General features: G+C 49.3%; 90 protein-coding genes and 2 tRNA genes (2 of these 92 only partly in view). 40 read left to right on the top strand and 52 right to left on the bottom strand.

The features are described from left to right. The 5 genes from F0L74_RS17800 to F0L74_RS17780 all read right to left on the bottom strand — a co-directional run. Positions 1-266, bottom strand: partial view of a RagB/SusD family nutrient uptake outer membrane protein gene (locus tag F0L74_RS17800; RefSeq protein ID WP_149839235.1) — the 5' portion only. The gene continues 1579 nt to the left of window position 1, outside the view; only the first 266 of its 1845 coding nucleotides appear in the window; it begins with the start codon at positions 264-266; its stop codon lies off the left edge, out of view. 11 nt (positions 267-277) lie between these two features. Beyond that, the gene (locus tag F0L74_RS17795) at positions 278-3676 is read right to left on the bottom strand and encodes a TonB-dependent receptor (RefSeq protein ID WP_246197754.1); all 3399 of its coding nucleotides are present in this window, start codon (positions 3674-3676) and stop codon (positions 278-280) included. Between the two features lie 294 nt (positions 3677-3970). Beyond that, positions 3971-5143, bottom strand: coding sequence for a FecR family protein (locus F0L74_RS17790; RefSeq protein ID WP_149839233.1), 1173 nt, complete (start codon positions 5141-5143; stop codon positions 3971-3973). Positions 5144-5258: 115 nt separating this feature from the next. Continuing rightward, on the bottom strand, positions 5259-5864 hold the full coding sequence (locus F0L74_RS17785) for an RNA polymerase sigma factor (RefSeq protein ID WP_213087004.1): 606 nt from the start codon (positions 5862-5864) through the stop codon (positions 5259-5261). Between the two features lie 116 nt (positions 5865-5980). Then, on the bottom strand, positions 5981-6430 hold the full coding sequence (locus F0L74_RS17780) for a response regulator (RefSeq protein ID WP_149839232.1): 450 nt from the start codon (positions 6428-6430) through the stop codon (positions 5981-5983). A 288-nt stretch (positions 6431-6718) separates the two neighbouring features. Between F0L74_RS17780 and F0L74_RS17775 the strand changes: the two genes are divergently transcribed. Then, positions 6719-7024 carry a hypothetical protein gene (locus tag F0L74_RS17775; RefSeq protein ID WP_149839231.1) on the top strand — a complete coding sequence of 102 codons (306 nt, stop codon included), beginning with the start codon at positions 6719-6721 and terminating at the stop codon, positions 7022-7024. A gap of 77 nt (positions 7025-7101) precedes the next feature. On the opposite strand, the gene F0L74_RS17770 is transcribed toward F0L74_RS17775, so the two are convergent. The 4 genes from F0L74_RS17770 to F0L74_RS17755 all read right to left on the bottom strand — a co-directional run bounded on the left by F0L74_RS17770 (position 7102) and on the right by F0L74_RS17755 (position 11426). Further along, positions 7102-8268 carry an alginate lyase family protein gene (locus F0L74_RS17770; RefSeq protein WP_149839230.1) on the bottom strand — a complete coding sequence of 389 codons (1167 nt, stop codon included), beginning with the start codon at positions 8266-8268 and terminating at the stop codon, positions 7102-7104. Positions 8269-8643: 375 nt separating this feature from the next. Further along, entirely contained in the window at positions 8644-9711 is a 1068-nt protein-coding gene (locus F0L74_RS17765) for an NADH:flavin oxidoreductase/NADH oxidase (protein WP_149839229.1), read from the bottom strand. A gap of 30 nt (positions 9712-9741) precedes the next feature. Continuing rightward, a complete protein-coding gene (locus F0L74_RS17760) occupies positions 9742-10965 on the bottom strand; it encodes an MFS transporter (RefSeq protein WP_149839228.1) in 1224 nt (407 codons plus the stop codon). A gap of 176 nt (positions 10966-11141) precedes the next feature. Beyond that, on the bottom strand, positions 11142-11426 hold the full coding sequence (locus F0L74_RS17755; protein WP_149839227.1) for an ArsR/SmtB family transcription factor: 285 nt from the start codon (positions 11424-11426) through the stop codon (positions 11142-11144). A 105-nt stretch (positions 11427-11531) separates the two neighbouring features. Here F0L74_RS17755 and F0L74_RS17750 point away from each other — a divergent pair, with 105 nt between their 5' ends. Both F0L74_RS17750 and F0L74_RS17745 read left to right on the top strand, forming a co-directional pair. Then, positions 11532-12212 carry an aspartyl/asparaginyl beta-hydroxylase domain-containing protein gene (locus tag F0L74_RS17750; RefSeq protein WP_149839226.1) on the top strand — a complete coding sequence of 227 codons (681 nt, stop codon included), beginning with the start codon at positions 11532-11534 and terminating at the stop codon, positions 12210-12212. Beyond that, on the top strand, positions 12212-13201 hold the full coding sequence (locus F0L74_RS17745; protein WP_149839225.1) for a hypothetical protein: 990 nt from the start codon (positions 12212-12214) through the stop codon (positions 13199-13201). The genes F0L74_RS17750 and F0L74_RS17745 overlap by 1 nt, the downstream gene beginning before the upstream one ends. Here F0L74_RS17745 and F0L74_RS17740 read toward each other — a convergent pair. Next, the gene (locus F0L74_RS17740) at positions 13148-13681 is read right to left on the bottom strand and encodes a hypothetical protein (protein ID WP_213087003.1); all 534 of its coding nucleotides are present in this window, start codon (positions 13679-13681) and stop codon (positions 13148-13150) included. The genes F0L74_RS17745 and F0L74_RS17740 overlap by 54 nt on opposite strands. A gap of 77 nt (positions 13682-13758) precedes the next feature. Between F0L74_RS17740 and F0L74_RS17735 the strand changes: the two genes are divergently transcribed. Then, on the top strand, positions 13759-14289 hold the full coding sequence (locus F0L74_RS17735; RefSeq protein ID WP_149839223.1) for an adenylyl-sulfate kinase: 531 nt from the start codon (positions 13759-13761) through the stop codon (positions 14287-14289). Here the strand turns inward: F0L74_RS17735 and F0L74_RS17730 are convergent. Next, complete coding sequence (locus tag F0L74_RS17730) at positions 14286-15197, bottom strand: hypothetical protein (RefSeq protein ID WP_149839222.1); 912 nt, start codon at positions 15195-15197, stop codon at positions 14286-14288. The genes F0L74_RS17735 and F0L74_RS17730 overlap by 4 nt on opposite strands. Positions 15198-15289: 92 nt before the next feature. Between F0L74_RS17730 and F0L74_RS17725 the strand changes: the two genes are divergently transcribed. From F0L74_RS17725 to F0L74_RS17715, 3 genes are all read left to right on the top strand, one after another. Next, complete coding sequence (locus F0L74_RS17725) at positions 15290-15946, top strand: TMEM175 family protein (RefSeq protein ID WP_149839221.1); 657 nt, start codon at positions 15290-15292, stop codon at positions 15944-15946. Between the two features lie 185 nt (positions 15947-16131). Then, on the top strand, positions 16132-16821 hold the full coding sequence (locus F0L74_RS17720) for a hypothetical protein (protein ID WP_149839220.1): 690 nt from the start codon (positions 16132-16134) through the stop codon (positions 16819-16821). A gap of 104 nt (positions 16822-16925) precedes the next feature. After that, positions 16926-17363, top strand: a complete 438-nt coding sequence (locus F0L74_RS17715) for an SMI1/KNR4 family protein (protein WP_149839219.1) — start codon at positions 16926-16928, stop codon at positions 17361-17363. Between the two features lie 127 nt (positions 17364-17490). On the opposite strand, the gene F0L74_RS17710 is transcribed toward F0L74_RS17715, so the two are convergent. Then, positions 17491-18246, bottom strand: coding sequence for a hypothetical protein (locus F0L74_RS17710; RefSeq protein ID WP_149839218.1), 756 nt, complete (start codon positions 18244-18246; stop codon positions 17491-17493). 329 nt (positions 18247-18575) lie between these two features. Then, positions 18576-18646, bottom strand: a tRNA-Gln gene (locus F0L74_RS17705). 107 nt (positions 18647-18753) lie between these two features. Here F0L74_RS17705 and F0L74_RS17700 point away from each other — a divergent pair. From F0L74_RS17700 to F0L74_RS17690, 3 genes are read left to right on the top strand one after another with little or no spacing between them, the layout of a single operon-like run. After that, positions 18754-19926 carry a sensor histidine kinase gene (locus F0L74_RS17700; RefSeq protein ID WP_149839217.1) on the top strand — a complete coding sequence of 391 codons (1173 nt, stop codon included), beginning with the start codon at positions 18754-18756 and terminating at the stop codon, positions 19924-19926. A 13-nt stretch (positions 19927-19939) separates the two neighbouring features. Further along, complete coding sequence (locus F0L74_RS17695) at positions 19940-20344, top strand: response regulator (RefSeq protein WP_149839216.1); 405 nt, start codon at positions 19940-19942, stop codon at positions 20342-20344. A gap of 37 nt (positions 20345-20381) precedes the next feature. Next, positions 20382-21707 (top strand): GntP family permease, encoded by a 1326-nt coding sequence (locus F0L74_RS17690; protein WP_149839215.1) that lies wholly within the window; start codon positions 20382-20384, stop codon positions 21705-21707. On the opposite strand, the gene F0L74_RS17685 is transcribed toward F0L74_RS17690, so the two are convergent. Further along, positions 21693-22976 carry a metal-dependent hydrolase family protein gene (locus F0L74_RS17685; protein ID WP_149839214.1) on the bottom strand — a complete coding sequence of 428 codons (1284 nt, stop codon included), beginning with the start codon at positions 22974-22976 and terminating at the stop codon, positions 21693-21695. The genes F0L74_RS17690 and F0L74_RS17685 overlap by 15 nt on opposite strands. Positions 22977-23216: 240 nt before the next feature. Here F0L74_RS17685 and F0L74_RS17680 point away from each other — a divergent pair, with 240 nt between their 5' ends. From F0L74_RS17680 to F0L74_RS17655, 6 genes are all read left to right on the top strand, one after another. Next, positions 23217-24974 carry an ABC transporter ATP-binding protein gene (locus F0L74_RS17680; RefSeq protein WP_149839213.1) on the top strand — a complete coding sequence of 586 codons (1758 nt, stop codon included), beginning with the start codon at positions 23217-23219 and terminating at the stop codon, positions 24972-24974. Next, positions 24955-26724 carry an ABC transporter ATP-binding protein gene (locus tag F0L74_RS17675; protein WP_149839212.1) on the top strand — a complete coding sequence of 590 codons (1770 nt, stop codon included), beginning with the start codon at positions 24955-24957 and terminating at the stop codon, positions 26722-26724. Before F0L74_RS17680 ends, F0L74_RS17675 begins: the two co-directional genes overlap by 20 nt. A 96-nt stretch (positions 26725-26820) precedes the next feature. After that, complete coding sequence (locus tag F0L74_RS17670; RefSeq protein ID WP_149839211.1) at positions 26821-27264, top strand: DUF1579 family protein; 444 nt, start codon at positions 26821-26823, stop codon at positions 27262-27264. 126 nt (positions 27265-27390) lie between these two features. After that, positions 27391-27990 (top strand): methyltransferase domain-containing protein, encoded by a 600-nt coding sequence (locus tag F0L74_RS17665; protein ID WP_149839210.1) that lies wholly within the window; start codon positions 27391-27393, stop codon positions 27988-27990. A gap of 92 nt (positions 27991-28082) precedes the next feature. Further along, entirely contained in the window at positions 28083-28283 is a 201-nt protein-coding gene (locus F0L74_RS17660) for a hypothetical protein (protein WP_149839209.1), read from the top strand. A gap of 116 nt (positions 28284-28399) precedes the next feature. Next, positions 28400-28603 carry a hypothetical protein gene (locus F0L74_RS17655; RefSeq protein WP_149839208.1) on the top strand — a complete coding sequence of 68 codons (204 nt, stop codon included), beginning with the start codon at positions 28400-28402 and terminating at the stop codon, positions 28601-28603. A 39-nt stretch (positions 28604-28642) separates the two neighbouring features. Here the strand turns inward: F0L74_RS17655 and F0L74_RS17650 are convergent, their stop codons facing one another. The 5 genes from F0L74_RS17650 to F0L74_RS17630 form a co-directional block, all read right to left on the bottom strand. Next, positions 28643-29566, bottom strand: a complete 924-nt coding sequence (locus F0L74_RS17650; protein ID WP_149839207.1) for an AraC family transcriptional regulator — start codon at positions 29564-29566, stop codon at positions 28643-28645. A 123-nt stretch (positions 29567-29689) separates the two neighbouring features. Beyond that, positions 29690-30682, bottom strand: a complete 993-nt coding sequence (locus F0L74_RS17645; protein WP_149839206.1) for an alpha/beta hydrolase — start codon at positions 30680-30682, stop codon at positions 29690-29692. A gap of 157 nt (positions 30683-30839) precedes the next feature. Continuing rightward, positions 30840-31388, bottom strand: a complete 549-nt coding sequence (locus F0L74_RS17640) for a carboxymuconolactone decarboxylase family protein (RefSeq protein ID WP_149839205.1) — start codon at positions 31386-31388, stop codon at positions 30840-30842. Between the two features lie 221 nt (positions 31389-31609). Then, complete coding sequence (locus tag F0L74_RS17635) at positions 31610-32158, bottom strand: carboxymuconolactone decarboxylase family protein (protein WP_149839204.1); 549 nt, start codon at positions 32156-32158, stop codon at positions 31610-31612. A gap of 107 nt (positions 32159-32265) precedes the next feature. Further along, positions 32266-33111 carry an AraC family transcriptional regulator gene (locus F0L74_RS17630; RefSeq protein ID WP_149839203.1) on the bottom strand — a complete coding sequence of 282 codons (846 nt, stop codon included), beginning with the start codon at positions 33109-33111 and terminating at the stop codon, positions 32266-32268. A gap of 147 nt (positions 33112-33258) precedes the next feature. Between F0L74_RS17630 and F0L74_RS17625 the strand changes: the two genes are divergently transcribed. Next, positions 33259-35484, top strand: a complete 2226-nt coding sequence (locus F0L74_RS17625; protein WP_149839202.1) for an outer membrane protein assembly factor BamB family protein — start codon at positions 33259-33261, stop codon at positions 35482-35484. Between the two features lie 18 nt (positions 35485-35502). Here F0L74_RS17625 and F0L74_RS17620 read toward each other — a convergent pair whose 3' ends face one another. Next, positions 35503-35715 (bottom strand): hypervirulence associated TUDOR domain-containing protein, encoded by a 213-nt coding sequence (locus F0L74_RS17620; RefSeq protein ID WP_149839201.1) that lies wholly within the window; start codon positions 35713-35715, stop codon positions 35503-35505. Positions 35716-35920: 205 nt separating this feature from the next. Between F0L74_RS17620 and F0L74_RS17615 the strand changes: the two genes are divergently transcribed. Together F0L74_RS17615 and F0L74_RS17610 are read left to right on the top strand one after the other, a co-directional pair. Continuing rightward, a complete protein-coding gene (locus tag F0L74_RS17615; protein ID WP_149839200.1) occupies positions 35921-37108 on the top strand; it encodes an acetate/propionate family kinase in 1188 nt (395 codons plus the stop codon). An 11-nt stretch (positions 37109-37119) separates the two neighbouring features. Beyond that, a complete protein-coding gene (locus tag F0L74_RS17610; protein WP_149839199.1) occupies positions 37120-39480 on the top strand; it encodes a phosphoketolase family protein in 2361 nt (786 codons plus the stop codon). 1 nt (position 39481) lies between these two features. Here F0L74_RS17610 and F0L74_RS17605 read toward each other — a convergent pair whose 3' ends face one another. Genes F0L74_RS17605 through F0L74_RS17585 form a run of 5 tightly spaced genes read right to left on the bottom strand, consistent with a single transcriptional unit; the run spans position 39482 to position 46866 of the window. Further along, positions 39482-40621, bottom strand: a complete 1140-nt coding sequence (locus tag F0L74_RS17605; protein WP_149839198.1) for a vWA domain-containing protein — start codon at positions 40619-40621, stop codon at positions 39482-39484. Further along, positions 40618-42951, bottom strand: a complete 2334-nt coding sequence (locus F0L74_RS17600) for a DUF5682 family protein (protein ID WP_149839197.1) — start codon at positions 42949-42951, stop codon at positions 40618-40620. The genes F0L74_RS17605 and F0L74_RS17600 overlap by 4 nt, the downstream gene beginning before the upstream one ends. Positions 42952-42963: 12 nt before the next feature. Next, complete coding sequence (locus F0L74_RS17595; protein WP_149839196.1) at positions 42964-44043, bottom strand: ATP-binding protein; 1080 nt, start codon at positions 44041-44043, stop codon at positions 42964-42966. Positions 44044-44063: 20 nt separating this feature from the next. Next, positions 44064-45557, bottom strand: a complete 1494-nt coding sequence (locus F0L74_RS17590; protein WP_149839195.1) for a DUF5691 domain-containing protein — start codon at positions 45555-45557, stop codon at positions 44064-44066. Position 45558: 1 nt separating this feature from the next. Further along, positions 45559-46866 (bottom strand): SWIM zinc finger family protein, encoded by a 1308-nt coding sequence (locus F0L74_RS17585; RefSeq protein ID WP_149839194.1) that lies wholly within the window; start codon positions 46864-46866, stop codon positions 45559-45561. A 143-nt stretch (positions 46867-47009) separates the two neighbouring features. On the opposite strand from F0L74_RS17585, the gene F0L74_RS17580 reads away from it, so the two are divergent. Together F0L74_RS17580 and F0L74_RS17575 are read left to right on the top strand one after the other, a co-directional pair. Next, positions 47010-47426, top strand: coding sequence for an NIPSNAP family protein (locus F0L74_RS17580; RefSeq protein ID WP_149839193.1), 417 nt, complete (start codon positions 47010-47012; stop codon positions 47424-47426). Between the two features lie 97 nt (positions 47427-47523). Continuing rightward, on the top strand, positions 47524-50484 hold the full coding sequence (locus F0L74_RS17575) for a glycosyl hydrolase family 28-related protein (protein WP_213087002.1): 2961 nt from the start codon (positions 47524-47526) through the stop codon (positions 50482-50484). Positions 50485-50562: 78 nt separating this feature from the next. Here the strand turns inward: F0L74_RS17575 and F0L74_RS17570 are convergent, their stop codons facing one another. From F0L74_RS17570 to F0L74_RS17560, 3 genes are all read right to left on the bottom strand, one after another. Continuing rightward, a complete protein-coding gene (locus tag F0L74_RS17570) occupies positions 50563-52878 on the bottom strand; it encodes a family 20 glycosylhydrolase (protein WP_213087001.1) in 2316 nt (771 codons plus the stop codon). A gap of 27 nt (positions 52879-52905) precedes the next feature. Beyond that, complete coding sequence (locus F0L74_RS17565) at positions 52906-53943, bottom strand: sialidase family protein (protein ID WP_149839192.1); 1038 nt, start codon at positions 53941-53943, stop codon at positions 52906-52908. Positions 53944-54063: 120 nt separating this feature from the next. After that, on the bottom strand, positions 54064-55011 hold the full coding sequence (locus tag F0L74_RS17560; RefSeq protein WP_149839191.1) for an EndoS/ChiA family endoglycosidase: 948 nt from the start codon (positions 55009-55011) through the stop codon (positions 54064-54066). A 191-nt stretch (positions 55012-55202) separates the two neighbouring features. Between F0L74_RS17560 and F0L74_RS17555 the strand changes: the two genes are divergently transcribed. Continuing rightward, positions 55203-56123, top strand: a complete 921-nt coding sequence (locus F0L74_RS17555) for an ABC transporter substrate-binding protein (RefSeq protein ID WP_149839190.1) — start codon at positions 55203-55205, stop codon at positions 56121-56123. Between the two features lie 114 nt (positions 56124-56237). Beyond that, a complete protein-coding gene (locus tag F0L74_RS17550) occupies positions 56238-58358 on the top strand; it encodes a type IA DNA topoisomerase (protein WP_149839189.1) in 2121 nt (706 codons plus the stop codon). 54 nt (positions 58359-58412) lie between these two features. Here the strand turns inward: F0L74_RS17550 and F0L74_RS17545 are convergent, their stop codons facing one another. From F0L74_RS17545 to F0L74_RS17535, 3 genes are all read right to left on the bottom strand, one after another. Next, positions 58413-59276, bottom strand: a complete 864-nt coding sequence (locus F0L74_RS17545; RefSeq protein ID WP_246197753.1) for an SDR family oxidoreductase — start codon at positions 59274-59276, stop codon at positions 58413-58415. A 12-nt stretch (positions 59277-59288) separates the two neighbouring features. Further along, a complete protein-coding gene (locus F0L74_RS17540; protein WP_149839188.1) occupies positions 59289-59630 on the bottom strand; it encodes a HopJ type III effector protein in 342 nt (113 codons plus the stop codon). 69 nt (positions 59631-59699) lie between these two features. After that, complete coding sequence (locus tag F0L74_RS17535; protein WP_149839187.1) at positions 59700-60758, bottom strand: SDR family oxidoreductase; 1059 nt, start codon at positions 60756-60758, stop codon at positions 59700-59702. A gap of 111 nt (positions 60759-60869) precedes the next feature. Here F0L74_RS17535 and F0L74_RS17530 point away from each other — a divergent pair, with 111 nt between their 5' ends. The 6 genes from F0L74_RS17530 to F0L74_RS17505 all read left to right on the top strand — a co-directional run bounded on the left by F0L74_RS17530 (position 60870) and on the right by F0L74_RS17505 (position 70962). Continuing rightward, a complete protein-coding gene (locus F0L74_RS17530) occupies positions 60870-61667 on the top strand; it encodes an AraC family transcriptional regulator (protein ID WP_149839186.1) in 798 nt (265 codons plus the stop codon). A 178-nt stretch (positions 61668-61845) separates the two neighbouring features. Further along, entirely contained in the window at positions 61846-63219 is a 1374-nt protein-coding gene (locus tag F0L74_RS17525; protein ID WP_149839185.1) for a B12-binding domain-containing radical SAM protein, read from the top strand. Between the two features lie 192 nt (positions 63220-63411). Next, positions 63412-63981: an RNA polymerase sigma factor gene (locus tag F0L74_RS17520; RefSeq protein ID WP_149839184.1), complete on the top strand. Its 570-nt coding sequence runs from the start codon at positions 63412-63414 to the stop codon at positions 63979-63981. Positions 63982-64067: 86 nt separating this feature from the next. Beyond that, positions 64068-65264: a FecR domain-containing protein gene (locus F0L74_RS17515; protein ID WP_149839183.1), complete on the top strand. Its 1197-nt coding sequence runs from the start codon at positions 64068-64070 to the stop codon at positions 65262-65264. 491 nt (positions 65265-65755) lie between these two features. Next, on the top strand, positions 65756-69178 hold the full coding sequence (locus F0L74_RS17510) for a TonB-dependent receptor (protein ID WP_188316048.1): 3423 nt from the start codon (positions 65756-65758) through the stop codon (positions 69176-69178). Positions 69179-69186: 8 nt separating this feature from the next. Further along, complete coding sequence (locus F0L74_RS17505; protein ID WP_149839181.1) at positions 69187-70962, top strand: RagB/SusD family nutrient uptake outer membrane protein; 1776 nt, start codon at positions 69187-69189, stop codon at positions 70960-70962. A gap of 92 nt (positions 70963-71054) precedes the next feature. Here the strand turns inward: F0L74_RS17505 and F0L74_RS17500 are convergent, their stop codons facing one another. Next, the gene (locus F0L74_RS17500) at positions 71055-71441 is read right to left on the bottom strand and encodes a hypothetical protein (RefSeq protein WP_149839180.1); all 387 of its coding nucleotides are present in this window, start codon (positions 71439-71441) and stop codon (positions 71055-71057) included. Positions 71442-71842: 401 nt separating this feature from the next. Between F0L74_RS17500 and F0L74_RS17495 the strand changes: the two genes are divergently transcribed. The 9 genes from F0L74_RS17495 to F0L74_RS17455 all read left to right on the top strand — a co-directional run bounded on the left by F0L74_RS17495 (position 71843) and on the right by F0L74_RS17455 (position 82279). Further along, positions 71843-72136, top strand: a complete 294-nt coding sequence (locus tag F0L74_RS17495; protein WP_149839179.1) for a hypothetical protein — start codon at positions 71843-71845, stop codon at positions 72134-72136. A 133-nt stretch (positions 72137-72269) separates the two neighbouring features. Continuing rightward, positions 72270-72638, top strand: coding sequence for a hypothetical protein (locus tag F0L74_RS17490; protein ID WP_149839178.1), 369 nt, complete (start codon positions 72270-72272; stop codon positions 72636-72638). A gap of 31 nt (positions 72639-72669) precedes the next feature. Continuing rightward, positions 72670-73176 carry a hypothetical protein gene (locus F0L74_RS17485; RefSeq protein ID WP_149839177.1) on the top strand — a complete coding sequence of 169 codons (507 nt, stop codon included), beginning with the start codon at positions 72670-72672 and terminating at the stop codon, positions 73174-73176. Positions 73177-73182: 6 nt separating this feature from the next. Further along, the gene (locus F0L74_RS17480) at positions 73183-73680 is read left to right on the top strand and encodes a hypothetical protein (protein ID WP_149839176.1); all 498 of its coding nucleotides are present in this window, start codon (positions 73183-73185) and stop codon (positions 73678-73680) included. 186 nt (positions 73681-73866) lie between these two features. Beyond that, a complete protein-coding gene (locus F0L74_RS17475) occupies positions 73867-77895 on the top strand; it encodes a tape measure protein (protein WP_149839175.1) in 4029 nt (1342 codons plus the stop codon). Continuing rightward, a complete protein-coding gene (locus F0L74_RS17470) occupies positions 77895-78386 on the top strand; it encodes a hypothetical protein (protein WP_149839174.1) in 492 nt (163 codons plus the stop codon). Before F0L74_RS17475 ends, F0L74_RS17470 begins: the two co-directional genes overlap by 1 nt. Further along, entirely contained in the window at positions 78383-79921 is a 1539-nt protein-coding gene (locus tag F0L74_RS17465) for a phage tail family protein (RefSeq protein WP_149839173.1), read from the top strand. The genes F0L74_RS17470 and F0L74_RS17465 overlap by 4 nt, the downstream gene beginning before the upstream one ends. Positions 79922-79943: 22 nt before the next feature. Next, the gene (locus F0L74_RS17460) at positions 79944-81245 is read left to right on the top strand and encodes a phage tail protein (RefSeq protein WP_149839172.1); all 1302 of its coding nucleotides are present in this window, start codon (positions 79944-79946) and stop codon (positions 81243-81245) included. Between the two features lie 29 nt (positions 81246-81274). Then, entirely contained in the window at positions 81275-82279 is a 1005-nt protein-coding gene (locus F0L74_RS17455; protein ID WP_149839171.1) for a hypothetical protein, read from the top strand. 89 nt (positions 82280-82368) lie between these two features. Here F0L74_RS17455 and F0L74_RS17450 read toward each other — a convergent pair whose 3' ends face one another. The 7 genes from F0L74_RS17450 to F0L74_RS17420 form a co-directional block, all read right to left on the bottom strand. Next, positions 82369-83832: a RagB/SusD family nutrient uptake outer membrane protein gene (locus F0L74_RS17450; RefSeq protein ID WP_149839170.1), complete on the bottom strand. Its 1464-nt coding sequence runs from the start codon at positions 83830-83832 to the stop codon at positions 82369-82371. 12 nt (positions 83833-83844) lie between these two features. Further along, complete coding sequence (locus F0L74_RS17445) at positions 83845-87351, bottom strand: TonB-dependent receptor (RefSeq protein WP_149839169.1); 3507 nt, start codon at positions 87349-87351, stop codon at positions 83845-83847. A 237-nt stretch (positions 87352-87588) separates the two neighbouring features. Continuing rightward, the gene (locus F0L74_RS17440) at positions 87589-88770 is read right to left on the bottom strand and encodes a FecR family protein (RefSeq protein WP_149839168.1); all 1182 of its coding nucleotides are present in this window, start codon (positions 88768-88770) and stop codon (positions 87589-87591) included. Between the two features lie 61 nt (positions 88771-88831). Then, a complete protein-coding gene (locus F0L74_RS17435; protein WP_188316046.1) occupies positions 88832-89425 on the bottom strand; it encodes an RNA polymerase sigma factor in 594 nt (197 codons plus the stop codon). Between the two features lie 159 nt (positions 89426-89584). Then, positions 89585-89655: transfer RNA gene (locus tag F0L74_RS17430), tRNA-Gln, on the bottom strand. 88 nt (positions 89656-89743) lie between these two features. Further along, complete coding sequence (locus F0L74_RS17425; protein ID WP_149839166.1) at positions 89744-90790, bottom strand: glycosyltransferase family 9 protein; 1047 nt, start codon at positions 90788-90790, stop codon at positions 89744-89746. A 4-nt stretch (positions 90791-90794) separates the two neighbouring features. Further along, the gene (locus F0L74_RS17420; protein WP_149839165.1) at positions 90795-91400 is read right to left on the bottom strand and encodes a DUF4254 domain-containing protein; all 606 of its coding nucleotides are present in this window, start codon (positions 91398-91400) and stop codon (positions 90795-90797) included. A gap of 171 nt (positions 91401-91571) precedes the next feature. Between F0L74_RS17420 and F0L74_RS17415 the strand changes: the two genes are divergently transcribed. Next, positions 91572-92105, top strand: coding sequence for an RNA polymerase sigma-70 factor (locus F0L74_RS17415; protein ID WP_149839164.1), 534 nt, complete (start codon positions 91572-91574; stop codon positions 92103-92105). Positions 92106-92113: 8 nt separating this feature from the next. Continuing rightward, positions 92114-93517, top strand: coding sequence for a S41 family peptidase (locus F0L74_RS17410; RefSeq protein ID WP_149839163.1), 1404 nt, complete (start codon positions 92114-92116; stop codon positions 93515-93517). Positions 93518-93644: 127 nt separating this feature from the next. Here the strand turns inward: F0L74_RS17410 and F0L74_RS17405 are convergent, their stop codons facing one another. The 13 genes from F0L74_RS17405 to rplA all read right to left on the bottom strand — a co-directional run. Beyond that, entirely contained in the window at positions 93645-94316 is a 672-nt protein-coding gene (locus F0L74_RS17405; RefSeq protein ID WP_149839162.1) for a beta-helix domain-containing protein, read from the bottom strand. 313 nt (positions 94317-94629) lie between these two features. Continuing rightward, the gene (locus F0L74_RS17400) at positions 94630-95433 is read right to left on the bottom strand and encodes a hypothetical protein (protein ID WP_149839161.1); all 804 of its coding nucleotides are present in this window, start codon (positions 95431-95433) and stop codon (positions 94630-94632) included. Between the two features lie 83 nt (positions 95434-95516). After that, positions 95517-97040 (bottom strand): beta-helix domain-containing protein, encoded by a 1524-nt coding sequence (locus tag F0L74_RS17395; protein ID WP_149839160.1) that lies wholly within the window; start codon positions 97038-97040, stop codon positions 95517-95519. A 78-nt stretch (positions 97041-97118) separates the two neighbouring features. Further along, on the bottom strand, positions 97119-100157 hold the full coding sequence (locus F0L74_RS17390; RefSeq protein WP_246197752.1) for a TonB-dependent receptor: 3039 nt from the start codon (positions 100155-100157) through the stop codon (positions 97119-97121). Positions 100158-100438: 281 nt separating this feature from the next. Then, a complete protein-coding gene (locus tag F0L74_RS17385) occupies positions 100439-101383 on the bottom strand; it encodes a FecR family protein (RefSeq protein ID WP_149839159.1) in 945 nt (314 codons plus the stop codon). A 689-nt stretch (positions 101384-102072) separates the two neighbouring features. Further along, entirely contained in the window at positions 102073-103491 is a 1419-nt protein-coding gene (locus tag F0L74_RS17380; RefSeq protein WP_149839158.1) for an APC family permease, read from the bottom strand. Between the two features lie 89 nt (positions 103492-103580). After that, entirely contained in the window at positions 103581-104180 is a 600-nt protein-coding gene (locus F0L74_RS17375) for an OmpH/Skp family outer membrane protein (RefSeq protein WP_188316045.1), read from the bottom strand. 169 nt (positions 104181-104349) lie between these two features. Continuing rightward, positions 104350-105090 carry a DUF4397 domain-containing protein gene (locus tag F0L74_RS17370; protein WP_149839156.1) on the bottom strand — a complete coding sequence of 247 codons (741 nt, stop codon included), beginning with the start codon at positions 105088-105090 and terminating at the stop codon, positions 104350-104352. Between the two features lie 104 nt (positions 105091-105194). After that, entirely contained in the window at positions 105195-109493 is a 4299-nt protein-coding gene (rpoC, locus tag F0L74_RS17365) for a DNA-directed RNA polymerase subunit beta' (protein ID WP_149839155.1), read from the bottom strand. A 116-nt stretch (positions 109494-109609) separates the two neighbouring features. Next, positions 109610-113419 (bottom strand): DNA-directed RNA polymerase subunit beta, encoded by a 3810-nt coding sequence (gene rpoB / locus F0L74_RS17360; protein WP_149839154.1) that lies wholly within the window; start codon positions 113417-113419, stop codon positions 109610-109612. 262 nt (positions 113420-113681) lie between these two features. After that, on the bottom strand, positions 113682-114056 hold the full coding sequence (rplL, locus tag F0L74_RS17355) for a 50S ribosomal protein L7/L12 (RefSeq protein WP_149839153.1): 375 nt from the start codon (positions 114054-114056) through the stop codon (positions 113682-113684). Positions 114057-114215: 159 nt separating this feature from the next. Further along, the gene (gene rplJ, locus F0L74_RS17350) at positions 114216-114743 is read right to left on the bottom strand and encodes a 50S ribosomal protein L10 (protein WP_149839152.1); all 528 of its coding nucleotides are present in this window, start codon (positions 114741-114743) and stop codon (positions 114216-114218) included. 43 nt (positions 114744-114786) lie between these two features. Then, positions 114787-115343 carry the 3' portion of a 50S ribosomal protein L1 gene (gene rplA, locus F0L74_RS17345; RefSeq protein ID WP_149839151.1) on the bottom strand. It continues 133 nt past the right edge of the window, so 557 of the gene's 690 nt are visible here — the last part of the coding sequence; its start codon lies beyond the right edge, outside the window; its stop codon occupies positions 114787-114789.

Below are 115343 nucleotides of genomic sequence, written 5' to 3'. Positions count from 1 at the left end.
AGCTCTCCGCACAGCGCGCCGGGATGGTAGAATTGCTCCCATCCCCGGTTAAAACCGTTGCCGCCGTTGCCGCCTTCGTTACGATAATAAAAGTCTTCTATGGGCAGGGCTTTATAGATGGTAGCCATGTAGGCGGTAACGCCATTCTCATTGGCAAATACGTCCTTATCCTGGATAAGGTTAAGGGGCGCAATATCGAGTTTATGACAAGACGCCAGCAGCAGGCCTGCAAAAGCTATTGTTATTATATATTTCAGTTGTTTCATGAGCTCGTGGTTTAAAAAGTAATACTGGCGCCAATACTGAAGGTCCTGTTCATGGGGTATTTATACCCTCCCTGGGAATAGTTCCAGTCTGCTCCATCCGCTACCGTGCCGGGATGCTCCGGATCGCTGTTCTTTAACCCGGTGATAGTGGCCAGGTTGTAGCTGTTTACATACACGCGGAAGTTATAGATACCCGCCCTGCGTAACAGCGCTTTAGGGAGCGTATACCCTATTTCCAGCGTTTTTACGCGCATATAGGAAGCATTCTGTGCCGCACGGGTACCTTCTGCAGTAGGCGAGCCCATAGCGGGATAATAACCGGGTACCCAAACGGTGTTAGGATCAAAAACATCTGCATTGGGATCTGCGGTATGCCATCTGTCCAGGAACTGGGTCAGGGAGCTGCGGCCGTACATGAGCGGTTCCGCCATTTGCTCCGCGTATTGTACATAGAACTGGGTGGCGCCCTGCAGCAGTATGTTCAGGTCTATACCCCTCCAGGATGCACCGATGCTCATGCCGTAGTTGACCATGGGTATATCGCGGGTGGCGATGGGGGATTCATCCTTACGGTCAATCACGCCGTCGTTATTCCAGTCTATGTAGTAATAGTCGCCGGGTACTACGCCCTGGTTACCGCCGCCGGCGTTTACATCATGCCCATAGATCTGGTCATAGGAGGTGTATTGTCCACCGTAATCCTTTCCCCACCAGATATTGGTATAACGGTCTTCCTGGGAGTTACGCCAGTTCTCATAGGAATTGCCTGCGCGGGTTTGTTCTACATGCCGCATTTTTGTACGGGAGGAGGAGATGTTGGCGCTGATGTTATAACTGAGCTCTCCGATCTTATTACGGTGCGTGATCAAAAACTCTACGCCCCTGGTCTGATCGCTGTTCAGGTTCTCATCCGGCAGATTGGTGCCAACGGTGCCTGGCAGCGTGGTGGTACGTTTGGCCGGCAGACCGTCACGGTTCCTGATAAAGTAGTCCACAGAGCCGCCTATCAGGCCTCTCCACAGGTCTACATCCAGACCAAGGTTCAGGGTTTTGGCGGTAAGCCAGGTAAGATCCGGGTTCACCACGCCTTTGGAAGCCAGGCCATTGGCGAAACTACTGCCGAAAATGTAGCCGCCTACCGGGTAGTTATAGCCGGCAAAAGACTGGAAGGCGGTAGCGGCATCATCCCCTGTTTTACCATAGGAACCACGCAGCTTCAGGTTATTGAGGATGTTGGGGGAAACAATGTTTTGGATGAAAGGCTCTTCGCTCAGGCGCCAGCCAAGGGAAACGGCCGGGAAAAAGCCCCATTGCTTGGGCGCTACGAATTTGCTGGAACCATCATACCGGAAGCTGAAGTCCATGATGTATTTAGCTTTGTAATCATAGCCTACCCGGCCTACGACTGCTTTGGTCACGATCTGGTTAAGGCCGTTCTGGTCCATACTGCCTACCTGGTTACTCACATCCCCCGCAAAAAGATAGGGGAGGCCCAGAGAGTACTCCCTTTGTGCGTAAAAATTGTCGTTATTGGTATTGCTCTCTTCGTACAGCACCAGGGCAGTTACATTGTGTGTTTGATTGAACCGCCGGCTATAGTTCAACGACAGCTGGAACAGGGTAGCCGTGTTGTTCCAATAACTGCGGTTAACGGTGGAGGGCGTGCTTACGAGCGTGGTCTTATAGACCTGATTTTCCGGATCGTACTCGTAAAGGTTGTATGATTTTTTTATCTGTGTGTTATCCGCAATGTTAAAGCCATAGTTGTACATGCCTTTAGCGGTTAAACCTTTAATGCCGGGAATATCGTACTCCAGGCCCAGCTGGCCCTGGAAGTTCTTGTTCTTATAGATTTGCGTGCCTACATAATCCGCATCCGTGATCACTACCGGGTTGGCGTTATCCGGTTCCAGGTGCGGGTACGCGGGGTTATTGTTTGCATAGATCTGATCTGTAGGCAACTGGTTCCAGGTATATTTGAACATTTCCCAAACGCCCCTGCCGCCGGGCTGGTTCTTAGTGTCTATATAACCGGAGGTGAGGATCTGCGCGCGGAGCCGGTCCGTGATCTTTGCATTGATGTTAGAGCGGAAATTAAAACGGTCATAGTTCATATCGCCGCTTTTGAACATCCCATCCTGCTTAAAGTATCCCAGGTTGAAGAAGTAGTTCACTTTTTCGCCGCCGCCGTTCACGCTTAGGGTATGTTGTATTTCCGGGGCAAAGTCCTTCATGGTAGCGCCCACCCAATCAGAAGACTGCAAAGTCCCGTTCTTGTAGAGGTCCATATCCGTTTGTGAAAAAGCGGGCGGCATCTGGGTAAGGAAGTTGTTACCGAACCCCCTTTTCTGCTGCTCGTTCTTAAGCATCATATAATCCAGCGCATTTACGCTTTTGGGAGTATTCAGGAACTGCTGCCAGCTTTGGTTTACGGAGTAGGTGATATCAAACTTACCGCTCTGGCTTCTGCCGCCTTTTTTGGTGGTGACCAGGATCACGCCGTTGGCGGCGCGCACGCCGTAGATGGCCGCGGTAGCATCCTTCAACACAGAAATGTTATCGATCTCATTAGGGTCCATGCGGGACAGGTCGCCAGCGCCACGGGGCACACCGTCTATCACTACCAGGGGATTACCCATACCGCGGATGTCAAAAACATTGTCATAGGCGCCGGGCTCGCTGCTCTTTTGCAGGATGCGCATACCGGGCACTTTGCCGGTGAGCATGTTTACTACGTTCTCATTTTTGGTGGTAGTGATCTCCTCTCCTTTCAACGTGGAGATGGCCCCTGTAACACGGGCCTTGGCCTGGGTTTGGCCGTAACCCACCACTACCACATCCGTCAAGCTGCTGACCACCGGCGTAAGGCGGACGGAGAAGGAGGTGCGCTCACCGACCATTAGTTCCTGTGTGGTATAACCCAGATAGGTGAACAGCAGCACCGCGTCTTTATCCGGCACATTCAGGGTAAACTGGCCGTTGGCATCCGTCATAGTACCAGTTTGCGTGCCTTTTACGTGGATATTCACCCTTTCCAGCGGCGCGCCCAGGCTGTCTGTTACGCGGCCGGTGATAGTGATGGGAGGCGCCGGCGCCGGTGGTTTGGCGGCGGGCGCACGTTCTTTTATAACTACCGTTTTGTTGATGATATCATAAGCCAGCGGCTGATCTTTGAGGCATAGCCGTAGTACGTCTTCCAGCTGAGCGTTATTCACCTGTATACTTACGGGCGTAGCGGCGGCCATCAGGCGATCATTATAAAGAAAGTTGTACCCGCTTTGCTTGCGGAGATCCTTAAAGATCTTCTCCAAAGGTACATTGCTGGCTGAAAGCGAGATCTTCTGCTGGGAGAAGCCTGTTGCACTGGCCTGCAGGAATACGGCAATGGTCAGTAACATCGTCAGTTTCATAACAAGGATAATTTTGGATAGGCATGGGACAGGCAGGCGCCTGCCCTTGCGAAGTGCGGACAATTGCATACATTCGTATCGTTTAAGTTTTGAATTAATAATTCCCCTCAGGAATTGTAATGAGAGACTGAAGCTGCCAGGAACACTAGCCCTGTTCCTGGCTTTTTTATAGTGGAATTTATGTTTTCATGATCCTTGTGGTGGAATTTTATTGGTTGTAAAATGTTGCCCTTTCCCCCTAATGCTAATTCATCTCTAACGTGGCTGTTGTTGGTCCCATAACGCTGCTGCTGGTCATTTCATAACGGTTGCTTTTTTATTCTCTATTTTAAAACGTACATCCCCTGCGAGCTCCAGCATCCTGAACACTTCCGATACATTCACATTCTTGCGGATATTGCCGCTCAGGTAGGCGTTCAGCGAATCCTGGTAGCCGACCTCTACATCGTACCAGCGGGATACCTGGCGCATGATCTCATAGATGCTGGTATGATCAAAGAAAAACTCGCCGTTCTTCCAGGCAATGGCCTGGTCTATATCTGCCGCCTGTACCTTTAAACCGGCAGTGCTGCGCTTGTCCAATACCGCCTGTTGACCGGGCTTTAACAGGGCTTCTTTTCTGCCGTCTGATACGCCTACTGCCCCTTCTATAAGGGTGGTCTTAATGGCATTTTCATCATGATAGGCCATGATATTGAAGCGGGTGCCCAGGTCTGCCACCTCCATCCCTTCTACATGCACTTTGAAGGGCATAGCAGCATTGTGCACCACTTCAAAATAGGCTTCGCCGGTGAGCGTTACCGCCCGCTCCCGGCCAGTGAAGGCCACCGGGAATGTGAGGGAGGAAGCAGCATTCAGCCATACTTTAGTGCCGTCCGGCAGGGTTAGCTGGAACTGTCCGCCGCGGGGCGTGGTGAGGGTATTATAACTGACATCTGCATTGCTGCCGGCGGCATTGTATTGCAACGTACCACCCTGCTGGTGTACCGCCGTGCTGCCTTGCTGCATGAGCCGGTTGCCAGCGCTATCCAGCGTAACAGTAGACCCATCTGCCAGGGTAAGCACTGCTTTGTTACCGCCCGGTTGCGCGTCCTGTACCGCCGGCCTGGATGCCTGGTCCATAGCAATGGCCGGCTTTACCTGCTGTTGCTGGTACCAATAAAAGCCCCCAACTCCTGCCAGCAGGATGACGGCAGCAGCTGCCGCATATTTCCACCAGGCAGTTATACGCCGTGTCGGCGTGGCCGGCCTGGTTTTTACAATGCGGTTAAACAGGTGGTCCCAATCTACCTCCTGTACACCCGGACCGGGCCCGGTAGCGTTGAACTCGTCCTCCAGCAGGCCGGACAGCTCCTCATCCTTTGCGGACGCGATGGCTGCATACAACTCTTCCATCTCTTCCCTGGTGCAACGCCCCTCTATATACTGACGCATTAAATACCGCATCCGGTCTGGTGGTAACTGCATGAATGATAATTAAAGGTTAGGGGAACGGCCTACAGGACCGCCCTATTAGATGACGAATGTGACCATGCGGAATAACCGTCCACCGGAAAAAAAATTTAACTACACAGGAAAATGATCAGAACAGGCGGTTGCGGCTGCCCAGCCAGAGAAAGAAGGCTACTATGGCCGTATGCTGTTCCAGGAAGGATTTTACGTGTTTGAGGGATTCTACCAGGATATTATTGACCCGGCTTTTGGAGAGGCCCAGGCGCTGGGAGATCTCCAGATGGCTAAGGCCTTCCATACGGCTTAACTGGAAGACCCGCTGTTTCTGTTCCGGCAGGCGGCGTAAGGCCTGGTCTATGAGCTGGTAATATTCCCGGGAGCGCAGCTCGTTCTCGAGGGTGTTGTCTGCCGCGGTAGAGATATTAGCCCATACCTGGTCCAGCAGGCGTTGATCCCGGGCAGCCTTGCGTATATTATCCAGCGCTTTATTGCGGGCTATTACATAAATGTAGTGGCCAGGTTTTTCAATACCGGGCAACATTTCGCGGTGGGTCCAGATCTTTATGAAGGTATCCTGTACAATTTCTTCTGCATCCGCTTTTGATTTGGTGAGCTTTTCCACAAAGGTGAAGAGCTGGGGGGTGTAGTGATCAAAAAACATGCGGAACGCAGACTCGTTACCCTGCGCTATCTGGCGTAGCAGTTCCTGTTCATTATGTAAAGGGTCTACATACAAGATCGTTGGTCAATTTGAGCATAAATTTAGAAAAATTGATCAAACGTCCAAATTGTCCCGTCTTGTGCATCGGCGCCAGGGCATATACTTGTTTTGGAAGGTGAAACCGGTATCAGTTATCCATTGATCACGAACTGAGACATAGGCGGATAATACATCATCCGCTTCCAGTCTATGGCAAAGATGCGCTCCAGGATATCTTTCAGATCGCTTACAGAAGATGGTTTCCGGGCGTATAGATTGGTGCCTTCACGGTAGCAGAATTCAATACTTTGCAGATCGTTGAGGGAAGAATATACAATAATAGGTAAGGTATCAAATTGCTTATTTGCCCGGATCTCCCTGATGCACTGGCGGCCATCCTTACAGGGCATCAACAGGTCGAGGAACAACAGATCGGGGTGTTTCTCGTCCAGTAAACGCATGAGGATATCGCCATTCTCGGCCCTTGTTAATACCACTTTCACGGACGACAGTTCGTCAATTGCCAAAGAAAAAACCAGGTAATCGTCGTCGTCGTCTTCCGCTAATAAAACATGGGTCAGCTCTTGATTAACAGTAGTCATAAAGTGTTATCTTTTCCGGGAAGACCGTTTATCCTCCCTTAAAATGCAAATAAAAGATTATCGAATAACAATTAAAAAAGATTTATTCTTCTAATTTCGTCCTATCAGCGATAAACAATCTGTTACAGGTCAATGCTCATTACAGAAGGAACAATCCCTAAATGTAATATTTATAATTTACTTATGTATAAATTGGCTTATAACTGTATCATACTATGTTAACAAGCCCGCTAAAATTAGGCCAAAAGATAGCTGTTAACTGGCCCGGATACTGCAATAACCAGTTATATGTTACGTGTTAAGAATATTATCCTACTTGGTAACAGCCGGCAGGAACTGCTGGAAATGCAGCATCAACTCCACAATTTGGGGGGCGGCGTACATGCCGTTATTGCGGATCTACAGGTTATAACGGAGCTACTGCATACGCAACGGGCGGATCTGATCATCCTTTATGTGGCAACCGGCGAAGGCATTTATAGCCAGTATGTGCATGCCATCCGGCGTAACCGGCTGGCGGATGAGGTGCCGCTGGTGGTTTGCCGCGAGCCGTTGGAAACGGAGGCGCTGGAGGGGTTACTACGGATAAAATAAACGGAGCGATATAAAAGGAGAGGCTGTATCAATAAAAATGATACAGCCTCTTTCTTTGTAGCAATGCCTTAGCGTGTTTAAAGACCGGGCACGTTATAATGCGTGTAGGTGGTGAAGCCCAGGAAGGTATTATCGCTGGTTACGCCCAGCGGGTCCTGTAAGCCCCTGAGGTATTGCAGGTTGGCGCTCTGATAGTAGTTGCAGGCTACTTCTACACCCGGGAATACGGTGCTGGAAGTGCTGCAATAGTTACAACCGGTGCTACGGTTGTAGGCGGCCCGCATAAAATCGTATCCTGCCTTGATCCTGCTGGAGTTAGCTGTCCACAGGGAGTTATCGCCCTGTAACCTGGCCAGTTCCGCGGCATAAGCAAAAGCGGTAAGCGAATACTGGTAATGCACACAATCCTGACGGTCGCACAATTCAGGAATACTGCCATCTGCCTTAACGATAATGGGCAGGAAGGTAGTGATCATGTTATAACCGTTCTGGTAAACGGTAGCGCTGTTCAGGAAAATACCGATGGCCATCTTGGCATATCCGGCAGATGCGTTCCAGTTGTTGTTGTAGGTAGGTATGTTGTTGATATAGTTATTCTTTACCGTGTTCAGGAATGTGTTGAACTGGGCAATATCTGCATCTGACCAACCGGAAGACTTGCCAAATGGCTTGTAATAGCGGATGATCTCTGCCGCAGCCACAAAGCTGGGCGTGGTCCATGAAGCTTCCAGCGCAGGCTGGTTAGCATTGGTAGCAGCATCGAGCAGGGCATACTTCTGGAAATGGTAAGACCAGCCGTTCAATACAGCAATGGCTTTCTGCGCCCAACTGTCTGTACCGGTTTTAGCCCAACGCAATGCCAGGGCATATACCAGCTCCGCATTGCTGCGGATCTGCGCTTTGGAAGGAGAGCTGGCGCCGTTGGAACCTACTACCACGGTAGCAGGAAATGAAGTGGGCACCGGATGACTGTCTACAAAGTCAATCACTTTCTGGTAAGCCGCGCTGCGGGTAGGATCATTGGCATTTGCCTGACCGCCAATATAATCCAGGCTGGCTTGTGTGTTTAATACAGCCGGATGTACAAAGGCGGTGATGGCCGGCGCTGCAGCCATTACCTCGTTAGCAGCCATTTTTTCCAGTGAGTTGTTCTCAGTGCCAAGATCCTGCTTTTTACACATAAGCAGTAAGGTGGATGAGGCCACAAGGCCAAGACAGATTAAACGTACGCTCGTTGTTTTCATTGATGAGGGATTTTGTGGTGATAGCGGATAGGTGTTGGTGATAATACAAGGCATTGCTACAATACAGGTTTTTCATGTAGATGAACTAACGTACGAGTGACACTAAATATTACATATCTACTTTATTTTATCTGATTGCCTATTACCGGATATACGGATGATGGCGTTTACCAGCTGATACTATATTAACCAACTAGTACGCACGAGTGGAACAGCCATGTAAGTACTATGCAATGTGGGTTTTATGTAGACTTGATGTGGACTTGATCTGGGCTTATTACGGGTTAAAATAGTATTATTCACTTTGTATGCATATAAAAAGGCGTACCTGTTTTTATGGTACGCCTCACTATTTATATAGCCAGATGGTTTATGTTAGCGCAATTTTGCCCGCTCGTATTGCGATGGCCATTTTATTTCCCGTCCTAATTCAGCGGCTGCACGTAAAGGAAAGTAAGGATCGCGTAGTAGCTGCCGGGCCATTATTACTACATCTGCCTGTCCGTCCTCTATTACTGCATTTGCTTGCTGTGCATCTGTGATCAGGCCAACCGCGCCAGTGAGCACACCGGCAGTACGTACTGCTGCTGCATACTCCACCTGGTAGCCAGGTGTAACAGGGATCTTTGCAGTTGAGACATTACCTCCGCTGGAACAGTCTACCAGGTCTACTCCCCTACCCTTTAATATTTTTGCGAGTGAGATGGAGTCTTCTTTGTTCCAGCCGCCGTCTACCCATTCGGTAGCGGATATACGTACAAATAATAACAACTCTGCCGGCCAAACGGTTTTCACTTCATCTATCACTTCCAGCAGCAGGCGGATGCGGTTCTCAAAAGAACCGCCATACTGGTCTGTACGTTCGTTGCTAAGGGGCGAAAGGAACTCATTCAACAGGTAGCCATGCGCTGCGTGTATTTCTACTAATTTAAACCCGGCTGTTTTTGCACGGATCGCCGCGGCCTTAAAATCACTCTTCACTTTTTCTATACCTACCAGGTCCAGTGTGGCTGGCGCCCACTCACCAGCTGCAAAAGGAATAGCAGAGGGAGCTATTGTTTGCCAGCCATTTTCCTGGGTGGGTAATATTTGCTTACCGCCTTTCCAGGGCTGCAGGCGGCTGCCTTTGCGACCAGCGTGCGCCAGTTGTATGCCTGCTACGGCGCCCTGTGCATGGATAAATTCCGTTATTTCCTTTAGTCTGGTAATATGTTCATCTTTCCAGATGCCCAGGTCAAAAGGACTGATCCTGCCTTCCGGCGATACTGCTGTTGCCTCTGTTATAATCAATGCCGCGCCACCCACTGCCCGGCTGCCTAAATGCACCAGGTGCCAATTGCTGGCAAAACCATCTTCCGCAGAATACTGGCACATAGGAGATACTACGATCCTGTTCTTAAGCTCAATGCCTTTTATCTGTAAAGGCGTGAATAAATCTGGCATATTATCCAATTTTTTAGTGCTTGTCTACGATCAGGCTGCAGCCTTTACTACGCTCTCTTCCTTTACAATGTGGACGGATGCTTTCCTGAACCAGGCAAACATCCATACACTCATCAACACCAGCACAAGGTATGCCATCCCTAACAGTACCTGGCTCTTTACTGCCAGTATACTTACCGTTCCATAGCTGAAGAAAGAAGTGATCACATACAGGCCACCACCTGTTAACCCGCTTACAATGCCTGCATTGCGTGAAAAGCGGCCCAGGCTGTAGGAGAACATGTTATTAAAAATAAAGCCAGCTATCAGGTGCAGCAGAATGACAAAACCCATCATCACATAAAGACCCAGGTACACAGTGGAACAGGCGATCATGATCAGCGCTACCGCCAGCTGCAAACCAATGGCGACGGTGATCTTTTTGATCAGCGGTTTAGCGATGATAGCTTTGGAGATGATACCGCCCGTCATTAGCGCTACGCCGGACATTAACGCGCTGTAACCGGTAATCACCGGCGAGGCGTGATATACATGTTCAATGATAAAGGGGCTGGCCATACCAAATACCATCAACATGCCATAGTTAAGCCCAATGATCATAAGTGAGAGGCTGTAATCCTTTGTTTTGAGCATGGAACCATACACGTTCACAATGGCCTTTACTTCAAAGGCATGCAACTGTTTAATGGACTCACCGCCGTATATGAGCGTTAGCAGCAATATAAGTAACGTAAACCCGCCCATGAACCAGAAGTTGGATTCCCATCCAAAGGAGGCCTGCAGATAACCGCCTATAAATGGCGCCACGATGGGCGCAGTAGCCCAGATGATGGAGAAAAGACTGGTATAATGTTTCAGCTTTTCGCCGGAGAAAGTATCCATAAAATAGGCACGCTTGGCCACCACTATCAGCGCCACTGTTACGCCCTGTATAATGCGCATGCCGTATAACACATATATATCCGGGTAGAGCGCCGTTACGAAGTTAGACAACGCAAAGGCCAGCAACGCCAGGTTACTGAGGCGGTAACGGCCAAAACTATCCAGCAGGCTGCCTACAAATAACTGGCTGATGCCCGCGCTGACCATAAATACCAGTAATGACAGTTGTATGGCGGCATTGTTTACATGCAAGCTGGTAGCCATGGCCGGCAGCGAGGGCAGGTAAACGTCTGTAGCAAAACCCGATAAAGGGATCAGTGCAAATGACAGCACTGTGGCAATGTTGTGATGTTCGGCTTTGATCGTTTTCATGGTAACACTTTATAGTGAAGCACAATCCATCCAATAGTCTGATCTGTCAGGGAACGGTCATCCCTGATCACATAAATTTCCGTTTGCGCTATAAAGGTTGGTGGATCGAGCGGCAAAGATACGGAGAACTTATCTATTAATCCAAATGTATCGATCAATCAAGATAAGCAGAGGGGTTAATCGTAGGCCTGGATGAATTTGGCGAAGCCGGCAAATACGTCTTTATTGAGCATATACCGCGTTTTGCGACCGTCGCGTTCGGCAATCAACAATTCGGCGTCTGTAAGCTGTTTCAGGTGATGGGAAACCGTGGATTGGGAAAGCCGGAGCATGTCTACAATGTCTCCGCATTGCATCCAGTCCTGTTCTTTCCGGATGGCTTCAATGATCTTAAGCCGGTAGCAATCCCCTAATGCTTTGGAGATTTTCTCTATTTTTTTGAAATCCAGTAAAGCATTCATGGGGCGAATTTATCGATAATTTTCGATAAGAGGCAATATTGGGTAAGGATAGTTTTAGCCAGGGTTCCTGAAAGATCATTATCTTGGGCTACCATTAAAGCTGTTATGAATTACATCAGATTTTCCCAAACCTACAACGTTACTACGCTTACTGCTGAACTGGAGGCCATACTACAGGAAGAATGGCCCTTACACTTCAATACAAAGGATTTTAATGGCGACTGGCGTAGCATATCCCTCCGCTCTGCCAGCGGAGAAAGTGATGATATCTATGCGCATGCAAACGGTACTTATATAGATACGCCTGTGCTGGCGCGGATGCCATATGTACAGGAAATACTGAATGCCTGGGAATGCGAGAAGGAAACCGTACGTCTTTTGTCGCTGGCGCCCGGCAGTGTTATAAAACCGCATAAGGACCCTGGTTGCGCTTATCATGACGGCCAATTCAGGATACACATTCCTATTGTTACCAACCCCGAGGTGTATTTCACCATTGAGGATGAAAAATTGCAGCTGAAAGCCGGCGAATGCTGGTATATGAATTTCAGCGCTACGCACAGCATCGTTAACCAGGGCAGCACCGCCAGGATACACCTGGTAATAGACGGCCTCCGGAACGACTGGACTGATCAATTGTTCAGCGCCTATGGTTACGATCTTACGATATCTACCGCAGCTGCTACATACGATGCCGAGACGAAGGCCCATATGATAGCGGAACTGGAAAAAATGGGCACCTCTACCGCCCGGGATTTAATCGCCCGGCTAAAAGCAGATAAATAATGCAAGCTACCCCTATACATAACTGGATACCTTATCAGCTCAGCTACTCCCTACAGGATGAATGGATGGTGAAATGGCTGGACCTGGGAAATGAACGCATGATACAACCGTTCTTTGATGACACCATACAGCTATGCCGGTCCAAACAACGGCAACGTTCACGGTTAGAGAGCCTGAGCACCGCCGCCTTTTTGGAAGACGCCTGCAAAGACCTTCCGGCACTGGCGCCTGCGGCGTTTATCTTCCATGTGTCCCGCTGCGGCTCTACCCTGCTTTCACAAGCATTTTCCACCCCGGAAGAACATATTGTAATAGCGGAAGCTCCCTTACTGGATGAGATATTGCGGGTGGCGGAACAACAGCCAGACATTCCGGCTACTACGCGGGAAAACTGGTTCAGGCAGGCGCTGCAACTAATGGGGCAACTGCGTAACGGTAAAGAAACCACCTATATCATTAAACTGGATAGCTGGCATATTCATTTTTATGATGTATTACGTAGCTGGTTTCCGCAAACGCCGTTTTTCTTCCTATACCGCAGGCCGGATGAGGTAATTGCTTCTCACGATAAACAACGGGGCATCCATTCAGTGCCGGGTATGGTAAATCCTGTATTGCTTAAAACAAATGAGCCTGCGTTTTATGGAAGCGATTTTAATGGCTATACGGCGCAGGTGCTGGAGCAGTATTATTTGGCGCTGCAAGACATACATGGCCAACAGCATGCCTGTAACCGCTTTTTTGATTATGCGGATGGCGTGCGGGAGATGGCAGCGGCTTTCAGCGCATTTACCGGTATTGCTATAAAGGATATGGAACAGCTGCATACCCGGCTGGGCTATCACAGTAAATCAGCGCAAATGACATTTGCGCCGGAGGATCATAGCAATAGACAACGGTTCTTCTTTGCGGGTTGCCAGGATGCGTACGCACAATTAAGCACCCTCCTCCTGCAGACACAGCCAATTGACCATATGCGGGAAGGGTAACACCTGTAAGCTTGCCGCCTGTTTTTCATCATAGGCCATTCCATGAAACTGGAGCATGGGCAGGCCTATGTATTGGCCGGCCTCAAAACTTTCGATCAGTTGCTGATGTCCGCCTTTATAGCCATCTTCATGAAAAACCACGGCGGGAGGTACCTGCAGGTGCAGGCAGGCAGCATAGCTCCATGCTAAGGTCATTAACTCCCCGCCCCTGTGCAGATCAGTATCCGGCAAGTCGCCATCCATTGTACGCCTGATATGATAAGGCATGGTAGCCAGGTGCCCTGCTTCATGTAATATATCACCGGGGTGTAATAAGCGGTTGCGGTCGATGGTCAGTCCGCCCATATCTATCCTTACCCCGGGCAGAAAAGCAACCGGGACTTCTCCCTGGTCTGCAACCGGTATTCCGATCTCCCTGACAAAGTTGATGAAAAGGTCCGTCAGCTTTTCTTTTTCCTGTATGTTTAGTGTAGATTGCAATGTTAACGGCATTGTGGTTTTCACGCTAAATATAGTCAGAACAATCCGTTCTTATACCTGAATTTTTCGAACTTATAATGGGCCATATTGTACAATTCACCGGCTTATCCGGAGTGGGTAAAACCACGTTATCAAATGCATTACTCAAGTGGGGCCAGGAACGTCATTTAAAGGTGATGGTAATAGACGGGGATGTTTATCGTCAAACACTTTGTAAAGACCTGGGGTTTAGCAGGGCAGACCGTTTGGAGAACATCAATCGCCTGGGCGCTTATGCCTGGTCTGTTGCTACGGACTATGACCTGGTGTGCATAGCTGCCATCAATCCCTTTGAGGAAGGCAGGACCGGCCTGCGGCAGCAATACGGCGCTATACTGGTATGGCTGCGTTGTAAGCTGGAAACGCTCATCAGCAGAGACCCCAAAGGGCTTTACCGGAAAGCGCTGCTGCCGGACACCCATCCGGATAAGCTGCATAACTTAACCGGCCTCAATGATACTTTTGAAGAGCCGGCGCGTGCGGACCTGGTATTGGATACAGACAAACTAAACCCCGAGCAGGTATTGGAGGCGATGGTAGCTTTTTTGAAAGAGCGGCAGTTTATTTAGGGTGCTGTAAAGAGTTTGTTACACCAAATCAATAATTCTTTTTGGTCCAGTATGCTCCAGGAGTGGGGATGGCCTTCTGCCTGTATGCCTTTATTGCTTGTGATAATTAGCTCTGCCTTCGTATTTCCGTTCAGCTGTAGCTGATTGATCAAGGCCGCGTTATCTATCGCATTCAGATCATAAAAGTCTTTGTGCCGGTTAGTGATCCACCAGTTTATATCCGGCTCTGTATACAGGCGCACGGCCAGGCGATTAAGCAGGTAGGCATTTCCCCCTTGTTTGGCCGAATAGCTGAAAGGGCCGGCCTGCTGATAGGCTGTGAGCCTGGTCCGCGGTGTGCCTTTCATCTGCTCGTTTAAAAGCCTGAGCAGCGTCTTTCCTTCTTCTGCTGCATCTTTGCTGAAATTCCGCTCTACTGCTTTGTTAGACTCATTCCAAAGGCGCTCATAGTCCAGGGGAGGATCTACTGCAAATACGCCCACTGGTTTAATACCAGCTTTTGACCTGCCGGCATAACAGTACTCCGCATACCGTACGGCTCCTGTGCCCGCGGCAGACATTCCTCCAATAACCACTTTACCAGTAGAGATCTTGTATGCGGTCAACACTTCTGCTATCATATCATCTATTGTGTCCAGAACAGCGTTACTGGTAAGGTTATCCAGGCTGTTAACGGCAGGTACTACCGTAAGGATCATGATCCCCTGTTGCCAGGCATCCATTTTAGCACTGTCAGAAAGGCCCCTGTCGTTTAATACCAGCAGGCCTGTTATAGCCTCCCTGGGTGGGCGGATGACATAGAAATTATGGGTACTGTCGCGGCTATCCCGGTAAATGGTTTTCTTTTGCTGTCCCCTAGCAGTGAAAGCAAATAAACATAAATAAAGAATGGGTATATACCGCGTCATTATTACAATATTTTTCTATTTTACGTTTCCCTAATGTACTGTAAAACTTTTCCACGTTAAAGCCAACAACCAAAAATCTAAATCCCTTATACATGACCGCTAAACATTTTTTAGACTACCATGATCCGGAAAGGCAGGATTTTCAGCTGGACCGGTTTATCCTTTTTAGTGATGCCATCTTTGCGATTGCCATTACCTTGCTGGTGATTGAAATAAAAGCGCCGGAGATCCATACCGGCGGCTCAGACCTGGAGATGTTACGACAACTGATCCCGCTGCTGCCCAAGGCTATTGGTTTCGTTATCAGTTTTTGGGTAATTGCCAACTACTGGCGGATCCATCACCGTATATTCGGATTTGTGAAGAGATATACGAACCGGCTTATCTTCCTGAACTTCCTGTTCCTGTTCACGCTGATCATTATGCCGTTCTCCTCTTCTTATTACAGTGAGAACAGCTTCTACACCATTCCGTATTATTTCTATAACGCCAATATCATACTAACGGGCGTGACTAATTTTATATTGATCAGTTATGTTTTTAATCCGCAAAACGGGGTAGCACGGCATACGCATACTGTACATCTGAAGGCGATCCTGCGGGCCAGGTCGATGGTTATACCGGCGATATTCCTGATTGGGATCTTATTGCGGCCGTTTTCCTTAGTGCTGGCGCAATGGTCGCCTATTTTGTCGTGGCCGGCGTTTTATCTGGTGCGGAAGTATTACGACAGGAAGCTGTCTGCTTAAATGTAATGCCTGTAAATAAACAGCCCGTTTTAAAAGTGGGCTGTTTATTTGCGGACCTTGCGCTTCTGACAATAATATCGTAACACGATATCCCCTAACAATAATTCAGGCAGCATTAACGCTGGATTAACAGAAATAACGGTTTTCATCTTTACATTCGCCGCTACCTATAAAAACCCTCAATAATGATGAATTTTAATAGAAAACCCTCCAGCATGCCCCACCTTGATGATAAGCGCCAGTTAGGCTTTACAACTACGTGGACTGATATTTTCCTGGCCAACCTCAAAGGAGCCTACATTCGCATTATTAAAGAATCAAGGGCTTTACATGTAAAGCACGATAAAGCTATTCCCGATGTCGATATTCGAAATCTCCTTTGCCTTATTAACAGCTTCCTTTCCACCTATAGCCTTCTCGTTATGCATATCAATTTTTGCCTTGAAGAAGGACGGGGCAACCGGCATCATAAGGCCTATATTCATCCGCACACGTATGCTCCCAATACCACACTACAGCAAAATATTTCACGTAGTGTTCTCTTTGACAAGAAGGCTACAGCAGAAAAGCCATTAAACCGTTACTTGACCAAAGACCCCATTCTTCAACTGCATTACGAAGGACATAGTGAACAATGGACCATAAAAGAGACTAAAGACGGCTATAGCGGAACTGCTTGCAATACTGGCGCAACAGCTGCCTTCGATATTAAATTTTTGACCTGTGAGCTGTATGTTAAAGGTAAGCCGCTCAAGCTGGTCAAAATGTCTATTTTCGAAATATGGCAGGATATCCTGGAGATGAAAAAGCTTATAGAGGATAATGTAGCCGATGTTGCTAAAAGAGAACACAGTCTTGTCCGCCTGCTAAAATAGACATTACTTTTCGGTAAATGTGTGCTTAGCTGACATACATTTATGTTATTAGGGAGTATTTTCGCCTGGTTGCTTTATTTTGCAGGTTAAGAAACCTCTAGCGAATGAAACCATCATTACTAACCCGCATTGACCAATTCCTTTCCAAAAATCCTTCGTTGAAGGGGCGGCCTGCTACAACTGAAGAAATCTCCGCGGCAGAAAAAGAGCTACAGGTTACCTTGCACCCCGACTATCAAGAATTTATCCGGCATTTTGGCGGCGCGTATGCCGGTATTGCCATTCATGGCTTTTCCAATGGCAGTTCCATAGGCAAGGAGACCATCATCGACCTTACCAGTTTGAACCGTAAGCTGGCCAATGAAAATGGTATTTTCCCTGAGCTGAACCAATGTTATGTGATTGCGGACGATGGCGCTGGTAACCCGGTTGCGCTGAGCCCGGAAGGGAAAGTGTTAGTTTTTGATTATGATACCGGAGAGCGGCAGGAACTGGCTGTAAGCTTTGAGACTTTTATTGAGGAGTATTTTCACGAGTGGTGAACAATCAGTAGTCAATAAAAAAAACGGAACCTGCTATTGAAGCGGATTCCGGTTTTTTGTTGCCCGACCTGGATGATGTTGCACAGAATCCAGGAGGGAATAGCATTATAACTGCTTTTCGTGTGGTTTATCTTGGGTGGAATGGGAACGGAGGTATCCTGCCCCAAAGATTAACACATTTGCCAGACGCCAAATTGATAATCCCCCCGGTATCGGGAGAGCCCCATAGAGATATAAGAAAAGTATCCTTTGCAAATACAAGGCCCAAAAACCTTAGGAACATGTCTTTATCCTCTGCAGACTGAAATACTTCCGGATGATTGGTAGCATATATTACCGAAGCAACTGACTTGTCAACATAATTTGGATTAGACCAATTGATATTCTCCGTTATAGCAGCACAAACTATCTGGCAATAACGGTCAAAAAGCTGCCTGGCCTCATCAAGCGTACGCGAAAAAAGATCGAAGCCATAACCTTGTACATTGAAGAACTTCAAATAGGCCAGGTTATCATCAACCGGCGGAGGTGTGGTGTTAATGGGAGGGAGAGAAGGCGGCGCGGGCGTTAAGACTATCGGGGGAGCAGGAGGCACCTGCCTTGGACCAGGCGCACCTTGGCTTATATCCCAATTGGTTTCAAGGCAAGTATTCAGGTCTGCCTCCGCGGTACCGGGAATATAGCCACTTGGCGGGTTTCGAACCGTATTGGAATAGGTACTAAAACAAGTTGAGTTAGCGCCTCCCGTGGGGTCTGCATCTGCTGTGGCGTTTGTCACAGACATTTTTTGAAGTTTTGGCGGAGCCGGATCATTGTCTTTAGAACACGAAAAAAGCAGGGCCGCAAAAATTGCGGCCAGGGTTAAAAGGGATTGTGTTTTCATGGGTCTGATTAAGGGTTTTAATTTGAGGATCTCAATAGAAACGGGCAAAGAAATAATATATTGTATGCCCTCCTTACCAGCTTACTCAGTTCAGGCAACCGGTACTACGGCCAAAAAGTAATTGATCCCGGTAAAATGAGCGTAGTGTATGTTTTTCAATTATAATTTTCTTCTTTGTTGGAGGTCATTTAACATATTGGCGCGGGATAAAAAATCCCTCTATACGGATCTACCATGGAAAGGCGGTTTGGAGACTTTTTGAGAAAACCACCTCTTGTTGGGGAAATAAAAAAAGCGAAGCCCTTTACTGGAAAGAGTTTCGCTTTTTGTTGCCCGACCTGGATTCGAACCAAGACAAACAGAGTCAGAGTCTGTCGTACTACCGTTATACTATCGGGCATCGCTTTTTCGGACGGCAAATGTATAATTTTTTTTCAAAACATCAAACAAATTTATTTAACTTCCATTTTCCTCCCCGTGTCTGAATAATTAATATATTCATCCCGTATGGACGAAAATACAGAACAGATACCGCAGAATATCCATATTTACGAGCGTTACCGGTTATTGGTGGAGCAGGTGAAAGACTACGCCATTTTCATGCTGGATACCAATGGTTATGTGGTAAGCTGGAATGAAGGCGCCCAGCGTATAAAGGGATACAATGCCGCGGAAATAGTGGGACAACATTTCTCCAAATTCTATCCCCAGGAAGATATAGATAATGGCAAACCTGCCATGGAACTTCGCGTAGTGAGGAAAGAAGGCAAATTTGAAGACGAAGGCTGGCGTGTACGCAAAGACGGCACCCGTTTCTGGGCCAATGTGATCATTACCGCTGTTTACGACAAAAATAAAGAGCTGCTTGGCTTTTCCAAGGTTACCCGCGACCTGACGGAAAGGAAGCAGGCAGAGCAGGCCCTGATGGCCAGTGAAGAACGCTATCGCCTGCTGGCGTCAGAGTTGCATAATACTGTACTGGAGCTGGCAACCGCCAATGAAGAGCTGGGGCAGTTCAATACCATTGCCTCCCATGATCTCCAGGAACCCCTGCGCACTACCTATAGCTACCTGCTGCTTATCCAGAAAAAACTAGGGCAGGAAGGCTCGCCGGAATTGCATAACTATATCCACAAGGCTATCCAGGGTAATATCCGTATGAAGGAGCTGATCATCGGCCTGCTTAACTACGCCCAACTGAACACCGCAGAAAAAGAGTTTGCCCAGCTGCTGGTAAAGGAAGTGGTGGCAGAAAGCCTGCAGAACCTGAAAGTGAGTATAGAAGATACAGGCGCTACTATCCTCCTGGACGAGGGAGTAACTTATATCAAGGGCAATAAGGTGCGGCTGGTGCAATTATTGCAGAACCTGGTGGGAAACGCGCTTAAGTTCAGGGGCGGCAAAATACCGCATATCAGGATCAGTTGTGTAGAGATGCCGGACCATTACCAGTTTGCGGTAGCGGACAACGGCATTGGCGTGCCGCCGGAATATACCGTGAAGATATTTGAAGTATTCAAACGTTTACATACCAATAAAGAATATCCTGGCACCGGCATAGGGCTGGCCATCTGTAAAAAGATAGTGGAATATCATAATGGGAAGATATGGGTAGAGTCTACCCCGGGAGAAGGCACTGTTTTCTATTTCACCATCAGCCGAAACTTGCAGCTTAAGTAATATTTTTGCATACATGAAAAAGATCAATGTACTGCTGGTTGAAAACGACGAGGACGAGCAACTGTTTATGAAAGAGGGTTTTTTGACAACCCAACTATATAATGTACTGGGCGTAGCAGGTAATGGCGAGGAAGCAGTAGCCGTTATGCAGGAAATCCAGGAGATATTGCCGGATCTGATCATCAGTGACCTGAACATGCCCGGTATGAATGGCCTGGACCTGCTGCAGTACGTTAAGAATAATTCCACGCTGGCGCATATACCGGTCATTATCACTTCTACCTCCTTTACGCCCACCGTGATCGACAAATGCATGCTGAGCGGCGCTTACGCCTACCATACCAAACCCGACAGCTTTATTGAGTACGACAAGTTCGCAGAGAAGATCTATCACGAATGGCTACAGCAGTATTCCTGAGCTGCTTTTGCTATATTGTGCAGATAATCCTTGCTGAATGACCACAGACCTTCTCCAGGTATTAATTGCCTTACTGGCAGGCATTGCCGTCATTATCCTGCTCACCGCCCGGTACCGGGTACACGCTTTTTTTGCGCTGTTCATTGCCTGTTTTGTGACGGGCTTAGGCGTACAACTGCCGGCAGCAGACATTATTACCGCCATGAAGGACGGTTTTGGCAATATTATGAAGTCCCTGGGATTCGTTATTGTACTGGGCACTACGCTGGGGGTATTGTTGGAGCATACGGGCAGTACGCGGGTAATGGCTTCCTTTATTCTCCGGATAGTGGGCGAGCGCTATGCCGCCATTGCTATGAGCATTACCGGTTTTATTGTAGGCCTGCCTATTTTCTGCGACTCCGGTTATATAGTGCTGAGCGGGTTAAACCAATCCCTGGCACGGCGTACCGGCATTTCCGTGGTGATCATGGCTGTTTCGCTGGCTACCGGTCTTTATGCGGTGCACTGCCTGATACCGCCCCACCCCGGGGCTACGGCAGCCGCCGGGGCCATTGGGGCTGATTTTGGAAAGCTGATGATCACCGGTATCCTGGTCGCCATTCCCGGCGCCATAGCGGGCAGCTGGTGGGCGCATTATGCCGGTAAGAAGATCCCCGCCACACAGCAGGAACATACTGACCAGGTAACCGATGGGCCTACCCCACCCGTATGGATAGCCTTTTTGCCGGTAGTGGTGCCTATTGTATTGATCGCCATCGGCGCATTCACAAATATTGAGGCCACCAAAAATTCAGGGTGGCGCATCTTTCACCTGTTGGGAGACCCGGTGGTGGCGTTATCTGTAGGCGTGCTGCTGGCATTTGCGGGCAGCAGGGCATGGAACCGTAATACCACCGGCGCTTTGTTACAGGAGGCAGCGGAAAAAGCGGGCGGCATACTGGTGATCATAGGCGCCGGCGGTGCTTTTGGAGCAGTGCTGGCGGCGGCAAAGATAGGCGAACATGTAAGCGCGGCGCTGCCGCTGGGCAGTTTTGGGATCGTATTCCCCTTTCTGTTGGCCTCCCTGTTGAAAACAGCGCAAGGCTCGTCAACGGTGGCTATTATTACGGCGGCGTCTATTGTACAGCCATTATTGCCGGTACTAGGGCTGGATAGCGAAACGGGCAGGTTGCTATGCATACTGGCCCTGGGAGGCGGCTCTATGACCATCTCACATGCCAATGACGCCTATTTCTGGGTGATCTCCAAGTTCTCCGGCCTGGAAATGCGCACCATGCTTAAAGTATATTCTGTGGCCACTTTATGGATGGGATTAGTGACCCTGGTAGTGGTATATGTGTTGTCCTTATTGTTGCTCTGAATTTTTATAGATCACGCCATCCTTCATCACAAAATGCACCTGTTCCAGCGCTTTGATATCGGCGAGCGGGTTACCCGGCACGGCTATCAGATCCGCCAGGGCGCCTTTACTGACAATGCCCAGGCGGCCCTCATAACCAAATATGGCGGCATTGCCACTGGTAGCAACCTGTAATACTGCGGCCACCGGCATCCCGTATTCCACCATTTTTTCCAGCTCCAGGCAGTTCCTGCCATGGGAGAATACGCCCACATCCCCGCCGGCACAAATGGTGACCCCGGCCTGCAGTGCTTCGCGGAAAGTCTTGTGTTTTGCTTTTACCCGCTCCGGTTCCGGATCTGTACCAGGGCGCCAGCCTTTATACATGGCCCCCGCCTCCACCGCCATTATGGTAGGGCAGAATGCCACGCCTTTTTCCTTCATGAGGCGGAATATTTCCGGCGTACCTCCATCACCATGCTCTATAGTGTGTACGCCTGCCATGATGGCCCTGCGCATACCTTCTGCCGTACCGGCATGGGCCACTACGTAACGCCCGCTGGATGCGGCCGTTTCTACGGCTGCATCCAGCTCCTCTACGGAAAAAGTGGGCGCGGCCTGCTCTTCCAGGCCCCAACGGTAATCCGCGTATACTTTGATCACGTCTGCCCCCTTGCCTATCTGCGTGCGCACCTCTCTGATCATGCCTTCCCTGCCGTCTGTTTCCGCAGCGCCTTTGGGTAATTCCAGGTCCGCTATCTCGTTCTTTACGCCATAGCTGCCGGTAGCTACAATGGCGCGGGTGGCGATCAGCAGGCGCGGGCCGGGTATAATACCTTTGGCGATACTTTGTTTCAGGCCTACGTCGTCATAACCGGCGCCTTCCGTGCCCAGGTCACGCGCGGTGGTGTAACCGGCCATTAGTGTGGCTGTGGCATGTTCCGCGGCCCGTATGGTCCTTTCTGCGCGTGATTCTGTCAACAACTGGTCTTTCCAGGTTACCTCATTATAGGCGTGCAGGAACATATGTGTATGCCCTTCTATCAGTCCGGGCAAGAGGGTTTGTCCGGGTAAATTGATGGTCCTTACCTGCGGGGGCAGCGGGAAGGCGCCAATGGGGCCGGCGGCGGCAATCCTGTTCCCTTTTACTAATACCACCCAGTCTTTTTGCAGGGTATGACCGTCAAATACCTGCATGGGCTTCAATAGGATGGAGCTGGAATCTGCGGGCTGCTGTGCCCATAAATGCCCTGCAAACAGGCAGCAGAGTAAAGTATAACAAATACGCATAGATTGATTGGGTTGCTTTACAAGATACAAAGCGGGCGGAAAAAATAATGCGCAGGACTAGCGCTTCCATATCTTTTTCAGTAAATTTGCACCTTATTATCATGATGAAGCTTTTCTAATATTCTCCAGCACACCACATGCCCTCTTCCCTATAAGACGGTATATTTCTTTATATTTTTTTAAAATATAATGACGGCTTGTTCGTCATGCTCAAGTAAACCCACCCTACACTTTTCAACTATGCAAACTGCCAACGGAAAAAAACATGCTTCCGGCAAAAAGCCACCTAAGATCTCCGCGCTTATCCAGCCCTACCGGGGATTGGTCATGCTGTTGATACTGCTGGCGCTTTTTGCCAACGGGCTTACCCTGGTACTGCCCAGGCTTATTGCCTATGGGATTGACGCCTATGGTAGCGGCCACCTGGAGATAAAACCGATCCTTATCTGGTTCTCGCTTACCACGGTGTTCATTTTCATTTTTACCTACCTGCAGAACATTGTGCAAACCTATGCTTCTGAGCGGGTAGCGCGCGATCTGCGCACGCGCCTGGCGGATAAGGTTTCCCGCCAGAGTTATGCCCGTGTACAAGAGGCTAATCCTGCCCGGCTGCTCACCAATTTTACGGGAGATATTGACACTGTAAAACTGTTTGTATCGCAGGCGGTTGCCTCCATTGCATCTTCCGTATTTACGATCATTGGCGCGGCCATACTGCTTATTCATACCAAATGGCAGCTGGCCCTGGCCGTGCTGCTTATCATCCCCCTGATCACCATGACCTTTATGATGGTATTTGGCAGGATGAAGGCCCTGTTCCTGAAAGCGCGCGAAGTACTGGACTGGCTGAATAAAGTGATCACAGAAAGTATCCTGGGCGCGGCGCTGATACGGGTGCTGAATGCGCAGCAACTGGAATACCATAAGTTCCTGACGGCCAATACAAATGCCCGGGATATAGGGTTATCGATCATGCGCCTGTATGCTACACTGATACCGGTGATCACCTTTATTGCCAATATGGCCATGGTGACCATCCTGGCGCTGGGCGGCCATTTTGTGATCTCCGGCGGCATGTCACTGGGCGATCTGGCGGCTTTTAACAGCTATCTGTCCATCCTTATTTTCCCCATCATATTGATAGGTATCATGAGCAATGTAATTGCGCAGTCCAGCGCTGCTTACCAACGCGTGCAGCAGGTGCTGGATATGCCGGATGCGGTGGATGCGGGTACTATTCAGGCCAGGCTGCGTGGCGATATCAGTCTGCAGCATGTGCAGCTGCAATATGAAGGCAAACCGGTACTAAAGGATATTTCCTTTAGCGTAAAAGCCGGCTCACGCACGGCCATCATCGGCCCCACTGCTGCCGGTAAAACGCAGTTGCTGCACCTGCTTTCCAATCTTTCGCAGCCCAATAGCGGCAGTATACAATATGATGATCATGAAATTACTGCGTATAACCGCGATACCCTGCATACGCAGGTAGGGCTGGTATTCCAGGATAGTATCCTCTTTAATATGAGCCTGCAGGAGAATATCGCTTTTAATGATACCGTTACCCCGGAGGCCATGGAACGCGCTATTACCACCGCGGCATTAAAGGATTTTGTTGATACGCTGCCCCAGGGGCTGGATACCGTCGTGTCTGAACGCGGCACCAGCCTTTCCGGCGGACAAAAGCAACGTATCATGCTGGCCCGCGCCCTGGCCATTGAGCCCAAAGTATTACTGCTGGATGATTTTACCGCCCGTGTGGATAATCATACAGAGCAGCAGATCCTGCAGAACCTGGCCCAGTATTACCCGGACCTGACCTTGTTATCTGTTACGCAAAAGATCGCCTCTATTGAGCATTATGACCAGATCATACTGCTGATGGAAGGCGAAATACTGGCTGCCGGCACCCATCAGGAGCTGATGCAGTCCAGCCCTGAGTACGTACAGATCTATCAATCACAACGCAGCACCAATCACTATGAATTACAATCTAAATAGCCCTGCCCACACGGCCCAGAAAACCAGCACCCTGGCGGCGCTGAAGAAACTGTTCCGGTTCCTGGAGGCTGAGCAAAGAACTTTAATACTGGCATTCCTGACCATCATGGTCAGCTCCGGGTTAAACCTTACCGGCCCGGTGATCATTGGTTATACTATCGATCATTTTATACAACACCACGACTACCAGCATACGCTGCTCTTTTGCGGGCTGCTGTTACTGGTGTATATGACCGCTTTTGGCGCCAATTACCTGCAGGCCAGGATAATGGGCGGTATAGGACAGCGTATGCTGTTTACCCTGCGCAATGCCGTTTTTGGCAAGTTGCAGGAACTGCCGGTGGCCTTTTTTAACCAAAATAAGACCGGCGATCTTATCTCCCGTATCAACAATGATACGGATAAGGTAAACCAGTTCTTTTCCCAATACCTGCTGCAGTTTGTGAGCAATATCTTTCTGATGGTAGGCGCGGGTATTTTCCTGGTATCCATTCATCCCAGTCTTGGCGGGGCCGCCCTGGTACCGGCAGCATTCCTGTTGATATTTACCCGGCTCATTTCTCCCTGGGTACGGCGTAAGAACGCGGCCAATATGAAAAGCACGGGTAGTATGAGCGCAGAGGTTCAGGAAAGCCTGAATAATTTTAAGGTGATCATTGCTTTTAACCGCCGTGATTATTTCCGCAAGCGTTTTGACCAGGTAAATAAAGAAAACTATGCCACCGCGGTAGGCGCAGGCATGGCTACTAACCTGTTTATGCCGGTATTTGGCGTATGCGCCCAGCTGGCACAGCTGATCGTACTGACCTACGGCATTTACCAGGTGGCCAACGGCAACTTCACTGTGGGCCTGCTTATCAGTTACCTGGCTTATGTGAACAGCTTTTATACACCCATCCGCCAGATCTCTATTCTCTGGGCCAATTTCCAGGTGGCGCTGGCCGGCTGGGACCGTATATCCCAGATACTGACCCTGCAATCCGATCTGCCGGTATTGGCAGGCGCATCTGCCAACGGCCACAGTCATACAGATACGGTAATGGAATTTAAAGATGTTCATTTCAGCTATCCGGATAGTAAGCCGGTATTACATAACGTAAGCTTCCAGCTGCAACGCGGTAAAACGTATGCCCTGGTAGGCCCTACCGGGGGCGGAAAGACCACTACCGCCTCGCTGATTGCCCGCTTATACGACCCAACCGAGGGCGAAGTGATGCTGAATGGCAAGGATATACGCATCTATGAGCCGGCGGAACGCTCTGGCAGGATAGGTTTTATCTTACAGGAGCCTTTCCTGTTCACCGGCACCATCCGGGACAATATCCTGTTTGGCAATGAACAATATGCTGCCTACTCCAATGAGCAACTGGCGGCCGTGATACAGGAAGCGCAACTGGAGAGCCTGCTGGCGCGCTTTGAGGGGGGCCTGGATACCAAGGTGCTTACAACCGGCGATTCTGTAAGCCTGGGCCAGAAACAGCTGATCGCCTTTATACGGGCCGTGCTACGCCGCCCGGACCTGCTGATACTGGATGAGGCCACCGCCAATATTGACACTATCACAGAACAGCTACTGGAAAAGATACTACAGCAACTGCCGGACACTACCACCCGCGTGATCATTGCCCACCGCCTGAACACCATAGAAAATGCGGACGAGATCTTTTTTGTGAATGGCGGCGAGGTAACACGGGCCGGCTCCCTGGACCATGCAGTAAATATGCTGCTGCATGAAAAGCGGGAAAGCTGAAGACCGGCCTCTGGCGTATAATTTGTCGTATTTACCCCGCTTGTCGTTCATTGTATAGTGTTAGCTTTGTATAGGCCGTTTTAAACAGGTATCCGTATGACGGTAAACAAGGGACCGGGATCTGCACACAGGCTGTTGGATCCCTTTGCCGGCAAGTGGCGAACGGAAGGATGGATCCGCGAAACGGCGGATCATCCCGCTATAAAGATACAGGGCACAGACACCTATGAGTGGCTGCCCGGTGGTTACTTTTTGTTGCATAGGGTAGATGTGGAGATAGGCGAAGAAAGGAATGAGACCATAGAGATCATTGGTTTTGACCAGGAACATGAACGTTATACCATGCAGCATTTTGACAATAAAGGTAACACCGGTATCATGTATGGCAGTGTAGCAGACGGCATATGGACCTTCCTGGGAACATCGCTCCGTTTTACCGGTGGATTTACGCAAGATGGACGTACCCTATCCGGTATATGGGAACAGACAACGGACGGCAAAAACTGGACACCCCTGATGGACATCACGCTTAGCAAATAAACGGCGCATCATCCATCCTGACATAAAAAAACCGGACAAGCTTTTGTAGCCTGTCCGGTTTGCTTTTTTTAGCCGGATTTCCCTATAATGCCTGTTTTTCACGTATAGGCATAATAAATTTGCACTATGAGCGATGAAACACAGCCGGCGGATTATTTCACTTCCAATGCAGCATTTGACAGCCTATACCCGGAAAGGATCCAGCAACTGTCCAGACGCCACTGGACGCCCCTGGGCGTAGCTAAAAAGGCGGCACAGTTCCTGGCGGTAAAACCCGGCGGCAGGATACTGGATATTGGCAGCGGCGTGGGTAAGTTTTGCCTGGTGGGCGGTTTCTTTTACCCGGATCAGCATTTTTATGGGGTAGAGCAACGGGAAGATCTCATCAACCAGGCAGAGGCGGTACAGGCTTTTACCGGCTTAGAGAATGTAAGCTTTATACATGGGGATTTTACCCGGCTGGATGTAGCGGCCTATGACCATTTCTATTTTTATAACTCCTTTTATGAGCACCTGGTAGAATCATCAGACCGTATTGACGATACGGTGGATTATTCTGAAGGACAATATAATTTTAATGCCGGCTATCTTTTTAAAGCCCTGGCGTCAAAACCGGAAGGCACCCGGGTAATGACTTTTCATAGCCTGCTGGATGATATGCCGCCTGGCTACCGGCTGGTATATAGCTCTATGGGGATGTTGTTGCGGGGCTGGATAAAGATGTAGTTCTATTACAACGCCATATTATCCCAGATTTGCACCATCACTCCATAAACCAGCAAAACCCATGCATAAAGTACAGATCCAGCTCCTCCGCCATGCCACCCTTCTCTGACGACACAGAATTGGCCTCCCTGCTCCAGCAGATAGACGCAGTGTTAGTGACCCACCTGCACCGCGAACCATTGCTACCAGAAAAGGGAGATTTTAAAGCGGCCATAGCGGAGCAGTCATTATCTGAACGGGTAACCGTACCGGATGATGGCGCCTGGTGGACATTGGCACAACCGGAAAACTGATTAATTATCAATCAGATATAAAGTTGCTGAACTAAATTATTTTTTGGTTTTTCCTGCTGACATACTGCTGTCACTACCCCATTGTTACTTTGTATCAGCATCTAAAACCTAATTATATGACCAGCAACATGCCCATTGACATATGCGGACCTCTCCCACGCTTCCGGCAACGACAGCAGCCGGAAAAGCTGGTTGATGGCGAACCTACCCCGGCCGTAACGCCTGCATGGATAAAAGATCTCAACACTGCGGATAGTGAAGAAATTGAGCGTTTCTCCCGGGATGAATTAGTGAGCATCCTGGAACAGTATCTTTTATGAGCCGTTAGCTATTTACTTGTCATGATCCGCTATAACAGATCAAACATGATGTCCTCTTCTGAATTCGGCAGGAGTAACGCCGGTATTCTTTTTAAAGAAGAGGTTAAAATTAGGCTGCTCGGAGAAGCCAATGCTGTAGGCAATATCCTGCAGCGCCCAATCCGTTTGTACCAGCAGCACCTTGGTAGCCTCCAGGAGGCGGTTGCGGATATGGGTGCTTACATTCTGCCCGGTGTGTTTTTTGAGCACAGCATTGAGATGGTTGGGGTGTACGGAAAGGCTGGCCGCAAACTCTTTGGCCGTTTTCCGTTGTATAGGGTTGGTATAGTTAATATTGGCGGTCTCCTCTTCCAGCAGCTGAAAGAATGCATGCACATGACGGAACTCGTCAGATACGCTATCCGCCTCCGGAAAGCGGGCTACCCGGGCGGCGCCCACCATCAGTAACTGCAGGTAAGCCTGCATAGCATCGTCCCGCAGCTGATTGCCTGCTAACTCCTCTTCCTCCATCCGCACAAACAGGTCGTTTAATACCGGCACGTCATTACCGGCCAGCCGTATCACGCTTTTTTGCTTATCGCTGAATAGACCGTATTTATCTATCGCCGCTTTTAGCTGCATATGCTCGTTCAGGAAGGTTTTCTTAAACAGGCAATAGTAACCTCCCCGCTCTGTGGACAGGCTTTTCCACGAAATAATATCATTGGGGTGAATGAACAGGATGGTAGGCTCCTCGATATAATAGGTGTTCAACCCCATGGTAAAAACGCCCGCGCCTTTGGTAATAAGCAACACCTTATAGAACTCCCGCCGGTTAGGCGATAAATAGTTCCTGCAATCATAACTCTCCCGGTTAAATACCCGGATGGTCCAGTCTTCATAAGTGTCCCGCAATACAGGCACCAGGTCCGGCAGATCGCGGAGCGTATCTATTGCTTTTATGTCCAGGGTAGTTGCACGCATATCATATCAATTTTAAAAGCATAGCAAAGGCATCAAATAGTCATCAGCTTACAGTTGTTAGCCGTTAGCAACCGGCGCATATGCTTTCCGGCCACTAACGGCTAACTATGATGATCATAATTATTAAGCCAGGTATTTCTTCAACTCCGCAGCTGCATGTACAAACAGGGAGCGTACGGCGGGCAGTTCAGCCAGCGCATTCAGCAGGCCAAAGTCATGGATCATACCATTGTAACGGATGGTGGTCACCTTTACGCCTGCTTCATCCAGTTTACGGCCATAAGCTTCTCCTTCATCGCGGAGAATATCGTTTTCTGCTACCTGGATCAATGCCGGGGGCAGACCTTTCAGCTGCTCCACGGAATTGCGCAACACTGCCAGGTGCGTTTCTTTACGCTGATCAGGATCTTTAGTGTATTGGTCAAACATCCACTTCATCACATTGCTGGTCAGGAAACGGTCTTCTCCAAACTGGTGGTAAGATTCTGTTTCAAAGTTGGTATCTGTAACAGGCCACATCATGATCTGCAGCTTAATCTCCGGGCCGCCTTTTTCTTTAGCCATCAGCGCAGTTACCGCGGTCATATTACCGCCCACGCTGTTACCTACTACTGCCAGTCTTTTACCATCCACATTGAGCTCCTTACCATTCTCGGCTACCCATTTGGTGGCTGCATAAATTTCGTTAATAGCCTGCGGGTACTGCGCTTCCGGGGAAGGGGTGTAGTTTACAAATACAGCCGCTGCGCCGGACAGCACTACCAGGTCGCGCACCATACGCTTGTGAGTAGGATAATCTCCCAGGATCCAGCCACCGCCATGGATGAAGATAAACACAGGCAAAATGCCTGTTACGCCGGCGGGGCGCACAATATTCAGCTTTACAGTGTAACCGTCGCTGGTGATAGTCTTTTCAGATTCTTCAATACCGGAGAGATCAACGTTTACGGAGGCCTGTGCACCTATCAGCACATTACGTGCATCCTGCTTGGAAAGTGTTTCCAGGGGAGCGCCACCGGAATTCAATACTTTTAAAAAGGCTTTGGTACCACTGTCAAGGTGCGGGTCGGTGGCATAATTAACGGTACCGTTCTGCAAAGTGGATGTGTTACTCATGGCTATAATTTTTTATGGATTAAGGAGATTGGACGGGGCGGCTTGTTACGAGATCTTATACCTGCTGCACGGGGTCTTTCGGCCACAAAGATATAATAACAATACCGCCCGGTCAATACTTATGTTGGGGATTTGCCATTACTCCGGGAAGTAGTGATCAGGCATTCGCGGGGGTTAATGCAGGCGCAGCCGGGAAGTCAATGGGTACTTTGGTTACCGCATACAGCAGGTTGGTGATGGTTTTATCGCCAATGGCATTGATCAGGTCCACCAGGCTTTCGTTGGTATAACCAGCGGCAAAGAAGGCATCCAACAGGGCGGGCGCTGCATGGCCGCGTTTAGCGGTAAGGTCTTTAGCCAGTTTTACCAGCGCGTCTATCTTAGCGTCAAAAGGAGCCTGACCGCTGCGGATCTTGAGGATCTGGTCATCTGTTAACCCGTTCATTTTACCTATAGCGGTATGCGCAGCCAGACAATAATCGCACTCATTTACCTGGCTTACGATCAGGTTAATGGCTTCTTTTTCTTTTCCCCGGAAAGAGGTTTTAGCGTTGCTGAGCCCCAGATAAGTAGCCAGGCCATGTTCTGAATAGGCCATGGTAGCATACAGGTTAGGCACTTTGCCGATAGCTTTGGTCAGTTTGTCAAAAATTTCCTGGTTAGCGGGTGATACTGTCTCTTTGGTGGGTACATTGAACGTGCTCATTATCTTATTGTTTTTCGGTGTTATAGATGGTGATTATTTTAATATTATCAGGGGTATACATGAACGGATGTTGTAAATAATAACTTTTTGCAATTTGATGGGTGATTGACGGGGCGCTGATTACCGTATCTTATCCGGCAGCACTTGAGTCTTTGCGAAGGTAGAGTAACCATGCTGCCCCGTCAATTCATATATTGCGGACATACTTGCCTAAATTACCGTTAAGCGTGCGCATTTTCCAGTGCGGGCGCCACCGGGAAATCCATGGGTATCTTAGTGGCGGCGTATAACAGGTTGGTGATGGTCTTGTCGCCTATCACGATGATCAGGTCTACAAGGCTTTCGTTGGTATAACCGGCATTGAAGAAGTTATTGAGCAGGGCTTCATCTGCATGACCGCGTTTAGCTGTCAGGTCTTTGGCCAGTTTCACCAGGGCGTCCAGTTTGCTGTCAAAACTAACTTCACCGCTGCGGATCTGCAGGATCTGTTCGTCTGTAAAGCCATTCAGCTTACCGATCATGGTATGTGCGCTGAGACAGTAATCACATTCATTCACCTGGCTTACGATCAGGTTAATGGCTTCTTTTTCTTTTGCTTTGAAGGAAGTTTTAGCATTGCTAAGAGCCAGATAGGTAGCCAGGCCATTTTCAGAATAGGCCATGGTAGCGTACAGGTTGGGCACTTTACCCAGGCCTTTAGCTAATTTATCGAAGATTTCCTGGTTAGCGGCTGATACTGTTTCTTTGGCAGGTACTTGGAACGTTTTCATTTTATATCGTTTTTGACTTTTTGTTTGTCGTTATTGACGATGTAAAATTGCAATGTTTCCCGCCCTGTAAAAATGGACACTCTTCCCGAAGAGTTGCCGATTTTTCCCTAGACCTTCTGTAGGGCCTTTTTGAAGTCAGATGGGCTGATCTCTGTCTGGTTCTTAAAGAAACGGCTGAAATGAGCGGCATCCTCAAAACCCAGCTCCTGCGCTATTTCCTTGGCAGATCTATCTGTATAGTAGAAAAAACGTTTAGCTTCCTGTATAATCCGTTCCTGTATGATCTGCAGGGGTGAGCGCTGGTTATACATGGCAAACAGGTTAGAGAGCGTTTTAGGGGATTTAGCCAATGCATTGGCATAGAACTGTACCTGGTGCTGCTGTTTGTAGTTCTCTTCCACCAGCAGGGTAAACTGCCTTATTATATCCAGCTTGCTGTTATTGATCTTGGCGCCATCTACAAACTGTTTCCGGGCCAGGCGGGTAACTTTGATGATCAGCCTTACCAGGAGGGTCCTTAACATGGTGGCCTGTATATCGTCATCATCCGCCAGCTCGTCTTTGAAGATATCTACCATGGTGTGCATTTTATGCTGCTCCCTTTCATCCAGCTCTATGAACATATGGCCGCCGCCAAAGATGAAGCCTATACAGCTCACCTCTTTGTCATTGTCAATGATACAGTAAAAATCGCGGTTGAACTGCCACACAATAATATCCTCTGACCGCTCAAACCGGAAGCTTTGGTTAATGAGCAATGGCAGCACGGTATTGGGGGGAAAGGTATATCCGACCTCGTCTACGGTCACCTGTTGTGCGGGGCCGGTGTTCCAGGCAATAGTGAGGTATTTATCCTTATGGTCGCGGGTAAAGAAGTACCGGTCAAAATTTGGTTCATGTATGGCCAATAATAATTCGCCACCTACGGTGACATCCCTGAACATTAATTTCATGCTGCAAAATTCGTTTTTTGTTGCATACTGCGTATAGGGCAGTAAAAAATACCATGTTTTATACCGAAACCGATACAACCGGTCGGTGTTTTTTTGTAAAAAATGCCATATCTGGCGCTTATATTTGATAAGCTAAGTTATCCACGTATGAAAAGACTGTTTGCGTTTACCCATTGGTGTCTGATCCTGTGTTGCCTGGCCGCCTGCCGGCAACGCGCCTCACAACCTGATTACAGCGGATGGCCCGCCTATGCGGGTACCAACGACGGCAACCGTTACTCTTCCAATGACCAGATCAACACCGGTAATGTGGCGCAGCTGCAGGTAGCCTGGACTTACAACTCCCATGATAAGGATCCCGAGAACCATTCCCAGAACCAGTGTAATCCTATTATGGTAGACGGCATATTATACGGCACTACGCCCCGGGTAAAGCTCTTTGCCCTGGATGCGGCCACCGGCGCCGTAAAGTGGACCTTTGATCCCGCCATAATGGAAGATACTGCCAACAGCGATCCGTATGCCTTCTTTAAAGTAAACCGCGGCGTCATGTACTGGCAGGATGAAACAGGAACTGATAAACGCATCCTTTACAGTGCCGGCGGCAAAACATATGCTATCAATGCTGTCAGCGGAAAGCCTATTCCCGGCTTTGGCAAGGGTGGGTATATTGATCTTGCCGAAGACCTGGACCGGGATAAAGACAGTTTTAATCCTTTCATAGCCGCTACCACGCCGGGTATCATCTATAAAAACCTATTCATCATTGGTATGCGGGTAGCAGAATCTGCGGACGCCGCGCCCGGCCATATACGCGCTTTTGACGTGATCACGGGCAAACGTGCCTGGATCTTCCATACTATACCCCATCCCGGTGAAAAAGGGTATGATAGCTGGGAGGATAAGGATGCCTGGCAAAAATTTGGCGGAGCCAATAGCTGGGCAGGTATATCGCTGGATGAGGCCCGCGGTATCTTATACGTACCCACTGGCTCCATTGGCGGCGATTTTTACGGAGGTATCCGCAAAGGCGCCAACCTGTTTGGTAATTCGTTGCTTGCGCTGGATGCCGCCACTGGCAAATATATCTGGCATTACCAGTTTGTGCATCACGACCTATGGGATCGTGACCTGGCCGCTAATCCCAACCTGGTAAGCATACGGCACGAAGGTAAGCAGATCGACGCTGTGGCGCAGATCACCAAACATGGTTATGTATTTGTGTTTGACCGTACCAATGGCCAGCCTGTTTTCCCTATCAATGAAACGGCCGTACCGGCTTCTGATCTGCCAGGGGAAGCGGCCTGGCCTACACAGCCCATTCCTACCCTGCCGGAACCTTTTGCCCGTCAGCATTTTGACTCCACGGACGTATCCGGGCTTACGCCCGAAAAACATGCGGCCTTAATGGAACAATTCCGTAAAGTGAAATATAATGCTATGTTCACCCCGCCCAGCAAAGCCGGCGTATGGATCTTCCCTGGTTTTGATGGCGGCGGCGAATGGGGTGGCGCTGCCGTAGACCCCGAAAGCGGCATCCTGTATATTAACAGCAGCGAGCTGCCCTGGTCCCTTACGATGATAGATATGCCGGAAAAGCAGGCAGCGGCCGGGGCCTCCCTTACTACTACCGGCAGATCCGTTTATGGCAAGTACTGCGTATCCTGCCATGGACCGGAGCTCAAGGGCAACGGCAGCTCCTACCCTTCCCTGGTGGATATACAGAAAAAGTATACCGCTACCCAGATACAGGAGATCATTAGCCATGGCAAGAACATGATGCCCGCCTTTAAAATGGAGGCCGGCGAACAAAAGGCCTTACTCACCTTCCTGCTGCACTTGCAGGAGCAGCAACCAGCCACGCCGGCCACTAAAAAAGACCTTCCCAAAGAACCAGGCACAGTGGATAGTATGCGGGTGAAGAAAAGCATCCTGGACCAGGTGCCTTATACCATGACCGGTTACAACCGCTTCCTGGATAAGGACGGCTATCCGGGTATTAAGCCGCCCTGGGGCAGCTTAAACGCGGTAGATCTTAACAGTGGTAAATTATTATGGAAAGTGCCATTAGGCGAATACAAAGAATTAAGCGCTAAAGGCATGCCGCCCACCGGTACAGAGAACTATGGCGGGCCATTGGTCACGAAAGGAGGCCTGGTATTTATTGCTGCTACTAAAGATGAAAAGATCCGCGCCTTTGATAAGGTTACGGGCAAGGTATTATGGGAAGCGCCCCTGCCGGCCGCAGGGTATGCCACACCCGCTACCTATACCGTAAATGGCCGTCAGTATGTGGTAATTGCCTGCGGCGGCGGCAAGATAGGGAGCAAGTCCGGGGATAGTTATATGGCGTTTGCCCTGCCGGGTAAATAGGTTATTCCCGGCCAAAGGCTAATGTTTCTTTTGTAATGCACCGGCTTTATGTGCAGCTGTTTCCCCGCTTTTATCGCTTTTCACTTCGTATTGCGGTTCCTCTTTGGAGGCGCGGTGTGTGACGCCTTTAAACTCGAAATCTTTGGTATGCACCCGGATCACTACGCCATCGCTGGCGCCTCCGGAGGAATTCCAATGCACATGGTCGCCTTTTTTTAATTGCTTTTCCATGATCTAACTGGCAAAAAAACCGCGCCAGTATTGGCTCGCCTCGCGGCCTGCTGCATACCTGCTGCATTTTATGGCCAAACTGTAGCCCTTTGTAGACAATCTTTCGCTGTAAACAGCAGGCTGAAGGGCGGGAAATCAATGCCGCTACAGCGGCTGCATCCGGCGGCTGCGGAAGGCATATTTTTTGGCAACATTGAATGTTGCTATGGAAAAAACAACCCCTGTCATACTAACCGTTAACTGCGGCTCTTCCAGCCTAAAGTTTGGTCTGTTCAGCCAGACACATCCGCCGGCCGCCCTGCTTCTGGGGCAGGTACAGCATATTGGTAAGGATAATAGCAGCGTACAGGTAAAAGATCCCAGCGGCGATGTGCTGTATACGCATGAGGAGCAGATACCTGACATGGAGGCCGCTGTTAAACAGCTGATGTATTTATTGGAGAAACGTTTCCGCCAATACACCGTCGGGGCCATTGGTCACCGCATGGTGCAGGGTGGTTTACACCACATGCAACCCGAGCAGGTAACGGATGAGCTGTTACAATCCTTAACTGCGCTAATGCCTTTAGCGCCGGAGCATCTGCCGGCAGAGCTGGCCGCCATACGTGCCTTAATAAAACAGTTTCCTCAGGCGGCCCAGGTGCTGTGTTTTGACACCGCCTTTCACCAGCATCTTCCTTTCCCCGCCAGGTATTACGCCCTGCCACGCGACCTGTGGAAAGAGGGCCTGGTACGGTACGGTTTCCATGGTCTTTCTTACGAGTATATCATGCAGCAACTGCAAATGATAGCGCCGGAAACGGTGCATGGCAGGATCATTATCGCGCACCTGGGCAATGGCGCCAGTATGGCCGCTGTACACCAGGGCCGCAGCATAGATACCACGATGGGACTAACCCCAGCCGGCGGTTTGGTCATGAGCACCCGCGCCGGTGATATGGACCCCGGTGTGGTATTATACCTGCTGCAGGAGAAAAATATGGATGCCGCCGCGCTTAACCGGTTACTAAATAAGGCATCCGGCCTGAAAGCTATCTCCGGCGGGGAAACAGATATTCAGCAACTGCTGGCTGCGGGGGAGGATACCCAGGCCACGGAGGCCATCAGCTATTTCTGTTACCAGGCCCGCAAGTTTGCCGGCGCGCTGGCAGCTGCCCTGGGCGGACTGGATACCTTCATCTTCACGGGTGGTATTGGCGAACATGCAGCAGAGGTACGCCGCCAGATATGCGAAGGCCTTGCTTTCCTGGGCATGCACCTGGATGCCGGCCGTAACGAGGCACAGGCAGCTGTGATCTCTGCCGCGGGCAGTCCGGTAACCATACGCGTGATACCTACCAATGAGGAACAGATGATCGCACAACATACCCTGCAATGGCTGCAGGATCACTAAAACAATAGCATATGCCTACTTTATCACCGCAGCAGCTCGAACAAATACACCGGTACTGGCAAGCCAGCAACTACCTGGCAGCCGCGCAGATCTATCTGCAGGATAACCCACTGCTGAAGATGCCTTTGCAGGCCAATCATATTAAACCCCGGTTATTGGGGCATTGGGGCACCTCTCCCGGATTAAACTTCATCTATGTGCACCTAAACCGGCTTATACGGGACACGGCCGCCAATATCCTTTACATATGTGGACCAGGCCATGGCGCGCCTGCCATGCTGGCCAACGCTTACCTGGAAGGCACCTATACGGAACTATACCCTGCCGTTACACAGGATGAAAAGGGTATGCGCCTTTTCTTCCGGCAGTTCTCCACGCCCGGCGGTATACCCAGTCATGTAAGCGCACACACGCCGGGTTCCATTCATGAAGGCGGTGAACTGGGTTATTCGCTTACGCATGCTTTTGGCGCTGTGTTCGATAACCCGGACCTGCTCGCAGCTTGTGTGGTAGGTGATGGAGAAGCAGAAACAGGGCCGCTGGCCGGCAGCTGGAAATCTATCCAATTCCTGAACCCCGCACGGGATGGAGCAGTATTACCCATCCTGCACCTGAACGGATATAAGATCTCTGGCCCTACGGTGATGGCGCGTATGCCGGATGAGGCGCTGGAAGCCCTTTTTCGCGGGTATGGTTATGAGCCGCTTTTTGTGAACGGCCTGGATCCCCTGCCGGCGCATCTTGCCATGGCCAATGCGCTGGATGAGGCGTATACACGCATCAAGACTATACAGGATATTGCCCGCAACCAAACGGAAACAGGCGGGCAATTGCTGCGCTGGCCATTGATCGTATTGCGTACGCCAAAAGGGTGGACGGGCCCCAAAGAATGGAAAGGCAAACAGATAGAAGGCAGTTTCCGTGCGCACCAGGTGCCCCTGATGGACGTGAAAAAAGATCCCGCCCAACTGGCCTTGCTAGAGGAGTGGTTGCTAAGTTATGCACCAGACACCCTGTTTGACGCCAATGGCCAACTGATACCGGAACTGGCCGCACTGCCGCCGCAAGGAGATAAACGGATGAGCGCTAACCTGCACGCCAATGGCGGACAACTCCGGCAACCTTTGCAGCTGCCGGATTTCAGGGAATATGCCTTACCGTTAGACGCGCCCGGCATCACTACCGGAGAAAGCACGGTGCAGCTTGGCAAATACCTGCGCGATGTTTTTGTGCTGAATGATAAACAACAGCATTTCCGTTTATTCTGCCCGGACGAGACGAACTCCAACCGCCTGCAGGCCGTATTTGAAGCCACCAACCGTTGTACCATGGAACCGGTGTTGGGTACAGATGATCATTTGTCGCCAGATGGGCGCGTTATGGAAGTGTTGAGCGAACATCTTTGCCAGGGCTGGCTGGAAGGTTATCTGCTCACCGGCCGGCACGGCATTTTCCCCTGTTATGAAGCTTTTGTAACGATCGTAGACTCCATGTTCAACCAGCACGCCAAATGGCTTAAGACCTGCCAGGAGCTACCATGGCGGCACTCCATTGCTTCCCTTAACTACCTGCTTACCTCCCATGCGTGGCGGCAGGATCATAATGGCTACAGCCACCAGGGACCTGGTTTTATTGATACTGTAGTAAATAAAAAAAGCTCTGTGATCCGTATTTACCTGCCGCCGGATGCTAACTGCCTGTTATCCGTAATGGATCATTGCCTGCGGAGCAAAAACTATGTGAACCTGGTAGTAGCCGGTAAACAACCGGAATTGCAATGGCTGGATATGAAAGCTGCGGAGCGGCACTGCGCACAGGGTGCTTCTGTATGGGAGTGGGCAGGCAATGATGAGGGACAGGCGCCGGATGTAGTGTTGGCTTGCGCGGGAGATGTACCCACGCTGGAAACTGTAGCGGCAGCCTGGTTATTACGTAAACACCTGCCGGCGCTGAAGGTGCGGGTGGTGAACGTGGTGGATCTTATGTCTCTGTCGCCACAGGCCTATCATCCACATGGCTTACCGCCGGAAATGTTCACACAGCTGTTCACAGATAACGCACAGGTGATCTTTGCTTTTCATGGGTACGTGCGCATTATCCATGACCTGGTGCATGGGCGGCCAGACCCGGCCCGTTTTCATGTGCGTGGTTTTATAGAAGAGGGAACTACCACCACCCCGTTTGATATGGTGGTGCTGAACAATATGAGCCGGTATCATCTGGCCATGGAGGCCATCCGCCGGGTACCAGCGATACAGGCGGAGGCAGCAACTGCATTAGCGTATTTTAATGCGCAGCTGGAGAAACACCGCACCTATATACGGGAACACCTGGAAGATATGCCGGAAATAACAGATTGGAAATGGGAGTAGATCACTTTTTCAGCACCAGCTCTTCCTTCGCGGCCCATCCTGCAATATCCTGTTTACCCAGCGCCGCCGCCATCAGGTCCGGGAACTTATCCGGCGTACAGGCAAAGACAGGTATACCCAGGTTAGAGAAGAATTGTGCGTTATCATGATCATAAGAAGGCGCGCCATCATCATTTAACGCTAATAATACGATCACCTGCACGCCGGCAGTGGCAAGCTCCACCGCGCGTTTGCGCATTTCCACATTGCTGCCGCCCTCGTATAGGTCAGTGATCAGCACCAGCACCGTATCCAGGGGCCGGGTGATCAGCTGACTGCAATAGGTAAGCGCGGCGTTGATATCTGTACCGCCGCCCAGCTGCACACCAAACAACAGTTCAACAGGATCAGTTAATTCTTCGGTGAGATCTGCCACTACGGTATCAAACACCACCATCTTTGTTTTGATGGCAGGTATAGAGGCCATTACGGCGCCAAAGATACCTGAGTATACCACAGATGTGCCCATGGAGCCGCTCTGGTCTAAACACAGCACTACATCTTTCAGCGCGGTCCTTTTATGGCCATAACCTATTTTGGTTTCGGGGATAATGGTCTTATACTCCGGCTGGTAATGTTTCAGGTTCGTGCGGATGGTGCTGTGCCAGTTTATTTCGTGATGGCGTGGCCGGTTATTACGCACGCTTTTATTAAGACTGCCGGTAACCGCCTGCTGCATGGGTTGCGATAATTTCTTCATCAATTCGTCCACCACTTTACGCACTACCTGCCGGGCCGTATCTTTTGTTTTATCCGGTATTACGCGGCTCAGGGTCATAAGGGTGGCTACCAGGTGCACGTCTGGCGCTACGTTTTCCAGCATCTCTTTCTCAAACAACATCTGTGTCAGGTTCAGGCGTTTGAGCGCATCCTGTTGCATTACCTGTACCACCGTATTGGGAAAGAAGGTGCGTATGTCGCCCAGCCAGCGGCTCACGTTGGGCGAAGAGGGGCCCAGTCCGCCACGGCGGTCATTGTCATACAGCGCTTCCAGTGTTTTATCGATCTGCAGGTCCTGCGGATCCAGGGGAAAACCGGTGCCGTCATTATTGTTACCACCCAATATCAGCCGCCATTTGCGGATATGTTCTTCGTTGCTCATGATGGATATCCTAATAATTGCATTACCACCGGCAGGCTTTGCTGCGCCCGCGCGGCGTTGAATGAGTCATTTGCCTGTTGTATCGTTACAGCGCTGCCGCCGTCGCCCTGTTTTACCTTCTCTCCCAGCTTCCTTCTTTCAGCTGCGGTGAAGTTGGCAAAGGTCCTGCGCAGCAGGGGCAGCACCTCTGTAAAGGTATCCCCATCCAGCTGGTTTACCCAGCCATCGATCACGCCCCACAGGTTATTATCTACCAGCAACAGGGTACCGCTGCCTTTCAGAAAACCTTCCAGCCAGGCTGCGGCCATGCCAGGCGCTGTAGCGTTGGACATGGCGTACCAGAATACTTTCACCAGCTCCTCCCCTTCAAGCAGCTTATAGTCTGCCAGCAGGCGGGTACTATAGCCGCTTATCACCGGCGATGTTTGCGTACTGCCGGCAATGGCGCGCAGCATTTGTTGCCACTGGGTAGTGATATCCGGCTGCTGTAGCAGGTTGATGGCATCGTTCATTTTAAAGAACAGTTCCAGCAGGGCGGCCGCTGCGTCATCTGCCACTGCCGTACAAGCATTGGGCAGGCTGATGCAGATACGTGCGATCATGCCCGTTACGATCTCCGTTACCAGTGCGGCGTCTGTTTTACGCACATTGCCATACCGGCTGATGCTGACCAGGGAGGGGATCACTTCCATGAGCTGTATCACATCTCCGCTGGCAGCGGAGAGGTTATTGAGCTGGTGGATCAGCACTTCCACAGCCTGCGGCAGCTCTGCGGGCATAGTGGCCTCCAGCAGGCGGCCCACTATCTGCAGCGAATCCGTTTCCCGCGCCTGGTGTATTACATACTTAGCCGCCGCTTCTGCTGCGGTATTGCCCCAGGTACCTTTCTCAATAATATCTATGGTAAACCCGGGATCCCACTGCAGGCGCCATTGTTCTTTAAAGGTGCCTTTGCCGCTTACCTCGCTTTTATGGCCCCATTTGAGGCCCAGCAGCTGCAGGCGGTGCAGGAATATGCTGCGCTCCAGGTCGTTCTCCTTACGCAGGTCCAGCGTATAATCCTTCCATTCTGCAGTGGCGGGTAACCGCAATCGCTTCTGCAGTTTTTCAATATCTACCTGCAAAGGCGGCTTTGGTGTATCCGCGGGTACATTACCCATTTTATTGCTGACGATCAGCTGTTCTTCTATCAGCCGTAACAGGATAGATTCGCCGTTACACAGCACGCTGAGGGTAGCTTCATTCAGCTCCTCCAAACCGGCCTTGGGCAGGTCCCGCAGCGATGCCAGCGATTCTGCCAAACGCACGGCTTCTATCACATGGGCAACAGAAGTATCTATATTCTGCTGGCGGAACAGTTTGGCCACGCCGGCCATCCACCGTGTACCATCGTCATTGGGATGATGCCAGATATGTTCATACCAGCCGGGGGATTGTATGCCGGCGCCATAACCGCTAAAATAACTCAAGCGGTTATAGTTCCAGGGCGTCCAGGTGCATTCAACTTTTACTTTTGGCAACCCTTTCAGCAGCTCGTTATCCGCTTTCTGCGAAGGCATGTCCTTAAGGGCAGGCGCATGCCAGGCGCCGCAGATCACGGCTATTTCAGGGAACATTTCCTTTTCTGCCTGCCGTATCACTTTACGCATGTAGGCCTCACGCAGTTTTTCTTCCTGGTCATTGCGCTCCGGCAGCGTATCACGTAAGGCTTTCATGGCTTCATGTACGGCCTCAAATACCTGTTCATTGGCCAGGCGGTGCTCAAACATATGTTCCCACCACTTGTCTGTATTGGCATAACCGGCCGCCCTGGCCAGCCAGGAAAGGGAATCGCCGTGGTATTCATCTTCTGTCAGAGTTGTTGCCGGCGCTGCCACATCTGTCTCTTCTCCGGCATTATTGATCCCTGCTACCGTTGTTGCATCGGCGTCATTGTCAGGCAGCAAAGCACTCTCTTTCTCCTTCCCTTCTTTTTCTGCTGCTGCTTTTGCGGCTGCTTCCTGTTCCTCATCGAGGGCAAAACGATGCGCCAGGGGCAGGTCCATAAAGCGCACATGGATATTATTCCTGCGGGCATATTGGATGGCCTGCCACTCCGGAGAGAACTCCGAAAAGGGGTAAAACACTGATCTGCGGATATTATCCGTCTGGTAGGCCAGTATGGCCACCGGCGGTTGCATCTCTGCATGGTTAGCCCATTGCAGGATGCCGTCTGCATCCGGCGGGCCCTCTACCAGTACAATATCCGGTTTCAGTTGTTCCAGGAACTGTTGTACGTTCCTGGCCGATCCGGGTCCATGATGCCGTATGCCTAATATATGCGTAGCCATTGATTGTAGTTATTATGCCAGGTCCCTGCAGGCCCTGTAAATATCCCGCCATTCTTCGCGGGGTTTCACCACCGTTTCCAGGTACTCCTGCCAAACTACTTTATCCTGTACGGGGTCTTTAAGCACAGCGCCAATGATACCGGCGGCCAGGTCTGCTGCTTTCAGCTGCCCGTCGCCAAAATAACCAGCCATTGCCAGGCCGTTATTCACTACGGAGATGGCTTCCGCGGTGCTTAAGGTACCGGAAGGTTGTTTGATCTTGGTCTTACCATCCAGCGTAACGCCGGCGCGCAGCTCGCGGAAAATGGTCACTATACGGCGGATCTCTTCCAATGCAGGTTTTTCTGCAGGCAGTTCCATGATCTTCTCAAAGCTTTCCACACGGCGGCGTACAATGTCTATCTCCTCATCCATACTATCCGGCACGGGCAGTATCACCGTATTAAAACGGCGTTTTAATGCGCTGGACAAGTCGTTTACCCCTTTATCGCGGTTGTTGGCGGTGGCAATTACGTTAAAGCCTCTTACCGCCTGTACTTCCGTATTCAGTTCCGGTACCGGCAATGATTTCTCTGACAGGATGGTGATGAGCGTATCCTGCACATCGGCCCCGATCCTCGTGAGCTCTTCTATACGTACGATCTTACCATCTTTCATACCACGCATGACCGGCGTTTCCACCAGCGCATTTTCACTGGGGCCCTCTGCCAGCAGGCGGGCATAGTTCCAGCCATACCGGATGGATTCTTCGCTGGTGCCGGCGGTGCCTTGTATGATCATGGTGCTGTCGCCACTAACGGCGGCGGCTAAATGTTCGCTTACCCAACTTTTAGCCGTGCCGGGCAAACCGTATAATAACAAAGCCCTGTCTGTAGTAAGCGTGGCTACCGCTATCTCCATTAAGCGGCGGTTGCCAATGTATTTGGGGCTGATCTCCATCCCGTTCTTCAGCTTACCGCCCACGAGGTAGGTCACTACAGACTGGGGCGTTAACTTCCAGTTGGCAGGACGTTTACCACTATCCTGTTTTTGCAGTTCTTCCAGTTCATGTGCATAAAGTTGTTCTGCATGACTGCGCAAAATGGCTGACATAACTAAGGGTTTGTTTAATGTTATTGAAATGCGTTAATGATCTGTTGTTTAAGTACCAGCAGTTTTTTAATGTGCGCGCGTATATCGTTCCAAGCATCGTTAACGTGCTGCTCCGGCCGTTGGGGAGAGATACTGTCCAGCGACGCCAGGATCTCTACCGGCAACTGGTGTGCGCGCTTGCTAAAGAAAAGGCGGTTATAGGAATAGGGGCTTTTGCAGGCATATTCCAACACCGCGCGGGTAAGCGGCAGGCTCCATTCCCCTTCGACTTCCTGGCGCAGGTAGGTCATCACGTCCTCCGGCGTTTTTGTCAGTGACCGGATAATATATGGCTCCCGTTCTGCGGGTTCCAGCGCATACACCAGCGGATAATAAAAACGGTTGCCTTCCGCTACCAACAGCTTTGCCCACTGTGCATTCCTGAACTTGCTGGCAGCGCTTTCCAGGGCAGCGTAAAGCCGGCCGCCGGCCGAATGTTCTGTAAAAAGTGTTATGATCTTCTCCGGCGTTTCCTGCAGATGGTTTTCCCACAGATGGGGCGGCACTGCCTGCACCAGCTGCTCCACGATATATGCTTCGTCCGGTATTTTTTTATTGCTGCTTAAACGTTCTATACCGTATTTAAAGATGTTCTCGTCTACCGTATCCGGCAACTTTACCTGCAACGTGGTTTTGGAACTAAGCCCCAGCAGCGCTTTTTCTTTTTTTATGCTGATAGCCTGCTGTGCTACCTGCCAGTATAGCTTTACGATGCTGGAACCGGGCTGCATCCGCAACAGGTGCATGACAACCTCCTTTACTTTCACGCTTTTTTCGTTCAATAACACCTCCAGCCAGCTGCTATCTTCCGCAAACACGATGGGGCGAAGGCTGCTTAACAGGTCTGCCCTGGCATTGGCGTTCTCCTGTGGCCAGGTCTGTTGTAGCCAGGCCCTGGCAGCAGCGGGATCTGTTTCGCTTAACTGCGCCAGCGCAGCCTTCCGTTGTGCCAGCGTACCGGTTTGCCATTGCTCTTCCAGCGATACGGCGGCGGGCATTTTCCAGTCCGGGTTAAACTGTGCCAGCCACTTGCCCCGCTCTCCGGCGCAGCTTTCTACCAAAGGCCGTAAGGCTTTCTGCGATATGGCTTTATCCAATAAGGCCGGCAGCATGTACGGGTGCGCGATCTGTTGGCTGGCCGCGCAACACTCCAGCCATAGTTGCAGCAAGCCTTCATTATCTTCCGCTACAACGTCGTTAAATGCTTGTATAGCGGCCATACTGCAACCGGGCCGTATTTCTTCCGACGCCGTGGGTATACCCGCATCCTCCTTATGCAGCGGCAGTGAACCGCTCTGGCGGTAGTTAAATGCCAGCGCTGCCAGTTGCAGGAATTTTTCTTCTTTATCAATAGCAGTATTCCCGTTAATGTGGGTTAAGGCTGTTGTAAAATCCTCCGGCCATCCGGCGGTAACGGGCGCCTGTTTATCTGTGCCCAGCAGGGCATTTGATACAATATCTGTCCAAAGCTGCATCTCAGTTCGATAAATTTAGGTAGTAATCCTCCATCCACACGCCCAGTGGCTCATAAGTATGCTCCTTGCCCAGCACGGCCATATTCATGGGCTGGCCGCCGCTCAGGGATAACAATGTATAGAAATGCCGGTAATTATCCTTTAGCTGTACCAGGTGATTGCCCGCATCTGCCAGCCACCAGCGGCCTGCATGTAACACCAGCCTTAGCTGTGATACAATAAAAGGACGCTCACTGCTAACAGGCAGTTGCGTATATCCCTGCGCTTGCGTTTCCGCTACCTGCATCCAACCCCTAAGCGGGGTATACCCGGTTACCGCATTGGTGGATAGCTGACGTTTAATAATAGCGCGCAAGGGCTGCGCGGAAGGATAAAATACCAACTCCGCCTGCACATACATACCCGGGCTAAATGAGAAGGTAATGCCCTGCCCGCGTACGCTGAACTGCAGCACTAATGCATATTGGTTGGATTGTGTGCCGTATAACCAGTTCCTTTCTGTAAGCAGGTTATCCTCTTCCGTGATCTGTTTGGCCAGCACCAGCCAGGTATCCGTAATACCGGTTTGCATTTTCAGCTCTTCCTGCTGTTGGGTAAAGCCGATCAGGTTACGGATGTCTTCTGTCAGCAAGGCGGGCAGCCCGCTCCTGTTATTAAAACCTGCTATCACTAGGTAAATACGCAGCAGCTGATCCATGAAGGGGCTCTGCCATCCATCCTTATAGAAATCTGTATTACCCAGGGCTTTTACCATACCAGCCAGGCCCGGCGCTTTAGCGTCTACCATACGCCTGGCCATATTGCTGAAAAAGGAAGGGTCTTTTTCCGGTATGGTGAGTATACCATTGCGTACAATGTCCTTTATCCATAACAGCAGTTCTTCCAGCCCGTCTTCTACGCTCTGTTCCCGCGCCTCTTTTCTTTTGGCCTGGGCTGCCTCATCTACCGGCTTGCTTTCCCGCTCCGCTTTTTTCTCTTCGCGTTGTACCCGTTTATCCAGCCAATCCTGCACCCAGGCAGGCGGCACATTATCGCTAACAGCAGCGGGATTGCGCGCATGCAGCAATAGAAGACCTAAGCCATGTTTACAGGGAAATTTACGGCTGGGGCAGGAACATTTGAAGGCAATGTTCACAATGTCTATCTGTGTCTGGTAGGGTTTGCTGCCACTGCCCTGGCATTCGCCCCAAAGGGCCTGCTCGTTGATACCCTTGCTTACCCATTTGGCAGGATTTGATAAATCTTTACCCGCTTTCTTGGAAGATTCATCAGGGGCAAGGGCTAATATCTGTTCTTCTGTTAGTTGCAAGGAAAAATCTTTGAAGGTGATCGTCCCAAAAACGGTTTAAAACAAACAAATTGCAGCGAAAGATAATTAAAAAATAAAAAATTTGAATTTTCTTAATTTCAGTAGCATAACCCATTACTGTAGCACCCTTAAAATACAATGTTATGAAACCGTTTAAATTGTTCATCGTCCTCATACCCATCTGTATCCTGCTCTCATTTAACTTTCCGTTAAAAGATCCTGTTCACCAGCTCAGGATCTACACGATTCCTCCTTCAAATGAAAAAGCATTTAACGACCGGTTCCATGACCATGCATTAAGAATAATGAAGAAATATGATTTTCATGTAGTCGCCACCTGGGAATCCCGGTACAAGGATAAGCTGGAATTTATATACCTGCTGGAGTGGCCTGACCAACAAACAATGACGGGCGCCTGGGCTAAATTCATGGCAGATGAGGAATGGATCGCTATTAAAAAGGAAACCAGTAAAGTGCACGGCAGTTTCGTGGAGGATATAGAGGACCGGACGCTATCCTTAACAGATTATTCTCCTGCCAGGAGCTTTTTAAGCAGGTAATGCAGGGCTGGGCATCCAAATCAGGAAATTGATGAGCGCTTCCCTGGTATTTTACCATTATAGTTTGTAGATTTCTGCTGTAAAAATTCCACCTCATATGCAACAAAGCATGAAGGTACTCTGTATGCTGGTACTACTATCCGCCAGCTATATCAGCGCGTACTGTCAGTTTACACCCGGCCGGTCCATTTACACACAAAAACCCGAAGACCCGGAAGCCATTTATTTTATGCCCGGCAAAGCAGCAGATGTATCTGATCAGCTGCAAACTGCCATTAACCAGTTAAAGAAAGACCGCAATTTTGGTATTCTGTTCATACCGGAAGGTACCTACGTTATTTCAAAGACCATCTATATCCCGGCGTCCATACGCCTGATAGGCTACGGCAAAAACCGCCCTATGATCATGCTGCAAAAGAATGCGCCGGGTTTCCAGGCAGAGCAGCCGCAGGATAAGGGCAAAGCCGCCTATATGTTCTGGTTCACCAGCAGCGTGGTGGAAGCAGATGGTAAGATCAACGATGCAGGCGCAGGCACTTTTTACAGCGCATTTTCTAACATTGACATTAAGATAGGCGCCGGCAACCCGGCCGCTGTAGCCCTGCGTACACATTTTGCCCAGCACAGCTACGTATCACACTGCAATATTGATATAGGCAGCGGTAAAGCCGGCCTGTTTGATATTGGCAATATGATGGAAGACGTGAAATTCTTTGGTGGTGACTACGGCATCTATACCACTAAGGCCTCTCCCGGCTGGCAGTTCATGATGATGGACACCTATTTTGAAGGTCAGCGCAAAACCGCCATTAAATCACAACAGGCGGGTTTTACCATTGTGCGCATGCAGGTAAAGAATACCCCGGCGGCTATACAGGTAGATAGTAATTACTGGGACAAACTGTTCCTGGAAGACTGCCGCTTTGAGAATATCAGCGGCCCTGCTATCCGCGTGAGCAATGAAGGCAACGCCAACATGCAGCTGAATATCCGTAACCTGTACTGCCGCAATGTACCGGCGCTTGTGCACTACCCGCAGGCTGACAGCCTGACCAAAGGCCCTGCCGCCAGCTATCACGTAAAAAGTTTTGTGTACGGCCTGCAGATGGAAGATCTAGGTACGGAAGAAAAATATACCAGCACTACGGACATTAGCCCGGTTAGCATGCTACCCGCAGGCTTTACCAGTGACGTACCCGCACTGCCGCCCATGACGGAATGGGTAAACCTGAAGACATTGGGCGCTATGGGCGATGGCATTACAGATGATACCAAGGCCATACAACAGGCCATAGACGCGCATGCGGTGATCTATGTACCGCAGGGCTCTTACCGCATTTCACAGACCATCAAACTAAAACCCAACACGGTATTAATAGGCTTACACCCGCTAGCCACCAATTTTGCACTAAAGGAAAGCGCGCCGGCATTTAGCGGCTTTGGCGCACCTGCAGCTATGGTAGAAGCCCCGGAAGGTGGAACCAATATTATTACAGGTATTGGCCTTTATACCGGCGAAAGCAATTACCGCGCTGTAGCCTGCAAATGGATGGCCGGTGAAAAGTCAATGGTGGACGATGTAAAGTTCATTGGCGGCCATGGCACCATGCGCCCGGGGCCACAGGTACATTGGAAATGGGAAGAACGGGAACAGCCACAGCCCGGCCGCCGCAACGTATTTGATCCCCTATGGGATACACAGTACTGGAGCCTTTGGGTAACCAATAACGGCGGCGGTATCTTCAAAAACATCTGGACTGCCAGCACCTTTGCCACCAATGGTTGTTATGTGAATAATACCAGCACCCGCGGGCGTATCTATGCGATGTCTGTAGAGCACCATGTGCGCAATGAAGTGCGGTTTAAGAACGTAGCTAACTGGCACGTTTATGCGCTGCAGCTGGAAGAGGAAAGCCTGGAAAGCTCCGAGTGCCAGCCACTGGAGATAGATGGCTGTAAGGATATGCGCTTTGCCAACCTGTACATGTTCCGTGTAATACGTGTAAAGGTGCCCTACCCGTACTCCATCCGCACCTGGCATTGCAGCAACATTGAGCTGCTGAACGTGCACAATTACAGCCAGATCAAATACACCACGGACAATCCGCTCTATGATATTAACACAGATACCGAAGTACGGCCTACCGAGTTTGCACGCCTGCTCATCAGCGGTAATAAACCCGCTAAACGGACAGATGGCATACAACAGCTGGCCAAAGGCTTTGAGTTTGCTATTGGCCTTTGCGCCGATTCTAAGGGTAATGTATACTTTGCAGAGCAACGTATGAAGCGCGTGTACAAATGGTCTGCCGCCACCAATGCCCTGGAGCTGCTGGCAGATTTCCCCTGGCAGCCCCTTTCCCTGGCCTGTGATGCAAACGATAATTTGCTGGTTGTATTCCGCTATGACCCGCAGCCCGGCAACCTGGTAAACGGACAGCAGGAACGTTTCCAGAACCCACCGGATGCCGGCGGTACCTCCTTTAGCGGATGGGGCAATTCCGGCTTTGGCACCCTGGTATATGCCGTAGACCCCAGCCAGCCAGAGCAGACCATCCGCCTGCTGGATAAAACGCCCATGACTTCTGTGAATCATGTATATAAAGCGCTGTACCCCTCTAACCGCTGGCGGGACTACCATGATTTTAACACTGTATCCATTGCCCGCAACGATACCTGCTGGGTAGCGCCGGATGGCAGGACCATCGTCCCGGTTTGTTATGACCTGGCCCGCGCCTGTGCCCTGGTAGCCGCTTTCCCAGGCAAACCTTTATATGCTGCAGACGAGTATGATAAACGTACGGTGCGTTGCCAGGTAGACACACAAGGATACCTCTCTGATCTAAAATACTTTGTGGAGAAAGGGGAGTTTAATTCCATCCCCGATCCGCAGGGCAACTTATGGGTAGCAGACGGTAATATCTATAAGTTTGATGCCAGCGGCAAACAGCTTTCCCGGCTGGAGACGCCAGAGCGGCCGTCGTCAATGGTTATCACAAATGGTAATACGCTATATTTTACCGGCCGTACTGCATTATACCGCACTACGATCAAATGATGGTAAAAGTTATTGACAATAAAAAGGACGGACCATTAGTTTTGGTCCGTCCCTTTTTATTGCTTGATTTGTCAATTATCAATGTTTGAAAAAGCTATCCGGCACTATCTGCGGTGTTCCGTTACCAACGCCATACTTCAGGCCCAGGGAGAAACCGCCGCCGCCTTCAATAAAATCCAACCGGAACGGGTGCAGGCCTTTCTGTAAGGCTACCTGTCCTGATTTTTCAATGGGCGCATGCTGTCCGTCATTATCCACTACTACTTTGTCTCCTATTGTCAATACACCACCATCATCACACAGGAAGTAAAAGCTATACACGGCAGTTTCCGGTACGTCAATAAAGCCGGTATACTGTAACCCAAAGCTGGGCGCATTTACAGACGGCGGTACTACCAGGTCGCGGGCAATGAACTGGCTGTCCGCCTCCAGGCCTTGCATACCGCCCGTATTCTTGAAATACTTTTTGTAATACTGGCACTGCAGTCCTTCTTTAACAGGGGCAAAAGTGGCTACTGCGGGCTGGTAATCCTCTTTTTTATAGTCCAGCGTATAGATCTCACCGCGGTTGCCGCCGGGGCTAAACGCCGCCAGTTTAATGGTCACCGGTTGTTTGATGATCAGCGGCTTATCCAGTGCGGGGGAATTGCGTTTGGGCAGCGTGCCATCGGTAGTATAATGTAAAGTAAGCTCCGGCAGTGGTTTTTGAATATCCAATACGGCCTGGTCTACAAATACATTCTGCGCGGTAAAGCCGGAAAGGTCCGGCAGGCGGTAATGCACATGCAGCTGCTCCAGGCGTTTGTAATGCGCGGGCAGGCGTTGTTCAAAAGCGCCAAAGTCCAGCTGTTTGCTCCATACCCTTTCCGCCAGCGCTATCATACGGGGAAAATACAGGTAGTCCGCACGGTTCTCAGAAGGCACTCTTTCTGACCACAGGTTAGCCTGTGCGCCAATGATGGCAGCACCTTGTTCCGGCGTTAGCTTTTGCGGCACTACATGAAAATGATAGATATTGGATAAGGAATGCGCATCCGGCAGGTTATCAAAATACAGCGGGCTGCCGGGGCTCATGATCACCTTATTGCCATTGGCCGCCGCTTTAATGGGCGCATCCGGCACCCAGGAACGCCAGTACATTACGTTGGCCGTGGCGCTGATACCGCCTTCCAGTATTTCGTCCCAGCCTATGAGCTTACGGCCTTTGGACTGGAAGAAACGTTCCATGCGTTTCACAAAATAACTTTGCAGCTCTGCGCTGTTCTTCAGCCCTTCCTTTTCCATCAGCGCGGTACAAGCGGTGTTTTTCTCCCAGCTTTTACGGTCTACTTCGTCCGCGCCCAGGTGAATGTATTCAGAGGGGAAGATGTTCATGATCTCGGTAAAAATATTCTCTGCAAAAGTATAGGTGCCTTCATTACAGGGGCAAATAGGCGTGGAGAACAGCTCTCCCCATTTACTGCCACCCTCGCAGGAGAGGTCCGGGAAAGCATGGATGGCCGCCATCATATGGCCGGGCATATCCACTTCCGGTATAATATCGATATAACGCGCGGCAGCATACTTAACCAGGTCTTTCATCTGCTGCTGGGTATAAAAACCGCCATACAGGGTTTTGCCGTTGCGGTGGATGATATGCTGCGCGTCTATCGCCATATCCGGGTTGGTGGCAGACATCCGCATACAGGCAGAATCATTTTTATCAAATGTACGCCAGGCGCCCTGCTGCGTAAGCACCGGGTATTTTTTGATCTCTATGCGCCAGCCCTGGTCGTCTGTTAAATGCAGGTGCAGTTTGTTCAATTTGTACAGGGCCATGAGGTCTATCAGCTTCTGCAGGTATTGTATGCTAAAGAAGTGGCGGGCTACATCCAGGTGTATGCCCCTCCATGCATAGGAAGGCTCGTCTGCTATCTCCAGTGCCGGTAATACCAGCGGCTGCCGGGCTGGTTTTGCAACAGGCAGACCTTTCATGGTAAGGATGGGTTGCTCCATACCGGCAGGTAATAGCTGGCGCAGGGTTTCTACTGCACGGAACATACCGGCCGGCGTTCCGGCAGTCAGCTCCACTTTTTGTGCAGTAATGCTTAGCCGGTAACCTTCTGCCGCGGTAATGGCGGCATCCTTCCGCAACACGATCTTGCCGGCGCTGCCTGTCTTTAAGGGCTTGCCTAATACCGGTGTGGCCAGGCGCTGTAATAACGCTACCGCATCTGTAAACGCAGGATCTGCTGTAACCACGGTAGCGGCAGTGATGGTGAATGTGCCGCTGCCGGCCTGCAGTGAGGCAGGGTAAGGGATCAGCGGGTATTGATCATTCTGTTGCGCATGTGCGCCAAAAGCCTGTAACAGGACGGCTGCCATTAATAGCAGCCTGGAAAACAGTTGTTTCATTGTTCTTTGCAGATTATTCCCGAATAATTAATTATGTTCCAACACGACATGTTTGATATTCTTACGGTCATAGGTATACGTAATATGTATCTTACCGTCCCTGGTCTGTATCACAGCAGGATAACTGTACTCTTCCCGGGTACCATTTTCCAGGATGGCTACATCATTCCAGGTATTGCCATCCTTTGAGACGGCCACATTCAATTTAGCCCGGCCATTATACCATTGTTTACCTGGTATGTCCGGGTTATACACGATCAGTTGCCAGCCATCCCGCAAGGTTACGGCATCTGTACCGGAATTGGGATTTAGCAGCGTAGTAGCGGATAGCTGGCCCCAATGCAACCCTTTATCATCAGACCAGGCCTGCATTACATGCCCCTGTTTGCTGCGGCAAAGCACCTGCATGCGGCCATCCGCATATTGCAGGATGCTTGGCTGTATAACATCATAAGACCCTGCGGTATCAATGGGGATAAACTGCCAGCTACGGCCGCCATCTGCAGAATGCTCTAAATGCGCCCGCCACCCCCGGGAAGATTCCGTGCTGGACGGCGCTAGTATACTACCATCCGCCAGTTGTACCGGTTTATTCTTAATAGGACCCAGTATCCCATCTGGTAAACGTTCCGTCGCTGACCAGGTTGTACCACCGTCTGCGGAAATTTTGGTCATGCCCCACCATTCCCTTGGGTTAGGGCCTACTTTATAGAACAGATGCAGCACTTGCGCCTTATCCATGAACAGCACCGGGTTCCAGCAGGGATAACGCAGCGTATCGTTCACAATGCCATCTGCTACCGTCTGCGGCGCGCTCCAACCGTTTTTTCCCAGCACGCTGGCCCAGATCACCACATCTTTCCCACCCTCATGCGAGCCGCCAAACCAGGCAGCCATCAGCTTCCCTTTCTGGTACTCCACAATGGTGCTGGCATGACATTGCTGAAAAGGTGCATGATCCACGATCAGCTCTTCCTTTGTTTTTTCCCAGCCGGACTGCCCATAGGCGGCCATCACAGCAAAAAGCAAAATACCTGACAAGATGCCTGTCTTTTTTCTCTGCATACTGATACGAAATTATACTCCGGGGTTAAAAATGCGAAGAAAGATGGGAATTTAATAACACATTATACAAACGGCTGCTCGCCATGAACAGCCGTTTGTATATAGTTTAATGGGCAAGCCTCACTGGATGGCGCGGAAGATCCGGTTAGTATAAGAAGAATCTACATTCCCCGCAAACACCATAATACCCGCCTTTGTAGCGCCGGCAGGCTCCCATGTAGCTGCAGTCATGGCATTGGACAAGGAGTTATATTGTTTGGAAACCCCTATCATGGTCTTAGCGGCCCCAATAGAATTGGCCCAGCGGTTAAACCGGGTGATATTGTTCTGGAAATATCCCATATCCTCCACAAAGTTTAAATACTGCGCAACAGCAGGCGATTGGCCAATAGCATAACCGGCCTGCCCGCCGGAATAAATAGCCGCCGTATAGATAGTATTGGCCGGGTTGTTGGATTTAGGACCAAAATACTTCCCAAATTCTTTTACCAGGTTAGTGAAGTTGGTATTAGCCGGCGTAGACCCCATATGCTCCACATCCAGCGCTATGCCGTCAAAATGCAGGGAGTCTACGATACAGGCTTTGACAAACGCGGCAAACTGCACATAGTTAAGCTTAGTACCGTTATAGGTAGTAAAAGGCTGTGTAGTGTTCCAGGAGGCCGCATCGTCTACATTCATGAGCACTTTTACGCCCCTTGCCTGTAGCACCCTTACATGGTCAATAATGGATCTGTAAGAATGGTAATTGGGATTCACATTCAGGATGTAGCTGCTGCTACTGCCATAATGCACAGAGTCTGCCATTTCCCAGCCGGTGCCCTCGAACAATACTACAATATTGGCTTCTTTAGCAAAATTGGTGAGTGGTAACTGATTGGGCGTGGCATCAAAGGCGTAGTAAGCTACCTTGTTAAACGGGGGTACCGGCACGGCGGCAATATTAGCGGTAGCAGCTATGGCAGGCACCGCATCCGGTGCCGCAGGATTGTTGTCAAGTGCGTTTTTGGTACAGGAAACCAGGATGCAGGCAAAAGCGATGCATAAAACAGGGTGTTGTTTTTTCATAAGGCAGATGATTATGGGTTGAAAATAAATAAGCGGCAGCTCGTAATTGCTGATACCAGGTTAACAGCCGGTATGAAATAGCATAGCGATTAAATTACGTAATGTGACTGCGATGGGATTGCAAGGGTTATTTTCCCACGCCCCGCAAAACCCTATATTTGCCCAATAATCACCCTTAAATCCAGGCAAATATGAAAGTCTGCTCCTTTCTTCCGGCGGCAACAGAGATGATCCATCAAATGGGTTTGGAAAGCGATCTCCACGGCGTAACCTTTGAATGCCATAGCGACCGGCCCAGGGTAGTACGTTCCCATATTGAAGGCAACAGCTACAGCAGCATAGAGATAGAGCGCATTGTAGCCCAGTCAAAAGCCGAAGGCAGGAGCCTGTATTATATCGATGAGCCGCTTTTGCAGCAGATAGCCCCGGATATCATCTTTACCCAGGATGTTTGCGATGTATGCCAGATAGATACGGCCTATGTGCAAAGAGCCATTTACAAATTGGAAAAGGAACCACTGCTCATCCCGCTGTTTCCTAAAAACCTGGACGATGTTTTTGACAATGCCCTTACTATTGCCACGGCCATGGGCAAAGAAGAAAACGCTTACCGTTTATTGGCCTCCCTTAAAGAAAGAACAGACCATATACTGGATATACTTCGCTTAAATAAAGCCCCCTTACGCAGGGTAATGCTGATGGAATGGATGCAGCCTGTCTATAACTGCGGTCACTGGATCCCCTATCAGATAGCGCAGGCGGGCGGCGTAGATATGCTATCTAATCCTTCCGGTTATTCCATCAAAATAGAATGGGATAAGATCCTTCAATACAATCCTGAAGTGCTGGTAGTGGCGCCTTGCGGGCTGGAAATAACAAGGGCGGAAAAAGAAGTGGCCACCCTGGAACAAATGCCCGGCTGGCAGGAATTACAGGCTGTAAAGAACAATGAAGTATATTTTGCGGACAGCAATCTGTTCACCTGCCCCAGCACCAGGCTGGTGGATGGTATTGAACTACTGGCAGCATTATTCCATCCTGCACTGTTCCCGGATCTGGCGAAAGCGCATGCACGGTCGTTCAGAAAGTTTAAACAGCCTGTTATTGTTTAATTGATCAGGGGGGATCTTATACATCTCATCCAATGATCAGCAATAGACACGTCTCAATAGCACTGCATAATTATGCTCAAAAAATCACGACATTTGCCGCTCTTTTAACGGATTATGAAGGTTTGTATTGCTGAAAAGCCCAGTGTGGCCAGGGATATTGCACAGCTGTTAGGCGCCGCTCAGCGCCGCGACGGTTATTATGAAGGTAACGGTTACCAGGTAACCTGGACCTTTGGGCATTTCTGTACACTAAAGGAGCCGCATGACTATTCTGAACACTGGAAATACTGGCGGCTGGAAGACCTGCCCATCCTGCCGGCAGGTTTTGGCATTAAACTGATCGACAATGCGGGCGTACTAAAACAATTCTCCATTATAGAACAACTGGTGCAGCAGTGCGAAGAAGTGATCAACTGCGGTGACGCCGGCCAGGAAGGCGAGCTGATACAACGCTGGGTACTACTCAAAGCGCGCTGCACGGCTCCCGTGAAAAGGTTGTGGATATCCTCCCTTACAGACGAGTCTATCCGCAACGGCTTTGCCGCACTGCGCGAAAGCGCCCAGTTCGATAACCTGTATGCGGCAGGTAGCGCCAGGGCTATTGGCGACTGGCTGCTGGGCATGAACGCCACCCGGCTTTTTACCAAGAAGTTTGCCATTGGCAAAACCGTATTGTCCATAGGCCGTGTGCAAACCCCTACCCTGGCAATGATCGTACAACGGCAAAAGGAGATCAATGCATTCGTACAGGAAGACTATTGGGAGCTCAAGACCATTTACCGCGAAACAGAGTTCACTGCCTCGATTGACCGGCTCAAAAGCCTGGAGAAGGCCAACCGGGGATTAGCCTATCTGCAGGAGCATCCTTTTGAGATAGTATCCTTTGAAAGAAAAGAAGGCAAGGAAGGCAATCCTCGCCTGTTTGACCTTACCGCCCTGCAGGTAGAAGCCAACAAACGCTACGCTTACAGCGCTGATGATACACTCAAGTACATCCAGAGCCTGTACGAAAAAAAGATGGTCACCTATCCGCGTGTAGATACCACTTACCTGTCTGAAGACCTGCATCCCAAAATTGCCGGCATTTTGCAGGACATGACGCCCTACAAGGCGCTGATAGCCCCGCTGCTGCAGCAACCTATTCCCAAGCTAAAAACAGTATTCGACGATAAAAAGGTCACAGATCACCACGCGATCATTCCCACGGGGGTATACCCTTCCGGTTTATCTCAGGAAGAAAAACGGATCTATGACCTGGTGGCCCGGCGCTTTATAGCCGCCTTTTACCCGGAATGCCGCATCGCCAATACCACCGTACTGGGAAAAGTGGGACAGGTGCCCTTTAAAGCCACCGGTAAACAGATCCTGGAGCCCGGTTGGAAGGAGGTATACGCCAACGATACCACCCAGAAAAAAGAAGGCGAAGAAGAAGAAAAGATATTACCGGTTTTTGAAGCAGGAGAAAGCGGCCCTCACACGCCAAGGGTGCACCAGGGCAGAACATCCCCTCCCAAACCGTTTACAGAAGCTACGCTGCTGCGGGCAATGGAAACCGCCGGCAAACAGGTGGATGACGAAGAGATGCGGGAACTGCTGAAGGATAACGGTATTGGCCGCCCCTCCACCCGCGCAAACATCATTGAAACACTGTTCCGCCGCAAATACATCGAAAAACGGAAAAAGAACATCTTTGCTACCCAAACCGGCATGGATCTGATAGATACCATACAGTCAGAACTGTTAAAAAGCCCTGAGCTTACCGGTCAGTGGGAACGCAAACTGCGCCTCATCGAAAAAGGCGAGTATGCCATGGACACTTTTAAAGAAGAACTGACGCAGATGGTTACCGAATTGGTGACTGAGGTAAAAACAGCCGGTTACAAAGTGATCTCTATTGCGCCGGAAGCGCCGCCGGAGCCCGAAAAGCCTGCTAAAGCCCCCAAGGCTAAACCCGCGCCCGTACCTACTGATATAACCTCCCTTTCATGCCCTAAATGCAAAACCCACTTACTTAAAAAAGGGAATACCGCCTATGGCTGCGCAAACTACCAGGTGTGTGGTTTTAAACTGCCTTTTGAAGTATTGGGCAAAAAACTTACTGACAAACAGGTGGCAGACCTTATTACAAAAGGTAAGACCTCAAAGATCAAAGGCCTTGAGCTGCCGGGCGGCGGCGAAGCTGCACAGGCCCGCCTGGTACTGAATGCAGGGTTTGAAGTGGAAGCTGAATTGTAGCGCGTTGCATAGATATTACATGGCCGTTGGGAGAACAGGCTCGCGCAATGGTATTTACTGACTTGTTTCAAAATACGCTTTAAGCGTATCCTGGCCGTATTCCGGCGCATTCATATCCGTTGTCATTACCGTCATAAAGAACTCCAGGGGACCAAACACGGGTGCAGGCATAAAAATACGCGCCAACCTTAGGATCGTTTTTCTAAGCCATTCCGGGAGATAGGTTATGGCAGGCTTTTTATGCAGCACATCAAAAGCCGTTTGTGCAATTTGAGTAAAGCGCATGGTTTGCGGACCACCAATATTGATCTCCCGCTTATCCTGGTCAATGGCTGTGACACAGGCGGCGGCCAGGTCCTCCCCGCTGATAGGGTTGATCTTTGCTGCGCCTTTGGCAAACAGGTACACCCTCCCCTTTTTTGCCAGGTTAAACAACGCCGCCATATCTGAAAAATACCCTGTTGGCCGGATAATACAGTATTCCAGGCCGGATGCTTTTAATGCGTTTACAAATTGTTCTTTGGCATGGCAGATAGCAATGTCTTGCAGCTGTTCCCCCTTATAAACAGAGATATAGATAAATTTTCTTACACCGCTTTTCCTGGCTTCCTGCAACAAATTGAGATTTGCCTGGTAATCCACATCCATATAGGTTAACCCTTTTTGGGGTTTTGTTATACCTACGGTTGAAATAACGGTATCGATACCTTCACAGCAATTTATGATGGACTGCGGTTGTGTTAATTCCGCTGGCAGCACGGTAACCAGGGGCGCGGAACCGGGCGGCGGGTGTATCCGCCCGGCCTGCCTGGCTATAACAGTCACCTGCCGGTTATCTTCTATCAGCTTCGTTAAAATATGGCCACCTAAATATCCGGTTGCACCGGCCAGCAATATCCTGCCCATCTGCTGTTTCATTTAGTAAACGTCTTATTTCTCCAGCAACGCCTGCCCTTCAAAAACTATTCCGGGCCAGCCATGCATTATAAACTGCCGGATGTTTTGATGATCTGTTCCGCCCGGATTGCTTAAGACCGATTGATAATGTTCTGCAAATAAAAAGAGGGTGTCTTCCTTGCTCAGGTCATTTAATTGGGCAAAGGCAAAAACCCTGGCGCTACCCTGGTTCTGAGTGGCTTCATTGTACGCCTCGCCATTTTTAAACGCTGTTGGCTGATGTTGGTAGTGAGCGTCTATAAATTCAAGCACTTCTTTAAACGTGATTGAATTGTCTTTTAAATTCTTGATCAAACTGGCTAATTGCGCTTTCATCCGGAATATTATTATAACCAAAAATAGAAATTTAAAGTTATAGCATTTCAATAAAGTATGGCAAGCCGCTTAAGGGATCACCTTTTTCGCGCGTAGTTCATCAAATAAACTGTAGAACATCTCTTCCGTATCTATAAACTCATGAAAGCCCATACGCCTGGCTTTTGTGCCATCTGCAAAGAAGTCATAATCCCAGGAAAAAACAAAATCGCCAAATCCCCAGTTATTAAGCTGATCATAGTTATGTTTATCAAGCCCGTACTTTTCCTGCATAGCCTGCCATAAAGCAGCCTTGTCTGCCATAACGGTTTGCAGTTGCATATGCAGCGGCGAGGCAGTCTCCAGGTCAAAATACCGGGCAATTTTTGGCCACAGGTCATTCCAGCGGAATAGATCACCGTTGGTGATATTAAATGCCTGGTTAGCACAACCGGTATCCGTAGCGGCCCATACCGTTGCTTTTGCCAGTAAGCCGGCATCGGTCATTTCCATGAGCTTGTCGTAAGCGCCCGGTTTGCCAGGGAATCGCAATGGTATATTCAGTTCTTTTGAGATGGAAGCATATACCGCGATCAGTAAGGCCAGGTTCATGGGATTGCCCAACGCAGTGCCGCCAACGACAGACGGACGGATAGCGGACCAGGTCCAACTTTTCCCCTGTTGACGCTGCTCCAGGAACTGTTGCTGATCTACATTGAACTCCGGTGGCATATGGCCTGCATCGCTTTCCCTTGCTGGTGTTTTAAAAGGCCCCAGATGCGCGCCATACACTTTGTAACCCTGCATTAGGCTAATATGTTGTAAGCCGCTGGCTACAGGCTCTATTGCCTCTACCACGTTTACCAGTATAGCCAGGTTGGGGGCCACCAGCTCCGCCCAGGTAGGACGGTCCTGGTAGGCGGAGTAAAAGATATGTGTTACCTGCTGTAAATGCGATAACTGCTTTTTACTACTTTCCTTGTCCAGCAAGTCAACCGAAATATGAGTAACGCCGGGCTTGTTTTCTCCTCCCTTCCTGGACAGCCCTATGATATCCCAGTTATCAAGCGATGACAGGTGATCTAACAGATTAGTACCGATGACCCCATTGGCGCCAACGATCAGCGCCGTATTTTTAGACGTATTCATTAGAAATGGTATGATTTAATTGATAGTTATTAGCTCAATTGCAGCACAAAGGTGGAAAGAATATGGCGCGGCGGTTGGTAAAAATCTAACACTATTTTGTACCTTTCCTATATGGAACGCTATCGCCAATACCAGCCTTTAGCAGTGTCTGATTTTGAAGTGGCCGAATGGCATCATCCGGTGCACAACCATAACCATTATGAGCTCATCTATATAAAAAAGGGCAAGGGCGCACATGTTGTTAACCAGGTGTCCCATCCTTATCGTGCGGGTAACGTGTTCCTGTTAGGGCCGGAAGACGGCCATTATTTTGAAATAAAGACCTTAACCCGGTTTGTTTACCTGAAATTCAACGATCCTTATCTATATAAGCAGCTTAATGGCGCCAGTGACAGCCTGCAGAAACTGGAATACCTGATAAAAAGCCGGGAAACACATGCCGGGGGTTTTAACCTGGAGCCGGAAGATCAGCATACCGTAGACCAGCTTTTTAATGTGCTTATTTCTCTAAAGAATAATATCACCCATAATGAGCAGCTGATATGGCTGCAATTATTAACCCTGGCGGGTGTTTTACAACGGAACATGCCGGAATTAAGACCCGTTGAAAACAGAAGCCGGGATATGCAGGCTGTATTCTGTTATCTGCACAAATACATTTATACGCCGGAAAAACTGAGGGCCTCCGCTATTGCTGCTAACTTTAACACCACAGCAGATTATATAGGGCCCTATTTTAAAAGGAATGCCGGCGTTACGCTACGGGATTATATCCGGGACTACCGCAGGGTATTGATCAACCAGCGGATCGCGAGCGGTTTATACAGCTTAAAGGAAATTGCCGCTGAGTTTGGGCTTACGGATGAAAGCCATGTAAAAAAGATCGTTACGCCTGCACTCGCGCATTAACACCCATACCATCAGCACGCACATAAAGATCGCTGTCACCATCTTCTTCATTAACACTCTCCTTTTATAAAAAGACCGGGAACAGAAAAACACCCATAAATAAAAGTACTTTGTGTTTCAAAGTAAATCGTATATTTGTGGTGTACTAACTATTTACTCACAGCGGTAATTGCGTCATATGAAAATCGACATTATCATTGCCTACCTGCAGCGCTATGAATTTGGCCATGAGAAGGACTTTGTACCCCCCATTACCGGCATTCACCTGGCGGCGCTGACTCCCCGGGAGCATACCGTAAGGGTGATCCATCAACAGGTAGAGCCCATTGACTTTAACAGCGATGCTGACCTGATCGCTATTTCTTTCTTCAGCGGCTTTGCGCCGGCAGCTTTCGACCTGGCCAGGGAATTCCGGCAGCGGGGCAAAACAGTTATTGCAGGCGGGCCACATGTTACCTATAATGTAGAAGAATCATTAACCTATTTTGACGCCATTGTAACGGGAGAGGCAGAGTCTGTCTGGACGCGGCTGCTCACAGACTATTCAAATGGCAAACTGGCGCCGGTATATAAAGGCGAGCCTACAGACCTCAAAGATATTCCCACCCCCAGGTTCGATCTGTTGCCAGATAAGTTCTTTGTTAAAAAAGTTATCCAGGCTACCAGGGGCTGTCCGTTCTCCTGTTCTTTTTGTACCGTACCAACCCTGAACCCTGGCTTTAGATTACGCCCGGTAGAAGATGTGATCAGAGATGCTTCTTATAACAATTTTAAACACTGGTGGCAAAGAAAAGTGGTGTGGTTCTGGGATGATAACCTGACAATAAACAGGAAATACATCAAAGAGCTGCTGACAAAACTGAAAGCCCTGAATGTGTGGTGGCTTACCCAGGCCAGCATGGATATTGCCAAAGATGAGGAGTTGTTGCAACTGATGAAGGAATCCGGATGTATTGGCGTATTCTTTGGCATTGAGTCCTTTGGCACTGATTCCCTGGCAGACGCCAACAAACGGCAGAATAAAATAAGTAACTATAAAAAATCGATAGCGGCCGTACATAAAAAAGGTATAGCGGTAATGGCCGGGTTTATATCAGGTTTTGATCATGATACAAAGGAAAGCGTAGAAGAAATGGCAGACAGGTTGATGGAAATTGGTGTGGATGTCCCCTTTTTAAGTATCATGACGCCTTTCAAGGGAACGCCTATCCACAGGAGCCTGGCTAACCAGGGCAGGATCTTAACAGACCGGGACTGGAGCTTTTATAACGGGTACAATGTTGCCTTTAAACCCAATAATCTTACGCCGGATGAATTGCTCCGTGCTCATAGAACATTGTGGAAGGATGCTTTTTCTTTTGGAAAATCCTTCATCAGGATTGCCAGGAGTTTTTTTAAGCTGAGGCGTGGCGCCTTCTATCTATCCCTGTTCATGAATGCATTTTATTGTTTAAAACAGATGAAGGGAAATTATCCCATTGATATGACCAAAAGAAAGCAGCAGCAACTTCAATTCCCTTATCCACACGCAGCGGTTGCCGCGGGACTTTGATATCAGCCAGCTAAGCGCTGGGAACAGTCGGGTTTCCGCACATTGATATAATTTTCGCATATTGTCGTAAATTATGGTCCTGACCTGGCCATAAAACCAGCAGGTTATTTAACGGTTAATTATTTTACGCTTATTGGCGCTAAATAAAATTTTGCTCTAGCTTGCAAATTGGTAGACAATAAACCCATATCAATGTTGGCTGACAATCCGTCCTACAATGAAAAAGAGCTGCTGCTGCGTATAGCCGATGATGACACGAGGGCTTTTGCCCGTTTAATGGGTCATTATTCATCTATGGTATATGGGTACCTGCTTAGGTATGTGAAAGACCCATGTGTGGCGCAGGAGCTGGCTCAGGATGTATTTCTTAAAATATGGCATCACCGCAAACGGCTGGGTGGGATCGCTAACTTTCCCGGTTATCTGTATGTGGCCTTAAGAAATACGGCCGCCAACACATTGAAAGAAAAATTATTAAAAACTGATGGTCCTCCTACAGACGCCATCGTTAGTTTGCTAGCCGCCCCCGCATCTAAACTGGAATACGAAGAACTGGCAAATACACTATCCAAAGCCATTGACCAGTTACCCCCACGCAGGAAAGAAATATTTAAACTCAACCGTTTTGAAGGCCTTACCTATGAAGAGATCGCTCAAAGGCTCAATATTGCCAAAAGTACTGTTAAAGAGCATATGACCGAATCCCTCCAATTTCTCCGGGAACACCTGAAAGAAGAACTGGATACCGCTATGATGCCTTGATAATACATGCAGAAATACATTATCAATAAAAAAATATCTCATCCGACCCCTCCTCTCATTTTAAAATCTTGTCTATATCTATAGTCATGTCAATTCAGCCGCTTGAATATTATATTGATCGTTATCTGAACGGCTCCATTACACCAGAGGAATGGAGCACGCTGCAGGAGCTTTTAAAGGACAGCCGCAACCAGCAGCAGCTGAATGAGCTCATGGATGCCCAGATCATGGAATATGCCGCTTACGCACCGGTATTTCCAGAGATGGAGGATGCCATCAGCAAGGCTGTACTTGATAAGATAGATGAAGAGGGAACTACCATGGTTCCAATGGCAGCTGAACTGCCGGAGGACAAAACTACGATCACAAAACCAGTTGCTTTCCGCCGCTGGTATTGGGCAGCGGCCGCGGTTACACTGATAGCAGCGGGCACGGTCTATTACATGGCCGGCAGCAAAAAAGCGCCGCAGCAGCTGGCAGTACATGTACCGGCGGATATTGCCCCCGGCACCAACAAGGCACAGCTTACGCTGGCAAATGGTTCTACCGTAAGCCTGGATAGTACCAGCGCCCGCGTTATCACGCAGGGAACGGCTGTAATACACCAACAGCGCGGGCAGTTGTTATATGCGGCAAACGGCGTTTCCACCGCGGTCAGCTATAATACGCTGAATACGCCGCAGGGCGGACAGTTCCAGATACAGCTGTCAGACGGCACACGGATCTGGCTAAATGCCGCCAGCTCCATCCGATATCCTACCGCCTTTACCGGCCATGAGCGAAGAGTGGAGATCAGGGGAGAAGCCTATTTTGAAGTAGCCCGTATGGCTGAATCGCCTTTCATTGTGCAGGTAGATGACCGCGCCGCCGTAGAAGTACTGGGCACTGATTTTAATGTGAATGCATATAAAGACGAAAAAAGCCTGAACACCACCCTGCTTAACGGCAGCATCAGGGTGAACGGCGTCATGATAAAACCGGGCCAGCAGGCGCGGATACGCCCATCCAGCGAGATCCAGGTAATAAAAGAAGCGGATATCATCAAAGCCATGGCCTGGAAGAACGGCCTTTTTGATTTTGAAAACGCCGGGCTGGACGAAGTAATGCGGCAGCTGGCACGCTGGTATGATATCGAAGTATCTTATGAGGGGGACATTCCGGACATTGAATTCGTTGGAAAGATCAGCAGGAACACTTCCCTGAGGGGTGTATTAAAAGGATTGGAAAGAATGGGCGTCCATTTCCGCCTGGAGGAAGGGAGAAAACTAGTCGTACTAAAATAATGCCTTACCGGTAGTCTGGTAAGCGCTGACAAATAAATCAATCACAGCACATAGAGAGCAACTGTAGCTGGTGGACCGAAAGGCGCCACAGGGGAAGCTATTGCCCGCCGGTAAAAGGCCGCAGATTGCTATATACATATTTGGCCAACAGCAGGGTGCTATACCGCACCCGCAGGATTGTTGTGCCCTACCATAAACAAGTCAGATCATTTTTAGTAAACTGGAAATTCGAAATGTTTTCAATGTACAATGTTCACGGGGGCGTGTCCCCACCGCGGAAAAAACCGCCTGATTGATACTAAAGCTATAGACCTGCCAACAAAAAACCGGAAGTGCTTGGACCCACCTCCGGCGAATGGCTTGGCTGGTTTCAAATGAGTGTTGATTCTCTTTTTTCACTACCAAACCTTGCACAAATTATGCAAAAAAAGTTTACCCGCTTCCGGCCGGGCCGGGTGGGGCATCTGTGCCTAACAAAAATCTTGTTGGTTATGAAACTAACCATTTTCCTGATGACAGCCATTCTCCTCCAGGTGCATGCCACGAGCATGGCTCAGTCCATTACCATGTACGGGAAGGATATTTCCCTGAAGCAGGTGTTCTCTGCGATAGAAACGCAAACTGCCTTTGTTGTTTTCTCTTCCAAGAACGATATGCAGCAGGCAAAACCCGTATCCCTTTCTGTTTACAATATGCCGCTGACGGACTTCCTGGACCTGGTACTGAAAGAACAACCCTTTGATTATTCTATTGACGGCAGAACGATCTTCCTTACCCGGAGGGCCCAGGAGGCGCTGTCTGGCGTGGCAGGCAACAATGCCAGCCGTAATACGGGCGTATCCCATAACGGCCTGGCCAATGCGCCTATCCGCGTTTCCGGCACCGTTTCCGATACGCTGGGGCATGCCCTGATAGGCGTTACGGTAAAGATAAAAGACCGCGCTGTAGGCACGGTTACTGATGAAAACGGGCATTACCAGATTGATGCGGAAACTAACTCAGTGCTCATCTTTTCCTATGTGGGATATAACCTTATTGAGATCCCTGTAAACGGAAGGGCTGCTATCAATACCAGCCTGAAGAACTCCTTTAGCGGCCTGAATGAAGTAGTGGTGGTGGGATATGGTACCCAGACCAAGGTAAACTTAACCGGCGCCGTTTCCACCGTTTCCGTAGAAGCGCTGAAGCAGGTGCCCGTTAATAACTTTTCCAATACACTGGCGGGCAGGCTGCCTGGCGTAATAGCCGTAAATGGCAGCGGCGAGCCTGGTGCGGATGGCAGCTCCATCTTGATCCGCGGCAACCATAGCCTCAATAACAATGCGCCGCTGGTGGTGGTGGATGGCGTGCCCACGCCTAATGAGATACTGGAGCGCATTAACCCGAATGATATTGAAAATATCAGTGTGCTCAAAGATGCTACTGCCTCCATCTACGGTTCAGAATCCGCTAACGGTGTGATCCTGATCACCACCAAACATGGCCTCAAGAACCAGGTACCCCTGTTTAGCCTGAACATCAACCAGGGCTTTGCGAAGCCCACCCGCATCCCTAAAATGGCTGGCGCGCTGGATTATATGAACATGCTGAACGAAGCGGCCATCTACCATGGCACTACCCCGCAGTTCTCCGCGGAAGCCATTAAAGCTTACAGTGATCCTAACCGGGATCCCTGGCTGTATCCTAATACGGATTGGTATAAGGAAGGATTAAAGACCTTATCCCCGCAAACAAACGGCAACTTCTCCGTACAGGGCGGCTCCTCCAATCTTACCTATTTCCTGTCACTGGGCGCTTTAACACAGGATGGTTATTACAAGAGCAGCGCCACCCGGTATAATCAGTTTAATGTAAGGAGCAATGTTACCGGCCAGATCACGAAGAACATCAAACTGGGCCTGGACCTCAGCGGCCGTAAGGAAGACCGCAACTTTCCTACCGTGTCTGCTTCCCAGATGTTCCGCTACCTGATGCGTGGCCGGCCTACCGATCCTGCGTATTTCCCGAACGGGATGCCCGGTCCTGACCTGGCAGAAGGGGTACAACCCGTAGTATCCGGCAGCCGGCTTACCGGTTTTGATCATAACCAGCAATATTACATGACTGGCAACCTGTCCCTCGATATCACCATACCCGGTCTTACGGGCTTTGACATCCAGGGATTATTGTCCTATAACAAGGAATTTCAGGAGATCAAAACATGGAAAACACCCTGGATCCTGTATAGCTTCGATAAACAGGCTTATACCAATAACGGCAGTAAAGATCCTACCAAATTCCTGACGCCTTATTCCGCCGGCGCTACAGACCCTTCCCTGCAGCAGAACTATTACCAGCAGGAGAAGCTGCTGGAGAACGTGGTGGCCAACTACAAACGCACCTTTGGCGATCATAACATTGCCATCATGGCCGGTGCGGAAATGCAGAAGTTCAAGGACAATACCTTTAACGCCTTCCGCCGTCACTTTATATCCACCAGCATCTCTGAGCTGTTTGCCGGCGGCCAGCAGGACTGGAAAAATGATGGCTCTGCAGACCAGGGCGCCAGGCTGAGCTACTTTGGCCGGGCCAATTACAACTACAAGAACAAATACCTGTTTGAGGTGGTAGGCCGCTATGACGGGTCTTACCTCTTCCCTACCAACAAAAGGTTTGGCTTTTTCCCGGCATTCTCTGCGGGATGGCGCGTTACAGAAGAACCCTTCTTCAAGGACAATGTGAAGGCATTTGATGAATTAAAAATAAGGGCTTCCTGGGGCAAAACCGGTAATGACATTACCAACCCCGGCTCCCTCGTGGAAGCGCAGCAATACTATAGCGGCTTCGCATTTGGCAGCGGGTATGTGTTTGGCACCAACCAGGTGGCACAGAATATTAACCCCACTATCACCGCCAATCCCTACGTGACCTGGGAAAGGGCTAAACAATTTGACATAGGTCTGGACGGCGCCATACTAAAGAACAAGGTGACCTTTACGGTTGATTACTGGAACCAGTTGCGCACCGGCATATTGATCGCCCGGAATGCCTCCATTCCCCAAAGTACCGGCCTTACCCTTCCTAAAGAGAACCTCGGTATTGTAAGGAGCTGGGGTTATGACGGTATTGTTACCTGGACCCCGAAGATCAATGATCAGCTTACGTTCAATATCTCCTTTAACGCCGGCTATTCCACCACTAAGATCGTATTCTGGGATGAACCGCCGGGCGCGCCTGCTTATCAGCGTTCTACCGGCGATAAGATCAGCACCGGTTTATACTACCGCGCGATTGGCATTTTCCAGAACCAGAAAGAGGTAGACGCTCATCCTCATTGGGACGGCGCAAGACCCGGCGACATCATATTTGAAGACGTGAACCAGGATGGTATCATCAATGCCAATGACCGTGTACGCGTCAACAAAAACGGTACGCCTGACTGGACAGGTGGGTTAAACCTGGGCGTGAGCTGGAAACAGTTCAGCGCAAACCTCTTCTTCCAGGCCTCCGCCGGTGATGCACAATATGTTGCCACAGAATCCGGCGACATTGGCAACTACCTGGCTGATTTTGCCAACAACCGCTGGAAACCTGACCCAGGTGACGCTACCGGCAAAACGCCCCTGGGCGGCGCCACCTATGCCGGTCCCCGCACCTTTGACCGTGGCGACACGTACTGGTCCACCAACAACAATACCTATTTCCTGAGAAGCACGGATTATATCAGGCTCAAATCGCTGGAGATAGGCTATAGCCTGCCTGCTTCCCTGCTGACAAAAATGGGTAATATCAAAAGCTTACGGGTATATGTAAACGGGTTTAATCTGCTGACCTGGGATAAGTTTAAACTCATGGACCCGGAAGCCAGCAACGCTGCCGGCGATTATTATCCTCAGACAAAGATCTACAACGTAGGGCTTAATCTAACCTTTTAAATGTTCTAATGATGAAAAAGCAGCTGATCTTTCTTTCCCTGTTTATATACATACTAGGCGGTATGGCCGGTTGTAGCAGCATACTGGATGTTACCCCGCTGAACCAGATCACCAGCGCCGCCGTTTGGGGCGATGCCTCACTGATGCAGGCCTACATGAATAATATCTACACCTTCGTTGGGTATGGGGAGTATAACTCCACCAGTGGCCTGAGTGTGCTGGATGATGAAGCCATCTGGACAAACGGCGCTACGCCCATCGTTCAATCCACTATCACCTCTTCCAACCTGGATATCCTGGGCGGCTCGCGGTTTAACTACCTGCTTTGGGGCAGCCTTTATTCCGGCATCCGCCAGTGTAATGATTTCCTGGTGAACTCCGCCAGCTCCACGGCATACAACCAGGCTATGGTACAGCGTATGAGGGGCGAAGCATATTTTTTAAGAGGTTATTTCTATCATAACCTGATGCGGGTAAACGGCGGCGTGCCGCTGATCACGCAGGTATATGGCCTGCAGGACAGTACCGCCAAAGCAAGGAACACGTTTGAAGAAACCATCAATTTCATTGTACGGGATGCAGATTCAGCCGCGGCGTTACTACCCGCGGCCTATACCGGGGCAGATGTGGGCCGTGCTACCAAAGGCGCCGCCCTTTCATTAAAGTCAAGGGTGCTGTTATATGCAGCCAGCGATCTGTATAACATCAACCCCAGCCACCAGCCAGAAACAGGCTATACCAGCGGCAGCCGGCAAACCCGTTGGGAAGCAGCACGCAACGCCGCTAAAGCCATCATGGATCTGGGTACTTATAAGCTTTTTTCCGCTAATCCCGCTCCCGGTGATTCTACCGCTGCTAATTATGCCAATCTCTTTCTAAGCAAAACCAACGAAGAGATCATTTTCTCCCGTTTTACCAGCGTGAGCGCCGCTGCGCCGAATGTTGGCATGTGGTTCAATCCTAATGGCTATCATGGCTATGGAGAAAACTCCCCAATCCAGCAGATGGTAGATTCTTATGAAATGCGGGATGGATCAAAGTTTAGCTGGGGTAACCCCGTACATGCCGCCCATCCCTATGAAAACAGGGACCCGCGCTTTTATGCCACTATCTTTTATGATGGCGCTCCCTGGAAAAAACGTACTTCTGATGGCGAGGTATTTGACCCGGTAGGTATTGTGCAGGCGTTTAAAACTTTGACGCTGCCGGATGGCAGCACCCTGCCTGGCATTGATACCCGCAACGGGCCCATAGAAAACTGGAACGGCAGCTACTCCAATTATTACCTGCGCAAATTTGTAGATCCTAATAATAACCACCAGGCGGCCTCACAGGAAATTCCCTGGCCTTTCTTCCGGTATGGAGAGATCCTGCTGAACTATGCAGAAGCCTGTATTGAATTAGGGCAGGAACAAGAGGCAAGGAATACGCTGAACCTGATAAGAAAACGTGCGGGCATGCCGGAATTCACTACGGCGCTTACCGGTACTATGCTCCGGGATGAGTATCGTAACGAGCGCAAGATAGAGCTGGCTTTTGAGGAGCACCGCTTTTTTGATATCAGGCGCTGGATGATCGCGCCGCAGGTGATGAATGAAAACGCCAGGGGTATTGAAATATCTGTGCAGGGCGCCAACCGGGCAGATCGTACTACCTATCATGATTATCACTACAAGGTAATTGATATACAGAACCGCCACTGGGACAATAAAATGTATTTTATACCCATACAGCTGGAGGAAATGAACAGGAACCCGTTGTTAAAGCAGAATCCGGGTTATTGATATGTAGTATATAAAATAAGAAAGGTCCCGCCGGTGGCAGGACCTTTCTTATTTATACAGAAGAGTGATAAACTATTCAACGCTTTCCTATGTTACATTTTCTTATCAGACGATATTTCGTACAGTAAATTCTTCAGCTCTTTATTGGCCAGTTGCCTCATCATCCGGTATTCAGGATCTTCCAGGCCATTGTAATAATTGGATCTGGCGCTTTCCCTTTTTGACTCGCCTAATATGGTCCCATCTTTGGGGCTAACTGCCAACAGATAACCTATCGCTCTGTACTTCTTTTTAGCTGATGTCATGCATTTAATCGTTATGTCTGCACTATCGCTCTTAAATACGACTTTATATTTTTCTTCAATCAGCTTGTTTATTATTGGCTGCTCATAACCTCTGGGATTAGGTTCAACAAAAATGCGCTGAGCGCGGGCCAGCAAAGGCATACATAGGACGATAAGTAGTATTATTTTTTTCATATAGCATTTAGGTTGTATGTTCTATACTGCGCAGATCCACTGCATTCGTTCAGCGCATTTTTGCAGTATGTAACCATATTAACGAGATAACATATTAGCACCAATTGATGTACCCTATCCAGTTTATCATTATTACCACAAATTTAAAAGCGCCCCTTCAGCACCCTTTCAAACGCGGTCATATTCCGCTGTGAAATTAATAGTATAGGACAAGCTCAAATATAGGGTAAAAAACAATATAAAGACCTCATATAGAATCCCCCAAAACCGTGCAGCACTTGTTACCGGATGCATTACCAATACATCCGGAATAAAAACTGAGTCAAAGAAAATGGAGGAAATCAATATTTAATGCATAACCACAATTCCCAAAAAAAAGATAATATAATTTAACTACAGTGATGAAGAAGAGAAAGAATTACAAAGGATCAGAAGTCGTGAAACGTGAACTTAACGGCCAAAGCGTACAAACTTACAGTAGTCTGCATGAGGCCATGCAATTGGAGCGCCTGAGCCACCGGCGCCTGACTGCGGCCATTAGCAACAGGACTATAATAAACAATCACATTTTTACCTGCGATAGTATTTACAGGGTGGAGCGCCAATCAAAGAGGTTTGCCAGCACCGAGCCGTGGGAAGGCAACGATGGAATGTTTAATATAGAAGGATGGGCCGGCATGGGTGTATTTGTTTAAAAACTAAAAAACGAATACCTATTTTGGGGATAACATAGGCTCGTACTTTTGTATTCACAAACAGCCCCATACCATTGTTTGTTAACCACTTGTAAGCTCACAACGGGATTGGCGGCATATAAAAAAGAATGCGATGATCACAACGTTAGATGCAGAAGACATTGTTTGGAATTGGCTTGATAATAGCCCCTTAAAGAATGCTGTAACCGGTGGCATATATAAAAACAGCCGGCCGCTGAACTCAGATAAAGAAGATGTAGTTATCAATAGTCAACCTATCAGCGCTCAGCAACTGCAGGAAGGTTTAGTAGACGTTAATATCTATGTGCCGGCAGACCATGCGCGCATGCAGATCCTGGCTGCAATAGCCACTTCATTATTAACTGAAGTGTGGATCGATGATGTATGTTTTTCTGTACAACAGCAGGCCGTTTTGGAAATCCCTGAAACCCATGAGCCTTACATAAGTATCCGGCTGCTCTTTTATGCAGTTAATTTATAATTTTTATTTAATCTTTAAAATTCGTTAACCCATGGCAAAAGCCGAATTAGGTTTAAAGCAATTTTTGATGGGCGACATCGCCGCTGACGGCGGTATGGGTACTGACCTGTTACCCCTGGGCCCCACTGTAACCGACACCGCTATCCTGACGGATGCGGCCCCCACCACCACTGATTTTAACGTGGAAGAGCTGGACACTCCTTTTTACACACAGGTAACACCGGGCAAAAGTACCGTAGCGCTGAGCGTATATGATGTAGAGCCAGCCTCTCTGGTACGTGTTCTCGGCGGCGCCGCATCTGTAGATCAAAGTGGCAACAGTGTTTGGGAAGCGCCGTTGGAAGCTCCTCAGATCGAGCAGTCCATTCGTCTTATCACCCAGAAGAACGGTATCGTAGACATTCCCCGTGGTAAGGTAAGTGCTATTAAGCAGTTCAACTTCCGTAAGTCAGCCCTTTTCCAGGTGGATATCACCATCGACATTCTGAAGCCGGAGAAAGAGGGAGTATCTCCTGTAAAGTACACTAAACAGGCATAACCCAACATGGATCATTCAAAGAACATCCTGTCTTCTACAGCTGATGCTATACTTGAAAAATCCATCCGCGTCGATATTGACGTGTTGCATCCAAGATGGTGGGAGCGGATCGCTATGAGGTGGGGCTGGCTACCAGCCAAACGCACCTTTTCGATCCGCCCTGCCACCCTGGGCAATATGATACGGATATCAAGGCTGCTCCTGGAGATTGACGCCGACGTGTATAAGAAGAACGGCTCCGCCCTGGAAAGCAATTACGTGGCCTATAACAGATATGGCGACGTGCTGGCTCAAGTAGTGGCTACCGCCATTGCCAACAGCGAGCAAGGCCCCGGAAAGGACCTCATCCGGTTCATAAAAGAAAACCTGACAGCAGCGGAGCTTATGTCAATATCCGGCATTATTATCCGTCAGCTTGATCTGGTAAATTTTATGAGTACTATCATCTCAATAAGAGGGGTGAGCCTACTAAATCCAGTGGAGACAATAGCCTCTGGGGAATAATCGGCGGCATTATCAAGTATTTCCGGCTATCATGGCATGCGGTGCTCTGGGAAATCAGCTGGAGCAATATATTAATGCTATCAGCCACCATTCCGTCCTGGGATGGGGACAAGGAAGACGTGGAACCCGCAGATAAGATAGAAGAGGAAGATATCATCAATTTTTTTCGTTTTTAAATAGATAGTAATGGCATTAAATGTTAACGGTGGATCTTTGGAAATTGAGCTGCGTATTAACGACAGTCAGTTTCAGGCAGAACTACTATCTATGGAGCGCCAGCTCAACCAGGTGACAGAAGCCGCCAAGGAGGAATCTGCCGCTATAGAGAGCGTGGCTAAAAAGGCCGCAACAGCTATCGGCGAATACCTTAATGTATCGGCAGCCAAAAACTTCCTGCAGCAAATGATCAAGGTACGGGGCGAGTTCCAGCAAATGGAAATTGTTTTCTCCGGGCTGTTGCAGAGTAAAGACAAGGCAGACCAACTCCTGTCGCAGGTAGCAGACCTGGCCGCAAAAGCTCCATTTAGTATAGAAGATGCTACGCAGGGCGCCCAGCAGCTGCTTGCTTATGGCTTCCAGGCGGAAGAGATAGTGGGTACGCTTGGCATGCTTGGCAATGTGGCATCTGGTGTAGGCGCCCCGCTTAATGATATTGTTAAGTTGTATGGCAACCTGAGAACAGAGGGCCAGGCTTCAACGGAGGACATTGCACAGTTTACCGGTCTTGGCATTCCTATCATACAGGAGCTGTCAAAACAGTTTGGCATCGCTGCCGAACAGGTGGATATAATGGTTGCTGCCGGCCAGGTTGGCTTTCCGGAAATTCAGCAGGCATTCCAGAACATGACCGGCGTAGGCGGCGCATTTTTTGGCCTGATGGACGATCAATCAGGCACCCTCGCCGGCAGGATCAATAATCTCGGGGATGCGTTCACCCTCATGCTGAACGATATTGGCCAAAGTACAGAAGGTGTTGCCGGCACAGCCATTGACGCGCTCACAACCCTTGTGGAGCATTACCAGGACGTTATAAACATCATTGAGATCCTGGTTGCTTCATATGGCGCGTATCAGGCGGCTATTATAGTAGTAAATGTGATGGAGAAGATCCGCGCTACTCAATTGCTCCTGCAGACTGTTGGCGTAACTGCGCTGACGGCCGGAGAATTCCTCCATTACCAGGCCCTTGTGATCGCAGAAAAGGCGCAGAAGCTACTGAACGCTACGATGCTCTCAAACCCCTATATAGCTATTGCCACCATACTGGCTGGCCTGACAGCGGCCCTGCTTCTTTATGGGGACTCCGGTGTAGAGGTTACCTCTAAACAGGAGCTGTTGGCAGAGGCCAGTAAAAAAGTGGCTGATTCTGTAGATGAGCAGACCGCAAAGATCCGTCCCTATCTCGAGATTTTGAAGGACGTCAACGCTACAGAAGCAGAAAGGCTTGCTGCGTATCAGCAGCTCGCGGCTATAGATTCCAAACTGGTAGCTGGTATTGACGCAAAGAACGTTTCTCAGCAAAAGCTGACGGAGAACGTTCACAACTATATCGAGGCGCTCCGCAACCAGATGAAGCTGGAAACAGACCAGGCCGCGGTAACCGCCTCTCTCAAAAAGGAGCAGGAACTTAGGGAAAAAGTAGCCCGTTACCAGAAACAGATCGATGACGCAACACCAGATTTGAACGCTACTGGTCTTTTTGGTGGATTTATCAGGGATAATGCGCAGAGTGATATACAGATAGGCGGATATCTGCGTGATCTCTACAGTAAAAAGCTCGAGGAACAGGAAAAAACAACTAATGATCTGGCCACTGACCAGATCAAAGCGCAGGCTGCATCCCAGTCGAAAAATACAGTAGCGGCAAAACAGACCAATGACCAGCTCATTAGCCAGGCAAATAGCCTGGAGAAGATCCGTGCGGTTCGTGACAGTATCGAAAAAGGCTACAAAGGTTCCACTGTTGATAAGGACCGCGCCCAACTGGCAAAAGACCTGTTAGCGGCAGACCAAAAAACAAAACAGCTGGATCCTTACAGCAGTATCAAAAAATCTGCCGAGGCGGCCCACCAGGAAAGCTCCAAATTAAAGGACCTGATGAATCAGATCCAGGACCTGGAACGCAAAGCAGACACGATCAGGCAACAGGATGGCGACACTCCCGAAGCAATCGATAAGAAGATCAAAGATCTTAAAGCGCAGGCGGAGAAGCTAAAGGCAGGAAAAGGAGTGCTTGGCAAAATTGACCTTGCCGGAAATCTGGTGCTGGATGACGCCAAGGCCAAGGCTGCAGCAAAGGACATCACCAACAAACTAAATTCTGAGCTTTCCAATATAAATGTTTCCCTTACCACTGTTGCTCCAAACTCCAACGAAGAACTCCAACTCAAAAAAGCCGCGATCGACGAACAAACAGCGCTGGAAATTGAGGCTACCAAAAAGCAGTACACCAATGACCTGAGCAGCCAGCAGGCACTTACGGATAAGATCGCGGAAATAAAGGCCCGCGCACGTAAACAGGAGTCTGATCTGGACCGGGAGTATGCCAGAAAAGCGGTAGATGAGCAGTTAAAAGACATAAAGGAGCAAACTGCCATCAAGAACATCGGGGATCAGCGCATTGTAGACGATCCATTGTCTTCTGCTAACCAAAAGTACGCTGCCCAGCAAAACATCCTGAACCGCAACAAAGAGTCTTTGCAAAAAATGCTGGAGGTACTTGCAAAGTTTGGCTCCACGGGTTTGGCAGATACCAAAGAACTGAATCATGAAATGACGCAGCTGGCGCTGGACATTGCCGGTGTAAACAGTGAGCTGAAAAAAACAGGAGATCAACACTTCCTGGACGTGCTCCAGGAACTCCCGAAAACCTTGAGCGCAGCCAGCAGTGGCCTGAGGCAATTATCGTCCGATGTCGCAGGCTCAAATAAGGGCCTGGCTGACACCCTGGAAATTATGTCGGATTTGCTGGGTGGCATTAGTCAGATAGCCCAGATTGGAGGTATCGTTGGGGGCGTAGCATCCGGCCGGATGTCAGCGGAGGATGGAGGCAGTGCAGCCTCCTCGATCGGTGGCTTGGCCGCTACCGGCGCCGCCATAGGCTCAATATTCAGTCCTATAGGCACTATAATAGGCGCCGCTGCCGGAGCGCTTGTAGGCGTTGTAGCATCCGCGCTCAAGGGTGGCCAGAAGGTACGTGAGTCTATCCAGAAAACTTACGAAGCTATCTACGCATTCCAGATAACCCAGGAGCTGGGTGAGTACAAGATCAATGAACAACTCCGGGACCGCGCCTTGTTAAAGGCGCAAGAGATCAAACTTACCCTGCAAGGTTTAAAGGCACAGGAAGATACTTTAAAGGTAGGCCAGCAACAAAATGAGCAGGATCAGGCGCGTTTATTGGCCCTTCTTCAGGGTGAGCAGTTTATTACCGGCGTTTCTGAGCAAAAGTATGGGGGCTTTCTTGGCCTTTGGAAAAAGAGCGAGCCCGTTAACCAGTATGCCGCCTTACTGGGAATGACAGCAGATGAAATAGAAAAGCTCTATACCAGCGGCCAACTCGATGGGCGCGCCAGGAGTTTGTATGAAGAATTGAAGCAACTGCAGGACGAAGGAAAAAACATCCAGCAACAACTGGAAGACCTTCAGGCACAGGCGGCGCAAGTGTTTACAGGCACTACTTCTGACAGTATCGAAGATTCAATCGTTAACGGGTTCTCCAATGGACTGTTCGCAGCGCAGGATTTTGCCGATAATTTCGAGTCCCTGATGCGGCAGGCAGCGCTTAATTCATTGAAATATCAATACCTGGAAGAGCCCTTGCAGGCATTCTATGACCAGTTTACCAACGCTGCGGAAAGCGATAATGTGCTTACAGCCCAGGAAATAGCTGATCTGCAGGACCGTTATGACCAGATCATCGAAAACGCCGGCGAACAATTCCAACAGTTGCAGGATATTACCGGCCTTGAACTGGCCACGGGTAGCAGCGATCAAAACAGTCTGAGCGGCGCTATCAAGGGTATGACAGAACAACAGGCAGACCTGCTGGCCGGCCAGTTCGGCGGCCTACGGCTTACCGCTATAGAGCAATTACAGGTAGCCACACAGCACCTCAGCGTCTTAAACCTGATCAAGACAGACACCGCCAACCTGGTAAGTATTGAGGCGCGTTTGCGCAGGATTGAAACGGTTGGCATAAAAATTATTAAGTAATGACATACCCTATAGGACAATATTTAATGGATGGAGCCGATCTGTGGCTGGTGTACGGCGTAACCATCAGCGCCGGCAGTGATGACCTTATGAAATTCCCTGCCAGGAAAGACAGCATCAGCCATGATTGGGAGGATGAGAACGGCATTGACATAGATCTTTCCCGTGTTTTCTTCCAATCCAGAGAAGCCAGCTTTCAATGCAATATCATCGCCAACGATGAAACCGATTTTTGGCAGAAATACAGCGGGTTCCTGGCAATGCTCGCAAAGCCGGACCTGCGTCGCCTTGAGATCGCAGAGTTATCCAGATCTTTCTATGTGTATTATAAAGGGTGCAATAGCTTTACCCGCTTTACCCGGATAAAATCCGGCGCATATAAAGGAAAGATCACTGCGCAGTTTTCCATCGCCCTCACAGAGCGGGCGCCTGTTATTGATTCAAGTAATGTTTACGTAGTAGAAGAACAAGGGAGGTTCATTATCACATGATTGCCATAGATATAAAACGTGGAAATGACGTGCTGGTAAGCATAAAACCAGACCAGTCCAGCAACCAGAGCAAAACCATCATGGGCGACAACATCATTACCATGCAGTTTGATCTGAACCTGTATATTGGTTTCCAGATAGGCGACTGGTGCACGGTTTATGGAGAAAACTACTATATTAACCAGCTACAGCCGGTTAAAAAGGAATCAGCCCGGCGGTATCAGTATACCCTGGTAATGCAATCCGAGTACTATGATCTCTCCAAGGTACAATTCATGTTCTACGACGCAAATAACGAGCTGAAGGAAGGCGTATTTTCTCTGATGGGCAACCCCGATGTGTTCATGGATCTGCTTATCAAAAATGCTAACCGGGTTGGCGCCGGCTGGACTAAAGGCGCGGTGATCAATGGGCCTTATATGAACATGACATTCAACTCTGAGAACTGTATGGCAGTATTGGGAAGGATGGCCGCACAATTCGGCACTGAATACTTTGTGCAGGGCAAGAAGGTACATCTGGATAAACGCCAGATAGACACGGGCATAACCCTGCGGCAGGGGAAAGACAGAGGCCTGTATGAGATAGACCGGCAGGTGCTGAACGACTCCAATGTGATCACCCGGCTGTATGCATTTGGCGCAGATAAAAACCTGGCGCCGGATTACCGGAATTACTCCACCCGCCTGCTGATGAGCGATGGCCAGCTGTATATAGAAAAAAATGTAGCGGAATATGGCGTCGTGGAACATACACAGGTTTTTGACAATATTTATCCTCATCGTACCGGGAAGATCACTTCTGTTAATGCGGGAGATCCGTTCCTGTTCGTTGACACCAATATGGATTTTGATCTGAATGCATATCTGTTGCCAGGCGTATCCGCAAAAGTAACGTTCAATACGGGCCAGCTGTCCGGATATACCTTTGACATCAACAGCTATAACAGTGCCTCCAAAACCTTCCGGGTAAATAAAAACAAGGACGAGAAAGCGCTGGATGTGCCATCCGATCTGCTAAGGCCGGCTATAGGGGATGAATATGTGCTGGTAGACATTCGCATGCCGGAAACCTATGTTAAGAAGGCAGAAGCGGATCTGAAAACGGCCGCCATGGATCTACTGAACACCAATAGCGAACCGCAGCAGCAGCTTGCCGTTACAGTCGATCCAGCGTACTTCCGGAAGAAAAATATCAGGATAGACATCGGAGACCTTATCTGGGTGTATGATCTGCAGCTGGCAATTGATAACCGCATCCGCGTTACAGCGTTTACCCGTGATTTTGACGACGAGTATAAATATCAACTCACATTGTCAGACTCCGTTTCTACAACCCCTGTCCAGGATTGGTATGGCGGAATAGGCAATAACAGCCGGGATATAGCCGATTTAAATCAGCGCCTCAATAACCGTTCTTCTGAGAACAATTTTGTGGGGGAGGTTATCATGGCAGATATTCCGGCCACTAGTGACACAACCGGCATGCTGCTGCTTTATGTGGACGCGAACGGAAAAGTATACAAGAAAATTTAATTGTTGACCCCATTGATAAGCCATGGCAATTTTACAAGGAAAAATAGTTGAAACGGGCCAAACGGTGGACATACAGGTCCCCACGGCACGCATGCCGGAACTACCGGCCTTTGAAGACATCTCAGACGATGATCAGATCGCCGCCTGGGACCAGTCTGACAACAAGACAAAACACATGACCGTTAGCCAGCTACGGTCAAAGATCAGCGGGGACTCCGTTCCTGAAACGCCGGTATTATCCGGCGCAGACATGGAGATCCGCATACCTGCGGCGCTGGTTGGACAAAAAAGAATAGATGTACCTGCCCTTGCCGGCTATGCCTACTCTCTTACACGCCGTGGTATTGGCCGGCTGGCGACAGACGAATTTAACATACTGTCCACCGGCGGCTTTGAACTGGCCAAGGCAGACGACCAATTTTATGAAGGAGACCTTTTCTTTGCCCATATTTATGAACTGGAAGGCGGCAGTACAGAAGTACCTGGTAGTGGCGGTAACAGTGCGCCCAGCCTCATAACGGGCATTAAAACAGTTAATATAAATACTACGCTGGTAACCGGTGATATGGGTAAGCTCATTAACATTGCCGGCAACAATCTGAAGATAGTACTTACACTTCCTGAGCTCAGCGCTATCCCGGAAAATACGGTGATCCCTATTGAAACGATGGTTAACAACCAGTTTCAAACAACCATTACCACGCAGGGAGGCCAGTTCATTTATTTCCGTGGTACAGGCTTGTCAAAAGTCTATATGGGAAGAGGCGAGGTATTGTGGGTAATGAATGGCGCCGATGGATGGTATGTGATCAATGCCTATGGCAATTACCTGGATGTGGGCCAGCCCATCATGGGATATACCACCGTACTTAACACATTGCCGGCTGAAGGCCAGCTGGTGAACCGTGATGCCTACCCGCGATTGTGGGAATTCGCTCAATCTGCCGGCGCCGCGCTTATACAAGACTCCCTCTGGCAAAGCGATGCTGTTACCTATCGCGGATGTTTTGGCACGGGAGACGGCGCCGTTACATTCCGTATCCCTGATCTTCGCGGAACTTTCCCGCGGTTCCAGGACCGTGGCAGAGCACTGGAAAAAAATCCGCGTACCTATAACAATCCAGGTGGCTATCAGGCAGACCTGGTAGGGCCGCACAATCACCCATTCGATATCCCTACCCAGCAAGGGCAGAGTGATAACGCTAATGACAGAACCGTAATGGTGCCCGGAACCACCCACGGCAACACCGGCAATACCGGTACAGGCATTGGCCTGGAAACAACGGTAAAGAACACGGCATTTATTGCCCTGATAAAAGTATAATATAACAGAGAAAATAAATTTGCATACGCATGAGAAAAATGTTTGTTACCCTTGCGCTTATCTGCGCAATCCCCGGCTTGCAGCTTCACGCACAGTTTGTAAATCATACAACCATACCCCAGTGGTACGATCTGTTAAGGGTTGATAAGCTCTTTTGGATCAATACAAAGGATACCACCGGTTATGCTGCCGCCACGTATCCTGGCGCCATACTCTTCCGCCAAAAACCGGGTGACACCGCCCACTATGGGTCTAATGGCAAAAACTGGGTAAAGCTGGGCGCATCAGTGCCTACGCTACAGCAAGTGACCGATGCTGGCTCCGTTACAACGGATTCTGTTAGCGTTCGTTCTATTACTGCTTCCAATACGTCGTCTGACGATTTTGTGCCTTATTATAAATTCGGGCATGCGGGCCAGGATTCTATTAGTTGGCAACTGGGATTAAAAGGTAAACCCAGCGGATTTCCAACTTTCAATGCTGGCGATGCGCTGACCTTTAAATCTTATTTAGCAAACGGCACATTTTTGAGAGATGAGATGATTATTACCCGTGGTCAGGGTGTTACGGTTACCAGCACCCTTGTTGCTGGCAGTTTAAGAGTCGGGGCCAGTCCGCCAACGCCATACGCAACCGGCATAGTAGAGATCAATGGGAGCCTTGGAATAAACGGAACGCTAGCTGTTACTAAGGCTGTGGTCACCACAAAATCCATATTTCAGAGTAAGACAGTAACTGTCACCGGAACTTATACGGCTACTGACGACGATCTTTATATTAATGTTGATAATACAGAACCCTGTACTATCAGCCTGCCACCAGTTAATACGGGGGCTGGCGGCTTTGGCGATGGCCGCGTAATGTATATAAAGAAGGTTAATAATAACGACGCTCCAATAACCATTAATATTTCTCAAACACTTGGCAATTCAAACGGCACGCAGACGATAGACGGTGCTGCCACTTACACAATTAGCCATGCCTGGGAAGCCCACTTGTTTCATGACAGCGGTGCAAACTGGTTTGTATATTAAAGCCAACACATATTCAAATGATAAAGAGGCCGCCAAAATTGCTTTTGACGGCCTCTTTCTTTTATGCGAGGATCTATAATATACCGCTGTTAATACCCATTATTTTGCCTGAGCACCCCACCGCTTAACTGTATCTCATTCAGCGGAATGGGCACATGCTCATTAACGCCCACTTTGAAATTGGGCAGCAAGGCTGCCGCGCGGCCGGTCCTTACCAGTTCATAGAATCGGCGATGTTCTCCCAACGCAGTTTCCACACGCATCTCATGATAGATCTGATCAAGCGTAAGGGCGTTGCGGTCCGGCAGAATGCTCATGTCCGTATTACCGCCGCTGTTTCTTGCCCGGATCCTGATATCATTTACCAGCTTGGTAGCGCGTCCCACATCCCCATTATGGAACGCAGCTTCCGCTGTCCATAGCATCACCTGGGCAAGACCAAAGATCCTGTCATTCGTAGGGCCGTCGCCGGCGCCGCCACCATTGTTGGTTGGTATCTGGTCGGTTGGCAGCCAGTATTTCCGGTTCCAGTAACCAGTTTCACTGGTGCCCGTGTTAATCGTAGTTCCATCCGGCATTACCTGATTATTGAAGATAACAGTGGCTTTCAACCGGGGATCACCGGCCTCAAACTCATTCACCAGCGATTGGGAAGGCACTACGAATCCATAACCCCAGGTATTCCTGGGCGCATCAAACAGGTTCAGCAGATTGCCGGTGTTCTTGCCGGGAATGTTTTCATAGTTGAGCTCAAAAATAGACTCGGAATTGAACTCGCCGTCCAAAGTCCAGATCTTTGTAACATCACTTGTCAGCGAATATTGACCCGAATTGATGATGGAATCCCCCAGCTGCTGTGCCTGTGTCCATTTCTTCTGCCACATGTAGGTTTCCAGCAGCAAGGCCTGTGCGGCCCCTTTGGTAGCGCGTCCGCGATCTGAAGCTGCCTGTTGGCTTTGCAGCGGAAGGGCGCCAATGGCAGCGCGGGCATCTGCTTCTATAAATGCCAGCACTTCCGGTTCTTCTGACTGCGGTACGTTGTAATTACCATCGTCAATGGGTTGGCTAATGAGCGGAATGCGGCCAAAAAGCCTTACCAGGTGCAGGTAGTAATACGCCCGCAGGAATTTTGCTTCGCCCAGCACACGTGTTTTCAGCGCGTCTTCCATTTGTATAGGCGGCACCTTCTGCAATACGATGTTCGCCAGGTATACGCCTTTATAGTTATCGCGCCATGCATTGTATACATAACCGTTATCCGATTTTGCGGTGAACAGTTTCAGCTGTTGGATGAGCTCCTGGTCGGAAGCGCCGCCGCCGCCTTTATTCGCATCGTCCGCCATAATATCCCCAAAAGAGGAAGGAGAGTATCCGCCGTACGCCTGGTCTTTCAGCATACGATAGGCGTCAGTAACGGCTCTCACCGCATCTTCAGAGCTTGTATAATAATTGGATGAAGACTGATGGGCAGTTGGCTGCTCATCCAGGAATTTGCTGCATCCAGATAAGCTGGCCGTCAGTATAGCGCCAAGTAATATATGTTGATATCTCATTGTACATAGTTTTTAGAAAGACAGGTTTACACCGGCAGAAATAGTGCGGCTCTGGGGGTAGGTGCCGTTATCCACCCCAATATCCAGCGTGCCGCTGGCGCCACTGTATTGCTGTCCTATCTCCGGATCGTATCCTTTATATTTCGTGAACGTAAGCAGGTTCTGTGCCGCCGCATATACCCTTATTGATTTGATCATTTTCAGCGCCGCTTTCGGAATGGTATACCCTATCGTAAGGTTCTGCAGGCGCAGGTAGGAACCGCTTTGCAGGTACCAGTCAGATACGCGGGAGTTGTTATTCGGATCGCTGGCTATCAGGCGGGGCAGGGTAGTGCTGGTACCTGGGCCGGTCCACCTGCCAAGAGCTTCTGTTTCCATGTTGTAGTTGGAAATGAAAAAGCCGTTAGTGTAGTATTTGTAGGCAGCCAGTATCTTGTTGCCATATACACCGGAAAAGAACATGCTGAAGTCGAAGTTCTTATAGTTCCCACGCAGGTTAAAACCATATGTCAGCTTGGGGATGGGCGACCCAAGATAGGTCTGATCCTTCTCATCTATGACCTTATCACCGTTGAGGTTTTTGTAACGGAAATCACCGGGACCGGTGCCATCGCGTTGTTTGGGCGCCGCGTCCACTTCCGCCTGTGTCTGGAAAATGCCATCCACTACATACCCATAAAAAGAAGCTACAGGATGCCCTACTTGTGTTAGCAATGTTTGGCCGGGTTTGATATTACCGCTATAGATCTTTTGCCCGGTCAGCACCAGGTCAAGCACTTTGTTGCGGATGGTGGCAAAGTGTATGCCGGCGCTTAGCTTAAAGTCCTTACTGATCTCCTGTTTGTAGTCCGCTGAAAATTCGAAGCCGGAGTTCTGCATGGAGCCGGCATTCTGGCGGGGGCTCTGGGTAAAGCCGGATACGGAAAGTATATTCAGGTTCAGCAGCATGTCTTTCGTTTTCTTCTGATAGTAGTCAAAAGAACCGGTCAGCCTGTCATTGAACAGGCTGTAGTCGAAGCCGGCATTCCATTGTTCCACCTGTTCCCATTTCAGGTTAGGATTGGCAAGCCCCGCAGGATCTGCAACGGGAAATGCAAGTGCAGGGTTCCCGATGGCATAGTAATAGGTATTGATACCGGCGGAATAGTCATAATACCCCACACTGGCCTGGTTACCTACAACACCCCAGCTTCCGCGGACCTTCAGATAGCTAAGCGGGCTGCTTTTCGGGAAAAATGATTCGTTCGTCACATTCCACCCCAGCGATGCAGAGGGGAAGTTGCCGTATTTTTCATTAGCGCCAAACTTGGAGGAGCCGTCACGGCGCAGGGTGGCTGTCAGGAAATAAGTGCCCCTGAAATTATAGTTCAGGCGGCCCATGTAGGATAACAAGCCCCATTGCTGCTGGCTGCCGCCTATCTGCTGGTTGCTGATACCGGCATCCAGGTACTGAAGGTACGGATCATTACCTGGCTGTCCCTGGTTGGAACCATTGATATAGTTATAGGTGAAGCGCTCAGCAGAGGTACCGGCCAGCACACTAAAGTGATGGTTGCTGCTGATATCGAATTCGTAGTTGATGGTATTATCCCAGGTCCAGTTGGTTACCTGGTCTTTTTGGCGGTAAAGCTTTGCGTTGGGATTATTAAAGTTAGGCGCTACATTATAAGTAGGCGTAAACTGCTTGGTATCGGAAAATTTCAGGTCCAGGCTGTAGGATGTCTTCAGCGTCAGGCCTTTGATGGGTTTATACTGCAGGTAGGTATTGCCCAGCAATCCATTTTGTGTATAGGGCCAGTTGCCATACAGGTAATGGATCTTGGCCAGCGGATTTACAATGTCTGAATATTTTGTAGCAGTATAGTTGCCATTGGCGTCCTGTACAGGAATAGTGGGATCTTCTGCAAATGCATCGTTGATCACGTTGCTGCCAAATTCTGTTTGCACACTATGGCTGACAGATCTGTTGAAGGCGAGGCTTTCACCGAACTCCAGGCCCGGTTTGGGATTGAAGGTAAGGTTATTGGAGAGATTGATCCTGTTATAATCTGATCCCACGATGGTGCCCTGCTGATCCAGATAGCTGCCACTTACACGGTAAATAACGTTAGGGCCACCACCGCTGATAGCCAGGTTATAGTTCTGTACATAGCCATTCCGGAATAATGCATCCTGCCAGTCAGTCGATTGCGTATAGGCAGAAGGGGGATCTGTAAACGGAGAGGACTGGTTGGCATTTTTGTAGGCTTCGTTATTCAGCATCACATAATCCGAAGCGTTGACCATATCCAGCTTTTTACGCACCTGGGCAACGCCCTGGTAGGTGCCAAAGCTGATCTCCGCATCGCCGCGCGAGCCTCTTTTTGTTTTGATCAGCACCACGCCGTTAGCGCCCCTGGAGCCATAGATGGCTTGTGCGGACGCATCCTTCAGGATATCGATGGATTCAATATTGGAGGGATCGATGATGTTGATATCATTGGATGCAAGCGGAATACCATCCACCACATATAACGGATCAGAATTATTGATAGAGGTAAGGCCCCGGATACGTACCTGTGCGCCTGCCCCGGGAGCGCCGGAGTTCTGAATGATCTGCACGCCCGCTGTTTTGCCTTCAAGGGCGCCCTGCAGGTTAACCACCGGCTGATCCTTTAATGCATCGGCATGAACAGATGAAATAGCGCCCGTCACATCGCCTTTCCGTTGCGTACCATAACCTACCACCTGTATCTCATCCAGGGGGGAAGTGCTCAAGGCCAGCGAAACCAGTAGACCGGATGCGGAAGCATTTACCAGTTTTGACTTCACGGCTGCGGCGGGCTGCTGTCCTGCAGCCTCAGCGCTTACTTCCTGGAAGGCCCCGCCTGTGAGGCGGACCGTTAGCGGAGAGAAGCCTATAAAACTGATCTGCAGCACGTCCCCTTCTGTCACATCCAGCGAAAAAGAACCGTCGGCGCCAGTGGTAGCGCCCTTGCTTTTTCCACGGATCACGATGTTCACGCCGGTTAGCGGCTGCCCGTCAGCATCTACTACCCGTCCTGTAACGGGCGGGGGTAGCGCGGTTATGGGAAGCGCCCATGACCGGGTGGTCACCGGCGGCTTGCGGGAAAGGAATATTGTTTTACCCTGGATCGTATAGTCCAGCGGCTGGTTGCGCAGCACCATATTCAGCAGGTCTGATAGCTGTGCGTTTACAACATCAACGGAAACCTTGCTGGTATTGACCAATAACTGTTCATTGGCAAATACAACATAGCCCGTTTGTTTTTCGATAACGTTGAATACCTGTTCCAGGCTGACGTCCTTTGCGGATATTGTTACGTTCTGCGCTAATCCGGAAGCCTTTACCTGCATAAAAGCAACCGTTAACAGGATGGCGGCAAGTTTCATAGCCTTTAGCATTTTGGTGAGGCCTCTGTTGTGTTCAAAGGCCAGGCTGCCTTCATCAAGGAGCGGTTCGGATAGGCATAAGCGTCCCCTCCGGCTGATGAGCAGCCAAAAGCTGTTTTTTTGCATAAATTGCAAGTGATTTAGGATGTGAAAAAATGGTTTGGACACTGTTTTGGAAGCGGCTAAATCAATCAACCGTCACGGTCATCACCCGTGGCGGTTTTCTGTTTAAGTCGCTGATCCTTTTTATTCAGGCGGGATGGCCAAACGATAATAACATGGAATGGTGGCTTTGTACTTTTGCATTTTCAGTTAGTCACACGTAGTTTTTAATAAGTGATATAATTGTTTGTTTAGATTATCCTATGGTAATACGATCAGTTTCCTCCCTTCTATACGCAGATGTACTTCAGATTTCTGCAGGCCTATCAGCAGCCCGTTCAGCGACACGTCTTTTGTCATTTTTCCATAAAAGCTGATATCAGGCACATTTTTTTCATAGACCACCTCTATATCGTACCAGCGCTCCAGCTGCCGCATCACTTCTCGTAGGGAAACGCCATTGAAATTGAAAAGACCGTCTTTCCAGGCTATTATTTTTTCGATGTCCGCATTATTTACCACTTTGATAGCGCCTTCCGTCTGCCCGCCGGATTGGGCCTGCTGGCCCGGCTTTAGCAGTACGGAAGCACCGCCGGTACCCGCTGCCACCCTTACGCTGCCTGCGACCAGCGTAGTATTGATATGCTGCTCATTCTTATATGCATTTATATTAAAGCGGGTACCCAGTACTTCCACCCGGGTATGTCCGTTCACATTTACATAAAAAGGCATGTTGGCATTCCGGGCCACTTCAAAATAGGCCTCACCGGTCACGTCTATTACTCTCGCCTTTCCTGTAAATGATGTGGGGAATCTAAGTGAGCTGGCGGCATTCAGCCATACTCCGGTACCGTCCGGCAAAACCAGTTTGAACTGGCGGCCTTTGGGCGTTGTGATCATATTATAGTCCGTGCCTTCTCCTTTATGGGATGGCGCATAGGAGAGCTGACCACTGTTCAGCATTACCTGCGCACCTTTTTGTGTGGCAATTACGCCATTTCCCAGGCTGTCTAATACCACCTGTGAACCGTCTGCAAGGGTAAGCACCGCGCCATTCCGGCCCGGGGCTATATCCGCCGCTATTGCCTGTGTATTAGATGGTACGGTAGCTTTTTTACCGGGTACCAGGAAATAAGCTACCGCGATCATCAGCGGTATCAATACGGCTGCCCAGCGCCATCTATGGAAAAATGACGGTATGCGGCGCCGTTCCTCGTCCCGCGCCTTGTCCGCATCTATTACGGCCGTAAATACCGTTTTCCACTCTTCTCCTATCTGCTCCTGCCCTTCCGGCGCCTCTTCCATCATGGCTGCCAGCTGGCGCTGAAAATCATCTGCCATGGCGGGGTCCATAGCAAATGCAGCAAGCTCCTGCCGTTCTTCTTCCGTCAGGCGTCCGGCTGCGTGGGCGGACAAAAGGTAAAATAGCCGTTGTTTTTCCATATGATATAATGAAAAGATGCATCTCGCAACGGGATGGGCCCATTGCGGTAAAAAATATTTTTTATCTGATTAAAAACAGGAGTATCAGCCACCATCCGGCCTCACCGGCAGCAGCAAGGTACTGGCGGATATTGCCCAGGGCAGTAAAAAGGGTGTTCTTGACTGTTTTGGGGGAAAGATTAAGGGTGGCGGCAATTTCCCGGATGCTCATGCCTTCATTTCTGCTCATATGGAAGATGATCCGGCGCTTTTCCGGCAACCTGCTGATCGCATCCTGCACTAACCGCTGTAATTCATGTAACCGGAGGGTATGTTCTGTATTGTCGGACATTGGCTGCACAGTTTTCTCATAGCCTGCTACGGCCCTTTCTTGTGAAAGCCGCCGTCTTAGGTACATATGATATTGGTTGGCTGCGATCCTGAAGATATAGGCGGAGGGGTGCTCCACATGCGGCAGTTTGTCCCTGCTAAGCCATAAGCGTACAAAGGTCTCTTGTATGATCTCCCGTGTATCATCCTCAGAAACCACCAGCTTTTCTACAAAAGGCTTTAGTTTGCCCAGGTAAATCCCAAACAGGATCGAAAAAGCGGCTTCATCCCCCTCCGCTATGCGGATAAGGAGCTCTTTTTCATTATATGCCTGGTGTGTTGACAATAGGAGGTTGTTTATAGCGCAGCGCTAATATATTGCATTGGTCAGGTAATTTATAGTTGAAAAAAGGAGCGTAGTGCGGGACAGGCATATAAAAGAAAAACCCGCCGGAACTTTCGCTGCAGCGGGTTTAAATACTTTGATCCTTTTAAGGATACCTAGTTGCCCTACCAGGATTCGAACCTAGACAAACAGAACCAAAATCTGTCGTACTACCATTATACTATAGGGCACCGTTGAATTGGGATGGCAAAATTAGCCTTTTTTTTATTACTTCAAAAAAATTGTTCCACCTTTTTTTATCTACACATAATCAATCAGTTAGCGAGCCTCCCGTAACAGGGCCTGTACTTTCTCTGATATCCGTTCCGGTGTTATCCACTCCATACAGGCATGATCTCCACGGTAACAGGGTTTATTGCCAAATACGGAACAGGGCCGGCAGGGAAGGTCTGTTACCTGTATAGCGCGGTCCATACTTTGGCGGTATCCCATAAAACCGGCGTAAGGGTGCGTAGCGCCCCATACAGATACCACCGGTATGCCAAATAACGAGGCCAGGTGCATATTGGCGGAATCCATACTGATCATGACCTGCAAATGGCTGATAATTGCCAGTTCTTCTTCCAAGGAAAAACGGCCGGCAATTACAATGGTGCGCGGGTAACGCTGCGCCAGCGCGGTAAGCTGCTCCACCTCCCGGGCGCCACCACCAAATAATAGCACCTGGTGCTGCGATGGTTGGGTGAGGGTGGCCAGTGCTTGCTCCATCTTCTCCAGCGGATAAGTCTTTTCCCGGTAGGTGGCAAAAGGCGCCAGCCCTATCCAGGCAGTTTGCTCCGGCGTTCCGGTAATGGCAGTAATAGCGGCTGTAAGCGGCTGGGGGACGGCAAGCTGCGGGGCGCCATCCATATTGCAGGCCAGGCCCAGCTGCTGGAAAACGGCGGCATAACGGTCAATAGTCGGCGTAAGCGGTTGCAGTACCTTATCGTCTTTACGGGTAAGGGCTTTTTTTTCTGACCGGCCTTTATCTATTACGGCTACGGCAGCGCCGCTGAGGCGGAAAAAAGTACGTACTATTTTAGCCCGCAATACCTCGTGCAGGTCAGCCACCGCGTGTATGCGGTGTGCGCTGCGGATCTCCCGGAATAGCCGGTACAGCCCTGGTATGCCTTTATGCCGGCCTTTAAGGTCTGCCGGAAAAAAGCTAAGACGCGGAATATCCTTACACAGGGCGCCCCAGTTTTTATTAGATACAAAAACGATGTGAACGTCCGGGTTGTCCGCCAACACCTGCCTCATAACAGGTATGGTCATGGCAACATCTCCCAGTGCAGAAAAGCGTATAGCAAGTATGGTCTTTTGCATGCGGTTATTTACTGCTGCCGTATAACACAGGATTCAGGGAAGGATCGTTGTACATTTTCATCTGCTTGTACACCTTCATATACTTTTTGCCCGCGGCAATATCAGTCAGCAGGTCCTCGATAGCGGTACCCAGGTCCCGGCGCTGCTCCAGTAAAATATCCAGCTTACGCTGACAAGCGGCGCGGTGCTCTGCCGTGGCGTCTGTACGGGTAGCTTCCTCCAGCATATGGTAGATCTTCAGCGCCAGTATAGAAAGGCGGTCTATGGCCCAGGCCGGGCTTTCCGTATTGATCTTTGCATCGGGTAAGGGCTGCACGCCCTTATACTGCTCCAGGAAATAACTGTCTATATATTCCACCACATCCGTACGTTCCTGGTTAGAGCGGTCTATCCAACGTTTGATCTCCAGCGCCTTTACCGGGTCTATGGCCGGGTTGCGGATAATATCCTCCAGGTGCCATTGCACCGTATCGATCCAGTTCTTGAGATACAGCAGATGCTCTATACTGCTTTTTTCATAAGGATTTACAATATGCTGATACACATCGTTATGCACATGGTAATCCCGTATGCTCTGGCTAAATATTTGGTTACATAATTCTGTAAACATCCCGCAAATGTAATTAAATTGGCCCATAGGCCATATTTTCATGAGCAAGGCCCTGACAGCGGGAATAACGTAGCCCAATACCGTAGCTTTCCCCCAAATGACGGTTCGTTCTTAACATTGAAGTAACATATAATACTTACATTTAAATCCGCAAATTGTAATGTATAATCTATGTCTGATAACCCGTCAAAAGTGCTGTTCCAGCAGCTGTTTAAAGCCAACCATGACAAGGTGTTCCGGTTTGCTTATAAACTCACAGAAGATGCTGTACGTGCGCAGGAGATCACACAGTTGTGCTTTATTAAGCTTTGGGAAAACATGCATAAGATAGAAGAAGGACAGGACGTTTTTCCACTGTTATTTGTATTCACCCGGCACATTGTTATAGATGAAACCCGCAAACTGTACCGTGAAAAACAAACACTGGCGCAAATGTCGTCCGGGCAGGCTACCCATGTAGCGGAAAGCCGGGAAGAACACCAGCTGCTGCGCAAAGAGTTCTGGCAACAGGTGCACAAAGTGGTAGAACGTATGCCGGAACAACGCCGCAATATCTACCTGCTAAGCCGGGATAAAGGGCAAAGCCATAAAGAGATCGCGGAGGAATTGAGCCTCTCCCCTGCTACTGTCCGCAACCACCTGAACCTGGCCCTGCAGTTCATCCGCCGGGAACTGCTGCTGCATTACAACATGGAAATTAAATAGATCCCGTTATGCCTCAATATAACCGCCTGTACAGGGTCCTATCCGTACCTGTATGGTTGCTGCTGATGGCAGCCTGTACCAAAGATAAAACACCTCCTACCCCTACCGGTCCTGTTACCCAGAAAGAGATCAATAACTGGATACTGGACAGTATGCATTATTTCTACCTGTGGAGCGATCAGCTGCCAGGTAAGGCGGAAGAGCAAACGGAAACGCAAGCCTTTTTTAATAAGTTAAAGAACCCTGCAGACAGGTTTTCCATTATCTATAATCCTGAAGTGCCCGAGACCTATCCCCGGTATATGTTATTTACCTATGGGATCGACTTTTCCATCATCAACTGGCCTACGGCCCCGGGTGGCGCCATAGGCGTTATCAAGCTGGTATTACCAGGGTCCACCGCAGGGTTTAGCGGGTTAAAGCGCGGTGATTATTTTACGCGGATCAATGGCCAGGCCATTAGCAGCAGCAATGCGGGCACACTTGGCGAGAACATGCTGCAACAGCAGTCAGTATCGCTTACGCCGGCCACCGTGCAAGGCAATACCGTTACGGAGGGCACGGCGCTAACCCTGCCGGCGGGAAATATAGCGGAAGACCCGGTGCATAACCATTCTATCCTTACTGTAAATGGAAAAAAGGTAGCCTACTTATTCTATAACTATTTTAATGACGCCTATAACCTTCCGCTTACAGGTATTTTTCAGCAGTTTAAGGATGCCGGGGTGAGTGAACTTATCCTGGATCTCCGTTATAATCCGGGCGGCAGTGTAACCGCATCCGCCTTACTCAGCGCATTGATAGCGCCCGGTATTAATGAACAAAGCGGTTTTGTCAGGTATACCGGTAATAAATACATGGGACAGCGCACCATCTCCTTCCAGTCTGCACTGTCTGTACCGGAAGCCGGCGCGCCGGTAAGCTTCAGCTCCTTATCCCCCACCCGTTTATCCCTGCCACGGGTATTTATATTATCCGGCCACGAAACCACCTCCGCGGCAGAGTTAACCATCAATAACCTCCGGCCTTATACAAACGTAGTGCAGATAGGCGAACCTACCTATGGCAAGGACAAAGGCGCCATTATCATCAGCGATCTGCGCACTCCCAAACGGATCCCCTGGACCATGCTGCCCATCACTTATTACCTGGCCAATGTAAAAGGAGAAGGAGGGTATACACAAGGTATTACGCCCCTATATACTATTGATGAACTGAGCACACAACCCCTAAGCCCCCTGGGGTCTACCCGGGACCCCCTGATTGCCAAAGCTATCTCCATTATTAGTGGGAATGGCAGAATAACCGGAGAAACACATCCTGTATCCCCTACCCTGCGGTTGTATGATGCCGGCAAGCGGATGGCAGATGGGAATATCGTTACCCTGCCAGCAAGTTTACTGCGCAAGTGATCTGCCAGCATAAAAAAAGGTATGTTGTAAAAACAACATACCAGTCATTTTGTGTTCTTTTAATGGTAAGCCGGGGAGCGGGACTACCCTTCCATCTCACAGCAGGTTATATGCAATTACCAAGGGATTAAGGTAAGCGCCGGTCGTTCAAACTGGCGCCATTAATATTCAATGGATGAAGTACCACATTATTGATGTTTGTTTTTTTACCGGCGCCCAGCAATAGTAATCCGGGTGTTGGTTGTTTTCCTTTTACCGGCGCCACATAATCGATCTGCACATGTTGCAGCACGCCGGAGCTGTCATCTGGCTCGTTGCCTCCATAAGCAAGGCTTTTACCAGCTGGTAACATCTCATGTTCAAATGTCGTAAAGGCCTTTTGCTGCGTAGCCCTGCCCAGGATAATAATGCCCCGCCAGCCATTGTTGCCGGAGTCTGAGCGCTGAAAATGGATGGGCAATTGAGGCAGTCCCTGGGCAACTATCTTAGCGCCTCGTGTGATGATAAGGCCTCCGTTTCCGCCTGCTTCCTCGTCCGGGCACATATTTATCACTGTTCCCGGCTCGATTTTCAGGACTGCTTCATTTCCCAGATACACCCATCCCCGGATATACCAGGGATGGGCATTGGTTAATAACGTATTTTCTGAAATAACGGGTTGCAGCGTATCCTGTATAGGCACGGTTAGTACATCATTTATTACGCCTGTGTTATTATCTTCCTTTTCGCATGCTGTGATTACAGCACACGCCAATGCCAACGCTACAGATAACCGGATGCCATTGCTGAGGATACGCATAAATATTTGCTTGTTATAGTTTAGAAAAATCTGGACCAGTCAGCTGCCCAATCATTTGCGATCATATTACCGGAACTATATTTACCCTGACTTCCAGTAGCATCTCAATGCCATTTGATAAAGGATAAATGAGGGATCGGGTTTTCATTTTATTGTGGGTTTAACGTTAACAGGGCTACGCTTATGTATACCCATCCCTGTATGCATCAGGGATGGGTATCAATTAAAAGAGTCTTAGAGAATATTATTGCGGAATTAGCAGGGTCCTCATCATGTATATGCTCGCCATTTACCGTGGCCAGTCACCTCGTCATCAATATTCAAATATTGTCCCCATGTTAATCTGCTCATAATGTTTCCCATTCTCATCATAGGGAAAATTTTCCACCTTCACTATAGACAGCTTCCCAGCTGCTAAGTCTGTAGGTGGAGCACTAATGGGCCAACCGCCGGAGTAAGGATCATATCCCAGATCTATATAGTATTCAGCAACTCCATTATAACCGGTTACTGCGTCTACTACTACCACCGCGTAAAGGATACGCTGTCCGGTTTCATCCAGATAAGGCAATACTTTTACGTCCGATACTTTATTTGCGTTAATATCCATTAATGAATCAACCTTGCTATCGTCACTATAACTATATCCATCAACAGACTTATATATAAATACATTTATTTTTCCGGATCCATAATTAAAATTATTCAGGAATTGAACAGCCATAGAGTCACTCGAAGGCTGTCTGAATTCGCTGCCAATGAATTGGTTGAATCCCAGGCTTTCATTGTAAAGATAAGTTAGTCCTATCCCCCCCTTTAGGCTTGCCAGCACCGTATCAATCAGCTCCGCGCTGTCATCATGCTTCTTAAAGGAGATCTCCACATTACTGCTGTTCTGTGGCAACAGCACTTTTAGACTTTGTTCTCCACCTGGTAAGGTACTGTTTAACGTACCATTAACATATATATCCATGGATGGAGAATCCCTGAACAGTTTGGATATACTGATGTTAATAAAATTAGTTTCTTCGATTGGTTCCCCCTTTTTGCAGGATGTTAAGATCAAAAAGCTGCTTATTACGATTGCAGCAACAAAAAGTAAAATTTTGCCTCTCATTATTTAATTATTGTATTTAAAACCTGCAGTTGGAATTGTTCCAACTGCAGGTATCTTCATCTTAATTGACTTTATTAAATCATTTATTGACCGCTAAACTTGGTCCAACCGGTAGCCCAGTTGTTAGCAGCAACATCAGACCGGCCGAATGCACCACGGAAAGTAGGCGCATCGAAAGTAAATACGGGGTTAGTGCCAGAGCAAAGAACTGTTAAACAGCTGCTGCTAGTCGGTTGACTTAAAGCAGGAGAGTTTAACGCAGCCTGCGGGCTGAATACTGGCATATAGAAGCCAGCAACACTACGATTAAACGGATCCTTCAACTTCAGATCGGCTACTTCATCAGTGCTTGTTGTGCCATTAGGTGCATAGAAAATGGTAGATGCAGGCGCCGGCAGCAAAGGCTTAACCAGAGGGTTAGAACCTAAGAAGCAAGAATTGAGATCAGTATAGTTGTGAATCAGGTCGTGAGAAATACACATACTGTTGTTGGTCCAGTTAAGCTGGCTAGCAGTACCATCAACTTCTATACCTTTCTTAAAGCCCAGCAGAACAGAGTTCTGCAGTACATAAGAAGAATTCCTTCTGATCTGGAAACGGCCATACAGACCAGTACCAGTAGGAGGCATGTTAGTCCTGTTAGCTAAAGTTGCATTAGGCAGACCGATAATAGTCATGTTGGAGAATACGGGCTTCGTTTGAGGAAGATTGCCGTTACCTGCACTATTATTGTCGCTTTCAATACCATTAGACTCGCTGAAATCAGCTCTGGTAGTATCAGACATACCCAGTGCGTATTGAATGCTACCGCGGAAACCGTTGTCTGTATCAAACATATCATCCAATGCATCAACAGAAACCAGATGTTTTGCATTTACAGTACCACCAAAGAATTCAAAGGCGTCGTCATTAGATTTGTAAGCTTCTACGAAATCGATAACAGTACCGCTACCTACACCAGCCAGGGTAAGGCCGTTGATCTCGTTGTTAGCGCTAAGTGCGAAACCAGCATACTCGATACGTACATACTTGAAGATACCAGAAGTATCAGTACAAACAGTACCGCCATATTCTGCGCTTGCAGGTGCGTTATCAGGAATACCTTCTACTCTTGCAGTAGTAGCGCCAGTAGCAGTGTTGATAGGTGCTGCGCCTAACAGGATCACACCAGCCCAGTCGCCAGATTGGGCAGTACCCAGTGACTGACGATAAGAAGTAAATACGATGGGGCAAGTCGGGTTACCTTCAGCGTTGATGCGTGCGCCACGGGTGATGATCAGGCCACCACCGGGTGCAGAACCTACACCAGCCTGGCCTTCAATCCTGGTACCAGCCTGGATGGTCAGTGTAGTAACGGGGCCGCCAACAGGGGAAGTAACGTACACCAGACCTTGCAGTTTGTAGAGGGTGTTGTTGCTCAGCGTCATGCTGCTGGAAATAACACCGCTCAAAGTAACTGTGGTGGTAGGAGCACCAGTGGGGCAAGCAGTAGCGAGGGCGCCGGCGTTTACAGGGCGGTCACCACTTTTTTGTGCGTCTTTTTGGCAAGATGAAGCACCAGCAATGAGGGCTGCAAGTGCCACCAAAATAGGGAAACTGTTTTTCATTTTTCCGTTGGGTTTAAAAATGATGAATAAAGAAAGGGTACCTGATCAGGGTTTATACTTGGATATCGATATGCCATTTTAAAAAGTATAAGATAATGTCATGCTATAAGTACGGCCTGGCCTCGCCATATAATCAACCAGGTCTGTTTCCTTCTGATACAGTAACTCTTTCTTAGTAGGTGCCCGGCCTTGAATCGGACGCCCATCCGGACCATTATTAGTATATACAATCGTGCTACTATTCAAGATATTTGCTACGTTCGCTCTTACTTCTGCCTTCTGCTTCAGGAACCTGAAGGCCAGCTGCGCATCCAGCGCTTCCAGCGGCCTTTCAAAAAGTGAAGCGGCATAGATGTCTGAAGGGCGGAATACGCGGTTCGTCACATAGTTGTAGACTACACTCAGGGATACCGGCTTGGTATCATAATAAACTCCCGCGTTCACCATGTAGTTGCTCGCCCCCGTCTGCGGCCGTTTCTCTTCCGGCAGCAGTACTTCCTCAGGCGCTATTTTCAGTGGGTTATCTTCCGCAAACCTGTTTGCTTCCAGGGTCATAGGAACCACCTTTGCATCCAGATAAGTAAAGTTTCCGTATAACGTTATGTTCTTTATTACCGGTACTTTAGTGAATTGCAGGGACTTACGTATTTCCACTTCAACACCATAGTTCTTGGCAGATTTATTGTTCCTCAACACATATACGCGGTTATCTCCCTGCTTATAGATCTCCATAGGATATTTATTGTCCTTATAGAACAGTGATAATGACATGATCTCTCCGGGGCCAGGGTACCACTCATACCTGAAATCCAGGTGATCTATCACCGTTGAGCGCACCAGGCCACTTTGGTATTCTCCACCTAGTTCAAAATCATACTCCCTGAAAAAGGCTAACTCACGCAGATCAGGACGAATAATGCTCTTTGCATATGCTAACCGCAGATTCATCTGCTGGGTAAGACTATAGGTAAGGTTAGCGGACGGGAATAAGTTCCAGTTAGGTTCCCGGTTCTTTAATGCACTATAGTCATACTGAGCATCCGGACGGCCACTGTTGATCTGTTTGAAAAGACTATCCAGTACTGTGTTTACATTGTTCAGATTATAGTACTCCGCCCTTACACCCCATACGAGGCGCCATTTTTCTCCTATTCTGTTGTCCAACATACCATATACAGCATGCAGTGTTGCTGTTTTATGAAAATCATCATTGAATGGGCTCAGGAACACATTGGTACCCGCCGGATCAAAGATCTGCGACAAGGGCGGAAAGGTTTCAGTATTCGTTGGCACACTACCGGTATTCAACACAAAGAAAGACCGGTCTTTAGCCCAACCTGCGTAGCCGATCTTGGCGGTATTTTCAGTATGTACGCTGCTCAGGTCTTTCTTAAATGGCATTGACAGGTCTGTCTGCCAGTTATAATTCTTTTCGTACGCACGGCTCCAGGTTCTTAACGCACCCCCAGGGGCTCCATCATTGATAATAGGTGTAGTAAGGTTATATTCCCCGGACTTATCATCTAATACTTGTTTTACCGTTGCCTTCATGGCATGGTTATCCGGCCTCATACGATCCAGGTTCAGGTAGCTACCCATCCAAGATAATTTGAACTTGTGCTTGCCTATAACATGCTCACCCTTTAACTGGTTCTGCCATACCTCCGTTTGCGTGGTCAGATCATAATATCCCAGCATGAATGCATCAGGTTCCTCACTTTGACCTTTACCCAATATCAGCTGCTGATCCAGGGAACGCAGGTATAAAGTCTGGAAGCTGATACGGTGTTTCTCTGTCTGGTATCCTATGCCGGCCAAACCGCCAAGGTTAGTCGTGAATCCATAGCGCTTGCCTTTAAACCGCGTGCTATCAGCGTAAGGGTTCACTCCACGGCCGCTGCCGAAGGCATTCCGTGTCATTTCCACGTCCTGTGTAGCCAGGGTGTTACGGTAGCTTACTGCCGCCAGGATACCCAGGCGGTTTCCGTTAGCTAGCTTAAATACCTTACCACCGGATAATTTATAGTTTTGTGAAGGCAAAGCCTTCATTTCATACAGTCCCCAGTTGTTAGCCAAAGCGGCTGAACCGCTGCCCTGCTTTTGAAACTGATTGACCATGTCACTCTTGGTCTTCCAGTCCTGCGTGCCTAAAAAGTCCCTGTGCTCAGCTGCTTTACCCCAGTATTCGCGACCTTCCAGCTTCAAAGAGTTAAAAGTCTTACCGGTGGTATTGTCATTGATACTGCCGCCGGCGCTGATATTCAGGAAATCATGAGTCGGGATCTCCGCGGTATTCACCTGCACAAGACCGCCGCCAAATTCAGCGCTTTGATCCGGGGTAAGCGTTTTTATTACAGTGATATTTTCTACCATGTTGGCAGGAATAATGTCAAAGTTGAAATTCTTCCTGTTCAGCTCTGTGCTGGGCATGATCTGGCCGTTCAGCATAGCCTGGTTATAACGTTCGCTTAATCCCCTTACTACCACATATTTGTTATCCATGGTAGACAGCCCGCTCACGCGCTTCAGCACCTCTCCCACGTTTTTATCTGGTGTTCTGGCAATTACGTCTGCACTAATACCATCTGAGATGGCCGCATTGTTCTTCTGTATGGCATATAATCCTTCTACAGAAGCCTTTTTATAATTTGCCGTCACTGTCACCTCTTTCAAACGGGAACCGGCGCTTTTCATCGACACATTCAATGGCGTAATCCCCTTCTCCGTTACAACAATTTCCGTCACTTTACGGGACTCATAAGAGATATAGCTGAATGTAAGCGTATAGGTACCCGGTTCCAGCTGCAGATCATACGTACCATCTACATTGGTCACGGTGCCTTGTCCGCCTTCTATCTGTATTGTTACGCCAGGTAACGGCTCATTCTTGTTGTCTACCACTTTACCGGTAATACGTCCTTTGTCTGCTACACGTTCCTGCTTGCCTTTACGGAGCGCGACTGTATTGTTATTATAAGATATATCTATAGGTGCATACACATCCAGGTAGTGCAGTACCTCAGCAAGCGTGTTATCCTTCAACTTTAACCCGGTTAGGTTACATTGTTTCAGATACTCCGGATCATAGATGAATGTGTAGCTTGTCTGCTGTTCCAAAATTTTTACCACAGCCGCCGCTGTAGTGTTTAACATACTAATGTGTACCTTGTCTGTTAACCCCTTGTATGACTGCATACCAATGGCAGCCTGATAATTTGTCCCTAAAAAACATAACAGTGCAACCATGCCTTTTCTCAGGATGCTACTGTTAAAAAATCTTTTTGTAGATTTTTGCATACTTTTTTCTTGCTTTTTAATTAAAATGAATACCCCGCTCGGGCTGCCCCGATAGTAAGCGCCGTGTCTACAGCGCTATTATTATTAATATGATTTTGTCTTTATGGTCTATCTACTACATAGGTATCACCCGCCAGTTTATAGGAAAATCCATGCACATATTGTAAAGTGGCAAGTATCTGCTCAAGGGTCATGTTTGAAGTAAATGAGCCCGATACTTTTTTCTTCGCCAGGTTGTTGTCTTCCAGTACTATATTTTGTTTGTAACGGCTTTGCAGCTTGGCAAAGGCGTCTTCCAACGTGGTATTATCAAATATCAGTTTACCATTTTTCCAGTCCAGTATCTCTGCGGCATTAAATCTTGTAATAGATGCGGGCAGTACGCCTTTTTTGTACAATAACATCTCGCCGGGCTGCAGGATATGGGAGAATCCATCGGCGCTTACAGACACTTTACCTGAGAGCAGGCTCACCGCAATACTGCTGTCTGCCCGGTTGGTGGTAGCAATGTTAAAAGCAGTGCCCAATGCCGTGGTCACCAGGTCGTGGGTATGCACCCGGAAGGGCTTACCGGCCTGCTGCGCTACATCAAAATATGCTTCTCCCTGTAACCATAACTCGCGGGTGGTGTCATTATAGTTGGCGGTGTACGCTACGGCAGCATGGGCGCTGAGCCATACCTTGGAACCATCCGGCATAGATACCAGGCGTATATTACGGCTGGCGTTGTAGATAGTATCCCACTGCAGGGCCAGGGCGTGCTCCGGCATGGTGCGTTTAGACTGCCATAACCATGCACATACGCTCACCAGCGCTAATATTGCTGCAGCGGCGCCGAACCAAACGCGGTGCAGCTTTACTGTTTTCACCGGGGTTGCCACAGGTGTAGGGATAACTGGCGCCTGGGCTGCTTCCCAGGTTGTCGCCAGGTAGGCGTCCATTTCCGGCGTTGTTTCCTGTTGAAGATACGCGTCTACAAATGCAGCTTCTTCTTCGCTGCACTCGCCTTTAAAATATTTAGCTAGTATGTTTTTGTCTATTTTCATTTCTGCCGTTAACAGTCACCTAACGCAACTACAGAAAGAGTACGTTCCTCAGAAGAAGAGATACCAATGGCCAAAGTGGAGTTTACAATTTGTTAATATTAGCGGCTTTACACGCCAAAAACAAAAAAAGCCTAAGGTAGAAACCTTAGGCTTATTGTAAAAGATTGTCATGTGAATGTTCGAGAATGCAAATCGTGTAGGCTTTTAATGGTTATCTTGGGGCTATAATACCTTCACGTTTTTTAACCACCTAGTTTATAAGTTTATAATATTATATTATAACATACTAACAATAGCACCCCAACGTACTACGCCGGTATGGATAATTTTTGATTATTGTAATAGCTGATATGATAAGACAATACCCCTGTAAGCAAGCATACCACTACTGGTAATCTCAACTGAAAGCTGGCAACGGGTTTTCTTTTCATACGTGTTTTCATCCAGGGTTACTCACGCTATCTGTATTCGGGTCCGAACAACTCTGTATGTGCAAATTAAACCACACCACTGTAAAAAATACCGCAGTGGGCAGGTTTTTTGGGCTGTTTTTCTACAACTTTTGTGTAAGTGCTGATACAGTTTTATCCATTTTAGTGACGGATAATAAATAGTTATAAATAATTAGTCGCTAAAGATCAAAACGGTTATTTGTCCATTTTGATCCTTAACGACTAAATACTAAACACTTACGACTTTTTTCGCATAGCCAGATAGTACAAGGGGATACCCAGCAGGATAATGCCCAGGCCTGGCAGCGTATAATTAGCTTCAAACACCAGCAGCAGTAAGGCCAGCGCCACCGCTACTATAATATAAATCATCGGCAGCAAAGGATAGCCAAAGGCCTTGTAGGGCCGCGGTGTATCCGGCTGCTTCTTACGCAGGATGAAGATGCCGAGTATAGTGAGCACATAAAATACCAGTACGCCAAAGATCACCAGCGCCAGCAGATCGCCATAACGGCCGCTCAAACATAGCAGGCATGCCCACAGACACTGGATCCACAGGCCGCCTTCCGGTACGTCGAACTTATTAAGCGCGCCGGCTTTTTTAAAGAACAGCCCATCCTGCGCCATTGTGTAATAGATACGGGCGCCGGACAATATCAGCCCGTTATTACAACCAAAAGTGGAGATCATGATCATTACTGCAATGATCAGCGAACCGCTGCTGCCAAAGATGTGCTCTGCCGCAACCACGCCTACACGGTCATTGGCCGCGAAGGCGATATCCTGCAGTGGCAGCACCGCCAGGTACATGATATTGGCGCTTACATAGATAATGGTCACGATCAGGGTACCCAGGAACAGGGAGCGGCCTATGTTTTTGCCGGGGTTCTTGATCTCCGCGGCAATAAAGGTCACATTGTTCCAGGCGTCGCTGGAGAACAGGGAGCCTTTCATAGATACGGCCACCGCACCCAGGAAAGCCATACCGGTAAGCAGCGTGGTTACGGTCTGGCCGTTCACCTGCTGCATGGACATGGCTGTCCAGGCATGTTCCCAGTTAGCGTTCCATACCTCCTGCCGGGCGCCCAGCAGGAACCCAAAGATGATCAGGCCAAAGAGGGACAGCAGTTTAGCGAGGGTAAATACGGTCTGTATGATCTTACCATTACGTACTCCCTTGGTATTGATATAGGTGAGCAGTATAATGGAAACGATCGCAACTATCTGCGCGGCAGATACCTTCATAAAGCCCAGGTCCAGCAGGATATGCTGTTCACTGAAAGAAGGGATCAGGTAGGCCGTAAACTTGGCAAAGGCAACCGCCACTGCTGCGATGGTGCCGGTCTGTATCACGCTGAACTGGGTCCAGCCAAACAGGAAGGCCACAAAAGGGTTATAGGCTTCCCGCAGGTATACATACTGCCCGCCGGCGCGTGGGTACATACCAGATAGTTCGCCATAGCTAACGGCGGCGATCATGGTTACCAGGCCTGCCAGTACCCACATAACGGTAAACCAGCCGGCAGATCCTACGCTGCGGGCTATCTCGGCTGATACCAAAAAAATGCCGGATCCAATCATGGAACCGGCAACTATCATGGTAGCATCCAATAAACTTAAACTAGGTTTGAAAGATGCGTGTTGGTTGTCACTCATAGAATAATTAAGAATGGATAATTAATAATTTGGCTGTTCACTGTTGCTAAACGCAAGTGTACCAAAAATATCAATATAACGCTTAATTCTTACTTATTTTCTGTACCTATCTTGTTCAATCCTTCTAATACCGGGGCGGTAATATCCAGCGCATCATCTTTATACAGGATATTGCTGGCGCCGGCGCGGTAAGAGAAGATGAAGGAATACTTCTTATCTGCGTTAAAGGTTTTCAGGAAATCGTCCAGCCTTTTCTGCAGGTCTTCATTAAACTTGGCTTCCTGCTCCATATATTGCTGGGAAAGGTTCTGGCGTTTGGCCTCCAGCTGCTGCTGTTTTTCGCCCAAGGAACGCTGCGCTGCCTCTCCCTCGCTTTGGGTGAGCTGGTTGTTGTTGGCCCTTCTCTGAAAATCAGCGGCTTCGTTCTGCAGGGCGCGTAAATTGGCTTTCAGCTCATTATCTATTGCCTGCTGCTTTTTCTCCAGCTCTGCTTTCTTCTCCTTGAAGTAATCATAGTGTGCCTCTACGGAATCAAGATCCACATAAGCTATCCTGGCGCCTGCTCCTGCAGGGGCTGCGGTATTATTGCCTGCTGCCGGCGCGGTGGCAGTATTGTTAGCGGTCTTACCTCCCTGCTGACAAGCTACAAATAGGGCAGCAGTTAATAAAGTAAAGCATCCGTTTTTCACAGTTTGTTGAACATTGCGCATGTTGATAAATGGATTTTGAACTCCGATGAAAACTTGTTTTTGATTTGAACGGCTAAAATAAGTAAAAAGTTAAAAGTAAAAAGTTAAAAAGCTCAATGGTTTTCCTTGCCTCCGGCAAGCAGATCACAGCGGGATGCCCTTTTACTTTTTAGTTATTAATGAACTGCCACAGCCGGAAGCTGGTATCAGTTATAGGTTTTCCCTTGCCAATTGTGGTCACCAGGGTATAGATCTTACCTTCCTGCGCGTTCAACCGCGCCGTTTGCAGTACTTTGGAGGAATCGCGCCAGTTAAAGTCCAGGTCCTTGTCCTGTGCCAGTATCTCCAAAGAGGGCGTTATTGCCCCAAAACTAACGCTACGGAATACAGGTATGGATTTTTCATCAATATAATCAACAAAAACATCCATGGCCAATGGCTGCAGATTCTTGCTACCGTCTACCAGTACGGATACATCCGCCAGATCTACCACCCGTATCTTAGACCGGGGAGTCTCTGTGCTGGGCGGGGTCAGGTCATCATCTGTGGTGCGCAACCGTACCAGGTTGGTACTGTCTGCATAGAGGAAAACGGAAATATTATGTCCATTACGCACACTCAGCTCTGTTGTCAGCAACGTATCGTCACGCACACCGGCGGGATAGATCAGCAGTTTATAGTTCTGCGCGCGGAAATATTTATAGGGGCCTGAGCTCTGGCCATACCCCAGGTTACTGCCTATAATTGCCGTATCCAGCACAAAATCCAAACTAACGGTATAACTGGGTAACATCTGGTATACGGTAATACCGCCCCTGGTATCCGGCAGATCCGAATCACTGTTCTTATTGCAGGCAATGGCGGCTATTAACAGCAAAAGCGCCAGCGCCGCCTGGGTCCATTTCTTCATGAGCACAAATATGAACACAAATTAACATGATTTCATGCAATTACGGTCAATAAAAAAGTCCCGCTTTATGGGCGGGACTTTTTATTATCCATTACATGATCAGATTATTCTTCTTCATCGAACTGGAACACTTCCTTGGAAGAGGACAGGATGTCATATTCTTCTTTGGAGCCTACGATCATATTTTCGAACTCGCGCAGACCAGTACCGGCCGGGATCAGGTGACCCGTGATCACGTTCTCTTTCAGGCCCAGCATATCATCTGTTTTACCGGTGATGGCTGCAGATGACAGTACTTTGGTGGTTTCCTGGAAGGATGCGGCAGAGATCCAGCTGTGCGTACCCAGTGATGCTTTGGTGATACCCAGCAACAGCGGGCTGGAAGTGGCCGGATTTGCATCGCGGTATTCCACCAGCTTTTTATCTGCGCGGCGCAGCAGGGAGTTCTCTTCCCTTACCTGGCGCAAGGTCACTATCTGACCTGCTTTCAGGCTGGCGGATTCGCCTGCTTCCGTTACTACCTTCTTGTCGAAGATATTATCGTTCTCTTCAAAGAATTCAAATTTATCCGTGGTATCGCCTTCCAGGAAGCGGGTATCTCCCGGATCCTCGATGGTTACCTTACGCATCATCTGCCGTACGATCACTTCGATGTGTTTATCGTTGATCTTCACACCCTGTAAACGGTATACTTCCTGTATCTCGTTCACCAGGTATTCCTGTACTGCAAATGGTCCTTTGATGGACAGGATATCTGCCGGGGTGATAGAACCGTCAGACAGTGCGGTACCCGCTTTCACGAAGTCACCGTCCTGTACCAGGATGTGGCGGGTCAGCGGCACCAGGTATTTCTTCACCTGGCTTTCGCGGCTTTCAATGATGATCTCGCGGTTACCACGTTTGATGTTACCAAAGGTCACCACGCCATCTATCTCAGATACGATAGCAGGGTTGCTCGGGTTACGTGCTTCAAACAGTTCTGTTACGCGCGGCAGACCACCGGTGATATCGCGCAGCTTACCGATCACACGCGGGATCTTCACAATTACCTGACCGGCCCTTACGCCTTCGCCTTCATCAATTACGATGTGGGAGCCTACCGGCAGGTTGTATGATTTCACCTCTTTGTTGCCTTCAACAATGATGGACGGGATCTTGTTCTTATCCTTGGTCTCAATAACCACTTTCTCACGGTGACCAGTCTGCTCGTCAGCCTCTTCACGGAAGGTGATACCTTCTATGATGCTGTCAAAGCGGATGGAACCAGCGATCTCGGATACGATAACGGCGTTGAACGGATCCCAGGTACAGATCACATCGCCCTTGGCTACTTTCTGACCGTCTTTAACGATCAGGGTAGAGCCGTAAGGTACGTTGTTGGTGATCAGCAGGCGGTCGTTCTTCACGTCCATGATACGGAGCTCACCGGTACGGCCGATAACTACCTGTACTTTATCACCATCGTTGTTTTCGTAGGTGGTAGTACGTAAGCCATCGAACTGTACGGTGCCTTCGAACTTAGCGGTCAGCGCAGACTCTACGGAAGCAGAGCCGGCCACACCACCCACGTGGAAGGTACGCAGTGTAAGCTGTGTACCAGGCTCACCGATGGACTGGGCAGCGATGATACCTACAGCATCACCTCTCTGGGCCAGGTAACCGGTTGCCAGGTTTTTACCGTAACATTTTACGCACACGCCCCTGCGGCTTTCGCAGGTAAGTACGGAACGGATCTCTACGGTTTCTATAGTGCTTTCTTCAATTGCATGTGCGATCTCTTCTGTGATCTCTCCACCACCGGCTACGATCAGCTCTTCTGTTTGCGGATCGAATACGTCGTGCAGGGAAGTCCTGCCCAGGATACGGTCATACAGCGGCTCTACTATCTCCTCGTTATCTTTCAGGGCAGTAGTAGCAATACCACGCAGGGTACCGCAGTCTTCTTCCGTGATCACCACATCCTGTGCTACGTCCACCAGACGACGGGTCAGGTAACCGGCGTCCGCCGTTTTCAACGCGGTATCTGCCAGACCTTTACGCGCACCGTGCGTAGAGATGAAGTATTCCAATACGTTCAGACCATCCTTAAAGTTGGACAGGATCGGGTTTTCGATGATCTCAGAGCCAGTAGAACCACTCTTACGCGGTTTGGCCATCAATCCCCTCAGACCTGCCAGCTGTTTGATCTGCTGTTTGGAACCACGCGCACCGGAGTCAAGCATCATGTACACAGAGTTAAAGCCCTGTTTGTCTGTTGCCAGCTCGCGGATCAGCGTTTCTGTCACTTTGGTATCCGCACGGGACCAGATATCGATGATCTGGTTGTAACGTTCGTTATTCGTGATCAGACCCATGTTGTAGTTATCCCACACCTCATCCACTTCGGAAGCAGCGCCATCGATCATGTGCTGTTTCACTTCAGGGATGATCAGGTCATTGATGTTGAATGACAGACCGCCACGGAATGCTGTACGGAATCCAAGCGTTTTGATATCATCCAGGAACTTCGCAGTCTTGGGGATATCGGTGTATTTGATGATGTCGCCGATGATCTCACGCAGTGACTTCTTGGTCAGCAGCGCGTTTACATAACCAGCTTCTTTTGGAACGAACTGGTTAAAGATCACACGGCCTACGGTTGTTTCTATCAGTTTGTGCTCCAGCACGCCTGCAGCTATGTTACGTACCCAGGCTTTCACCTTGATATGCGCGTGCAGGTCTGCCTTGCCTTCGTTATAGGCAATGATCACTTCTTCTGCAGAGTAGAAGGCTTTGCCCTCACCCTGTACTTTTTCCGTATCCGTAGATTTCTTACCCTTACTGATGTAGTACAGACCCAGTACCATGTCCTGAGAAGGCAGCGTGATAGGCGTACCGTTCTGAGGGTTCAGGATGTTATGGGATGACAGCATCAGCAACTGGGCTTCCAGTACTGCGGCATTGCTCAAAGGCACGTGTACCGCCATCTGGTCACCGTCAAAGTCGGCGTTGAACGCGCTACACACCAGCGGGTGCAGCTGTATCGCTTTACCTTCCACCAGTTTGGGCTGGAAAGCCTGGATAGACAAACGGTGCAGCGTTGGCGCACGGTTCAGCATTACAGGGTGACCTTTCAGTACGTTTTCCAGGATATCCCAAACTACCGCTTCCTTCCGGTCTACCAGCTTTTTAGCTGATTTCACGGTCTTAACGATGCCTCTTTCTATCAGTTTACGGATAATGAATGGTTTGAACAGCTCTGCCGCCATGTCCTTGGGCAAACCGCACTCGTGCAGTTTCAGCTCAGGGCCTACCACGATAACGGAACGACCGGAGTAGTCCACACGTTTACCCAACAGGTTCTGACGGAAACGGCCTTGTTTACCCTTCAGCACATCGGAGAGTGATTTCAGGGCGCGGCCGCCTTCTGCCTTCACCGCGTTGGATTTACGGGAGTTATCGAACAGGGAGTCCACGGCTTCCTGCAGCATACGTTTTTCGTTACGCAGGATCACCTCGGGCGCCTTGATCTCGATCAGGCGTTTCAGACGGTTGTTGCGGATGATCACCCGGCGGTACAGGTCGTTCAGGTCAGAAGACGCAAAACGGCCGCCATCCAGGGGCACCAGCGGACGCAGTTCCGGGGGAACTACGGGAATGTATTGCATAACCATCCATTCCGGATGGTTTTCTACGCGTGTATTGGCTTCGCGGAATGCTTCCACTACGCTCAGGCGTTTCAGGGCTTCTGCCTTACGCTGCTGAGAGGTTTCTGTGGCAGCCTGGTTACGCAGCTGGTAAGAAAGGCTGTCCAGGTCTATGCGGGCCAGCATCATTTCTACCGCTTCTGCACCCATACGGGCAATGAACTTGTTGGGATCTTCATCCGGCAACAGCTGATTGTCCTTGGGCAGGGTATCCAGTATATCCAGGTATTCTTCTTCTGTGAGCAGGTCGCCGTAGTTCATACCTTTCTCCTGCTTAGCGCCGGCCTGTATAACTACATACCTTTCATAGTATACGATGGTCTCCAGCTTTTTGGATGACATACCCAGCAGGTAGCCGATCTTATTAGGCAGGGATTTGAAATACCAAATGTGTACTACAGGCACTACCAGACGGATGTGACCCATCCTTTCGCGGCGTACCTTTTTTTCCGTTACTTCCACACCACAGCGGTCGCACACAATACCCTTATAACGGATACGTTTATATTTTCCGCAATAGCATTCATAGTCCTTTACAGGGCCAAATATCCTCTCACAGAACAACCCATCACGCTCCGGTTTGTAAGTACGGTAGTTGATGGTTTCCGGTTTCAGCACTTCCCCGTAAGAGCGCTCCAGGATTGCATCCGGAGACGCCAGACTGATGGTGATGCTGCTAAAATTTGATTTAGGACGATTTTCTTTCTTTATGGCCATCTTCAATTAGCTTTTAGCTGTTAGCCTCTAGCGGTTGGCTATCGGCAAATATATTTCCTAGACTATCGTAATGCTACTAACCACCAGCGGTTGCCAATGGTTAGTAGCTAAAAGCTTTATTCAAACTTCAGGTCCAGACCCAGACCACGCAGCTCATGGATCAATACGTTAAAGGATTCAGGCACGCCGGCTTTCGGGATGTTGTCTCCTTTTACGATGGCCTCGTAAGCTTTTGCACGGCCTACAATGTCATCGGATTTGATAGTGAGCAGTTCCTGCAGGATGTTGGATGCACCGTATGCTTCCAGGGCCCACACTTCCATTTCACCAAAACGCTGACCACCGAACTGCGCCTTACCACCCAACGGCTGCTGGGTAATGAGGCTGTAGGGGCCGATGGAACGGGCGTGCATCTTGTCGTCCACCATGTGGCTTAATTTGAGCATGTAGATCACGCCCACGGTAGCCTTCTGGTGGAAGCGCTCGCCGGTTTCGCCATCATGCAGATAGGTATGACCAAAGCTGGGCAATCCTGCCTGGCCGATGAAGTCGGCTATTTCCTCTGTAGTAGCACCGTCGAAGATGGGGGTTGCAAAGCGAACACCCAATTTCAGACCGGCCCAACCCAGTACGGTTTCATAGATCTGACCCAGGTTCATACGGGAAGGTACGCCCAGCGGGTTCAGTACGATATCTACCGGTGTACCATCGTTCAGGAACGGCATGTCTTCGTCACGCACGATCTTGGCAACGATACCCTTGTTACCGTGGCGGCCTGCCATCTTATCACCCACTTTCAGCTTACGTTTGCTGGCCAGGTATACTTTCGCCAGTTTCAGCACGCCTGCAGGCAACTCATCACCAATGGAGATGTTGAACTTTTCGCGTTTGTAGCGGCCCAGTTCTTCATTGTACTTGATGTTGTAGTTATGCAGCAGCCAGTTGATCTGGTCGTTGGTAGTGTCGTCTGTAGTCCAGCCCAGCGGGTTCACGTTCTGGAAGTCCACATTGGCGAGGTTCTTCTGGGAGAATTTGGAGCCTTTGGAGATCAGCACTTCACCATAGGTGTTGGTGATACCTGCAGAGGTTTTTTCCTTCAGCAGCACCAGCAGTTTGCTCATCAGCACTTCCAGCAGGTCTTCCTCGTTCTTCTGGTGAACCTTTTCCAGTTTTTCCAGGGACGCTTTTTCGCGGGTCTTGGAGTTCTTGTCTTTTTTGGCGCGGCTGAACAATTTCTTGTCGATCACCACACCTTCTGTGCTCGGGGGCGCCTTCAGGGAAGCGTCCTTCGCATCAGATGCTTTATCACCGAATATCGCACGGAGCAGCTTTTCTTCCGGAGAAGGATCGGATTCACCGCGGGGGGTGATCTTACCTATCAGGATATCGCCCTCTTTAATGTGGGCGCCCACGCGGATGATACCGTTCTGATCCAGGTCCTTGGTGGCTTCTTCGCTCACGTTCGGGATATCCGGGGTCAGTTCTTCTTCACCCAGTTTGGTATCGCGTACTTCCAGTTCGTATTCGTCGATATGTATAGATGTGAACAGATCCTGACGTGCAACACGCTCAGAGATCACGATGGCATCCTCAAAGTTGTAACCTTTCCAGGGCATGAAGGCCACTTTCAGGTTACGGCCCAGGGCCAGCTCACCGCCACGGGTAGCGTAGCCTTCCGTGAGGAAGTCTCCTTCTACCAGGTGCTGTCCTTTCTTAACGCAGGGGCGCAGGTTGATACAGGTGCTCTGGTTGGTTTTAACGAACTTGGTAAGACGGTATATTTTCAGATCGTCTTCAAAGCTCACCAGTTTCTGCATTTCATCGCGCTCGTAGCGTACATGTATTTCGTTTGCATCCACAAATTCCACCACACCTTTACCTTCTGAGGTGATCTGCAAGCGGGAGTCGCGCGCTGCTTTAGCTTCCAGACCGGTACCTACGATAGGTACTTCCGGAGCGATCAGCGGTACTGCCTGGCGTTGCATGTTTGATCCCATCAGCGCACGGTTGGCGTCATCATGTTCAAGGAAGGGGATCAGGGAGGCGCTCAGACCCACGATCTGGTTCGGAGCCACGTCCATGTATTCTACTTCACCCCTGTCCAGGATCGGGAAGTCACCGGTTTCGCGGGATTTCACCTTGTCATTTACAAAGCTGCCTTTTTCATCCAGCTCTGCGTTCGCCTGGGCTATCTTCACCAGATCTTCTTCTTCGGCGCTCAGGAACTGTACTTTATCCATATCTACTTTACCGTCGTTCACCTTGCGATAAGGCGTTTCGATAAAGCCCATATCGTTCACTTTGGCGTGTACGCAGAGGGTGGATATCAGACCGATGTTCGGTCCTTCCGGTGTTTCGATGGTACACAGACGGCCGTAGTGGCTGTAGTGTACGTCACGCACCTCAAAGCCAGCTCTTTCGCGGCTCAGACCACCGGGGCCCAGCGCGGAGATACGGCGTTTGTGCGTGATCTCGGAGAGCGGGTTGGTCTGGTCAAGGAACTGTGACAGCTGAGAAGTACCAAAGAAGGAGTTGATCACGGAGGACAGAGTCCTGGCGTTGATCAGATCTACCGGGGTAAACACCTCATTGTCACGTACGTTCATACGCTCGCGGATGGTACGGGCCATACGGGCCAGACCTACGCCGAACTGGGCGTACAGCTGTTCGCCCACGGTACGTACACGGCGGTTGCTCAGGTGATCGATATCATCGATCTCCGCTTTACCGTTGGTGAGTTGCACCAGGTATTTGATGATCGCGATGATATCTTCCTTGGTCAGTACCTTCATATCCAGGCTGGTGCTCAGGCCCAGCTTACGGTTGATCTTGTACCGGCCTACGTCGCCGAGGTCGTAACGTTTATCGGAGAAGAATAATTTATCAATGATGCCCCTTGCAGTTTCATCATCCGGCGCATCAGCGCCACGTAACTGGCGGTAGATGTGCTGAACGGCTTCCAGCTCGGAGTTAGATGTATCCTTATTTAATGTGTTATAGATGATGGAGAAATCGCCACTCACCTCTTCCTTCTGCACGAACACGCTTTTTACACCCATATCCACGATGGTCTCAATATTGGCTTCATCCAGGATGCTATCGCGCTCCAGCATGATCTCATTACGCTCAATACTTACCACCTCGCCGGTATCTTCATCCACAAAGTCTTCAACCCAGCTTCTTAATACACGGGCGGCCAGCTTTTTGCCGGCGTATTTATCAAGACTCTTTTTGTCTGCTTTTACCTCATCGGCCATACCAAACAGCTGGAGGATGTCCTTATCTGTTTCGTAACCGATAGCGCGTAAAAGGGTTGTAACCGGGAATTTCTTCTTACGGTCTATATAGGCGTACATCACGTTGTTGATGTCCGTTGCAAACTCCATCCAGGCGCCCTTGAACGGGATCACCCGGGCAGAGTAGATCTTAGTTCCGTTGGGATGTATGGATTGTCCAAAGAATACACCAGGAGAACGATGCAGCTGTGATACTACCACGCGCTCTGCACCATTGATAACGAAGGTACCTCTGGGGGTCATGTACGGGATGTTGCCTAAGAACACATCCTGCACAATGGTCTGGAAGTCTACGTGTTCCTCATCGTTACAGCTCAGGCGCAGTTTAGCCTTCAGCGGTACGGAATAGGTAAGCCCTCTTTCTATACACTCTTCAATCGTGTAACGCGGCGGATCCACGAAATAGTCCAGAAACTCCAGATTAAAGATATTGCGTGTATCCGTAATCGGGAAGTTCTCTTTAAACACTTTAAAAAGGCCTTCATTGTTCCGCTTATCTGGTGTGGTTTCTAATTGGAAGAAATCCTTGAAAGATTGAATTTGGATAGCCAACAGATCCGGTGTCTCAGTCACTTGTTTGATCTTTCCAAAATTAACTCTTTCGTTTGCTTGGGCTTGTTTTAGAGACATATTCGAAGTTAGCAGTTATTTGACTTGTATAAATTGTGAACCAAAATTCACAACGAAATCCGGGAAGTTAAGATTTCTTCTTCAATATACCATCAAAAGTTTGTGATTCTCATCTAATTACTTATATTCCTGCCGGTATAGTCCCGGCTTCCATGTCCTGAAAAAGACGCTTTCCCAAAGGGAATAAGGCCAAAAGTGCAAAAGCACTTTTGACCTTTAAAAAAATCACAATACCTTATTAAAGGGTATATTAAGCAAAGAATTACTGAATCTCAACGTCAGCACCAGCTTCAGTCAGCTTAGCTTTCAGGTCTTCTGCTTCGGCCTTGTTAACGCCTTCTTTAACCGGTTTCGGTGCACCGTCTACCAGTTCTTTGGCTTCTTTCAGACCCAGACCAGTCAGATCTTTAACGATCTTAACTACGTTCAGCTTGCTGGCGCCAGCGGCCTTCAGGATAACGTTGAAGGAAGTTTTCTCTTCTACAGCAGCAGCTCCGCCACCACCGTCTGCAGCTACAACCACTGCAGCAGCAGCTGGTTCGATACCGTACTCAGATTTCAGTACGTCTGCGAGTTCTTGTACTTCCTTAACAGTTAAGCCTACCAATTGTTCGGCCAATGCTTTTACGTCTGCCATTGTATAATGTTTTTAGATAATGTTTTTAAATGTTGTTTACACAGAGTGTTTATATCGTGACTTGGAAGCCAGTTTTTTGAGAGCTTTTAGCTTTTGGCTGTGCGCTCTTCGCTGTTGTCTGCGCTAATAGCTAAGAGCTAATAGCCAACAGCTGTCGTGTTATTCTGCTGCGGGAGCAGCTGCGCCGGCTTCTTCTTTCTTCGCTTTTTCGAGCAAAGCAGAGATCACGCGGCTTGCAGGAGACTGCAACAGGCCAATAACTTCGCCGATAAGCTCGTTCTTGGTCTTGATACGTACCAGGGCAGCCAGTTGGTTATCGCCGCTGTACACTTCATCAGCTACAAATGCAGCTTTTAGTACAGGTTTGTCGCCACCTTTGCTTTCTTTACGGAAAGCGGAGATGATAACGGCGGGCTCTTTCGGGCTGTCGGAGAACATGAGGGCTGTTACGCCGTTCAGGGCTTCGTACACACCAGCGTATTTCTCGCTATCCAGAGATTCCAGCGCTTTCTTGATCAGTGTGTTCTTAGCCACTTTCATTTCCACGTTCTTATCGAAACACACCTTCCTCAGCTTGTTCACCTGGGCTACGGTCAATGATTCCGTATTGGTGATGTAGAAGTTGCTATATTGAGTGAACTTGCTTTTCAGCAGTTCAATCGCTTCGTTCTTTTGATCTTTGTTCATTGCTTTTGTTTTGTTTGCACCCTATCTGCCAGTGGCAAACGGATTAGATTTGAACAGATTTAGTGTCTATCACGATACCGGGGCTCATGGTGCTAGCCATGGATAAGCCTTTCAGGTAAGTGCCCTTTGCAGTGGACGGTTTCAGTTTGATGATCGCGTTGATCAGCTCCTGTGAGTTCTGCTCGATCTTCTCAGGTGCAAATGAAACACGGCCGATAGAAGCGTGGATGATACCAGCTTTATCTACCTTAAAGGTGATCTTACCGCCTTTTACCTCATTTACAGCAGCTGCTACATCATTGGTAACAGTACCGGTTTTGGGGTTAGGCATCAGGTTGCGGGGGCCCAGTATCTTACCCAGTTTACCGATCTTCGGCATTACGGAAGGCGTAGCAACGATCACGTCTACGTCTGTCCAGCCAGCTTCGATCTTCTGGATAAATTCGTCCAGACCTACGAAATCAGCGCCGGCGCCTTTTGCATCGGCTTCTTTCTCCGGTGTGCAAAGCACCAGTACTTTCTTGGTCTTACCAGTACCGTGGGGAAGCGTTACAGAACCACGGATAGCCTGGTCAGCTTTCTTAGGATCAACGCCTAAGC

It is taken from the genome of Chitinophaga agrisoli (assembly GCF_008386695.1).
In the GTDB taxonomy this organism is placed as follows: Bacteria; Bacteroidota; Bacteroidia; order Chitinophagales; family Chitinophagaceae; genus Chitinophaga; species Chitinophaga agrisoli.
This window is presented reverse-complemented; position numbering and strand designations above follow the sequence as displayed.

Excerpts from the sequence above, each read along its gene's own strand:
- F0L74_RS17795 (WP_246197754.1), bottom strand. The coding sequence starts at position 3,676 with ATGAAACTGACGATGTTACTGACCATTGCCGTATTCCTGCAGGCCAGT.
- F0L74_RS17790 (WP_149839233.1), bottom strand. The coding sequence starts at position 5,143 with ATGCAGTTACCACCAGACCGGATGCGGTATTTAATGCGTCAGTATATA.
- F0L74_RS17780 (WP_149839232.1), bottom strand. The coding sequence starts at position 6,430 with ATGACTACTGTTAATCAAGAGCTGACCCATGTTTTATTAGCGGAAGAC.
- F0L74_RS17775 (WP_149839231.1), top strand. The coding sequence starts at position 6,719 with ATGTTACGTGTTAAGAATATTATCCTACTTGGTAACAGCCGGCAGGAA.
- F0L74_RS17770 (WP_149839230.1), bottom strand. The coding sequence starts at position 8,268 with ATGAAAACAACGAGCGTACGTTTAATCTGTCTTGGCCTTGTGGCCTCA.
- F0L74_RS17765 (WP_149839229.1), bottom strand. The coding sequence starts at position 9,711 with ATGCCAGATTTATTCACGCCTTTACAGATAAAAGGCATTGAGCTTAAG.
- F0L74_RS17760 (WP_149839228.1), bottom strand. The coding sequence starts at position 10,965 with ATGAAAACGATCAAAGCCGAACATCACAACATTGCCACAGTGCTGTCA.
- F0L74_RS17755 (WP_149839227.1), bottom strand. The coding sequence starts at position 11,426 with ATGAATGCTTTACTGGATTTCAAAAAAATAGAGAAAATCTCCAAAGCA.
- F0L74_RS17750 (WP_149839226.1), top strand. The coding sequence starts at position 11,532 with ATGAATTACATCAGATTTTCCCAAACCTACAACGTTACTACGCTTACT.
- F0L74_RS17745 (WP_149839225.1), top strand. The coding sequence starts at position 12,212 with ATGCAAGCTACCCCTATACATAACTGGATACCTTATCAGCTCAGCTAC.
- F0L74_RS17735 (WP_149839223.1), top strand. The coding sequence starts at position 13,759 with ATGGGCCATATTGTACAATTCACCGGCTTATCCGGAGTGGGTAAAACC.
- F0L74_RS17730 (WP_149839222.1), bottom strand. The coding sequence starts at position 15,197 with ATGACGCGGTATATACCCATTCTTTATTTATGTTTATTTGCTTTCACT.
- F0L74_RS17725 (WP_149839221.1), top strand. The coding sequence starts at position 15,290 with ATGACCGCTAAACATTTTTTAGACTACCATGATCCGGAAAGGCAGGAT.
- F0L74_RS17720 (WP_149839220.1), top strand. The coding sequence starts at position 16,132 with ATGATGAATTTTAATAGAAAACCCTCCAGCATGCCCCACCTTGATGAT.
- F0L74_RS17715 (WP_149839219.1), top strand. The coding sequence starts at position 16,926 with ATGAAACCATCATTACTAACCCGCATTGACCAATTCCTTTCCAAAAAT.
- F0L74_RS17710 (WP_149839218.1), bottom strand. The coding sequence starts at position 18,246 with ATGAAAACACAATCCCTTTTAACCCTGGCCGCAATTTTTGCGGCCCTG.
- F0L74_RS17700 (WP_149839217.1), top strand. The coding sequence starts at position 18,754 with ATGGACGAAAATACAGAACAGATACCGCAGAATATCCATATTTACGAG.
- F0L74_RS17695 (WP_149839216.1), top strand. The coding sequence starts at position 19,940 with ATGAAAAAGATCAATGTACTGCTGGTTGAAAACGACGAGGACGAGCAA.
- F0L74_RS17690 (WP_149839215.1), top strand. The coding sequence starts at position 20,382 with ATGACCACAGACCTTCTCCAGGTATTAATTGCCTTACTGGCAGGCATT.
- F0L74_RS17685 (WP_149839214.1), bottom strand. The coding sequence starts at position 22,976 with ATGCGTATTTGTTATACTTTACTCTGCTGCCTGTTTGCAGGGCATTTA.
- F0L74_RS17680 (WP_149839213.1), top strand. The coding sequence starts at position 23,217 with ATGCAAACTGCCAACGGAAAAAAACATGCTTCCGGCAAAAAGCCACCT.
- F0L74_RS17675 (WP_149839212.1), top strand. The coding sequence starts at position 24,955 with ATGAATTACAATCTAAATAGCCCTGCCCACACGGCCCAGAAAACCAGC.
- F0L74_RS17670 (WP_149839211.1), top strand. The coding sequence starts at position 26,821 with ATGACGGTAAACAAGGGACCGGGATCTGCACACAGGCTGTTGGATCCC.
- F0L74_RS17665 (WP_149839210.1), top strand. The coding sequence starts at position 27,391 with ATGAGCGATGAAACACAGCCGGCGGATTATTTCACTTCCAATGCAGCA.
- F0L74_RS17660 (WP_149839209.1), top strand. The coding sequence starts at position 28,083 with ATGCCACCCTTCTCTGACGACACAGAATTGGCCTCCCTGCTCCAGCAG.
- F0L74_RS17655 (WP_149839208.1), top strand. The coding sequence starts at position 28,400 with ATGACCAGCAACATGCCCATTGACATATGCGGACCTCTCCCACGCTTC.
- F0L74_RS17650 (WP_149839207.1), bottom strand. The coding sequence starts at position 29,566 with ATGCGTGCAACTACCCTGGACATAAAAGCAATAGATACGCTCCGCGAT.
- F0L74_RS17645 (WP_149839206.1), bottom strand. The coding sequence starts at position 30,682 with ATGAGTAACACATCCACTTTGCAGAACGGTACCGTTAATTATGCCACC.
- F0L74_RS17640 (WP_149839205.1), bottom strand. The coding sequence starts at position 31,388 with ATGAGCACGTTCAATGTACCCACCAAAGAGACAGTATCACCCGCTAAC.
- F0L74_RS17635 (WP_149839204.1), bottom strand. The coding sequence starts at position 32,158 with ATGAAAACGTTCCAAGTACCTGCCAAAGAAACAGTATCAGCCGCTAAC.
- F0L74_RS17630 (WP_149839203.1), bottom strand. The coding sequence starts at position 33,111 with ATGAAATTAATGTTCAGGGATGTCACCGTAGGTGGCGAATTATTATTG.
- F0L74_RS17625 (WP_149839202.1), top strand. The coding sequence starts at position 33,259 with ATGAAAAGACTGTTTGCGTTTACCCATTGGTGTCTGATCCTGTGTTGC.
- F0L74_RS17620 (WP_149839201.1), bottom strand. The coding sequence starts at position 35,715 with ATGGAAAAGCAATTAAAAAAAGGCGACCATGTGCATTGGAATTCCTCC.
- F0L74_RS17615 (WP_149839200.1), top strand. The coding sequence starts at position 35,921 with ATGGAAAAAACAACCCCTGTCATACTAACCGTTAACTGCGGCTCTTCC.
- F0L74_RS17610 (WP_149839199.1), top strand. The coding sequence starts at position 37,120 with ATGCCTACTTTATCACCGCAGCAGCTCGAACAAATACACCGGTACTGG.
- F0L74_RS17605 (WP_149839198.1), bottom strand. The coding sequence starts at position 40,621 with ATGAGCAACGAAGAACATATCCGCAAATGGCGGCTGATATTGGGTGGT.
- F0L74_RS17600 (WP_149839197.1), bottom strand. The coding sequence starts at position 42,951 with ATGGCTACGCATATATTAGGCATACGGCATCATGGACCCGGATCGGCC.
- F0L74_RS17595 (WP_149839196.1), bottom strand. The coding sequence starts at position 44,043 with ATGTCAGCCATTTTGCGCAGTCATGCAGAACAACTTTATGCACATGAA.
- F0L74_RS17590 (WP_149839195.1), bottom strand. The coding sequence starts at position 45,557 with ATGCAGCTTTGGACAGATATTGTATCAAATGCCCTGCTGGGCACAGAT.
- F0L74_RS17580 (WP_149839193.1), top strand. The coding sequence starts at position 47,010 with ATGAAACCGTTTAAATTGTTCATCGTCCTCATACCCATCTGTATCCTG.
- F0L74_RS17575 (WP_213087002.1), top strand. The coding sequence starts at position 47,524 with ATGCAACAAAGCATGAAGGTACTCTGTATGCTGGTACTACTATCCGCC.
- F0L74_RS17570 (WP_213087001.1), bottom strand. The coding sequence starts at position 52,878 with ATGAAACAACTGTTTTCCAGGCTGCTATTAATGGCAGCCGTCCTGTTA.
- F0L74_RS17565 (WP_149839192.1), bottom strand. The coding sequence starts at position 53,943 with ATGCAGAGAAAAAAGACAGGCATCTTGTCAGGTATTTTGCTTTTTGCT.
- F0L74_RS17560 (WP_149839191.1), bottom strand. The coding sequence starts at position 55,011 with ATGAAAAAACAACACCCTGTTTTATGCATCGCTTTTGCCTGCATCCTG.
- F0L74_RS17555 (WP_149839190.1), top strand. The coding sequence starts at position 55,203 with ATGAAAGTCTGCTCCTTTCTTCCGGCGGCAACAGAGATGATCCATCAA.
- F0L74_RS17550 (WP_149839189.1), top strand. The coding sequence starts at position 56,238 with ATGAAGGTTTGTATTGCTGAAAAGCCCAGTGTGGCCAGGGATATTGCA.
- F0L74_RS17545 (WP_246197753.1), bottom strand. The coding sequence starts at position 59,276 with ATGAAACAGCAGATGGGCAGGATATTGCTGGCCGGTGCAACCGGATAT.
- F0L74_RS17540 (WP_149839188.1), bottom strand. The coding sequence starts at position 59,630 with ATGAAAGCGCAATTAGCCAGTTTGATCAAGAATTTAAAAGACAATTCA.
- F0L74_RS17535 (WP_149839187.1), bottom strand. The coding sequence starts at position 60,758 with ATGAATACGTCTAAAAATACGGCGCTGATCGTTGGCGCCAATGGGGTC.
- F0L74_RS17530 (WP_149839186.1), top strand. The coding sequence starts at position 60,870 with ATGGAACGCTATCGCCAATACCAGCCTTTAGCAGTGTCTGATTTTGAA.
- F0L74_RS17525 (WP_149839185.1), top strand. The coding sequence starts at position 61,846 with ATGAAAATCGACATTATCATTGCCTACCTGCAGCGCTATGAATTTGGC.
- F0L74_RS17520 (WP_149839184.1), top strand. The coding sequence starts at position 63,412 with ATGTTGGCTGACAATCCGTCCTACAATGAAAAAGAGCTGCTGCTGCGT.
- F0L74_RS17515 (WP_149839183.1), top strand. The coding sequence starts at position 64,068 with ATGTCAATTCAGCCGCTTGAATATTATATTGATCGTTATCTGAACGGC.
- F0L74_RS17510 (WP_188316048.1), top strand. The coding sequence starts at position 65,756 with ATGAAACTAACCATTTTCCTGATGACAGCCATTCTCCTCCAGGTGCAT.
- F0L74_RS17505 (WP_149839181.1), top strand. The coding sequence starts at position 69,187 with ATGATGAAAAAGCAGCTGATCTTTCTTTCCCTGTTTATATACATACTA.
- F0L74_RS17500 (WP_149839180.1), bottom strand. The coding sequence starts at position 71,441 with ATGAAAAAAATAATACTACTTATCGTCCTATGTATGCCTTTGCTGGCC.
- F0L74_RS17495 (WP_149839179.1), top strand. The coding sequence starts at position 71,843 with ATGAAGAAGAGAAAGAATTACAAAGGATCAGAAGTCGTGAAACGTGAA.
- F0L74_RS17490 (WP_149839178.1), top strand. The coding sequence starts at position 72,270 with ATGATCACAACGTTAGATGCAGAAGACATTGTTTGGAATTGGCTTGAT.
- F0L74_RS17485 (WP_149839177.1), top strand. The coding sequence starts at position 72,670 with ATGGCAAAAGCCGAATTAGGTTTAAAGCAATTTTTGATGGGCGACATC.
- F0L74_RS17480 (WP_149839176.1), top strand. The coding sequence starts at position 73,183 with ATGGATCATTCAAAGAACATCCTGTCTTCTACAGCTGATGCTATACTT.
- F0L74_RS17475 (WP_149839175.1), top strand. The coding sequence starts at position 73,867 with ATGGCATTAAATGTTAACGGTGGATCTTTGGAAATTGAGCTGCGTATT.
- F0L74_RS17470 (WP_149839174.1), top strand. The coding sequence starts at position 77,895 with ATGACATACCCTATAGGACAATATTTAATGGATGGAGCCGATCTGTGG.
- F0L74_RS17465 (WP_149839173.1), top strand. The coding sequence starts at position 78,383 with ATGATTGCCATAGATATAAAACGTGGAAATGACGTGCTGGTAAGCATA.
- F0L74_RS17460 (WP_149839172.1), top strand. The coding sequence starts at position 79,944 with ATGGCAATTTTACAAGGAAAAATAGTTGAAACGGGCCAAACGGTGGAC.
- F0L74_RS17455 (WP_149839171.1), top strand. The coding sequence starts at position 81,275 with ATGAGAAAAATGTTTGTTACCCTTGCGCTTATCTGCGCAATCCCCGGC.
- F0L74_RS17450 (WP_149839170.1), bottom strand. The coding sequence starts at position 83,832 with ATGAGATATCAACATATATTACTTGGCGCTATACTGACGGCCAGCTTA.
- F0L74_RS17445 (WP_149839169.1), bottom strand. The coding sequence starts at position 87,351 with ATGCAAAAAAACAGCTTTTGGCTGCTCATCAGCCGGAGGGGACGCTTA.
- F0L74_RS17440 (WP_149839168.1), bottom strand. The coding sequence starts at position 88,770 with ATGGAAAAACAACGGCTATTTTACCTTTTGTCCGCCCACGCAGCCGGA.
- F0L74_RS17425 (WP_149839166.1), bottom strand. The coding sequence starts at position 90,790 with ATGCAAAAGACCATACTTGCTATACGCTTTTCTGCACTGGGAGATGTT.
- F0L74_RS17420 (WP_149839165.1), bottom strand. The coding sequence starts at position 91,400 with ATGTTTACAGAATTATGTAACCAAATATTTAGCCAGAGCATACGGGAT.
- F0L74_RS17415 (WP_149839164.1), top strand. The coding sequence starts at position 91,572 with ATGTCTGATAACCCGTCAAAAGTGCTGTTCCAGCAGCTGTTTAAAGCC.
- F0L74_RS17410 (WP_149839163.1), top strand. The coding sequence starts at position 92,114 with ATGCCTCAATATAACCGCCTGTACAGGGTCCTATCCGTACCTGTATGG.
- F0L74_RS17405 (WP_149839162.1), bottom strand. The coding sequence starts at position 94,316 with ATGCGTATCCTCAGCAATGGCATCCGGTTATCTGTAGCGTTGGCATTG.
- F0L74_RS17400 (WP_149839161.1), bottom strand. The coding sequence starts at position 95,433 with ATGAGAGGCAAAATTTTACTTTTTGTTGCTGCAATCGTAATAAGCAGC.
- F0L74_RS17395 (WP_149839160.1), bottom strand. The coding sequence starts at position 97,040 with ATGAAAAACAGTTTCCCTATTTTGGTGGCACTTGCAGCCCTCATTGCT.
- F0L74_RS17385 (WP_149839159.1), bottom strand. The coding sequence starts at position 101,383 with ATGAAAATAGACAAAAACATACTAGCTAAATATTTTAAAGGCGAGTGC.
- F0L74_RS17380 (WP_149839158.1), bottom strand. The coding sequence starts at position 103,491 with ATGAGTGACAACCAACACGCATCTTTCAAACCTAGTTTAAGTTTATTG.
- F0L74_RS17370 (WP_149839156.1), bottom strand. The coding sequence starts at position 105,090 with ATGAAGAAATGGACCCAGGCGGCGCTGGCGCTTTTGCTGTTAATAGCC.
- rpoC (WP_149839155.1), bottom strand. The coding sequence starts at position 109,493 with ATGGCCATAAAGAAAGAAAATCGTCCTAAATCAAATTTTAGCAGCATC.
- rpoB (WP_149839154.1), bottom strand. The coding sequence starts at position 113,419 with ATGTCTCTAAAACAAGCCCAAGCAAACGAAAGAGTTAATTTTGGAAAG.
- rplL (WP_149839153.1), bottom strand. The coding sequence starts at position 114,056 with ATGGCAGACGTAAAAGCATTGGCCGAACAATTGGTAGGCTTAACTGTT.
- rplJ (WP_149839152.1), bottom strand. The coding sequence starts at position 114,743 with ATGAACAAAGATCAAAAGAACGAAGCGATTGAACTGCTGAAAAGCAAG.